This is a genomic window from Agromyces cerinus, assembly GCF_016907835.1.
In the GTDB taxonomy this organism is placed as follows: Bacteria; Actinomycetota; Actinomycetes; order Actinomycetales; family Microbacteriaceae; genus Agromyces; species Agromyces nitratus.
Genome location: NZ_JAFBCT010000001.1, coordinates 2,447,748 through 2,559,579, shown reverse-complemented (window position 1 = coordinate 2,559,579; position 111,832 = coordinate 2,447,748). Strand labels below are relative to the sequence as shown.

At 70.1% G+C, this 111,832-nt stretch carries 111 protein-coding genes (2 of these 111 only partly in view); 56 read left to right on the top strand and 55 right to left on the bottom strand.

What is annotated here, in order from left to right; translation table 11 throughout:
* Positions 1-575 carry the 3' portion of an SGNH/GDSL hydrolase family protein gene (locus JOE59_RS11930; RefSeq protein WP_204460738.1) on the top strand. Its footprint begins 244 nt before the window's first position, so the window shows 575 of its 819 coding nt (coding positions 245-819); the start codon falls outside the window, past its left edge; its stop codon occupies positions 573-575.
* Positions 576-596: 21 nt separating this feature from the next.
* Here JOE59_RS11930 and JOE59_RS11925 read toward each other — a convergent pair whose 3' ends face one another.
* The 3 genes from JOE59_RS11925 to JOE59_RS11915 all read right to left on the bottom strand — a co-directional run bounded on the left by JOE59_RS11925 (position 597) and on the right by JOE59_RS11915 (position 2,012).
* Positions 597-1,187 carry a hypothetical protein gene (locus tag JOE59_RS11925; RefSeq protein WP_204460736.1) on the bottom strand — a complete coding sequence of 197 codons (591 nt, stop codon included), beginning with the start codon at positions 1,185-1,187 and terminating at the stop codon, positions 597-599.
* 67 nt (positions 1,188-1,254) lie between these two features.
* Positions 1,255-1,440: a hypothetical protein gene (locus tag JOE59_RS11920; protein ID WP_204460735.1), complete on the bottom strand. Its 186-nt coding sequence runs from the start codon at positions 1,438-1,440 to the stop codon at positions 1,255-1,257.
* Positions 1,437-2,012, bottom strand: coding sequence for a helix-turn-helix domain-containing protein (locus JOE59_RS11915; protein ID WP_204460734.1), 576 nt, complete (start codon positions 2,010-2,012; stop codon positions 1,437-1,439). Before JOE59_RS11915 ends, JOE59_RS11920 begins: the two co-directional genes overlap by 4 nt.
* Positions 2,013-2,200: 188 nt before the next feature.
* Here JOE59_RS11915 and JOE59_RS11910 point away from each other — a divergent pair, with 188 nt between their 5' ends.
* The 3 genes from JOE59_RS11910 (at position 2,201) to JOE59_RS11900 (ending at position 4,847) form a co-directional block, all read left to right on the top strand.
* Positions 2,201-2,809, top strand: coding sequence for a carboxymuconolactone decarboxylase family protein (locus JOE59_RS11910; RefSeq protein WP_204460733.1), 609 nt, complete (start codon positions 2,201-2,203; stop codon positions 2,807-2,809).
* Complete coding sequence (locus tag JOE59_RS11905; RefSeq protein ID WP_204460732.1) at positions 2,806-3,681, top strand: RNA polymerase sigma-70 factor; 876 nt, start codon at positions 2,806-2,808, stop codon at positions 3,679-3,681. The genes JOE59_RS11910 and JOE59_RS11905 overlap by 4 nt, the downstream gene beginning before the upstream one ends.
* A gap of 143 nt (positions 3,682-3,824) precedes the next feature.
* Positions 3,825-4,847: a TolB family protein gene (locus JOE59_RS11900; RefSeq protein ID WP_204460730.1), complete on the top strand. Its 1,023-nt coding sequence runs from the start codon at positions 3,825-3,827 to the stop codon at positions 4,845-4,847.
* A gap of 64 nt (positions 4,848-4,911) precedes the next feature.
* Here JOE59_RS11900 and JOE59_RS11895 read toward each other — a convergent pair whose 3' ends face one another.
* The gene (locus JOE59_RS11895) at positions 4,912-5,835 is read right to left on the bottom strand and encodes an EamA family transporter (RefSeq protein ID WP_204460728.1); all 924 of its coding nucleotides are present in this window, start codon (positions 5,833-5,835) and stop codon (positions 4,912-4,914) included.
* Positions 5,836-5,907: 72 nt separating this feature from the next.
* On the opposite strand from JOE59_RS11895, the gene JOE59_RS11890 reads away from it, so the two are divergent.
* Both JOE59_RS11890 and JOE59_RS11885 read left to right on the top strand, forming a co-directional pair.
* The gene (locus tag JOE59_RS11890) at positions 5,908-6,846 is read left to right on the top strand and encodes a LysR family transcriptional regulator (RefSeq protein WP_204460726.1); all 939 of its coding nucleotides are present in this window, start codon (positions 5,908-5,910) and stop codon (positions 6,844-6,846) included.
* Positions 6,847-6,932: 86 nt separating this feature from the next.
* Positions 6,933-7,295 (top strand): hypothetical protein, encoded by a 363-nt coding sequence (locus JOE59_RS11885; protein ID WP_204460724.1) that lies wholly within the window; start codon positions 6,933-6,935, stop codon positions 7,293-7,295.
* A 103-nt stretch (positions 7,296-7,398) separates the two neighbouring features.
* Here the strand turns inward: JOE59_RS11885 and JOE59_RS11880 are convergent, their stop codons facing one another.
* Positions 7,399-7,791 carry a hypothetical protein gene (locus JOE59_RS11880; protein ID WP_204460723.1) on the bottom strand — a complete coding sequence of 131 codons (393 nt, stop codon included), beginning with the start codon at positions 7,789-7,791 and terminating at the stop codon, positions 7,399-7,401.
* A gap of 193 nt (positions 7,792-7,984) precedes the next feature.
* Between JOE59_RS11880 and JOE59_RS11875 the strand changes: the two genes are divergently transcribed.
* Positions 7,985-8,656, top strand: a complete 672-nt coding sequence (locus tag JOE59_RS11875) for a molybdopterin-dependent oxidoreductase (RefSeq protein WP_204460722.1) — start codon at positions 7,985-7,987, stop codon at positions 8,654-8,656.
* Positions 8,657-8,726: 70 nt separating this feature from the next.
* Positions 8,727-9,419 (top strand): SGNH/GDSL hydrolase family protein, encoded by a 693-nt coding sequence (locus tag JOE59_RS11870; RefSeq protein ID WP_204460721.1) that lies wholly within the window; start codon positions 8,727-8,729, stop codon positions 9,417-9,419.
* 304 nt (positions 9,420-9,723) lie between these two features.
* On the opposite strand, the gene JOE59_RS11865 is transcribed toward JOE59_RS11870, so the two are convergent.
* The 3 genes from JOE59_RS11865 to JOE59_RS11855 all read right to left on the bottom strand — a co-directional run bounded on the left by JOE59_RS11865 (position 9,724) and on the right by JOE59_RS11855 (position 13,617).
* Entirely contained in the window at positions 9,724-10,959 is a 1,236-nt protein-coding gene (locus JOE59_RS11865) for an SDR family oxidoreductase (protein ID WP_204460720.1), read from the bottom strand.
* 68 nt (positions 10,960-11,027) lie between these two features.
* On the bottom strand, positions 11,028-12,632 hold the full coding sequence (locus tag JOE59_RS11860) for an ATP-dependent nuclease (protein ID WP_204460719.1): 1,605 nt from the start codon (positions 12,630-12,632) through the stop codon (positions 11,028-11,030).
* A 262-nt stretch (positions 12,633-12,894) separates the two neighbouring features.
* On the bottom strand, positions 12,895-13,617 hold the full coding sequence (locus JOE59_RS11855) for a DUF3800 domain-containing protein (protein ID WP_204460717.1): 723 nt from the start codon (positions 13,615-13,617) through the stop codon (positions 12,895-12,897).
* A 159-nt stretch (positions 13,618-13,776) separates the two neighbouring features.
* On the opposite strand from JOE59_RS11855, the gene JOE59_RS11850 reads away from it, so the two are divergent.
* Positions 13,777-16,389 (top strand): ATP-dependent Clp protease ATP-binding subunit, encoded by a 2,613-nt coding sequence (locus tag JOE59_RS11850; protein WP_204460715.1) that lies wholly within the window; start codon positions 13,777-13,779, stop codon positions 16,387-16,389.
* A gap of 124 nt (positions 16,390-16,513) precedes the next feature.
* Here the strand turns inward: JOE59_RS11850 and JOE59_RS11845 are convergent, their stop codons facing one another.
* The 4 genes from JOE59_RS11845 to JOE59_RS11830 form a co-directional block, all read right to left on the bottom strand.
* Complete coding sequence (locus JOE59_RS11845) at positions 16,514-16,879, bottom strand: hypothetical protein (protein ID WP_179552311.1); 366 nt, start codon at positions 16,877-16,879, stop codon at positions 16,514-16,516.
* A gap of 86 nt (positions 16,880-16,965) precedes the next feature.
* Positions 16,966-17,568 (bottom strand): TetR/AcrR family transcriptional regulator, encoded by a 603-nt coding sequence (locus JOE59_RS11840; RefSeq protein ID WP_179552312.1) that lies wholly within the window; start codon positions 17,566-17,568, stop codon positions 16,966-16,968.
* 30 nt (positions 17,569-17,598) lie between these two features.
* Entirely contained in the window at positions 17,599-18,387 is a 789-nt protein-coding gene (locus JOE59_RS11835) for a strictosidine synthase (protein ID WP_179552313.1), read from the bottom strand.
* A 31-nt stretch (positions 18,388-18,418) separates the two neighbouring features.
* Positions 18,419-19,285: an alpha/beta fold hydrolase gene (locus JOE59_RS11830; RefSeq protein ID WP_179552314.1), complete on the bottom strand. Its 867-nt coding sequence runs from the start codon at positions 19,283-19,285 to the stop codon at positions 18,419-18,421.
* Positions 19,286-19,473: 188 nt separating this feature from the next.
* Here JOE59_RS11830 and JOE59_RS11825 point away from each other — a divergent pair, with 188 nt between their 5' ends.
* A complete protein-coding gene (locus JOE59_RS11825) occupies positions 19,474-23,994 on the top strand; it encodes a beta strand repeat-containing protein (protein ID WP_179552315.1) in 4,521 nt (1,506 codons plus the stop codon).
* Positions 23,995-24,107: 113 nt separating this feature from the next.
* Entirely contained in the window at positions 24,108-25,139 is a 1,032-nt protein-coding gene (locus tag JOE59_RS11820; RefSeq protein ID WP_179552316.1) for a hypothetical protein, read from the top strand.
* Between the two features lie 12 nt (positions 25,140-25,151).
* On the opposite strand, the gene JOE59_RS11815 is transcribed toward JOE59_RS11820, so the two are convergent.
* Positions 25,152-25,700, bottom strand: coding sequence for an immunity protein CdiI family protein (locus JOE59_RS11815; RefSeq protein WP_179552317.1), 549 nt, complete (start codon positions 25,698-25,700; stop codon positions 25,152-25,154).
* Between the two features lie 186 nt (positions 25,701-25,886).
* Positions 25,887-26,456 (bottom strand): hypothetical protein, encoded by a 570-nt coding sequence (locus JOE59_RS11810; protein WP_179552318.1) that lies wholly within the window; start codon positions 26,454-26,456, stop codon positions 25,887-25,889.
* Positions 26,457-26,623: 167 nt separating this feature from the next.
* Between JOE59_RS11810 and JOE59_RS11805 the strand changes: the two genes are divergently transcribed.
* Complete coding sequence (locus JOE59_RS11805; RefSeq protein WP_239560225.1) at positions 26,624-27,298, top strand: hypothetical protein; 675 nt, start codon at positions 26,624-26,626, stop codon at positions 27,296-27,298.
* A gap of 4 nt (positions 27,299-27,302) precedes the next feature.
* Here JOE59_RS11805 and JOE59_RS11800 read toward each other — a convergent pair whose 3' ends face one another.
* Entirely contained in the window at positions 27,303-27,698 is a 396-nt protein-coding gene (locus JOE59_RS11800) for a nuclear transport factor 2 family protein (protein ID WP_179552319.1), read from the bottom strand.
* A gap of 150 nt (positions 27,699-27,848) precedes the next feature.
* A complete protein-coding gene (locus tag JOE59_RS11795; RefSeq protein WP_179552320.1) occupies positions 27,849-28,376 on the bottom strand; it encodes a DUF4190 domain-containing protein in 528 nt (175 codons plus the stop codon).
* Between the two features lie 184 nt (positions 28,377-28,560).
* On the opposite strand from JOE59_RS11795, the gene JOE59_RS11790 reads away from it, so the two are divergent.
* The 3 genes from JOE59_RS11790 (at position 28,561) to JOE59_RS11780 (ending at position 31,319) form a co-directional block, all read left to right on the top strand.
* The gene (locus JOE59_RS11790; RefSeq protein ID WP_204460713.1) at positions 28,561-29,922 is read left to right on the top strand and encodes a serine hydrolase domain-containing protein; all 1,362 of its coding nucleotides are present in this window, start codon (positions 28,561-28,563) and stop codon (positions 29,920-29,922) included.
* 130 nt (positions 29,923-30,052) lie between these two features.
* Positions 30,053-30,685 (top strand): VOC family protein, encoded by a 633-nt coding sequence (locus JOE59_RS11785; protein ID WP_179552322.1) that lies wholly within the window; start codon positions 30,053-30,055, stop codon positions 30,683-30,685.
* A gap of 49 nt (positions 30,686-30,734) precedes the next feature.
* Positions 30,735-31,319, top strand: coding sequence for a zeta toxin family protein (locus tag JOE59_RS11780; RefSeq protein WP_204460711.1), 585 nt, complete (start codon positions 30,735-30,737; stop codon positions 31,317-31,319).
* 63 nt (positions 31,320-31,382) lie between these two features.
* Here the strand turns inward: JOE59_RS11780 and JOE59_RS11775 are convergent, their stop codons facing one another.
* The gene (locus JOE59_RS11775) at positions 31,383-32,009 is read right to left on the bottom strand and encodes a TetR/AcrR family transcriptional regulator (RefSeq protein ID WP_179552324.1); all 627 of its coding nucleotides are present in this window, start codon (positions 32,007-32,009) and stop codon (positions 31,383-31,385) included.
* Positions 32,010-32,062: 53 nt separating this feature from the next.
* On the opposite strand from JOE59_RS11775, the gene JOE59_RS11770 reads away from it, so the two are divergent.
* Positions 32,063-33,463, top strand: a complete 1,401-nt coding sequence (locus JOE59_RS11770) for an amidase (protein WP_204460709.1) — start codon at positions 32,063-32,065, stop codon at positions 33,461-33,463.
* 59 nt (positions 33,464-33,522) lie between these two features.
* On the opposite strand, the gene JOE59_RS11765 is transcribed toward JOE59_RS11770, so the two are convergent.
* Positions 33,523-34,851: a 6-phospho-beta-glucosidase gene (locus JOE59_RS11765; RefSeq protein ID WP_204460707.1), complete on the bottom strand. Its 1,329-nt coding sequence runs from the start codon at positions 34,849-34,851 to the stop codon at positions 33,523-33,525.
* Positions 34,848-35,597 (bottom strand): DeoR/GlpR family DNA-binding transcription regulator, encoded by a 750-nt coding sequence (locus tag JOE59_RS11760; RefSeq protein WP_074261783.1) that lies wholly within the window; start codon positions 35,595-35,597, stop codon positions 34,848-34,850. Before JOE59_RS11760 ends, JOE59_RS11765 begins: the two co-directional genes overlap by 4 nt.
* 117 nt (positions 35,598-35,714) lie before the next feature.
* Here JOE59_RS11760 and JOE59_RS11755 point away from each other — a divergent pair, with 117 nt between their 5' ends.
* The 8 genes from JOE59_RS11755 to JOE59_RS11720 all read left to right on the top strand — a co-directional run bounded on the left by JOE59_RS11755 (position 35,715) and on the right by JOE59_RS11720 (position 45,189).
* The gene (locus JOE59_RS11755) at positions 35,715-36,815 is read left to right on the top strand and encodes a carbohydrate kinase family protein (protein WP_307837041.1); all 1,101 of its coding nucleotides are present in this window, start codon (positions 35,715-35,717) and stop codon (positions 36,813-36,815) included.
* Entirely contained in the window at positions 36,812-38,167 is a 1,356-nt protein-coding gene (locus tag JOE59_RS11750; protein ID WP_204460705.1) for an ABC transporter substrate-binding protein, read from the top strand. Before JOE59_RS11755 ends, JOE59_RS11750 begins: the two co-directional genes overlap by 4 nt.
* Entirely contained in the window at positions 38,160-39,065 is a 906-nt protein-coding gene (locus JOE59_RS11745) for a carbohydrate ABC transporter permease (RefSeq protein WP_179552329.1), read from the top strand. Before JOE59_RS11750 ends, JOE59_RS11745 begins: the two co-directional genes overlap by 8 nt.
* Positions 39,062-39,880 (top strand): carbohydrate ABC transporter permease, encoded by an 819-nt coding sequence (locus JOE59_RS11740; protein ID WP_204460703.1) that lies wholly within the window; start codon positions 39,062-39,064, stop codon positions 39,878-39,880. The genes JOE59_RS11745 and JOE59_RS11740 overlap by 4 nt, the downstream gene beginning before the upstream one ends.
* Before the next feature lie 135 nt (positions 39,881-40,015).
* A complete protein-coding gene (locus JOE59_RS11735) occupies positions 40,016-43,090 on the top strand; it encodes an NEW3 domain-containing protein (protein WP_204460702.1) in 3,075 nt (1,024 codons plus the stop codon).
* Between the two features lie 108 nt (positions 43,091-43,198).
* A complete protein-coding gene (locus JOE59_RS11730) occupies positions 43,199-44,005 on the top strand; it encodes a CPBP family intramembrane glutamic endopeptidase (RefSeq protein WP_204460701.1) in 807 nt (268 codons plus the stop codon).
* Between the two features lie 82 nt (positions 44,006-44,087).
* A complete protein-coding gene (locus tag JOE59_RS11725) occupies positions 44,088-44,477 on the top strand; it encodes a DoxX family protein (protein WP_204460700.1) in 390 nt (129 codons plus the stop codon).
* A gap of 25 nt (positions 44,478-44,502) precedes the next feature.
* The gene (locus tag JOE59_RS11720; protein ID WP_204460699.1) at positions 44,503-45,189 is read left to right on the top strand and encodes an NUDIX hydrolase; all 687 of its coding nucleotides are present in this window, start codon (positions 44,503-44,505) and stop codon (positions 45,187-45,189) included.
* A gap of 22 nt (positions 45,190-45,211) precedes the next feature.
* Here JOE59_RS11720 and JOE59_RS11715 read toward each other — a convergent pair whose 3' ends face one another.
* A complete protein-coding gene (locus JOE59_RS11715) occupies positions 45,212-45,910 on the bottom strand; it encodes a helix-turn-helix transcriptional regulator (RefSeq protein ID WP_204460698.1) in 699 nt (232 codons plus the stop codon).
* Positions 45,911-45,983: 73 nt separating this feature from the next.
* Here JOE59_RS11715 and JOE59_RS11710 point away from each other — a divergent pair, with 73 nt between their 5' ends.
* Entirely contained in the window at positions 45,984-46,715 is a 732-nt protein-coding gene (locus tag JOE59_RS11710; RefSeq protein ID WP_204460696.1) for an alpha/beta fold hydrolase, read from the top strand.
* A gap of 111 nt (positions 46,716-46,826) precedes the next feature.
* Here JOE59_RS11710 and JOE59_RS11705 read toward each other — a convergent pair whose 3' ends face one another.
* A complete protein-coding gene (locus tag JOE59_RS11705; protein ID WP_204460694.1) occupies positions 46,827-47,117 on the bottom strand; it encodes a DUF4287 domain-containing protein in 291 nt (96 codons plus the stop codon).
* Between the two features lie 106 nt (positions 47,118-47,223).
* Positions 47,224-47,580, bottom strand: coding sequence for a hypothetical protein (locus JOE59_RS11700; RefSeq protein WP_204460692.1), 357 nt, complete (start codon positions 47,578-47,580; stop codon positions 47,224-47,226).
* A 66-nt stretch (positions 47,581-47,646) separates the two neighbouring features.
* On the opposite strand from JOE59_RS11700, the gene JOE59_RS11695 reads away from it, so the two are divergent.
* The gene (locus tag JOE59_RS11695; RefSeq protein ID WP_204460690.1) at positions 47,647-48,522 is read left to right on the top strand and encodes an LLM class flavin-dependent oxidoreductase; all 876 of its coding nucleotides are present in this window, start codon (positions 47,647-47,649) and stop codon (positions 48,520-48,522) included.
* Between the two features lie 84 nt (positions 48,523-48,606).
* On the opposite strand, the gene JOE59_RS11690 is transcribed toward JOE59_RS11695, so the two are convergent.
* The gene (locus JOE59_RS11690) at positions 48,607-50,514 is read right to left on the bottom strand and encodes a choice-of-anchor A family protein (RefSeq protein WP_204460689.1); all 1,908 of its coding nucleotides are present in this window, start codon (positions 50,512-50,514) and stop codon (positions 48,607-48,609) included.
* A 191-nt stretch (positions 50,515-50,705) separates the two neighbouring features.
* Between JOE59_RS11690 and JOE59_RS11685 the strand changes: the two genes are divergently transcribed.
* Entirely contained in the window at positions 50,706-51,083 is a 378-nt protein-coding gene (locus tag JOE59_RS11685; protein ID WP_204460688.1) for a PLDc N-terminal domain-containing protein, read from the top strand.
* Between the two features lie 75 nt (positions 51,084-51,158).
* A complete protein-coding gene (locus tag JOE59_RS11680) occupies positions 51,159-52,070 on the top strand; it encodes an alpha/beta fold hydrolase (RefSeq protein ID WP_204460687.1) in 912 nt (303 codons plus the stop codon).
* Between the two features lie 4 nt (positions 52,071-52,074).
* Here the strand turns inward: JOE59_RS11680 and JOE59_RS11675 are convergent, their stop codons facing one another.
* Positions 52,075-52,362 carry a DUF1905 domain-containing protein gene (locus JOE59_RS11675; RefSeq protein WP_204460686.1) on the bottom strand — a complete coding sequence of 96 codons (288 nt, stop codon included), beginning with the start codon at positions 52,360-52,362 and terminating at the stop codon, positions 52,075-52,077.
* Positions 52,363-52,554: 192 nt separating this feature from the next.
* Here JOE59_RS11675 and JOE59_RS11670 point away from each other — a divergent pair, with 192 nt between their 5' ends.
* Complete coding sequence (locus JOE59_RS11670; RefSeq protein ID WP_204460684.1) at positions 52,555-55,155, top strand: purple acid phosphatase family protein; 2,601 nt, start codon at positions 52,555-52,557, stop codon at positions 55,153-55,155.
* 57 nt (positions 55,156-55,212) lie between these two features.
* On the opposite strand, the gene abc-f is transcribed toward JOE59_RS11670, so the two are convergent.
* Together abc-f and JOE59_RS11660 are read right to left on the bottom strand one after the other, a co-directional pair.
* Positions 55,213-56,859: a ribosomal protection-like ABC-F family protein gene (gene abc-f, locus JOE59_RS11665; protein WP_204460682.1), complete on the bottom strand. Its 1,647-nt coding sequence runs from the start codon at positions 56,857-56,859 to the stop codon at positions 55,213-55,215.
* A 221-nt stretch (positions 56,860-57,080) separates the two neighbouring features.
* On the bottom strand, positions 57,081-57,881 hold the full coding sequence (locus tag JOE59_RS11660) for an alpha/beta fold hydrolase (protein ID WP_204460680.1): 801 nt from the start codon (positions 57,879-57,881) through the stop codon (positions 57,081-57,083).
* 111 nt (positions 57,882-57,992) lie between these two features.
* On the opposite strand from JOE59_RS11660, the gene JOE59_RS11655 reads away from it, so the two are divergent.
* Positions 57,993-58,631, top strand: a complete 639-nt coding sequence (locus JOE59_RS11655; protein ID WP_204460677.1) for a TetR/AcrR family transcriptional regulator — start codon at positions 57,993-57,995, stop codon at positions 58,629-58,631.
* A gap of 51 nt (positions 58,632-58,682) precedes the next feature.
* Complete coding sequence (locus JOE59_RS11650) at positions 58,683-60,206, top strand: ATP-dependent DNA ligase (RefSeq protein WP_204460675.1); 1,524 nt, start codon at positions 58,683-58,685, stop codon at positions 60,204-60,206.
* A gap of 15 nt (positions 60,207-60,221) precedes the next feature.
* Here the strand turns inward: JOE59_RS11650 and JOE59_RS11645 are convergent, their stop codons facing one another.
* From JOE59_RS11645 to JOE59_RS11635, 3 genes are all read right to left on the bottom strand, one after another.
* Positions 60,222-60,542: a hypothetical protein gene (locus JOE59_RS11645; RefSeq protein WP_204460674.1), complete on the bottom strand. Its 321-nt coding sequence runs from the start codon at positions 60,540-60,542 to the stop codon at positions 60,222-60,224.
* Complete coding sequence (locus JOE59_RS11640; protein WP_204460673.1) at positions 60,539-61,162, bottom strand: dihydrofolate reductase family protein; 624 nt, start codon at positions 61,160-61,162, stop codon at positions 60,539-60,541. The genes JOE59_RS11645 and JOE59_RS11640 overlap by 4 nt, the downstream gene beginning before the upstream one ends.
* A gap of 67 nt (positions 61,163-61,229) precedes the next feature.
* Entirely contained in the window at positions 61,230-62,180 is a 951-nt protein-coding gene (locus JOE59_RS11635) for an NAD(P)/FAD-dependent oxidoreductase (protein ID WP_204460672.1), read from the bottom strand.
* A gap of 65 nt (positions 62,181-62,245) precedes the next feature.
* Between JOE59_RS11635 and JOE59_RS11630 the strand changes: the two genes are divergently transcribed.
* Positions 62,246-62,821: a helix-turn-helix domain-containing protein gene (locus JOE59_RS11630; protein ID WP_204460671.1), complete on the top strand. Its 576-nt coding sequence runs from the start codon at positions 62,246-62,248 to the stop codon at positions 62,819-62,821.
* 92 nt (positions 62,822-62,913) lie between these two features.
* A complete protein-coding gene (locus JOE59_RS11625; protein WP_204460670.1) occupies positions 62,914-63,801 on the top strand; it encodes an intradiol ring-cleavage dioxygenase in 888 nt (295 codons plus the stop codon).
* Here the strand turns inward: JOE59_RS11625 and JOE59_RS11620 are convergent, their stop codons facing one another.
* The 4 genes from JOE59_RS11620 to JOE59_RS11610 all read right to left on the bottom strand — a co-directional run bounded on the left by JOE59_RS11620 (position 63,802) and on the right by JOE59_RS11610 (position 67,778).
* Positions 63,802-64,320 carry a gluconokinase gene (locus tag JOE59_RS11620; protein WP_239560221.1) on the bottom strand — a complete coding sequence of 173 codons (519 nt, stop codon included), beginning with the start codon at positions 64,318-64,320 and terminating at the stop codon, positions 63,802-63,804.
* Between the two features lie 55 nt (positions 64,321-64,375).
* A complete protein-coding gene (locus JOE59_RS11615) occupies positions 64,376-66,541 on the bottom strand; it encodes an ATP-binding protein (RefSeq protein WP_307837039.1) in 2,166 nt (721 codons plus the stop codon).
* Positions 66,542-66,606: 65 nt separating this feature from the next.
* Entirely contained in the window at positions 66,607-66,846 is a 240-nt protein-coding gene (locus tag JOE59_RS18775) for a hypothetical protein (protein WP_239560219.1), read from the bottom strand.
* A gap of 32 nt (positions 66,847-66,878) precedes the next feature.
* Positions 66,879-67,778, bottom strand: a complete 900-nt coding sequence (locus tag JOE59_RS11610; RefSeq protein ID WP_204460665.1) for a class I SAM-dependent methyltransferase — start codon at positions 67,776-67,778, stop codon at positions 66,879-66,881.
* Positions 67,779-67,958: 180 nt separating this feature from the next.
* Between JOE59_RS11610 and JOE59_RS11605 the strand changes: the two genes are divergently transcribed.
* Positions 67,959-68,750, top strand: a complete 792-nt coding sequence (locus JOE59_RS11605; RefSeq protein ID WP_239560217.1) for a siderophore-interacting protein — start codon at positions 67,959-67,961, stop codon at positions 68,748-68,750.
* 28 nt (positions 68,751-68,778) lie between these two features.
* Here JOE59_RS11605 and JOE59_RS11600 read toward each other — a convergent pair whose 3' ends face one another.
* Complete coding sequence (locus JOE59_RS11600; RefSeq protein WP_204460664.1) at positions 68,779-69,135, bottom strand: cupin domain-containing protein; 357 nt, start codon at positions 69,133-69,135, stop codon at positions 68,779-68,781.
* Between the two features lie 93 nt (positions 69,136-69,228).
* Between JOE59_RS11600 and JOE59_RS11595 the strand changes: the two genes are divergently transcribed.
* A complete protein-coding gene (locus JOE59_RS11595; RefSeq protein ID WP_204463366.1) occupies positions 69,229-70,209 on the top strand; it encodes an ArsR/SmtB family transcription factor in 981 nt (326 codons plus the stop codon).
* An 80-nt stretch (positions 70,210-70,289) separates the two neighbouring features.
* Here JOE59_RS11595 and JOE59_RS11590 read toward each other — a convergent pair whose 3' ends face one another.
* Complete coding sequence (locus JOE59_RS11590) at positions 70,290-72,425, bottom strand: galactose-binding domain-containing protein (RefSeq protein WP_204460663.1); 2,136 nt, start codon at positions 72,423-72,425, stop codon at positions 70,290-70,292.
* 206 nt (positions 72,426-72,631) lie between these two features.
* Between JOE59_RS11590 and JOE59_RS11585 the strand changes: the two genes are divergently transcribed.
* Entirely contained in the window at positions 72,632-73,825 is a 1,194-nt protein-coding gene (locus JOE59_RS11585) for a hypothetical protein (RefSeq protein WP_204460662.1), read from the top strand.
* 92 nt (positions 73,826-73,917) lie between these two features.
* Here JOE59_RS11585 and JOE59_RS11580 read toward each other — a convergent pair whose 3' ends face one another.
* Together JOE59_RS11580 and JOE59_RS11575 are read right to left on the bottom strand one after the other, a co-directional pair.
* Positions 73,918-77,166, bottom strand: a complete 3,249-nt coding sequence (locus tag JOE59_RS11580; RefSeq protein ID WP_204460661.1) for a glycosyl hydrolase family 95 catalytic domain-containing protein — start codon at positions 77,164-77,166, stop codon at positions 73,918-73,920.
* 119 nt (positions 77,167-77,285) lie between these two features.
* Positions 77,286-78,245 (bottom strand): helix-turn-helix transcriptional regulator, encoded by a 960-nt coding sequence (locus JOE59_RS11575; protein WP_204460659.1) that lies wholly within the window; start codon positions 78,243-78,245, stop codon positions 77,286-77,288.
* Positions 78,246-78,307: 62 nt separating this feature from the next.
* Between JOE59_RS11575 and JOE59_RS11570 the strand changes: the two genes are divergently transcribed.
* Positions 78,308-79,447, top strand: a complete 1,140-nt coding sequence (locus tag JOE59_RS11570) for an epoxide hydrolase family protein (protein WP_204460657.1) — start codon at positions 78,308-78,310, stop codon at positions 79,445-79,447.
* A gap of 174 nt (positions 79,448-79,621) precedes the next feature.
* Here the strand turns inward: JOE59_RS11570 and yiaA are convergent, their stop codons facing one another.
* Positions 79,622-80,101, bottom strand: coding sequence for an inner membrane protein YiaA (gene yiaA, locus JOE59_RS11565; protein ID WP_204460654.1), 480 nt, complete (start codon positions 80,099-80,101; stop codon positions 79,622-79,624).
* Positions 80,102-80,265: 164 nt separating this feature from the next.
* On the bottom strand, positions 80,266-81,036 hold the full coding sequence (locus JOE59_RS11560) for an EI24 domain-containing protein (RefSeq protein ID WP_204460652.1): 771 nt from the start codon (positions 81,034-81,036) through the stop codon (positions 80,266-80,268).
* A gap of 87 nt (positions 81,037-81,123) precedes the next feature.
* Between JOE59_RS11560 and JOE59_RS11555 the strand changes: the two genes are divergently transcribed.
* Together JOE59_RS11555 and JOE59_RS11550 are read left to right on the top strand one after the other, a co-directional pair.
* Positions 81,124-81,726 carry a class I SAM-dependent methyltransferase gene (locus JOE59_RS11555; RefSeq protein WP_204460650.1) on the top strand — a complete coding sequence of 201 codons (603 nt, stop codon included), beginning with the start codon at positions 81,124-81,126 and terminating at the stop codon, positions 81,724-81,726.
* 58 nt (positions 81,727-81,784) lie between these two features.
* Complete coding sequence (locus JOE59_RS11550; protein WP_074261752.1) at positions 81,785-81,988, top strand: hypothetical protein; 204 nt, start codon at positions 81,785-81,787, stop codon at positions 81,986-81,988.
* Positions 81,989-81,999: 11 nt separating this feature from the next.
* Here JOE59_RS11550 and JOE59_RS11545 read toward each other — a convergent pair whose 3' ends face one another.
* Complete coding sequence (locus JOE59_RS11545) at positions 82,000-82,830, bottom strand: alpha/beta hydrolase (RefSeq protein ID WP_204460648.1); 831 nt, start codon at positions 82,828-82,830, stop codon at positions 82,000-82,002.
* A 125-nt stretch (positions 82,831-82,955) separates the two neighbouring features.
* Here JOE59_RS11545 and JOE59_RS11540 point away from each other — a divergent pair, with 125 nt between their 5' ends.
* Positions 82,956-83,537 carry a TetR/AcrR family transcriptional regulator gene (locus JOE59_RS11540; RefSeq protein ID WP_204460647.1) on the top strand — a complete coding sequence of 194 codons (582 nt, stop codon included), beginning with the start codon at positions 82,956-82,958 and terminating at the stop codon, positions 83,535-83,537.
* A gap of 6 nt (positions 83,538-83,543) precedes the next feature.
* The gene (locus JOE59_RS11535; protein ID WP_204460646.1) at positions 83,544-84,377 is read left to right on the top strand and encodes an alpha/beta fold hydrolase; all 834 of its coding nucleotides are present in this window, start codon (positions 83,544-83,546) and stop codon (positions 84,375-84,377) included.
* A gap of 26 nt (positions 84,378-84,403) precedes the next feature.
* Here the strand turns inward: JOE59_RS11535 and JOE59_RS11530 are convergent, their stop codons facing one another.
* Together JOE59_RS11530 and JOE59_RS11525 are read right to left on the bottom strand one after the other, a co-directional pair.
* On the bottom strand, positions 84,404-85,306 hold the full coding sequence (locus tag JOE59_RS11530; RefSeq protein ID WP_204460645.1) for a transposase: 903 nt from the start codon (positions 85,304-85,306) through the stop codon (positions 84,404-84,406).
* 3 nt (positions 85,307-85,309) lie between these two features.
* Positions 85,310-85,807, bottom strand: coding sequence for an Lrp/AsnC family transcriptional regulator (locus JOE59_RS11525; protein ID WP_204460644.1), 498 nt, complete (start codon positions 85,805-85,807; stop codon positions 85,310-85,312).
* 334 nt (positions 85,808-86,141) lie between these two features.
* On the opposite strand from JOE59_RS11525, the gene JOE59_RS11520 reads away from it, so the two are divergent.
* On the top strand, positions 86,142-87,641 hold the full coding sequence (locus JOE59_RS11520) for a flavin monoamine oxidase family protein (RefSeq protein WP_204460643.1): 1,500 nt from the start codon (positions 86,142-86,144) through the stop codon (positions 87,639-87,641).
* Between the two features lie 12 nt (positions 87,642-87,653).
* Here JOE59_RS11520 and JOE59_RS11515 read toward each other — a convergent pair whose 3' ends face one another.
* Positions 87,654-88,124, bottom strand: a complete 471-nt coding sequence (locus JOE59_RS11515) for an NUDIX hydrolase (RefSeq protein WP_204460642.1) — start codon at positions 88,122-88,124, stop codon at positions 87,654-87,656.
* A 74-nt stretch (positions 88,125-88,198) separates the two neighbouring features.
* Here JOE59_RS11515 and JOE59_RS11510 point away from each other — a divergent pair, with 74 nt between their 5' ends.
* From JOE59_RS11510 to JOE59_RS11500, 3 genes are all read left to right on the top strand, one after another.
* Positions 88,199-88,837 (top strand): NAD(P)H-binding protein, encoded by a 639-nt coding sequence (locus JOE59_RS11510; protein ID WP_204460641.1) that lies wholly within the window; start codon positions 88,199-88,201, stop codon positions 88,835-88,837.
* A 328-nt stretch (positions 88,838-89,165) separates the two neighbouring features.
* Positions 89,166-89,366 carry a hypothetical protein gene (locus JOE59_RS11505; RefSeq protein ID WP_204460640.1) on the top strand — a complete coding sequence of 67 codons (201 nt, stop codon included), beginning with the start codon at positions 89,166-89,168 and terminating at the stop codon, positions 89,364-89,366.
* A gap of 71 nt (positions 89,367-89,437) precedes the next feature.
* Positions 89,438-89,905 carry a helix-turn-helix domain-containing protein gene (locus JOE59_RS11500; protein WP_204460639.1) on the top strand — a complete coding sequence of 156 codons (468 nt, stop codon included), beginning with the start codon at positions 89,438-89,440 and terminating at the stop codon, positions 89,903-89,905.
* Here the strand turns inward: JOE59_RS11500 and JOE59_RS11495 are convergent.
* Positions 89,887-90,510 (bottom strand): ClpP family protease, encoded by a 624-nt coding sequence (locus tag JOE59_RS11495; RefSeq protein ID WP_204460636.1) that lies wholly within the window; start codon positions 90,508-90,510, stop codon positions 89,887-89,889. The two genes, JOE59_RS11500 and JOE59_RS11495, sit on opposite strands and share 19 nt — an antisense overlap.
* Positions 90,507-91,148 (bottom strand): ClpP family protease, encoded by a 642-nt coding sequence (locus JOE59_RS11490; protein ID WP_204460634.1) that lies wholly within the window; start codon positions 91,146-91,148, stop codon positions 90,507-90,509. Before JOE59_RS11490 ends, JOE59_RS11495 begins: the two co-directional genes overlap by 4 nt.
* A 174-nt stretch (positions 91,149-91,322) precedes the next feature.
* Here JOE59_RS11490 and JOE59_RS11485 point away from each other — a divergent pair, with 174 nt between their 5' ends.
* Both JOE59_RS11485 and JOE59_RS11480 read left to right on the top strand, forming a co-directional pair.
* Positions 91,323-92,267 carry a cytochrome b/b6 domain-containing protein gene (locus tag JOE59_RS11485; protein WP_204460632.1) on the top strand — a complete coding sequence of 315 codons (945 nt, stop codon included), beginning with the start codon at positions 91,323-91,325 and terminating at the stop codon, positions 92,265-92,267.
* A 156-nt stretch (positions 92,268-92,423) separates the two neighbouring features.
* Entirely contained in the window at positions 92,424-92,729 is a 306-nt protein-coding gene (locus JOE59_RS11480; protein WP_179552378.1) for a DUF1540 domain-containing protein, read from the top strand.
* Positions 92,730-92,732: 3 nt separating this feature from the next.
* On the opposite strand, the gene JOE59_RS11475 is transcribed toward JOE59_RS11480, so the two are convergent.
* Both JOE59_RS11475 and JOE59_RS11470 read right to left on the bottom strand, forming a co-directional pair.
* Positions 92,733-93,470 (bottom strand): SDR family NAD(P)-dependent oxidoreductase, encoded by a 738-nt coding sequence (locus tag JOE59_RS11475; RefSeq protein WP_204460629.1) that lies wholly within the window; start codon positions 93,468-93,470, stop codon positions 92,733-92,735.
* 156 nt (positions 93,471-93,626) lie between these two features.
* On the bottom strand, positions 93,627-94,148 hold the full coding sequence (locus tag JOE59_RS11470) for a MarR family winged helix-turn-helix transcriptional regulator (RefSeq protein ID WP_204460627.1): 522 nt from the start codon (positions 94,146-94,148) through the stop codon (positions 93,627-93,629).
* Positions 94,149-94,249: 101 nt separating this feature from the next.
* Between JOE59_RS11470 and JOE59_RS11465 the strand changes: the two genes are divergently transcribed.
* Positions 94,250-94,822 carry an NADPH-dependent F420 reductase gene (locus tag JOE59_RS11465; protein WP_204460625.1) on the top strand — a complete coding sequence of 191 codons (573 nt, stop codon included), beginning with the start codon at positions 94,250-94,252 and terminating at the stop codon, positions 94,820-94,822.
* Positions 94,823-94,844: 22 nt separating this feature from the next.
* On the opposite strand, the gene JOE59_RS11460 is transcribed toward JOE59_RS11465, so the two are convergent.
* Positions 94,845-95,672, bottom strand: coding sequence for an MBL fold metallo-hydrolase (locus tag JOE59_RS11460; protein ID WP_204460623.1), 828 nt, complete (start codon positions 95,670-95,672; stop codon positions 94,845-94,847).
* Between the two features lie 56 nt (positions 95,673-95,728).
* Between JOE59_RS11460 and JOE59_RS11455 the strand changes: the two genes are divergently transcribed.
* From JOE59_RS11455 to JOE59_RS11445, 3 genes are all read left to right on the top strand, one after another.
* The gene (locus tag JOE59_RS11455; RefSeq protein ID WP_204460621.1) at positions 95,729-96,469 is read left to right on the top strand and encodes an NUDIX hydrolase; all 741 of its coding nucleotides are present in this window, start codon (positions 95,729-95,731) and stop codon (positions 96,467-96,469) included.
* A gap of 4 nt (positions 96,470-96,473) precedes the next feature.
* Entirely contained in the window at positions 96,474-97,910 is a 1,437-nt protein-coding gene (locus JOE59_RS11450; RefSeq protein ID WP_204460619.1) for a phytoene desaturase family protein, read from the top strand.
* 128 nt (positions 97,911-98,038) lie between these two features.
* The gene (locus tag JOE59_RS11445) at positions 98,039-99,484 is read left to right on the top strand and encodes a lipase maturation factor family protein (RefSeq protein ID WP_204460617.1); all 1,446 of its coding nucleotides are present in this window, start codon (positions 98,039-98,041) and stop codon (positions 99,482-99,484) included.
* A 19-nt stretch (positions 99,485-99,503) separates the two neighbouring features.
* Here the strand turns inward: JOE59_RS11445 and JOE59_RS11440 are convergent, their stop codons facing one another.
* Both JOE59_RS11440 and JOE59_RS11435 read right to left on the bottom strand, forming a co-directional pair.
* Positions 99,504-101,468: an ABC1 kinase family protein gene (locus JOE59_RS11440; protein ID WP_204460615.1), complete on the bottom strand. Its 1,965-nt coding sequence runs from the start codon at positions 101,466-101,468 to the stop codon at positions 99,504-99,506.
* A gap of 49 nt (positions 101,469-101,517) precedes the next feature.
* Positions 101,518-102,960: an MDR family MFS transporter gene (locus tag JOE59_RS11435; RefSeq protein ID WP_374191126.1), complete on the bottom strand. Its 1,443-nt coding sequence runs from the start codon at positions 102,958-102,960 to the stop codon at positions 101,518-101,520.
* A 147-nt stretch (positions 102,961-103,107) separates the two neighbouring features.
* Between JOE59_RS11435 and JOE59_RS11430 the strand changes: the two genes are divergently transcribed.
* The gene (locus tag JOE59_RS11430; protein ID WP_204460613.1) at positions 103,108-104,238 is read left to right on the top strand and encodes an AI-2E family transporter; all 1,131 of its coding nucleotides are present in this window, start codon (positions 103,108-103,110) and stop codon (positions 104,236-104,238) included.
* Positions 104,239-104,292: 54 nt separating this feature from the next.
* Positions 104,293-104,700, top strand: coding sequence for a RidA family protein (locus tag JOE59_RS11425; RefSeq protein ID WP_204460612.1), 408 nt, complete (start codon positions 104,293-104,295; stop codon positions 104,698-104,700).
* A gap of 13 nt (positions 104,701-104,713) precedes the next feature.
* Here JOE59_RS11425 and JOE59_RS11420 read toward each other — a convergent pair whose 3' ends face one another.
* Positions 104,714-106,045, bottom strand: a complete 1,332-nt coding sequence (locus JOE59_RS11420; protein ID WP_204460611.1) for a GNAT family N-acetyltransferase — start codon at positions 106,043-106,045, stop codon at positions 104,714-104,716.
* 61 nt (positions 106,046-106,106) lie between these two features.
* The gene (locus JOE59_RS11415; RefSeq protein ID WP_204460610.1) at positions 106,107-107,288 is read right to left on the bottom strand and encodes an FAD-dependent monooxygenase; all 1,182 of its coding nucleotides are present in this window, start codon (positions 107,286-107,288) and stop codon (positions 106,107-106,109) included.
* A 90-nt stretch (positions 107,289-107,378) separates the two neighbouring features.
* On the opposite strand from JOE59_RS11415, the gene JOE59_RS11410 reads away from it, so the two are divergent.
* From JOE59_RS11410 to JOE59_RS11400, 3 genes are all read left to right on the top strand, one after another.
* Positions 107,379-108,113 (top strand): TetR/AcrR family transcriptional regulator, encoded by a 735-nt coding sequence (locus JOE59_RS11410; protein WP_204460608.1) that lies wholly within the window; start codon positions 107,379-107,381, stop codon positions 108,111-108,113.
* Between the two features lie 64 nt (positions 108,114-108,177).
* A complete protein-coding gene (locus JOE59_RS11405) occupies positions 108,178-108,882 on the top strand; it encodes a ThuA domain-containing protein (protein ID WP_204460606.1) in 705 nt (234 codons plus the stop codon).
* A complete protein-coding gene (locus JOE59_RS11400) occupies positions 108,879-109,982 on the top strand; it encodes a glycerate kinase (protein ID WP_204460604.1) in 1,104 nt (367 codons plus the stop codon). Before JOE59_RS11405 ends, JOE59_RS11400 begins: the two co-directional genes overlap by 4 nt.
* A gap of 18 nt (positions 109,983-110,000) precedes the next feature.
* Here JOE59_RS11400 and JOE59_RS11395 read toward each other — a convergent pair whose 3' ends face one another.
* The 3 genes from JOE59_RS11395 to JOE59_RS11385 all read right to left on the bottom strand — a co-directional run.
* Positions 110,001-110,303, bottom strand: coding sequence for a hypothetical protein (locus JOE59_RS11395; RefSeq protein ID WP_204463494.1), 303 nt, complete (start codon positions 110,301-110,303; stop codon positions 110,001-110,003).
* Between the two features lie 111 nt (positions 110,304-110,414).
* Positions 110,415-110,705, bottom strand: a complete 291-nt coding sequence (locus tag JOE59_RS11390; RefSeq protein ID WP_204460602.1) for a WXG100 family type VII secretion target — start codon at positions 110,703-110,705, stop codon at positions 110,415-110,417.
* A gap of 162 nt (positions 110,706-110,867) precedes the next feature.
* Positions 110,868-111,832, bottom strand: partial view of a sensor histidine kinase gene (locus tag JOE59_RS11385; RefSeq protein WP_204460600.1) — the 3' portion only. 871 nt of this gene lie beyond the right edge of the window; the window shows 965 of its 1,836 coding nt (coding positions 872-1,836); its start codon lies beyond the right edge, outside the window — the gene reads right to left on this strand; it ends in the stop codon at positions 110,868-110,870.

Below are 111,832 nucleotides of genomic sequence, written 5' to 3'. Positions count from 1 at the left end.
AGCTGAACCTGTTGCGCAACGCGGCATGCACCGGGGCCACGATCACGGATGTCACGGCGAACCAGCTCTCACAGGTCAACCGCGGCACGACACTCGTGACCGTCACGGTGGGCGCGAACGGCGTTGACCTGCAAGGGCTCTACGCGGCGTGCGCGAGCGGCCAGACGCCCGTCGCCTGCGCTGAGGCAGTGAACGATGCGGCCAACTATCTCAACTCGGGCGAGGTGCCGGCGCAGCTCGGTGCCCTCATCGCCGGCATCGACGCGCGGTCACCGCGCGCGACGATCGTCGTCACCGGGTATCCGGTGCCGTTCGCACCGGGGCTCTCGCCGGTCGCCGACAACGTGAACCAGCTCGTCGAGCTGTTGAACACCCAACTGGCCCTGACCGCCCTCACCGCGGCACCCGCCGACGCAGAGGTCGTGTGGGCCCCGGTCGAGTTCGGAGCGCATCGCGTCGGCGGGGCGCCGCCGGCGTACCTCGGTGCCAACCCCGGCGACCCGGTCACGTTCCTCCACCCCACCCCGGATGGCTACGTCGTCTACCGTGACGCCGTGCTCGCGGCGATGGGGTGACCCGGGCAGCGTCGCACGCACTCAGGCTGGGTCGATCCGCAGCACGGGCGCCGATTCCCCGATGGTGAGATCGTCGACGACGCGAAGGCCGCGCGCGAGTTCGTCGACGGCTCCGATGACGGTGCCGAAGCGTTCGCGGTCGCTGCACACGGCCGTCACGCTCACGAAGTGCGTGCCGAGGTCCCACGTGTACGTGGCGAACGGCGGTCGGCCGCCCTCGGGCAGCGGCATCGCGAGCTTCTCGCCGAGGCCGAGGTAGTTGCCGCGGAACTCCTCGGTGTCGTCGTACTCGATCGGCATCGATGCCCGCGCCATCCGCAGCTGCGGTGTCGCTTCCTGCACCTGCGCCATCACGACGAGCAGTTCGGGCTCCGCCTTCCAGACCCATACGAGCACCCGGCCTGCAGCCTTGCGCATGAGGAACGGAACGGCCTGACTCATCGCCCAGGCGCTGAACCCGCCGCCCGCGCGGGTCGGCGCGGCGTCGGGTCCCTTGGCCTGCGAGAGCAGCATCCCGATCGCCGCCTTGCGGTGGCGGCGCCCGCGGAATCCGAGGGAGTCCGTGATGGGCACCCACTTGGAGAGGTCGGGCTCGGCATGAAGTCGGGGCACGCTCCCAGCCTACGAGTCGGCGCCGACCCGCAGGTGCTCCACGCATCGTCATTGTCGTCAGCGCGCGTCAGCCTTCGAAATCCGGTCGCGGCGGTGCCGTCGGAGCCTCGGGAAGGCCGACCTGCAGAATCCGCTCCACCATGCGCACTGCACGATCAGGCAGGAGATCGGTCGGGCTGTCGGACTCGTGGAGCTTTGCGACCAGTTGCCGAAGGCCGTCGATCAGACCGTCGCGGTCGAATCGGGTGGTCACACGCTCACCAGCGTGTCTGCATCGACGAGCACGCCGCGTCGCAGGAACTCCGGCGGAACCCGGTGCAGCTCGGGCGTGAGCGTGTACGGGCCTTCACCGACCGCCCAACGTCGGCCCAGCGAACGCGCCGGGCTGTTCGCCCAGTCGGGAACCGGAAGGCCCTCGGCAACCAGGTGGTGCGCCACGAGTGCGGCGATCGCGGCATCCCACTGCTTGCTTCCCGTGGATTCGGGCTCCGAGATCGTGAGCGCGAAACGCACAGCTCCGTGCTCCGCGAGCAGGTTGTCGCTGAGTTGGATGAATCGCCGGAGCGCGCGGTCTTCACGACCGTCGAGTACTGCGAATCGGATGTCGGCGGCAACGGCCGCGGCGTCGTCGCGAACGCTCGGCACGGCGATGAGGCGATGCCCGGTCGCGCGGAGCGCGCGCTCGACCGCGTCGTACGACGGGTTCTGGTGGCCTCGTTCGATCAGCGAGAGGTGCGATTGCGACAGCTCGGCACGGCGCCCGAGTGCGCCCTGCGTCAGACGACGGCTTTTGCGAGCCGTGCGGATCAAGCTACCTGCGCTCATCGGTTCACCTCCCAGTATTCGATCCATCTCATAATACGCCTGACTCTGTCGGAGCGTCCAGGGGTCAAGCTCTGCTCCGGAGAACTCCTTCGCACCCGGATGTCACAACCACGCGACATCCGGTGTCTTCATGTCGACGGATCATCCGGGAACCGAACCCCGGCCGTCGACGATCGCAGGAGGACATGATGACCACCACGCAGACCCGTATCCCGCCGACCGAGCTCACCGGCGTCTTCGGCACGGTCGTGAAGATCGCCGCCCGTCGCATGGTCGGCAGGGTGCCCGACTCGATGGGCGTGCTCGCGCACCACCCCGCTTTGATGCGGGCCTCGATGGGCATCGGTCGCAAGATCGAGGCGCTCGACGAGCTCGACGAGAACCTCGCGAGCTACGCCGTGATGGCGACGGCGGCCTACATCGGCTGCAGCTGGTGCCTCGACTTCAACTACTACAAGACGCACAACGAGGGCCTCGACGAGGAGAAGGCGCGGCAGGTGCCGAACTGGCGCGCGGCATCCGTGTTCACGCCCCTCGAGCGACAGGTCATGGAGTACGCGGAGGCCATGAGCCAGACCCCGCCCGCCGTCACCGACGAGCTGTCGGCCTCGCTGCTCGACGCACTCGGCCCGGCCGCGCTCATCGAGCTCACCGCCAAGGTCGCGTTCATGAACATGAGCTCGCGCATGAACGTGGCGCTCGGCATCCACTCCGAGGGCTATGCGGATGCGTGCGAGATGCCGCCGCTCGCCACCCGGGCCGGTGCTGCGGCCGACGTCGTAGGCTCGGCCTCATGACCGATGATCCGTTCGTGACGCACCGCGGCCTGCTCTTCACGGTCGCGTACGAGATGCTCGGCTCCGCGGCCGACGCGGAGGACGTGCTGCAGGAGTCCTGGCTGCGGTGGGATCAGGTCGACCGCAGTGAGGTGCGCGATGAGCGCGCGTACCTCGTGCGCATCGTGACCCGGCAGGCGCTCAATCACCTGCGCACGATGTCGCGGCGGCGCGAGTCGTATGTGGGGGAGTGGCTGCCCGAGCCGCTGCTCACGACTCCGGATGTCGCGGAGGACGTCGAGCTGGCCGAGAGCGTGTCGATCGCGATGCTGACGGTGCTCGAGACGCTCGGCCCGACCGAGCGCGCGGTGTTCGTGCTGCGCGAGGTGTTCGACGTGCCGTACGACGAGATCGCGGCGGCCGTCGACAAGTCGCCGGCTGCCGTGCGGCAGATCGCCCACCGGGCGAAGGATCACGTGGCCGCACGTCGCCCGCGGGTCACGGTCGAGCGTGCCGAGCAGGAGGCGGTCGTCGCGAGGTTTCTCGCGGCGGTCAACTCGGGCGACCTGCAAGGGCTGATGGACGTGCTCGCACCCGATGTGGTCTCCGTCGCCGACGGCGGCGGACTGGTGAAGGGTGCCGCGCGCCGGCCGATCCATGGCGCCGACAAGATCGCCCGCTACCTGCTCGGCGGTCTCGCGAAGCTCGCGGTGCCGTTCGAGGCGAGGCCGACGTGGGTGAACGGGCATCCCGCGATCCGCGGTGAGGTCGACGGCGAGCTCGCCGGCGCGATCTGCTTCGAGATCGAGGGCGACCGGATCACGCGGATCTTCTCGATCGCCAACCCGAACAAGCTCGGGCGGCTCGACGAGGCGTCGCAGTTGGTGCGGTGATTCGGCAACGTTTCGCCAATGACGAGGAATACTCGGAAAAGAGGTGACAGTGTCCGCCCAGCGATGAGACAATCGTCGGGTGCCAGCACCGAGTCATCAAGGCTCCGCTGGCCGCCCATGGTCTGGCTCGGGGGGAGCGAGATATGTCGCACGTCGAATCGACCAGGCGGAGCCTGATCGTCATGGTGGCCGTCTTGCTCGCGTCAGCAGGTTGTTCAGCAGGCGATGAAGCCCGGGCCGCCTCGTCATCGCCCGCGTCGGACCACGGATCTGGTCCGGCCGTAGACCATCGTCCGCTCGAGGGGCGGCTGTACTTCACGCGTACCACGTCGGGGGACATGCAGACGATGTTCGTGGCGATCGGCGCGAGCGAGCGGCAGCTCACCGAGCCGGGCGAAGTCTGCTGTATCTTGAGGGCGTCACCTGCGCACAACCGCATCCTGGTCATGCCGGGTGGAGACATCGAGCCGCCAATCACCGGTGGGACCGTCAACCTCAACGGCAACGATTTCGAGCGACTGCCGCTGACAGACCCGACCCTCAACCTCGTCCCGCAGGCGTGGTCGCCAGATGGGTCACGAATCGCCTTCGAGGGTTGGGACGACGCAGATCCTGCCCGGACGGGGATATACACCGCGCGGGCATCTGACGGTGGCGATCTCGTCCGGGTCACCAACCGCCCCGGAGCCCAGCATGATGTTCCGCTGGATTTCTCGCCGGACGGAACACAACTCGTGTACTACCAGTCCATGCACAGTGACCCCGACCCGCACACGGACGGATCGTTGTGGGTCGTGAATGTCGACGGTTCCGACGCGCACCCGATCACGACCGACGCGTCGCGGCCTGCGGATTGGGCCAGATGGTCTCCTGATGGCGAGCGCATACTGTTCGCGAGCGAACGACTCTCGGAGACCGGACCCATCTGGACGGTATCGCCAACGGGTACCGAACTGACCAAGTTGTTCGAGGATCCAGAGGGCGGCTTCGCGCTCGCACCGGACTGGTCTCCGAGCGGCGAAGAGATCGTCTTCGCGTTGGGTATGTCCAACGACGAATTCCTACATCTGCCCAACAGCATCTACGTGATGTCAGACACCGGCGCCGACGTTCGCCTCATCAACGACAGCCAGGACTTCAAGCGCCAACTGGATTGGGTGCGGTAGCAGGAGGCGCGCCGCTACGACGAGCCTTCGCAAACGAGCGGGCCCTGCATGGTCCACCCGAACGTCAGCCGGAGGGAGTCGAGACCGGTTCCGGCAGCGGTGCCGAGCGATCCGCGCGTCGCCGCCCCGGAGCATTGGCGATGAAGACGCCGCCCACGAGCACGAGTCCGCCGATCGTCTCCCAGAGGTTCGGGACCTGGCCGAGCAGCAGGACCGCCGATGCCATCGCCACGACGGGCGCGAGCAGCACCCACGGCACCACCGAGGCGGAGCGGTTGCGCGCGAGCAGCGCGTTGAAGATCGCGTAGCCGACGAGGGTGCAGAGGCCCGCGGTGTACAGCGTCGAGACGATCGGACGCCACCCGAACGCCGCGATGCCGGCGGCGATCGCATCCGGCCCCTCGATGAGCGCCGACAGGCCGAGCGCCGGCAGTGGCACGACGAGCGACGACCACACCGTCAGCGAGAGAGCCCCGAGTCGCTTCGCGGGCGCGACCACGCCCGCCTGGCGTGAGATGACGTTGCCGATCGACCACGAGAGGGCGGCGAGCAGGCACAGCACGACGGCGAGGGCCGGGGCGTCGCCGCCGCGGCCGAAGGCCACGACACCGAGCCCGATGGTGCCGACGAGCACGCCGATGGTCTGCAGGCGACTGGGGCGCTCGCGCAGGGCGAGGGCCGCGACCACGATCGTCAGCACGACCTGCGCCTGCAGCAGCAGGGCCGCGATGCCGGGCTGCAGCCCGAGCGCGATCGACGTGTACAACAGGCCGAACTGCCCGAGGCACATGAACAGCCCGACGCCGACGACGGTCTTCCAACTCGCGAGCGGGCGCGGCACGATGATCGCCGCGAGCGCGACGACCCCGAACCGCACGGCGACGAAGAACAGGGGCGGGATGCCCGCCATGCCCCAGTCGATCACGACGAAGTTGAAGCCCCACAGGGTTGCCACGACGGCGGCCAGCAGCATGTCGCGTCTCGTCATGGATCAACGATCGCCCGCGGCATCCGGAAACACCAGCGATCATTTCTCTGCCTGATTCGGTAGCATCGCTGCATGATCGATCTCGAAGCCGTGGTCGCGCTGCGGGCGGTGGCCACGAACGGAAGCGTCGCGGCGGCGGCCGATTCGCTCGGCTTCACGCCGTCGGCGGTGTCGCAGCAGATCAAGCGGCTCGAACGCGGCACCCGCATCGCGCTGCTCGAACGGGTGGGCCGCGGCGTCGTGCTGACGGATGCCGGGCGTCACCTCGTGACCTCGTCGGCGACCGTGCTCGCCGACCTGGAGCGCATCGAGGCAGACCTGCATCTCGCCGGCGGCGCGGCCGGACCCGACGCCGCCGCCGGTCGCCGGGTCACCGGGGAGGTGCGCATCGGCGCGTTCTCGACCGCGGTGCGCGGCATCCTCACCGACGTGCTCCCGCGCCTGCGCGACGAGCATCCCGAGCTGCGGGTGCCGCTCCGCGAGAGCGAGCCGTGGGAGACCATCGCGCTCGTCGCCTCGGGTCAGCGCGACCTCGGCATCGTGCACCGCTGGGGCGGGGTGGCCCTCGCCATGCCCGAGCCCCTCGTCGAGACGCCTCTGTTCACGGATGTCGCGGACGTGATCCTGCGGCGCGACCACGCGCTCGCCGACCGAACCGAACTGACCCCGACCGACCTGGCCGAGGAGGAGTGGATCGCGACCTTCGACTCGACGATCTGCCGGCAGTGGCTGCGGCGGTTGTTCGACGGCGTCTCGAACGCGCCGCGCATCGTGCACGAGTCGATGGAGTTCGAGAACCACCTCGAGCTCGTGCGTGCGGGCCTCGGGGTCGCGCTCGTGCCGCGCATGGGGCGGCCGCCGCTGCATCCCGATCTCGTCGCGATCCCGACCGTGCGCCCCGCGTCGACCCGTGGTGTCTCGGCGGTGCACCGCCGCAGCCAGGCGGACTCGCCCGCGCTGCAGACGGTGCTCGATGCGCTGCGCGAGGCCACGATGGGGCGCGCCGCCTGACGCTCGTCGGCAGTCCGTTCGAAGATCCACGGTCGATCGGGCGCCGTGCTCTGGACCCGACCGCCGACCGCCGTGACAATGGCCGTATGCACGAAGAGGTGCTCAAGAGGAAGATCGCCAACGCGCTGATCGAAGACGTGACGGTCAATGTGACGATGCCGTCGATTCCGATCCTCCGCGCGGCGCTGGGCGGATTGTGGGTGGGCGGCTGGGTCACCCTCACCACGAAGGCCGTGAGCTTCTCGCCGAACGGCGTGAACCGCTTCATGCAGTCGGGGGAGCTCGACGTCAGCATTCCTCTCGCGCAGATCACCGACGTGACGGTGCTCTGGGGTTTCTTCACGAAGATCGTGGCGGTCACGACGCCCGAGTCGGTGCTGAAGGTGCGCTGCTATGGCGCAGCGCGCTTCGCCCAAGAGATCCGGGCTGCTCGCGACCGCTTCGCGTGAGCGGGAGACTGAGCGTCGTCATGGAGGCAATGATGCGCCTGGGCGCGGTGCGCGGTCGAGTGCGGATTCCCCGACCCGAAGAGATCGAGGCGTGCCAGTCAGCTCAAGGAGACACGCGCGCGCTGACGACCCGCATCGACTCGCCCTGATCACGCACGACGCAGCGGAGAGCAATGTGGCGCACGCGGCCCGAGTCGTCTGAGGAGACGACGGAGCCCGACACCCGCTGCGCGCCGTCGGCCTCGGTGACCCGCAACGCGCGGCTCACATCGATGTCGGAATGTCCGCGCGATTCCAGCTTGGCCTCGATCGCCGACCGGCACGCGGACTCGACGGTCGCCGGTGGCTGCGCGCCGGCCGTCACGACGCCGGTGATCAGGGCGGCCATGCCCGCGAAGGCGAGGGCGGGCACCGCGATGCGCGCCCACAGCGGGGTTCGCGCACGACGACGCGATTGCAGTTCGGGCGCGCTGTCGGCGCCGGATTCAGAGGTCATGCCGACACGGTAGGTCAGGCTGTTCGACGCGGCATCCGTGTGCGGCACTGAATCTCGGTCGGTGCTGGCCCGGACTCCGCGGCGTTCGCGCAGGCCTGCGATTGCGGCATTGCGGCGAGCCCGGTCGCGTACGGCCATCTCGACGTCGAGGATCGTAGAGACGTCATCACCGTATGGACATGAGAGGCGATCCATGGACCTTCCACCCGGGCAGCGTGCCGTGCGCGGATTCCCCCGATTCGGCATCGACCGGGTGAGTCCGCCGCCGAGAGCGCCCGAGGGAATGAACATCGAAGTGAGCGGGCAGCTCGCTCGCCGTGTCTCCGTCGACTTGGACGAGCTGGCCCGTCTGCCTCATCGCGAGGTCGACGCCGACTTCCACTGCGTTGCGGGCTGGTCGGCGATCGGGCTGCGATGGGAGGGCGTGCTGTTCCGCGACTTCTACCAGCTGGTGATCGAGCCCGCGCTCGCCGAGGGCGCGAGGGTGGAATACCTCGTTTTCGTCGGGCTCGACGACTACCGTTCGATCGTGACGCTCGAGGACGCGCTCGAAGTCGACGTGCTGATCGCCGACCGGCTCGACGGCGAGCCCCTTCCTCCAGAGCACGGTGCGCCGGTGCGGCTCGTGAGCCCCCGTCAGTACGGCTACATCAGCACCAAGCACCTCTGTCGGATCGAGTTGTACCGATCGGAGCCCGTCGGTTACTACCACCCGTGGAAGCCCGTCCAACGCGCTTTGAGCGCCGTTCGACCCCACCGGCGGGCGAGGGTCGCGCACGAGGAGCGCCGACGGCACCTGCCGTCCTGGCTGACGCGACAGGTCTATCGGCTGGTCGTGAAGCTGCCGGCTCCGCCGCTGAAGTGAAGGGTCAGGGGCCGCGCGGATCCTTCCGCCCGAACCCGCCGGCTTCGGGCGGACTTCCTAGACTGGCCCCATGGTCGGGGCAGCGGCAGCGGCAGCGGCAGTCGGCGCGGCTGTGCGGTGGGTCGGCGCGGCCGTCGTCGTCTTCGCGTGCGCGAGCATGATCGTCGGATGCTCCGCGCCAGAGCCCGCTGAGGGCACCGGTTCGCCCGAGGCATCCGCTCTGGCCGCTCACGGCACGTTCGCCGCGGTCGGCGACTCGATCACCGACGCCGACAGCGCCGATTTCGCCGCGGGCGACCTCGGCGACGCGTCGTGGGCGAGGTACGTCGTGGACGACGGCTTCGCATTCGCCGGTGGCTGGGCGGAGTGGGCTGCGACGACGGCGATGATGGCCGACTCGGTCGGCCCGGTCGATGCGGACGTGCTCGTGGTGCTCGCCGGCACCAACGACGTCGCGTTCGGTATCCCGTTCGAAGACTCTGCGGCGAACCTCGACCGCATCGTCGAGGTCGTCGGCATCGAGGAGGTCGTCGTCGTATCGATCCCGCCGATGGACGCATTGCCCGCGGGAGCCGAGGCGTACAACGAGCGCCTCGACGGCCTGGCGACGGAACAGGGATGGCGGTTCGTCGACGCATCTGCTGGCCTGCGCACCGCCGACGGACGGTACGGCGAGGGGATGAGTCTCGACGGGCTGCACCCGTCGGCGGAGGGCGCGCGTGTGCTGGGAGAGGCGATCGCCACGGCATTGCGCGAGGGGTGAGCAGCCCGAGCACCCCCAACGGATCAGCCCCGCCCGCCGGCGTGCTGTCAACCCTCTGTAGGCGGCGCTGCTTCCGACTCACCGTCGCGGTCGTCGAGTCGCGTTTCGGTCACATTCCGGCATCTCCTCGATAACGTCTTGCGCGAGGCGGTGACCGGAGTATCGGACCCTGCCAGTATCCGATCATGGGTGTTCGAACAGCCCGATCCCGGGCGATCATGAGCGCGACTCTCGCGGTGTGCGCTGGTCTTTCCCTGACGGGGTGCATGCCGGGGCTGGTGCTCGACGCATGCCCGGCGATCGGCTATCTGTACAACGGTCCGGCCGTGGTCCAATTCGACCCCGCACCACCGGAGTCGGCACTGGTGACGGCATGCTTCGGTGCTGACTGCGAGCCCGCCGGAGTCGACCAGCTGGGCGGCGAGTGGACCGTGCCGCAGGAGGCGCCGTACCTTGGGCCGGGCGTCTTCGGCGACGGTTCCGTGCAGACGTTGCGACTCGTCGTGGTCGATGGCACTCGCGCCCTGGTCGACGACGAGTTCGAGATCCCCGTGGCCGTTGAACGCACCGGGATCTTCGGCCAGTGCACCGGGCCCTTCCAGTTCGAACCGGTACAGGTTTCGCTCGGAGACTGAGCCCGGAGTTCACCGGCTGACCCGCAGGTCCTTCCACCCAACCCGCCCGCCTCGGGCAAGCTCTCCCGAATCTGTTCCGCGGTGAACATGCGCCGGGGAAGCAGGTCGTCGGGCACGGATGCCGCGGGCGGCGCGGCATCCGTCACGCCCTCGGCGAGCATGCGCACTTGGGCCTTCGCGACGAGCGGCACCTTCATGGTCCACTCGGTCACCTGCGCGAGCGCGAACTGCGCCCACACCGGCCACGGCACCACGACCACGCGGCGTCCGAGAACGGATGCCACGCGCCGCACGGCCTTCGACAGCAGGAGAGGCTCGGCGCCGACGACGGCGACGGTCTCACGCGGCATCCGTCCGTCGATCGCGGCGACGAGGATGTCGGTGAGGTCGTCGATCGGGATGGGCCGGATGGGCTTCTCGCGGAAGCCGACGGTCGCGAACACCGGCAGGGTCTGCACGGTGTGGCTGAGGTGGTCGATGAGGTGGTCGCCGCGTCCGTAGATCATGCCGGCCTTGAGGATCGTGTAGTCGAGGCCCGAGTCGCGGATCAGCTCCTCGGCCGCCCATTTCGACTCGTGGTACGGCGACCCGCAGTCGGGCCGCGCCCGCAGGAAGCTCAGCATGATGACCTTGCGCACCCCGGCGCGCTTGGCCGCCTCGATCACGTTCGCGGTGCCCTCGATATGCACCCGCTGGTAGGTCTGGTCGCCGATCTCGCGATTGATGCCCGCGCAATGCGCGACGACGTCGCACCCCTCGAACGCCCGCGTCAGTGCGTCGACATCACTGGTGTCGACGCCGGTGCGACGAGAGATGACGACGGATGCCTCGGGCCCGAGCCGTTCGGCCAGGTGGCGTCCGACGAATCCGGTGCCGCCGGTGATCGCGGTGCGGGGGTGGGTCACGAGGTGAGTCTAGGACGCCGTCCCACTGTGGCCGGGGCTGAATCAGTTTCAGCGAGCGGCACAATCAATCACACAGCGCTGAGGATCGGTGTGACCAGGTCGTGAACCTGCGCTGACCCATGCGTATTCGCGGCCAATGCCGCGCTGACCCATGCCGGGCCATGAACTCCGAGCGTCTTGTTGAAGTCCTCCATCTCGCCCACTGGCACGATGTAGAGACCGACCTTTCCAAGTTCTCTGAGAAGCGATTCCGCCGCGGTATATGAGGACCCTGACGGGACACCCGCGAGGCCCACGTTCTTCAAGGCTGGCCAAAGACCACGTTCATTCGGCACCCTAACAAACGACGTGTATAGGGAATCAAGTGTCGGAGTCCACGTCGCTCCTAATGACTCGACGGTCTGACGCGTGTCTGCTTTGACCCGCAGAACGTCGAAATCCAGAATGGCTCGTGCCTCAACTCCAAGGCTCGTGAGCGCCGCCGCCATTCGAGGAACCCCGGATTTGCCGCCTGAAGGCACGAACAATACATCGTCAGCAATTGACCGCTGCCCTGAGGCAATCGCGAGTTCATCTAACGCTGCACCGTAGAAGCGACAGTCGCCATCCCCCTCGCACATCACTACTCGCTTGTGAAAGAGGCCCTGAACAACGTTTGAATAACGCAGCGCCGGCTGGTCCCACACCTTCTCGACGTCTGTTGGGGAAAGTTGAGTCATATGAGTCGTGTCTCCGTCTCGGTTGAGGCGGACAAAAGTCACGGACGAAGTGGAGGCACCTTCGATTAGGCCCAATACAACGTCTCGGTCGTGCGTAGCAACGATTATCTGGTGGTCGTGTGAGACGGCGCGTTTTGCAAGCCAGCGACCGAGTGCACGAGCTTGGCCCGGGTGAAGAAAGGCTTCCGGCTCATCGATGAGCAGAACGTTTGGGCGATCTGCCATGATCAAGAGCGCCAAGCCAACGAAGCTTCGGAATCCATCCCCTTGCGCATCCAGCGTCGGCAGCTTCGCTACAGCTTCTGCGTACGCTGCTGTGGGTCGATTAAGCGGTGGAACGGGCTCCGTCACCGTCCCGACTCGAAGTCTTATCTCTGGACTGATACGGTCCAGCAGAAGTCCATGACCAAACGTCTCTTCGACCAAGCGGGACAACTCGTCCTCAAGCTCACCGTCCCTCAGGAGGCGTGCGAGAGGGGAATTGATCTTCGCGTAGCCATTGGCTTCGACCGCGCCTGCTGCGTAGTCCGATAAGCCTCCAGCAGAGGTCTGCCGCACAAAAAAGTCTGGGATATTTCCGAGGTACGGATCATCTGGCCCGCCGTACTGATGGGGAAACCAGCCCATGATCTCGGCCACCGTATGCCCGGATTGGCCGGGCGAGGCTGCATAGCGTCCAACCCGTTCGAGGGATTGATTGGCACGGTAAGCGTGTCCTTCAAGCCAGCTCTCGACCTCAGTTGCGGTGCCGGATGGCCTTTCGGCGCTCATATCTGCCAATGTGACCACAGCGACGCCCGGTTGCCCGGTCTTGACTCTGGCCATAATGTCGCGGAGCATCTGCGACTTGCCAGCATTGTTTCCACCAACAATCGCGGTCACGCCGCGGGTTGGAAGCTGAACAATCTCGCCGCCACTCGATTCGACTGCGAGCACCCTGTACCGAATAGCCATGGGTCAAATATGCCCTAGTGCGACTGTTGCGTATTCGAATGCGGCTTGCGGCCAGACTCTCGTGAGAAATGCTGGCCTGCGATCCTGAAGAGATCTCGGAGCCGTTTCCGAGTAGCCCGACCTGTTCGACAAGCTCGATCGGCGTCTGAATCACAGCAGCCGCACGCGTAATCGACGAGGCGGACACGCACCTGTGGAGGTTCGTGACTAGGAACGCATCTCCACGCTCAGGCACCCGACAACTTGCGCGAGCGGCGGCCATTTAGCTCGGCCAAGGTGCCCGCCAGGTCGGCGTGTGTTCTGCGATGACTGTGGCCATCCGCGCAACAGCGGAGTCGGCATCTGGGTGTCCCTGGGTAGCCAGCGTCCGTCGGTGGAGGATAAATGCGACGACGTCAGCGAGCTGAACTCCTGGACTGTCTTTCGAGTCCACGAAGTGCATCGAGTCGATGATCGATACGAGCTGCCGGCCGGGGACTGCGCCTGCGGCCCACGTCTGCATCTCGCGCACCATCTTCACCGCCCGCAGTTGGTGCTCTTTAGCTTCGTCGGCGATTACGATCCGCAGCGCTTGCTGGGTACGCCACCGATCGAGCTTCTCGAGTAGAAATTGAAGAGCCAACAGGTAGGCGTTTTGGTCATAAGTGCCACCGTGTCGTGCGTGAAGCCGACTCTTATCGATGGTTGCGTGGATAACCGAGATGTCGAGCTCTTCGAGTGTGGAAATGACCGCCTCGAATGCCGCGAGCAGTTCGGGGGGCTGTTTGCCTGTCCAATGACCCTTCGCGCTCCACATCTCCCGCGCGTGGAACTCGAACCCAGCAGGTATCCATCCGAGGTGTTCCATCGCGAGCGCATGGAGTCGGTCCGCTAGTGGCTGAACGGCTGTTTCGTCGACAACCACAGCGACGAGAGTGAGTTCGGGTTGCCTACGCGCACCACGCCCCACAGACCCCGTTTCATCGAGGTATACGAGTTCAGCCACGAGAGAATGATGGCACGCCACGCTATCGATCCTGATCGTGTGCGGACCGACAAGGGTGTGCACGTCGGCGGCGCAGATCGTCAGCGCTGGGAAGCGGGAATACCCGCGCCCCCTCCGCGTTGAACTTGAGCGTACCCCGCTCAACTTCCAGGAGGATTGGTGCCCGAAGACTTCAACCCCGAAGCCGGCGCGAGCTCGTTCGACGAGTTTCTCGCCCGCTATCTCGCGGGTGAGCAGGCGCGTCAGGCTCGGTCGATCGACCTCAGCCGGTTCCTGACCGCCCGTACTCAAGGCATCCTGCGTCAAGCAGGACGCTTCGCGCTCGAGCGCGGCCAGACCGAGCTCGACGCCCTGCACATCCTGCGCGTGATCGTCGAAGACGAGAGCGTCAAGCAGGCGATCGCCCGCATCGGGGTCGCCCCCGAGCGGCTCATCACCGCGACCGAGGCGCGCCTGCCCGCTGCCGGCGACACCGCCGACATCAACGCGGCAACGATCACCCCGAGCGCCTCCCGCGCGCTGTTCCACAGTTACCAGGTGGCGCGCTCGGCCGGCTCGACCTACATCGACCCCGAGCACCTCTTCTTCGCGCTCGTGCTGGGGCAAGACGCTCCTGCCGGCCAGGTGCTCGCGCGCGCCGGCGTCACCGCCGAGGCCCTCACGCAGGGCATGCGCGAGACGATCGAAGCGGGCATGCCGGGTGCTGATGGCGACACGGATGCCTCGGGCATTCCGGGCACCGGGACATCCGACACCCCCATGCTCGACAAGTTCGGCACCGATCTCACCGAGCTGGCCGCGAACGGCGAGCTCGACCCCGTGATCGGCCGTGCCGACGAGATCGAGCAGACCATCGAGATCCTCAGCCGTCGCACCAAGAACAACCCGGTGCTGATCGGCGAGGCCGGCGTCGGCAAGACGGCGATCGTCGAGGGCCTCGCCCGCGCGATCGTCGAGGAGTCGGTGCCCGAGGCACTGCTCGACAAGCGCGTGATCTCGCTCGACCTGCCCGGCATGCTCGCCGGCACCCGCTACCGCGGCGACTTCGAGGAGCGCCTCACCAAGACCATGGAGGAGATCGCCGCGCACAAGGGCGAGCTCATCATCTTCATCGATGAGATCCACACCGTGGTCGGCGCGGGCGGCTCTGGCGACGGCGGCACCGACGCGGGCAACATCCTGAAGCCGCGCCTCGCGCGCGGTGAGCTGCACCTCGTGGGTGCGACCACGCTCAAGGAGTACCGCGCCATCGAGAAGGACCCTGCCCTCGAGCGCCGGTTCCAGCCGGTGCGCGTGGGGGAGCCCTCCATCGAAGACGCCGTGCTGATCCTGCACGGGCTGAAGCCCGCCTACGAGGAGCACCACGGCGTGCAGTACACGGATGCCGCGCTGCGCGCCTCCGTCGAGCTGAGCGCCCGCTACCTCACCGACCGGGTGCTGCCCGACAAGGCCATCGACCTCATCGACCAGGCAGGCGCACGTCTGCGCCTGAAGCTCGGCATGAAGACGGATGTCTCCGCGCTCATCGCGCGACTCGCCGACCTCGAGGCCGACAAGAACGCCGCCGTGAGCGCCGAGCACTACGAGGAGGCCTCGCGCATCCGCGACGAGATCTCGAAGGTGCAGGATCGGCTCGATGCGGCCACCGAGAAGGGGCGCGCTGGTTTCGACAAGCTCAACCAGCAGGGTGACGGGCTCAACCAGCAGAGCACCGTGATCGACGAGGCCGAGATCGCCGCGGTGATCTCGCGGGCCACCGGCATTCCGGTGAACCGCCTCACCGAGAGCGAGCGCGAGCGCCTCGGCGACCTCGAGGGCGAGCTGCACGCGCGCGTCATCGGTCAGGACGACGCGGTCACCGCGGTCGCCAAGGCCGTGCGCCGCAGCCGCACCGGCATGGGCGACGCAAAGCGCCCGGTCGGGTCGTTCCTGTTCCTCGGGCCGACGGGTGTCGGCAAGACCGAGCTGGCGCGTGCGCTGGCGTCGTCGCTCTTCGACGACGAGCAGGCGATCGTGCGCTTCGACATGAGCGAGTTCGGCGAGCGGCACACGGTGTCGCGCCTCGTCGGCGCCCCTCCCGGCTATGTCGGGTACGACGAGGCCGGGCAGCTCACCGAGCGTGTGCGGCGCAACCCGTACTCGATCGTGCTGTTCGACGAGATCGAGAAGGCGCACCCCGACGTGTTCAACCTGCTGCTGCAGGTGCTCGACGACGGACGCCTGACCGACGGCCAGGGTCGCACGGTCGACTTCCGCAACACGGTGATCGTGATGACCTCGAACCTCGGTTCGGAGTTCCTCGCGTCGCGTTCGGGTGCACTCGGCTTCGTCGCCTCGACGGATGGCTCGGGCTTCAGCTCCTCCGATGACGTGCGCAACCGCGTCATGGGCAAGGTGCGCGAGGCCATGCGCCCCGAGTTCCTGAACCGCATCGACGAGATCGTGCTGTTCCAGAAGCTCGACGAGCCGCAGCTCGCACAGATCGTGCGCCTCATGCTCGGCGCCACCGCGTCGCGGCTCGCCGCGCGCGAGGTCGCCTTCGAGGTGACGGATGCCGCGGTGTCGCTGCTGGCCGAACGCGGCTACGAGCCCGAGTACGGTGCCCGGCCCCTGCGCCGCGTGATCCAGCGCGAGATCGACGACCGCATCAGCGACCTCTTCGTGAGCGGTGCGCTCGGCGACGGCGAGGGCGTGCAGGTGGATGCCTCGGGCGGCGAGTTCGTCGTGACATCCGTGCCCCGCGCGACCGTGACGCTGCCGGTGGCGGCGTAACCGCCTCGCTGCGTCGCACGTAACCGTGTGAATCAGCGACCGTAACCGGCCGAAGACGAACGCCCGGCCCTCTCGGAGGGTCGGGCGTTCGTCGTGCAGGAACAGGCGGTGATATCGCCCGGAGTCATCCCCGCAGCGTCGACGCCATCGACACGAGGAACGTCAGGAGATCGACGAGAGCCATCGCCCCGAGTGCGACTCCCGCCCCGGCACGAGCGCGTCCGGTCGGACGGCGAAGTGCGATGATGCCGGCGACGATCGCCACGATGGCGAGCACCCCGGCGAGCGATCTCGACACGATCAGGGTCATTGCGGCCCATCCGAGCAGGCTCCAGGCGTCGACGGAGTCCTGTGGGATCAGCGCGACCACGATCCACGCCAGGTTGGCCGCAACCGCACTGATCCCGGCCGTGAATGAGACGGCCGCGCTGGTCGAACGGGAATCCGTCGGAGTTTCGTCGCGGGGCGGTGCCGTGTCGGGAGTGACCATGGAGACATCCTGTCGACCGCGCATCACGGCCCGGAAGGGTGCGGCTGCCCCCAACTCGGGGGGCCTGCGCGGGCGCGAGCGGGCGATCAGCTCGGGAGCAGCACGCCGACCTGGTCGCGAATGTCCTGCACGAGTTCGTCGACGGTGCGGGTGATGTTCGCCGTCGCCGCCATGGTGACGAACATGATCGCCGAGACGACGCGCGCGAGGGTGGCGGCGTCGCGCTCGCCGAGGCGGTCGTCGCGACGCAGCACGGCGGCGACGGCCTCTTCGGTCTGCGCGGTCAGCGTGAGCGCGTCGCGGTGGTGCGGCTCTTCGGGGTCGCCGAAGACCAGCTCGCGCAGGTAGGTGCGCCCGTTGTCGATCTGGATGCGGTTGCAGTGCACGACCGGGCGCACGATCGCCATCACCGCCTCGAGCGCATCGGGCAGGCTCTCGGCGGCCGCCCGTCCCTCTTCGAGGGCGTCGGCGTAGCCGGAATTCTGCACGAGCAGGAGCAGCTCGCCCTTGGTCTTGGCGTAGAGGAAGAGGGTGCCGGCGCCGATATCGGCCTTCTCGGCGATCTGCTGCGTGGTGACGTCGTCGACGCCGTGCTCGGCGAAGAGTTCTCGCGCGGCGGCCGTGATGCGTTCGAGCTTGACCTGCTTGTTCCGCTCGCGCCGCCCGACCGGTGCCGTGACCGAGGCCATTCCGTCCTCCAGGATTCGATCTGACTGTGCTCAGTTCTGAGCATAATGCGGGAGGACTCGGCCCTCTCTCACGTATGTCAACGCCTCGGAGACGTTGTAGGCGTGCGCCGCCGATGCGAACATCGACAGCTCGTCTGACATGGTCGAGATCGCGTCGCCCTCGAAGAATGCCGCGCGCGCGGAGGCATCGGCGAAGCCGAGCACCAAGGAGGCGTGGAACCGCTGGTCGGCGGGATTGTCGTGGGCGACGTCGGGGGTGTTCCAGAGCTTCTCGTTCCAGGGCATGAAGACCTGGGTGCGCAGCTCGGTCACGGGTGCGGCCTTCGTGAGCGCAGGCACGAGGCTGTCGGTGAGGTACCTCCGGAACGCTCGAGTGCCGACGCCCTCGCGTCGCCTGACGTAGACGAGGGCACGTGACCCCGTGTCGCCGTTTCGCTCGTACCAGCGGGTGGAGTTCGGCGGGCCGGCGTACATCAGGGTGCGCCGGAACACGTTCACCTCGTCTTGGAACGCGAGCTTGGTCTGCGCACGGCCCTGCACTGGCGCGAGCGCGGAGGCGAAGGTGACCTCGGCGACCCCGTCGATCTTGCGATCTGCGGGAATGGTCGTCTCGACGCCGTGCGTGGCGGGCCAGAGACCGGGAATGGTGGCGTCGAGGTGGAGCTGCCGGTACTCGTCGAGCCCCGGGCTTGCCGAGATGATCTTCGAGTGCGGGCCCTTCCAGTGCTCCATGCCCTGCTGGCGGGGCTGATCGGTGCGCATCCACAGCAGGATCGATGACGCGAGCGCCTTCTTCGTGAACGGAATCGTGTTCGTCATGGTGTGCCTTCCTGAGTGATTCGAATGCCGGTCAGCGCGCGAGGAACCGGGCGGCCACGGGCGCGAAGCGGTCGTGGAACTGGAAGATGCCGCCGTGGCCGGAGTCGGGGTAGATGATCAGCTCCGACCCCGCGATGCGGCGGTGCAGGTCGTCGGAAAGCACCGAGGGCACCATGCGGTCGTGGTCGCCATTGGCGATCAGGGTGGGCTGGGTGAGCTTCGAGAGGTCTGCGGGCGCCGAGCGACCCCACTTCTTGATCGCCTTCAGCTGCGTCTGGAACGCCTTCGTCGTGATCGGGGCGTCGCGGTCGACGGTGCGCTCCTGGAGTCGGCTGACGAACGCCTTCGCGGCGGGCTTGCCGGTGGCGTTGCGGTTGAAGAAGAGGAACTCCTTCGGGTCGGAGCGGGTCAGGGTCGCGCGCAGGATGTCGAAGTAGGTGACGCCGGCGACCTTGTCGATGCCGGCGCCGCCGGCGGGGCCGGTGCCGGTGAGCACGAGCTTGCGCACGAGCTCGGGGTGCTCGACGACGAGGGCTTGGGCGACCATGCCGCCGAGCGAGAACGAGAAGATGTCGATCTGGTCGAAGCCGAGCGCGCGGACGAAGGTGTAGGCGTCAGCGGCCATCGCCTCGACCGAGTCGGGCACCTCGCCGGTGGAAGCGCCGACCCCGCGGTTGTCGAACGCGATGACGTGGCGGCCCTCGGCGATGGGGTCGATGATGCGCGGGTCCCAGTTGTCGAGGGTCGCGGCGAGGTGCACGAAGAAGACGACGGGCACGCCACCCTTCGGGCCGAGCTCGCGGTAGGCGTAGGTGACGCCGCCGGCGGTGATCGTGCGGGTGGGGGCCTTCGCGTAGGACGTGACCGGCCCGCTCGCGGTATCGGGGGTGGTGCTCATGAGGATTCTCCTTTTTCGTGAGTTGACTCAATTATGAGTCGACTCAGTAAAGTTGTCAAGCGAAGCCGCGCGCCACCCCCGTTCTCGGGTCTGGTGGAACGTGCGCGACGGGTCGAGTGTTGGCACAGCTCCGCATCGAACCCGACGAACGCGGATCGACGGCTTGGTGCCGCCTCGAGGAGGCCCCCGTGTCCAACGCGCTTCGTCTGCAATCCGTCGCTGCCCTCGCCCCGGATTCGCGCCGGTCGACTCGGCTCGCACTCGTGCTGTTCACGGTGCTGGCGATGATCGTCGTGCTCGCGACCCCGTCGGTCGCGTTCGCGGCCGACACCGAGACGCAGCTGCGCTATGCGTGCGCGCAGAAGTCGAACGGGCTGATGCGGGCGGCTTCGAGCCCCGGCGACTGCCGTCCGAAGCAGGAGACGCCGGTCACGATCTGGCCGGGCCCGACCTCGCTCTGCATCCAGCCCGACGGCTCGGTGCGCCGCTTCGCGTCGGCGAAGTCGTGCACGGGCGCGAAGCCGGCCGGCACGGTGCTCGTCGTGCCGACCACGACGGGCGAGCCCGTGTACTTCTGCGCGCCCGCCTCTGGCGTGCTGCGCCGGGTGAGCGCCGCGACCGCGTGCCTCAGCACCGAGCAGCGCTACGTGATCGGCAACCACGCCCCGAGCGCCCTCACGCTCTCGAACGATTCGCTGCCCGAGAACGAACCCGCGGGCACGATCGTCGGCACCCTCGGCCTCGTCGACGACGACCCCGCCGCGACGCCGGCGTTCTCGCTCGTCAGCGGCGCCGGCAGCGGCGACAACGCGGCGTTCACGATCACCGGATCGACGCTCAAGACCGCGGCGAGCTTCGACTTCGAGACGAAGGCGAGCTACTCGATCCGCGTGCGCGGCACCGACGGGTACGGCGGCAGCCTCGAGCAGGTGTTCACGATCAGCGTGCTCGACGTCGTCGAAGACGTGCCGCCGACCGCGGTCGCCGACACGGCGACCGTCGAGGAGGACGCCGCGCCGACGACCGTCGACGTGCTCGTCAACGACGACGACATCGACGGCGGGCCGATCTCGATCAGCCAGGTCAGTCAGCCCGTGAACGGCACCGTCGTGATCGCCGGCGACGAGGCATCCGTCACCTACGAACCCGACCCCGGGTTCTGCAACGACCCGCCCGGCACGACCATCGACGAGTTCACCTACACCCTCGCACCCGGTGGCTCGACGACGACGGTCGGCGTGACGGTCACGTGTGTCGACGACCTGCCGGTCGCCGCCGACGACGAAGCCACGGTCGACGAGGATGCCGCCGCCACGGCGATCGACGTGCTCGCGAACGACACCGACAGCGATGGCGGCGCGCGCTCCATCACGAGCGTCGTGCAGCCCGAGCACGGCACGGTCGTCATCACGGGCGGCGGCACAGGGCTCACGTACCAACCCCATGCCGAGTACTGCAACGCGCCACCCGGTGACGCGAACGACGTGTTCAGCTACACGCTGACCCCCGGCGACGCGAACGCGCAGGTCTCGGTGAAGGTGATCTGCATCGCCGATGCGCCCGTCGCCGACGACGAGACGTTCGACGGTCCCGACGCGGCCGTCGGCAACACGTTCCTCGTCATCGACGACCCGACCGACGGCGCAATCGACCTCTCCCGCCCGCACCTCCTCGTCGCGGGCAACCTGCTCGAGGGCGACACCGACGCCGACCCGGGCACCGAGCTCGCGATCGAGTCCGGTGTCACCGTGACCGAGCAGGGCGGCTTCGTCTACCTCGAGGCCGACGGGGACTTCGCCTATCTGCCACCAGTCGGCTGCACCGCCGCCACCGACGGGTTCGACTACACGGTCACCGACCGGGGCGCCGTGCAGGCGCTGACCGACACCGGGCATGTGACCATCGCCATCAGCGACTGCGTCTGGTACGTCGACAACGCCGCCGACGGCAACGACGGCAACGGGAGCAAGCCGTTCGACACGATCGCGCAGGCCGCGGCGGCGAGCAGCGCGGGCGACGACATCTTCGTGTTCGACGGCGACGGCACCTCGACCGGGTATTCGACCGCGATCGTGCTCGACGACGACCAGCAGCTCATCGGCGAGGCATCCGACCTCGTCGTCGGCGGCCGCACCCTGCACGTGGGTGACCCGGCGAAGCGACCAGTGATCACGGCGACGAGCGGAGCGAATGTCGTCAGCCTCGGCGTCGGCAACCGTGTCGCCGGGCTCGAGGTGCACCCGGTCACCGCGGGCGGCGGCATCGGCGTCTCCGGCCCTGGCGGCGACGCGACCATCGACGACGTGCGCATCGTCGACACGGTCGCCGGCGGCATCGGGCTCGCGTTGCAGGACGCGACAGGTACGAACACGATCGGCGACCTCGAGGTCGACGTCATCGGCCTCGGCGTCGTCGTCAACGACAGCGCGAAGATCGTGTTCGATCCGGCGGCCACCGTGAGCATCCGCACCTCCGGAACCGGGTGGGCGTTCCTCGCGCAGCGCAGCAACCTCGAGGGAAGCCAGATCGACCGGATCGTCGTCGACGATTCGTTCGACGGCGGCGTCAGGCTGCAGCAGACGACCGGCGCCATCACCTTCGGCGACCTCGACATCCGCACGCTGAACTCGACCCAGGCGGCGTTCTCGCTCAGCCTGACCGGGCCGGTGACCGTGCCGGCGAGCGCGACCGCGAAGATCGTCGCGACCAACGGCCCGGCGGTCCACGTCGGCGCGTCGTCGGGCTCGTCGCTCTCGTTCGACGAGGTGACCTCGACGAAGAGCAGCGTGTACGGCATCAACATCGACGAGATCGGCGCGGGCACGTTCTCGGCGGCAGCCGGCGAGCTCTCCGCGGGGCCCTTCGGATCCACCCCCTTCAGGGTGCGCGGCGGCAGCGGCGACATCTCGTACGGCGGCTCGATCACCGACGGACCCGCAACCACGAGTGTCGACATCCAGAGCCGCACCGGCGGCACCGTCACGCTCTCGGGGTCGATCACCGACGGCAGCGACGCGGGCGGCGGCGTCGTCGTCGCGAACAACACCGGCGGCGCGACCGTGTTCTCGGGAGAGTCGAAGCACCTCGAGACGGGCGCGAATCCGGGCGTCTCGTTCGGGTCGTCCAACGGGCACACCCTCTCGATCACCGGTGGCGGCCTCGACGTCACGACGACGAGCGGGGTGCCGCTCGCCGCCTCCCTCTCGGGCACCATCGTCGTCACCGGCGAGGGAAACACGCTCTCGAGCACGACCGGCACCGGACTCTCGATCGTGCTGACCGGAATCGGGGCCGACGACGTCACGTTCCGGCGAATCTCCTCGAACGGGGCGCCCTCGGGCATCGTGCTGCTCGGCACGGGCACGGCGGGCGGCCTGCACGTCACGGGCGACGGCAGCACGGTTCAGGGCGGGGATGCCTCGGGCGGCACGATCGCCGCCACCACAGGTGACGGCATCTCGCTGCTGAGCACGGCGGATGTCTCGCTCCGCAACATGCGCGTCGAGAACAGCGCCGGCAACGGCATCGGGGGCGTCGGCGTCATCGGGTTCTCGTTCCTCAGCGGCACGGTCACGGGGGCGGGTGACGCCGACGGCGAAGACGGCATCGCCTTCGACGGGTCGAATGCCAACCTCTCGGGTGCGGTCGACATCTCGAACAGCGTGCTCACCTCGAACGAGGCATCCGGCATCTCGATCACGAATGCGGGCGGCACCATCTCGTCGGCGACAATCACCGGCAACCGCATCTCGGATGCCGGCGACCTGCTCACACCGGGGGCGGCGCTGCTGCTACAGGCCACCGGCACCACCGGCGGCGCCGCGACGATCACGAAGGCGACGATCTCGTCGAACGTGATCACCGATTTCCGCTCCGGGCACGGAATCAGGCTCATCAGCGGCAACCAGGCGGGAGCCGCGAAGTCGACGCTCGGGATTCCCGGCAACCTCACGAACGTCGTCGCGGTGACCGGCAACCGCATGGACGGCGGCAGCGGCGGCATCGAGCAGCAGCCCGAAGCGTTCGTCGACATGCAGGTGCTCGGCGCTGCCGACGCCAACGTCGACGTGTCGACGAACGGCACGGATGCCGAGCCGATCCGCCACCTCGACTGCCAGGCGATCTCGGTGCTCACGGGCGGCGCGGCGAACGTCACGGCCAAGTTCGATGCCAACGTCATCGCCGCGGGCAGCCGGCCGGGATGTGCCGGAATCAACGCGAACGCGATCTCGCTCAACACGGTCGGTGCGACCCTCGCGGCACGCGTGACGAACAACAAGGTCAGCGCGACCGGCGGCCCCGGCATCTTCGTCGGAGCGTCAGGCGCGGGCATGACCACGGCGAGGGTGACGGGCAACAACGTGCTCGCGCCTATCGGCGATGGGTATGCGGGGTACGCGGGCATCATCGTCGCAGCGGGCTCGATCGCCGGCCCGGATTCCCCCGTCTGCGTGTCGATCACGGGCAACACGACCGCCGGCGGCACCGGTGTGTTCCAGGCGACGGGCATCCAACTCTCGAAACTCTCGACCGACCCGACGATCAACGACTTCGGCATCGAGGGGCTCCCGCAGGGCCAGACGGCGTCGCCCGCCGTCGAGAACTACATCAACGGGCTCAACACGAGCGCGTCGGGCAGCGTCGGTGTCGGTGGCACCGTGCTCTCGACGGCGACGAGCGGGTTCAGCTCGTGCACGACCGGCCTGTGAGCATCGGGGTACGGAAGCACCGAGGTGCCGGCACCCGCCGATCGGAGACGTGACGCGGGCGACCACCCCAGTACGCTGAGCCGAGCCGAATCGCCCTGACTCAGAGGACCTTGGTGCGCCCGAACGATCACCCCGAGCATGACCGCGCCGCGTACGTGCCGCGATTCGTCGACGTGGGCGGTGGGAGATCGAGGGTTGCGAGAGCGGCGCTCGACGTGGTGCGCAAGCTCATGCTGTGGTCCGGCCTCGTCACTCTGGCGGGCGCCGGGCTGCTGGTCATGCTGCTCGTCACGGAGCCCGAGGCAGGCGCTGAGCCCGCACCGTGGATCGGCCTCGTCGTCTGCGCCGTCGTCGTGATCGCCTGGATCGGGCTGGCCCCCGTGCTCACCGCCGCAGCCGACCGGTGGGACGGGCGCACGTACCTGCTCACCGCCAACTGGGAGTCCCGTCACACCTTCGTCGAACAGGCCGAGGAGCGCCGCCGCGCGGCATCCGTCGACGATGCCGGCCCGGCGATCCTCGCTCCGCGTACCACCTGGTGGCTGACCTGGGCCACGGGCGCGACCGGTGCGGCCCTCGGCCTCGCGGTCGTCACGTGGTTCGTGTCGTTCGTGATGCGCAAGCCGTGCCGCAGGTGCGAGGAGCTCTCCTACGACGAGCCGGGTGAGCGATTCATCGACTGGCTCAGCGCCACCTCGGGTGTCGTCATGGCGGTGCTCGCAGCGCTGCTCATCGCTCACCTCGTCGTGCTGCGCGTGCGCGAGATCGCCGCCGCGCGCTGGATCGCCGACGGGCAGCCGCGTCGCACGCGCGCCGAGCGCATCGAGCGGTTCCTCATCGGCAGCCGCGCGGCCGTGCTGTTCGCGCAGGGCCTCGTCGCAGCCGTCGCCCCCGCCGCCCTCGTGGTGGCGTTCGCCGACATCTGGTTCGACGTGTACTGGGCGGATGCCGCGATCGCCCTGCCGCTCGCGGCGGCGGCGTTCATCGTCGCGATGATCATCGCCGTCTCCGACGCCGACGCCGCCGTGCGCGAGAGCAATGCGCTCAGGGCCGCCCTGTCGCCGGGGGACCTGACGCCCAAGACCGTCGCCGCACGAGTGGCGGCGCAGCGCGTCGCGCGCAAGACGTCGAAGGTCGCCGCTTAGCGACCACGCGCATCAGTCCTGTTCGGGCTGTTCGGGCTGTTCGGGTCGTTCGGGCGGTTCAGGCTGTTCGGGCGGCACGAACAGCTGCCCGGTTCCCGGCATCACTGCGAACCAGCCGACACCGCTCCCGCCGGATGCGTCTCGTTCGGCGGCGAGCTTCGCAAGCTCGGCCCGCTCGACTCTTGCGGCATCGGCCCGTGCCGTGAACGCCGCGGCCGCGACGGTGTTCGTCGGCGGCTCCGGCGAGCTGTACCTCGCGGGTGCCGGGCTGAACACGTCGTATTCGACCTCGAACGCCGAGCCGAGCTCGTCGCCGAGCCGATGCGCCAGCTCTCGGCCGACCTGACGGGCTCGAGCGGGCAGATCGGGCGACCGCCATTGCTGCTCGTGGTCGAGCCCCTCGTCGTGGAATCGCCTCCACGCCTGCAGATCTGCGATCAGGGCTGAGCTGAGGCCGCTCTGCTCGTATCGAATCGGGTCGGGAAACCAGACCACCGATGAGGCGTAGTCGTAGTACAGCCGCACGACCTCGGTGTCGTACCGGTACTCCTGCGCCGCCATGACCCGATCCTACGAGTCCCGAAGGCAGGGGGCGTCAGCGCCGGCGCGGCGGTGCCGAAGTGCCGAAGTGCCGAAGTGCCGAAGTGCCGAAGTGCCGAAGTGCCGAAGTGCCGAAGTGCCGAAGTGCCGAAGTGTGGGCAGAGGACGACACGACTGCGCACGGTCTCGATGCGGGCGTCGGCGCGCTTACTCGACCGGAGTCGCGGCGAGGTCTCGCGACCGTGCGTCGGCGTCGGCACCAGTCGGAGCGAGGGCGAGCGAGCGGATGCGCCATCCGTACCAGGCGACGGCGAGCGTCGTGATCGCGTAGATCGTGACAGCCTGCAACGCATAGGCCGGGTAGTCGATGAGCCAGCGCGACGCTGACGCGTCAGTGCCGAACGCCGGGTTGTCGCTCACCGACGGCACCGCGGCACCGACCCAGTACCCGACGACCTGTGCTGCCGCATAGATGAGCACCGCCACGCCGAGCGTCAGCCAGGCCTGACCGGTGCGTGAGCGCCACACGGCTCGTGTCTTCCGAACCGCTGACCGAGGCGTCCATCGTTCCGCGACGGGGGCGGCGATCGCGCTCATCACGGGGGCGGCGACGAACGCCGCCACGAGGAGGGCGAGCAGTGCGAACGTGCCGATCATGAGCAGTTGCTCACTGCCCGCCCGGCTGCGCATGAGCTCGGGAACGAGCAGCAACGCGAGGAGCGGAAGGCACGCGACGATGGAGACGAGCCAGGTTCGGAGGAAGACGGCGAGCGGCATGTCTCGAATCTAGGCAGCCCGGACGTCACGGGGAATCGGGAAAACCCCCGAACGCGTCGAGACAGAGCGGGATGCCCATGACCTGACCCGGCGGGTCGATGGCGCGGAGGTCGACGGCTGTGCCATGGTGAGCAGCAATCCGTGTCGGGTGGGGCGAAGGGGGCACCATGAGCGAGGCGTCGATCGAGCCGGCCCAGGCCCCGCCCCCGGCGTCGACGGAGCGCGCACCCGTCTCGCGGTGGCGCCATCGGCCGTTCATCGAGATCGTCGCCGTGGCGATGCTGTCGGTGACCGCCATCCTCACCGCCTGGTGCGGCTTCCAATCCGCCAAGTGGAGCGGCGAGCGGGCGATCGCGTTCGCCGAGGCATCCGCTGCCCGTGTGGAGGCGAGCGATGCCGACGGCCAGGCACGCGAGGCCCGGGTCGTCGACCTGATCATCTACGCGGAATGGGTGACCGCCAACGCGCAGGGCGACACGGCGCTCGCCGATCAGATCGAGGCGCGCTTCACGCCGCACTTCACGATCGCCTTCGACGCCTGGCAGGCGGGCGGCGAGGTCGAGCCAGGGCCGTTCGCGATGGCCGAGTACGTGCCGCCCGGCACCGAGGAGAGCGCGGAGCTCACGGCCGTCGCCGATGAACGATTCGCCCAAGCGCTCGAGGATACCGAGCGCGGCGACAACTACTCGCTGCTGACCGTGCTGTTCGCCCTCGTGCTCTTCCTGACGGCGATGGCGCAGCGCGACGTGCACCATGTGGCGGCGTGGATGATGCTGGGGCTGGCGGGGATCATCGCGGTGAGCGGGTTCGTCGTGCTGCTCACCTTCCCGATGCGCTTCTGAGCGGCTACCCGAGCTTGTCGGCGTGCCGGTGCACCACGCGCCATCCGCCCGGCTCGCGGCGGTAGACCTGGGTGGCGCGCAGGGTGAAGGTGCGCGGCTCGCCGTCGATCGAGGCAGAGGCGCGCTCGTACCCGACCGTGTACGCCGCTTCGCCGAGCACGTCGAAGGCGATCAGGTCGAACGCGTAGTCGGTGCAGTGCGAGAAGCTCGTCGACAGCTCCTCGAACGCCTCGACCAGCTCGGCGCGATTCGAGGCGTTGCGCCAGGCGCCGAGCACGCTGACCGGCTCATCCGCCGACCAGATCGCGCGGCGCGGACCGTCGTCGCCGTCGAACATGGCGCGTTCGGCCCGCACGAACTCGCTCTGGAGCCAGATCAGGAAATCCTCGCGATCGCTCATGATCTCAGGATCCTCCGGTCGGCCGCCGTGCACAATCATCGAGCTGCCTCGAGGTCGTGCACGAGAAGTTCGCACGGGCGAACCCGTGAGAACGACGAAGCGCCGCCGGGCTCGGCCCGGCGGCGCTTCATGCGGTGGTGCGGGTGGCGATCACTCGCAGGTGTAGGTGACCCCGTCGAGCTCCCAGACGCCCGGGCCGAGCTCGCTGCACATGTCGACGACGCCGCCGACGAGCGACGCGCTGACCGCGATGATGACGATCGTGGCGATGATGCCGAGCACGGTCAGGATCGCGCCGACGATGATGCCTGCCGTGGCGGGGGTGTTCTTCACGCCGGCCTTCTTCGACTGCGACTTCGCGATGATGCTCACGATGAGGCCGACGAGGGGCAGCACGATCGCCAGCACGAGGCCGGCGATGCCGAGGCCCTTGCCGGGAACCGGCGCGGCCGCGGGTGCGCCGTATGCGGCGGCCGGAGCCGGCGCGGCAGCAGGAGCCGGCGTGTAGGCCGGGGCGGCCGGGGCTGCCGGAGCGGCGGGCGCCTCGGCTGCAGCAGGCGCTGCGGGAGCAGCAGGAGCTTCGGGTGCCGCGGGCGCTGCGGGCGGCGCTGCGATGTGGTCGGGCGCTGCGGGCGGCGTCGGAACGGTGGGTTCCTGCGGCTGGTTCGGGTCGGTCATGATGCTCCTCTGTCGTGGTGCTACTCGGGTCGTGGTGCTGTGTGGTGCGCAATCGCTCCCGGACGATGATGCCAGTCGCAGCGTCATTATGGAGGAGACTCGCGTCGGAAGGGTGAATCGGCCGTTCAACTGTGGAAACCGAACAGGATTCGGCGGCGTACTTCGCGCTTGCTAGCATCCGCTCGTGCACATCCTTCGCCGGGTGATCGTCATCGTCGCCGTCACCGCCCTCGTTCTCATCGCCGCGTTCACCGGGGTCTACCTCTGGCAGCAGCCGATCCTCCTGACCGGCACCGGCTACGCCGCCCACAACGCGTGCGCCGGCGTCTTGGTCGCCGGCCGCGACGACCCCGCCACCGACCTGCCGCCGAACCCGCTCGTGCCCTACCTGCAGGTCGACTCCGACGCGGATGCCGGCACGGCAACGGCTTCGATCCTGGGCGCCATCGCGCACCAGAACGCCTGGTACGCCGAGGGCTTCGGCTGCACGCTGGCCGACCAGCGGCCCGAGCTCGGCGAGGCCACTGCGATCGACGCGCAGGGCAACCCGTTCACCGACGTCGCAGCGGCCACCGCACCGACGCCCGAGGCGGGTGCCGCGCTCGAGCAGGCGATGGGCCGTGCGTTCGGCGACGAGCTCGCGGCATCCGACACTGAGGCGCTCGGCACTCGCGCAGTCGTCGTCGTGAAAGACGGCGAACTCGTCGCCGAGCGCTACGCCGACGGCTTCGACGCCGAGACCCCGCAGCTCGGCTGGTCGATGTCGAAGAGCGTCACCGAGCTCATGACGGGAATGCTCGTCGAGCAGGGCGTCGTCTCGCTGGGCGACGACCACCTTCGGCCCGAGTGGACCGACGAACGCGCTGCCATCACCGTCGAAGACCTGCTGCGCATGCAGAGCGGCCTCGAGTGGGACGAGACCTACGACCTCGGCACGCCGATCACCCGCATGCTCTACCTCGAGCCCGACATGGGCGCCTACGTCGCGAGCCTGCCCCTCGAGCACGAGCCCGGCTCGGTGCAGGAGTACTCGAGCGGCAGCACGACCCTGCTGTGCTCGGTGCTGACCGAGCGCACCGGCCTCGGCGCCGACCTGCCGCGGCAGACGATCCTCGGTGCGCTCGGCCTGTCGACGGCGACCTTCGAACCGGATGCCGCGGGCACGCCCGTGTGCTCGTCGTACCTCTGGGCGGCACCTCGCGACTGGGCCGCACTCGGCCAGTTCGCCCTGCAGGAGGGCGAGTGGAACGGCGAGCAACTGCTGCCCGAAGGCTGGATGACGCAGACCCTCACGAACGTCGAGCACGACCAGACCGACGACGCCGGGTACGCGATGGGCTTCCGCACCAACATGCTGCCCGACGGCAGCCTGCGCTGGCCCGAGCTGCCCGCCGACACCTATTACATGAGCGGTCACGACGGGCAGAAGGTCGTCATGGTGCCGTCGGAGGAGCTCGTCGTGGTGCGCATGGGCTTCACCCCGGCCGCCGACGACGAGCCCTCGGAACGGCAGTTGGTCGCCGACGCGATCGCCGCGCTCGGCTGACGCGCGCTCCGCTGACGCGCGCTCGGCTGACGCGCGCTCGGCTGACGCGCGCTCGGCTGACGCGCGCTCGGACTCGAAGCGAGCAGTATCGAAGAAGTGCCCGGCGATCAGGGTGAATAGCGTCGCTGGTATGAACATCGACACCACCAAGCTCACCTCCATCGCCTCGATCACGCTCGACGTGGCAGACCCCGACGCGGCCGCGCGCTTCTACGCCGACGCCTTCGGGCTCGGGCCGCAGGTTCGCACCAGGGCGGCGGATGCCCCGTCGACCGGGTTCCGCGGATTCACCATGTCGGTCATCGTGTCGCAGCCGGCCGACGTCACCTCCCTCTTCGACTCGGCCGTCGCGGCCGGGGCCACGGTGCTGAAGCCCGCCGAGAAGTCGCTGTGGGGCTTCGGCGGCGTCGTGCAGGCGCCCGACGGCGCGATCTGGCAGGTCGCCACCGCGTCGAAGAAGGACACGGGGCCGGCGACCCGCACGATCGACAACCTCGTGCTGCTCATCGGCGCCGAAGACGTGGGCGCGAGCAAGCGCTTCTACCTCGACCGCGGACTCGCCGTCGCGAAGAGCTTCGGCAGCTACGTCGACTTCGCCACCCCGGGCAGCCCGATCGGACTCGGCCTCTACAAGCGCCGCGCGCTCGCCAAGACCGTGGGCGTCGCCGCCGACGGCTCGGGGTCGCACCGCCTCCGCGTCAACGGCGACGCCGGGGCGTTCGCCGACCCCGACGGCTTCGAGTGGGCGAGCGCCGGGGAGTAAGGCTGCTGAGGAGGGCGAGCCGCGGCATCCGTTCGATAGCCTGACCGACATGACTGCGCAGGCCGAACGAACCGACGATGCCCGGCCGACCGCGATCCTGATCGTCGGCGCCCCGGCGTCGGGAAAGTCGACCGTGGGTCGACTGCTCGCCGAACGACTCCGCCCCGGTGCGTTCATCGAGGGCGACGCGCTCTGGCTGATGGTCGTGGGAGGCCGCGAAGACATGAGCGATCCGCCCAGCGACGCCGCGCTCGCGCAGCTCGAACTGCGCTACCGGCACGGCGCGATGCTCAGCCGTTCGTTCGTCGATGCGGGCATCAGCGCCGTGCACGTCGACAACATCTTCGGCGACGGGGTCGGCGCGCAGCTCGACCGCATGGGCGGCGGTCGGCGGGCGCTCATCGTGCTGCGGCCGAGCGTCGAGGCGATCGTGCACCGCGACACCGAGCGGGGCAGCGGCGCCTACGACGGATGGATCGGCGACGGCACGGTCGCCGACGCCGTACGAACCTTCGACGGATGGGTCGGCGAGACGCCGCCCGTCGGCCTCTGGGTGGACTCCAGCGAGCAGAGCCCTGAGCAGACCGTGGACTGGATCATGGATCGGTGGGACGAGGCGCTCGTCGGCGAGTGACGGGTCGCGGGTCGGCCTCGGGCAGGCCCGGGGCTCCTCGACCGGTGAGATGTCCGCGGACGCCTATTCGCCCGGCGTGATGCCGCGCACGAGCGTCGCGTCGAGGCCGGCGAGCAGCGCGTCGAGGCCCTGGTCGAACATGCCGAGGTCGCGGAGGCCCGTGATGCCGTCGGTCACGGAGGACTGCTCGTCTGCGTCACTGCGAGCTCGGCTGCGCGCCCACACGACGAGGAACCCCGAGGCGTAGGCGTCGGCGATGCCGAGGATCTGCTGCGCCTGCTCGGTGGTGAGGCCGGCGGCCTCGAGACCCGCCACGAACCGGGCCAGGTGCGGTGCGACCGGCGAGGTGTCGTACGGCGCCAGCGCGAGCAGTTCGAACGAGTTCGGCAACTGCACGGCCAGGTCGCGGTAGGCCGAGAGGGTCTGGAACACGATCTGCTGCCAGCCCTCGCCGCGCGGCTCGCGCAGGTCGAGGCGTTCGATCAGCTCGTCGACGATCGCGTCGATCAGGTCGTCGCGATTGCGCACGTGCGTGTAGAGGCTCATCGGAGCGCAGTCGAGTTCGGCGGCGAGTCGCCGCATCGTCAACGCGCCGAGCCCGTCGCGTTCGATCAGCGTGATCGCGGCCGAGCTGAGGTCGCGTCGGGTCAGATTCTGTCGAATCTCCTCAACCTCTTGACGTGGAGCCATGCGTGCAACAGTATCGTCCGTACATTGTACGGACGCACGAAAGGCACCACTCCATGGATCTGTATCGGCTCACCGCCACCGAGGCATCCGAGCTGTTCCGAAAGCGGGAGCTCTCCCCGGTCGAGCTGCTCGAATCGGTGATCGCCCGCACCGAGGCGACCGAGCCCGCGATCAACGCCGTGACCGAGCAGTGGCTCGACGAGGCGCGGGCCGCCGCGCTCGTTTCCGAGGCGCGTTTCGCGGGCGGCGAGCAGGTGCGCGCACTCGAGGGCATCCCGCTGATGCTGAAAGACGAGCAGCCCGTCGCCGGGCGCCTCCTCGAAGACGGCTGCCTGCTCGAACAGGGCAACATCGCCGACGTCACGCACCCGATCGTGGATCGCATCCAAGACGCCGGCGCCGTCATCCACGGCCGCACGAAGACCCCCGAGTACTGCTGCTCGCCCGTGACCCACTCGAAGCTGTGGGGCATCACCCGCAACCCGTGGAACCCCGACTACACGCCTGGCGGTTCGTCGGGCGGCTCGGGCGCGGTGCTCGCCGCCGGCTCGACGATGCTCGCCACCGGCTCCGACATCGGCGGGTCCATCCGCATTCCCGCGTCGTTCTGCGGCGTCGTCGGATACAAGCCGCCGTTCGGCCGCGTGCCGGGCATGGCGCCGTTCAACTCCGACACGTACTGCGCCGACGGCCCGATGGGGCGCAGCGTCGCCGACGTCGCCATGCTGCAGAACGTGCTCTCGGGCCCGTGGGTCGGCGACGCGGCATCACTGCGCGAGGTGGCGGCGGTCTCGGGCGCGGTCGGCTCGCTCCGCGGCGTCCGCATCGCCCTGTGCATCAACCTCGGCGGCTACGAGGTCGACCCCGCGGTCGAGGCCAACACCCGCGCCGTCGCCGCGGCGCTGACCTTCGCCGGCGCCACCGTCGACGAGGTCGTGCTGCCGTGGACCCCCGAGCAGGTGCAGCAGACGGCGTGGCCGCACTTCGGCGCCGTCATGGGGCCGTTCATCGAGAGCATCGTCGAGGGCGACCCCGATCGCGCCGCGCAGCTCATGCCGTACACGCGCGCTTTCGCGGCGAAGGCCGCCGCGGGCGGCGACTACGTCGAGGGACTCGTCGCGGAGTCGGCCTTCTACCTGCCGTTCGCCGAGATCATGACCGAGTACGACGTGATGATCTGCCCGACGGTCGCGAGCACGGGCCTCGCCGCCGACGAGCCCGCGACCGACAGCGACACGGTCTTCTCGCAGCTCATGACCCTGCCGTTCAACGTCATCGGCCGGGTGCCGGTGCTCGCCGTGCCGTCGGGCATCGCCCCGAACGGCGTGCCGACGGGTGTGCAGATCGTCGGCCGAACGTACGACGACGCCAGCGTCTTCCGCGTGGGCGCCGCGCTCGAGCAGGAGCTCGCGCTCTGGACCGACCCGGCCTGGTGGCCGGCGCTGCAGGGCTAGGGGAGCCGGCGCATCCGCTCGCTGACGGTGTCGGCGTCGAATCCGACGCCGACACCGTCTCAGCGCAGCAGGGCGCCGATCTCGGGGAAGTTCTCGCGGTACCGGTCGAGCAGCGAGCGTGCGACGCCGACCGAGTCGACGAGCGGATGCGCCGCGAACGCGCGCCAGGCCTGCTCGCGGGACTCCTCGTGCACGGCGCTGATGATGAGCCGCTCGGCGGACTTCACCTGCGTGATCAGGCCGAGCATCTCGCCCGAGACGGGGGCGATGGGCCAGGGGTGCACGCCGTCGCCGTCGACGACGCAGCCCACCTCGACGACCGCGTCTTCGGGCAGTTGCGGCACGAGCGAGTTGTTGCGCACGTTCAGGATCATCGTCGACGACCGGCCGGTGGCGAGCGCGGCCATGAGGTCGAGTGCGACCTCGTGGTACCCGCCGCCGTCGACATCCGACTCGAGGCGCTCCTCGTCGTCGGGCCGGCTCTCGGCCATGTAGCTCGACTCGCGCTCGTGGCGGGCGCGCATCCACGTCGCGAGCGGGTCGTCGCCCGGGGCGGCGTAGAACGCCGACTGCTGGCGGTCGAGGAACTCGCCGCGCGTCGACGGCGCCGAGCGGATGCGTTCGGTCGCCTCGCGCGTGAAGTAGTAGTAGTAGAGGTACTCGTTCGGCAGGGCGCCGAGCGCCCGCACCCAGTCGAAGCCCATCAGGCGGGCCTCTTCGATGGCCTCGAGCGACTGATCGGACTCGAGCAGCTTCGGCAGCAGGTCTTCGCCGCCGAAGGTCATCGAGCGGAGCCACCCGAGGTGGTTCAGGCCCACGTAGTCGAAGTCGACGCGGTCGGCGGTGCCGCTCACGGCGGTGGCTGCGCGACGGATGAGCCCGATGGGGGTGTCGCAGATGCCGACCACGCGGTCGCCCAGCACGCGCTGCATCGCCTCGGTGACGATGCCGGCGGGGTTCGTGAAGTTGATCACCCAGGCGTCGGGCGCGACATCGCGGATCGTCTCGGCGAGCCGGGTCATGAACGGCACCGTGCGGAGCGCGTAGGCGAGGCCGCCGGGGCCGACCGTCTCCTGGCCGAGCACGCCGAGGTCGAGCGCCGTCTTCTCGTCGAGGATGCGGCCGCGCGTGCCGCCGATGCGCACTGCGCTGAAGACGAAGTCGGCGCCGCGGAGCGCCTCTTCGAGGTCGGTGGTCAGCGTGATGGTCGGCACGTGGCGCTTCTCGCGGGCGAGGCTCGTGAGGATCGCACCGATCGTCTGCAACCGTGACTCGGAGACGTCGTAGAGGCTCAGCTCGTCGATGCGCACGGGTGCGTGGTCGGCCGAGACGGCTTCGAAGACCTGCGGGACGCGGAAACCGCCGCCCCCGATGATGGCGAGCTTCACGCGACCATCACCTCGACACCGGCCTCGCGCAGCACCTCGAGCGTCGAGGCATCCGCGTCGTCATTCGTCACGATGGCCGAGATGTGCTCGGGACCGCAGACGCTGAGCACGCCGACGCCCGGGAACTTCGAGGCGTCGGCCAGCACGACGGTGCGCTGCGAGGACTCGATCATCGCGAGCTTGATCGGCACCTCCATGCCCGTCGTGTCGGAGATGGTGCCGTTCGCCCGGATGCCGCTCGTGCCGAGGAAGCACGTGGTCGCCCGGATCTGCGCGAGCGCCTGCTCGGTGAGGGTGCCGATCATCGAGTTGTAGTTCTTGCGCACGGCTCCGCCGAGCACGATGAGCTCGACCACGTCGTCGTCGCGCAACTCGTCGATGACCGCGAGGCTCGCGGTGATGACCGTGATGCGCCGGCCGCGCAACTGGCGGGCGAGCAGTGCGGTCGTCGTGCCGATGTCGATGATGACGACGTCGCCCTCGGCCACGAGCTCGGCGGCCTTCTCGGCGATGCGCGATTTCTCGGGATGGTGCTGTCGTTCGACATCGGTGAACGGGATCTGGTCGGGCTCGATGCTGCCGCCGCCGCGCACGCGTCGGAGCAGGCCCTCGGCACTGAGGGTGTTGAGATCACGGCGGATGGTCGAGAGCGAGACGCCGAACTGCTCGGCGAGCTCTTCGACGGTGACTTCGCCGTCAGTGCGCAGGGAGTTCAGGATGTGCGCCTGTCGCGTTGCTGTGAGCATGTGGAAGAGCGTAGCAGTCAACTTCGCGCACGAATTGACGCAAGAGCGTTCATTCGAGAGTATGTTCAGTCAAAGGTCATCGACGATCGTTCATGCGATCGCACCCGAGGAGGATCCGTGACGGAACGCGCTGCCGACGATGTCGTCGATGTGCTGCTGGCCGGGCCGGTCTTCTTCGATCTCATCTTCACCGAGCTGAACGCGGCACCGCGACCGGGCACGGAAGTGCATGCGGAGGCGCTTGCCAGCAGCCCCGGCGGAGTCGCCAACCTCGCCGTCGCCACCGCACGGCTCGGCCTCGGCACCGCGCTCGCCACGACGCTCGGCGACGACGTCTACGGGCGCTGGTGCTGGGAGTTCCTCGCCGACCACGAGGGCATCGACCTCGGCTCCTCGCGGCTGGTGCCGAACTGGCCGACGCCGGTCACCGTGTCGATCGCGTCGGGCGGCGACCGCAGCATGATCACGCGCGAGGAGGCGTCGCCCGTTCCCGCCGGCGCACTGGTCGGCGACCGGCTCGCGGCCCGCGCGACCTTCGCCGACCTGGGCGCGATGTCACGCGGTGCACGCGCCGATGACGCCTGGTGGCGGCCCGCGACGCGCGCGGGCACCAAGATCTTCGCCGACATCGGGTGGGACTCCTCCGAACGCTGGGACACCGCCGACCTGCAGCCCCTCGCAGACTGCTTCGCATTCACGCCGAACGAGTCGGAGGCCATGGCCTACACCCGCACCCAGTCGGCCGTCGCCGCCGCGCGCGCCCTCGCCGGCCGAGTGCCGCTCGTGGTCGTGACTCGCGGAGACGAGGGCGCCGTCGCGATCGACTCGGCGCGCGGCGAAGAGGTGATCGTGCCGGCCGTGCCCGCCAAGGGGCGCGATGCGACCGGGGCCGGCGACGTGTTCGGCGCATCGCTCGTGCTCGGCACGTTGCGCGAATGGCCGCTCGAGCAGAGCCTCTCGTTCGCCGCACTGTGCGCCGCCCTCGCCGTCGAGCACCCCGGCGGTGCGCTCGCGGCGCCCGGATGGGGCGACCTCGCCGACTGGTGGGACCGCACGCGCAGCGACGGCGATCGCGAGCTCGTCGCACGGTTCTCGTTCCTCGCCGAGGTGCTGCCCGAGACCCCCGGCCGCCGCCGGTCCGAATCCACGTTCCCCTTCGCCGACTACCGAGCCACAGCAGCCCGGCGATCGTTCCCCGACAAGAGAGGTACATCATGAAGCGAAACATCCGATTCAGCACTGTCGCCCTGGGAGGTGCCGCGCTCGTCTTCGCCCTCGCCGGCTGTGCCCCGGGAACCGGCAGCACGGGCGGCAACGAGACCACCGGTGAGATCAGCACCGACATCTCGGGTGTCGGCGACGTCACCCTCACGGTGTGGGACCAGGAGGTGCGCGGCGGGCAGAACGAGCAGATGGAGCAGCTCAACGCCGCGTTCATGGAGAAGTACCCGAACGTGACGATCGACCGCAACTCGCAGTCGTTCGACGACCTCGCGACGACGCTTCGCCTCGCGCTCACCGATGCCGACGCGCCCGACGTCGTGCAGGCCAACAACGGCCGCAACACGATGGGCCAGTTCGTCGCGGCCGAGCAGCTGCGGCCGCTCGACGACTACGCAGAGGCCTACGGCTGGGCCGATCGCTTCTCGCCGTCGGTGCTGCAGTACTCGACCTACAGCGACGACGCGAAGGTCTTCGGCGACGGCAGCCTCTACGGCCTCCCGCAGGTCGGCGAGGTCGTCGGCATCTTCTACTCCAAGAGCAAGCTCGAGAGCCTCGGCCTCGAGGTGCCCACCGACTGGACCGAGTTCGATGCCGCGCTGAAGGCGGCGAAGGCGGCAGGGGAGACCCCGATGCAGCTCGGCAACATCGAGAAGTGGCCGGCGCTGCACGTGTTCGGCCCGCTGCAGGGCGACCACGTCGACGCCGAGGTCATCACCGACCTCGGACTCGGCAACGCTGGCCAGAGCTGGACCACGCCCGAGAACGTCGAGGCCGCAGCGACGCTGCAGGGCTGGGTCGACGCCGGCTACTTCAACGACGGCGTGAACGGCACCGACTACGACGCCGCATGGCAGGCCCTCGCAGGCGGCGACGGCGTGTTCCTCATCGGCGGCTCCTGGCTCGCCGCCGACCTCGGCGACGCGATGGGCGACGACGTCGGCTTCTTCATCCCGAACACGGGCGACGGCACGCCGGCGACGACCGGCGGCACCGGCCTGCCCTTCACGATCACCTCGGCGGCCGACAACACCGACGTCGCCGCGGCCTACCTCGACTTCATCACGAGCGACGAGGCGATGGAGGTGCTCGCCGAGACGGGCAACCTGCCGGTGAACCGCACCGCGGAACTCGCCCCCGACTCGGGCGTGCAGGCCGACGTGTTCACGGTGTTCGGCGACGTCACGGGCGACGGCAGCCTGCTGCCGTACCTCGACTACGCGACGCCGACGTTCGGCGACACCATGGGTCAGGCGCTGCAGGACCTGCTGGCCGGCCAGGCGACTCCCGAGCAGTTCACGGAGACCCTGGAAGCCGACTACTCGGAGTTCGTCGCAAGCAATGAGTGACGGCACCACCACGGTCGGGCGGAGCGCCACTCGGCGCCCCGCCCGATCGGGCTGGGTCGCGTGGGCGTACCTCGCACCGGCCCTGCTCATCTACGGCGCATTCCTGCTCTTCCCGTTGGGCCGCGCGGCGCAGTACTCCCTCTTCGAGTGGGACGGACTGGGGGAGTCGACGTTCGTCGGCCTCGACAACTACGTCGAGATCCTCTACGACGAGCGCCTGCGCGAGGCGTTCTGGCACGCCCTCGTGCTCGTGTTCTTCTACGCGGTGCTGCCCCTCGCGATCGGCCTCGTGCTCGCCGCGCTGCTCACGCGCTCGCAGGTGCGGGGACTCGGCTTCTTCCGCAGCGTCATCTTCCTGCCCCAGGTGATCGCCATGGTCGTCGTCGCCGTGACCTGGCGGCAGATCTACGCTCCCGACGGCCCCCTCAACGGATTCCTCCGGCTCATCGGGCTCGATTCATTGACCCGGCCGTGGCTCGGCGACTACACCTTCACCCTGCCCGCCGTCGGGCTCATCGGCACCTGGGTGTGCACCGGCCTCGTCACCGTGCTGCTCATGGCCGGCATGAGCCGGGTGCCGCGCGAGCTGTACGAGGCGGCGCGGCTCGACGGGTCCGGTCCGGTGCGCGAGTTCTTCGCGATCACCCTGCCGACCGTTCGCGGCGAGATCACGGTCGCGCTCACTCTCACGATCGTGGCCGCGCTCAAGACGTTCGACCTCGTCTACGTCACGACGAGCGGCGGCCCCGGCACGTCGACCACCGTGCCGAGCTACGAGATCTACCGCCGCGCATTCCAACTCGGGGATGTCGGCGTCGCCACCGCCGTCGGCATCGTGCTGACCATCATCGTCTTCGCCATCAACGGCGTCGTCAACATGATCGGAGACAGGAAATGAAGGTCTCCCCGATCGAACGGGGCGCGAACTATCTCGTGCTCATCGGCTTCGCGCTCGTGGTGCTCGGCCCCATCGGCGTCATCGTCACCATGGCGTTCGGGCCGAAGGACGCCTCCGCCGCCCGCGAGGGCGGCGCGTTCCACCCCGAGAACTTCCCCGAGGCGTGGGAGATCGGCCGGTTCGGCCAGTACATGCTGACGTCGGTGGTCGTCGCGACGATCGTGGTCGTCGTGTCGGTGCTCGCCTCGATCCTCGCCGGGTACGCGCTCGGAACGATGCGATTCCGCGGGGCGACGCTCGTCTTCTACGTCTTCCTGCTCGGCATCATGGTGCCGACCGAGGCGTTCATCGTGCCGCTCTACTTCGACCTGCGGGTGCTCGGACTCACCAACACGGTCTGGGGGGTCGCGCTGCCGCAGATCGCGATGTCGATCGCCTTCGGCACGTACTGGATGCGCACGTACTTCCGCACCTCGAGCCTGGCGCTGATCGAAGCCGCCCGCCTCGACGGTGCCAGCTCCATGCGTATCCTCTGGCAGGTGCTGGTGCCCATCGGCCGGCCCGCGATCCTGACCCTCGTGCTGCTCGTCTTCATGTGGACCTGGAACGAGTTCCTCATCCCGCTCGTGATGTCGCCCAACGGCGCGGTACGCACCGCGCCACTCGGGCTCGCGTTCTTCCAGGGGCAGTACACGCAGGGCACTGCCCTGCTCGCGGCGGGCGCGGTCATGGTCGCCCTGCCGGTCGTGCTGCTCTACGTCTTCCTGCAGCGGCACTTCATCAAGGGCATGATCGAGGGCGCAGTGCGCGAGTGATCGGCGAGCGCGCAATTGCGCGCACGCGATTTGCGCGTATTTGAATGAAGATGCTTGCAACGTGACCGAACCTGCCCTAGCTTGAGGGGGATCGGGGCGGCAGTCCGTCGTCTCGAGCGTCCAACGGAGGACCGCATGAAACGTCATCACGCAATCCTGCTCACTTCGCTGATCGCCGTCGCCGCACTCATGGGCCAGGGCACAGCCGTCGCCGCGACGATGGGCAACGGCAGCTCGGGGCCACCGGATGCGGCCGTGAAGCTCGAGGCCGGAGACCCGGCGATCGCCACGGAGACCGACCGCGAGAAGATCGACATCATGGGCATCTGGGCCCACCCCGACGACGACGCCGGGTTCACCACGCCGTGCGGCGTCTGGAACGACCTCTACGGCGTGCGGTGCGGCATCATCATGGCCACCCGCGGCGAGGGCGGCTCGAACTCGGTCGGCCCCGAGGCCGGCCCCGACCTCGGCCTCCGCCGCGAGAACGAGGACCGCACCTCGCACATCCGTTCCGGCACCGTCGACATCTTCAACCTCGACCGCGTCGACTTCTTCTACAACACCTCGGCGCCGCTGACCGCGAAGGTCTGGGACGCCGAGGAGACGCTCAGCCGCACCGTGCGGATCATCCGCGAGACGCGGCCCGAGATCCTCGTCGGCAGCACGCCGTCGCTCGCGGCAGGCCACGGCAACCACCAGTACGCGCAGGGTCGCATGATCTGGGAGGCCGCGGCAGCCGCTGCCGACCCGGGCATGTTCCCCGAGCAGCTCACCGGGGTCGGCGCCGTGGAGCCGTGGCAGGTCAAGAAGATCCTCGCCGGCGGGCTCACCACGGGCACCGGCGGCACCGCCGCGCCCAACTGCAACGCGGGCTTCGTGCCCGCCGCGACGAACCCCTTCACGGTCGTCGGCACCTGGACCGGCTACGAGTCGCCCTACGTCTGGGCCGACGGCAACCTCGCCGGCCAGGCCGCCGGGTCTGCGAAGACCTGGGCGCAGGTCGGTCGCGAGGGCGGCCGGGCGCACCCCACCCAGGCGCGCACGATGCAGACCGCGCTCGTCGACCCGACCTGCCAGCGCTACGGCGTCTCGGAGTCGAGAGTGCCGATGCAGCCGAACACCTCGCCCGCCGCGGCGAACGACGACGCGGTGCTCTACGGCGCCGTCATCGCCGACCCGGGCGGCATGCCCCTCGGCTCGGAGTTCTCGCTCGCGGCCGAGGAGTACTACGAGGCCGCCGGTGAGCCGTTCACCACGACCGTCACGCTCCGTTCCGGTGAGGGCGAGCTGGGCGGCGGCACGGTGAGCCTCGTCGTGCCCGCCGGCTGGCAGGTCTCCGAACCGGTCGAGGTCGACGGCATCGGCGACGAGGATGCCACGCAGGCCACGTTCACCGTCACGCCCGCGAGCGACGCGGCACCCGCCGTCTACAAGCTCGCGGCGGAGTTCGCCGGCGACGGCGTCACCGCGTACAACGACACGCGGATCGAACTCGTCGCGCCGGTCGAGGGCCGCTTCGACCGCTGGGGCACCGCAGCCGAGTACGAGGAGTGGACCCAGGACAACGACGCCTACGTCGGGGGTCGCTCGCGAGCGGTCGCCAAGGTCGGCGCCGGCGAGACGGTGACCGTGCCGGTCGAGGTGACCAACCGCACCGCCGTGGTCGAGTCGGGCGCAGTCGAACTCGCAGTGCCGGCGGGCTTCGTCGTCGATGCCGCGAGCAAGCCCTTCGCCGATCTCGCCCCCGGTGACACGACGACGATCCCGTTCATCGTCACCCACACCGATCCGGCCGACCCCGGCAGCAGGACGGTCACGTTCACGGCGACGACGATGTCGGGTGCCGGCGTCGCGTCCGAGAGCGAGACCGTGTACCTCGTGCCGACCGTGGTGATCCCGCAGCTCGATGCCGCGCCGACGGTCGACGGAACGGCCGACGACCTCTACGTCGGTCAGCCGGTCGACGTGGGCACCCGGTGGGAGGGCGCCGAGTGCGCCGCCGACGGGGTGGACTGCGGTGACGGCAGCGTCGCCCGGCTCGGCTGGTACGACGACGCGCTGTACGCGCAGATCCGGGTGACCGACGACATGGCCAGCGCCGCGTCGACGCCCGACCGCTGCTTCGGCCACTGGCTGGTCGACTCGGTGGAGCTGCTGCTCGATCCGCGCGGCGATTCGATCGACACCTCGTCGACGTTCAAGCTCGGCATGTTCCCGTTCACCGATGACGCCGAAGGCGCCAACGGCAACGGGGCAGACGGGCCGTGCTGGTCGCGCGACGCCGACAACCACCAGGGCTTCTCGACCGGCCCGCTCGCCGAGACGGTCGAAGGCGGCCTGAACGCCGAGGGCGTCGAGGTGGCCGTCGAGGTCGCACGCCAGGCCGACGGCACGTTCGCCGGCGGGGGCTACGACATCGAGGTGAAGGTGCCGCTCTCGGCGCTTCCGGCAGCGGTCGGGCCGACGAGCGCGGTGCCCCAGGGCGATGCGGCGCTGAACGACGTCGACCCGCAGTACCTCGGGTTGAACGTCACGCCATACGACTCCGACACGCAGAACTTCATCGGGCAGACCCGCACCGCGTGGTCGGCGTTCGGCAGCCAGCAGTCGGAGCCGTACCGATGGGGTCACGCCTACCTCGACGGCTACGCGCCGCCGGCGGACCGGTCGACCGAGTCGGCCGATCCGATCATCCCCGACACCGCGTTGCAGGGTGTGCAGTCGCCGCAGACGGTCGCCCAGTCGGCCACGCGTGGCGGCACGATCTCGGGGGTGCAGCCGAGTGAAGCGATGACCGTCTCCGATGTGAAGATCCAGCAGAAGAAGGTCAGCCTTTCGTACCGCACGGAGGAGGCCGGAACGGTTCGCGTGTTCCTCTGGAAGGGCGACACGTCGTACATCCCGGTGTGGACCTCGAGCTGCGTCGGCGACGTCTTCGGCTTCGAGGCCTGCTCGCCGACGGATGGTGCGGCTCCGCCGTGGGCACCCGACATGAGCGGCCGCCTCCTGGCGTCGTTCGAGCAGGAGGTCGACGCCGGCAAGGGCACGCTGACGGTGCCGATCGATGCCGGCATCCGCTCGGCGCTCGCCGATGACGCGCAGATCCTCGTCTCGTATGCCGAGCAGCCCTCGGGCGATGCGGCGGCCGGTGACGGCGTGAACGCGTGGAGCTTCCCGATCGAGGCGACGCGCCCCGGCAAGGGCTGAGTTCCGGCTCGCGCCGCACCATGCGGTGAGCGCCCGACCCTCGTCGAGGGTCGGGCGTTCACCGTGCCGCGAGCAGCCCGCCCGCCCGTGCTCTGTCAGACTTGCCGCATGACGACCGCGAGCTTCACCTCCACTGGAACCCTGCGCCCCCTTGAGGAGAAGGACCGCTTCGGCCGCCTCATCGAGCGCCGCGACGGCGCCGACTTCCCGTACTACAACGGGGTGCCGGTCGAGCTCTCGGCGGTCAAGTGGATCATCGTGTGGCTCGCCGTGGCCGCCGGCTTCGCGGCGCTCATCTTCATTCCGTCGGCGAACAACCTCGGCGCGCTCCTGCCCCGGGCGCTCTTCGTCGCGATTCCCCTCGCCGTGCTCGCCCTCGTCGCCGGTCGCGCATGGACGGCGATCTTCCGCCGGGTGCGCCTCGTCGACGTCGGCAACATGTTCTTCTTCGCCGCGCTCAACATCGTGCTCACCTTCGTGATCGGCGGCATCGTCTCGCTGATGTTCCCGGTGGCGCCGAACGATGTCATCGCAGGAGCCGGTTCGGGCGGGGTCGTCGACACGATCGCGCTCTACGTGGGCAGCGGCATCCAGCTCATCGGTGAGGAGATCTTCGTCGTGCTGCCGTTCCTCGCCCTCATGTACTTCCTCTTCGCGAAGGCGGGCGTCTCGCGCAAGACCGCGATCATCCTCGCGTGGATCATCTCGGCCGTCTGGTTCGGTGCGGCGCACCTGCCGACCTACGACTGGAACTGGGTGCAGGCGATCGTCGTCATCGGCTCGGCGCGCATCGCGCTCACGCTCGCATTCATCCGCACGAAGAACCTCTGGGTCTCGGCGGGCGCGCACATCATCAACGACTGGGTGTTCATCACCGTGTCGGTGATCGGGGCCGCAGCCGTCGCGGGCAGCTGAGGCTCCCGCCACGAGCGGGCCGACGCCGTAGGGTGGGCGTACACATCGCACGGAGGTCGACATGGCACGCAGCGACGTTCCCATGAGCACCACACCCCGCACGATCGCGCGGATCGCGCTCGCCGCGGGCCTGGTCTTCGCCGGGGTGAGCCATCTCTTCTGGGCGCGCAAGGAGTTCCGCTCGCAAGTGCCGTCGTGGGTGCCGATGGATGCCGACGGCGTCGTCGTGGCATCGGGCGCGGTCGAGATCGGACTGGGCGGGGCGCTCGTCGCGCTGCCCCGCGAGCGCCGGCGCATCGGCTGGATCGTCGCGGCGTTCTTCGTCGCCGTGTTCCCGGGCAACATCGCGCAGTTCACCGAGAAGCGAGCCGCATTCGGCCTCGATTCCGATCGTGCACGGGGCATCCGCCTGCTCTTCCAGCCGTTGCTCGTTGCGATGGCGATCTGGTCGACCGCCGAGCCGCGGCGCTGACGTCGGTGGCCCATAGGGTGAGGCCATGCCCGTAGTCGCCGATGCACGTGCCGAACTCATCGCCCTGTGCGAGCGCGGCCTCGAGTGGCACCCCGAGCGGCCGAAGACCCGAGCGGATGTCTCGGGCCTTCGCCCGGCCGCGGTGCTCGTGCTCTTCGGGGTGCTCGACTCCGTGCCGAGCGACACCGGCGGAGCCGTGGCGCGCGACCTCGACGTGCTGCTGCTGCGCCGCGCGGCAACCCTCGGCAGCCACGCGGGGCAGATCGCCTTCCCAGGGGGCCGGCTCGAGGCATCCGATGCGGGGCCGGTCGCCGCTGCGGTGCGCGAGGCCCGTGAGGAGACCGACGTCGATGTCGACGGCATCGAGCCGCTCGGCACGCTGCCGCCCATGCCCGTGCCAGTGAGCAACCACCTCGTCACGCCGGTGCCGGCATGGTGGACCCGCCCGTCAGAGGTCGCCGCCGTCGATCATGACGAGTCGGTCGAGGTGTTCCGGGTGCCGGTCGGCGAGATGCTCGACCCCGCGAACCGTGCGAATACCGAGCACGTCTTCGGCGGGCAGGCGTATCGCTCGCCCGCATTCACGGTGGGGGGCCGCGTCGTGTGGGGAGTCACCGCCCTCGTGCTCTCGCGCATGTTCGACGAGCTCGGCTGGGCCGAACCGTGGAATCAGGATCGCATCGTCGAGCCCGACGACCTCTCGGTGCACTGACCGCAGAGGTTGATTGAGTGGCTCACTCGCCACGACCGTGTACCGGTCTGGCGTTCGCGGGGGGTTCTCCGACCTCGTGGATGGTATGGCCGCTGCAGGCCGCCTTCGTGACGGTGGCCTGCTCGATGCGCGACACGGCAAACCATCGCATTGCGTCGCGCATTCGGCACCATCCGATCAAGTACCACTGGCCGCTCGTGGAGGCGAACAGCACGGGCTCGACGTCACGGGTGGTCGTGGTCTCGTCTCCCGATGTGTAGCGAATACGGACTACTCGCTGCTCGGCCATCGCCTCCTCCAGTGCCGACTTGATCGCGCGCGAGGACGAGGGAAGCGCGTTGACCCACACACGGCGGGCCAGCTCGTCAGCTCTTGCTCGGGTTCTGGGATCGAGGACGTCCAGGATCTTCTGGATACCGGCTGCCGCCAGATCAGCGTAGGGGGCATCGGGCGCAGCGGACACAGCCGCCATGAGCGCCACAGCCTGCGCCGGAGACAGGCTGACGGGTGGCAGGGACGCGCCGACAGCCATTCCGTAGCCACCGCCCGGACCCGGGCGCGACCAGAGAGGCGCACCGCTGTTCTCCAGCGCATCGAGGTCTCTCTTGATCGTGCGCACGGACACCTCGAACTCTCTCGCCAACCGTTCGGCGGAGACCCCCCGCGCGCCGCTGCGGCGCAACATCTCTGAGAGAGCATGGAGCCGTTCTGCTCGCTTCACTGCTCAGCCCCAGGCAAATTCATGACATAAATAGTGACACACCGTTGTCCGCAGGGCCTGCGAGATTTGTGACATGCCAACCACTCTGAGCAGCCCGACCATCATTCTCATCGCCGGCCACTGGCTGGGCGCTTGGGCCTGGGATGACGTTCTCGAACACTTGAAAACCGACCACCCTCGTGCCATCGCGATGACACTGCCCGGTCTCGACGCGCACGATCCTGAGCGTGCGACGAAAACCCTCGACGCCCAGGCTGACGCAATCCTGGGCGTCATTGCTCAGCACGGCAATGAGCCAGCAATTCTCGTCGCCCACAGTGGGGCGAACGCTCCCGTCAGCCTCGTTATGGACCGATACCCTGAGCTCGTCCACCGGGTGGTGTGGGTCGACTCCGGCCCTGCAGTGACCGGAAGTGTCTTCGCCCCAGACCTCCCGGAGGAGTTGGAGGAGCTTCCGCTGCCGCCCTTCGACGTCCTTGCACAGCAGGCGAGCCTGGAAGGCCTGAGCGCAGAGGTCCTCGAGCAGTTTCGGGCCCGAGCCGTCCCCGAGCCCGGCCCCGTGCTTCGTCAGCCCATCGAGCTCACCAACGACGCCCGCCGCAAGATCCGGACGTCCTTGGTGTGTTGCTCGATCTCCAGTGCGCAGGTGCTCGAGCTGGCCCAAGCCGGTCATCCCATGTTCACCGAAGTCGCGAAGCTTGAACACCTCGACGTCGTTGACCTCCCGACGGGCCATTGGCCTATGTGGAGCATTCCCCGCGACCTCGCCAAGGCCATTCAGTCAGAGGCTTCTCGAAACAACTGAACTGCACGCACAACCTGAAGGGGCCAGCCGAATCCGGCTGGCCCCTTCCCGTCTCCGAGGGAACTCATGACCCACCTCACACCGCTCTTGCAACGCGCAACCGGCGAAAGGTCACCCGTTGGGGTTCGTCGCCGCGCCGTCGAGCCAGAGCGTGTCGGTGGCGTCGCTGTGCGCGCCGTCGGTGCCGACGTGCTTGGTGCTGATCTTCGGGCCCTTGGTGATGACGTGCACGAGGGCCATCGCGTGGCCCTGCCCGAGGCCGTAGTCCTCTTTCAGCCAGGCCACGATGGGCGCCGACTTCGTGCCCGCGCCGTAGCCCTTCTCGGTCGCGAGATCGACGAACTGCCGCGGCGTGAGCCCGGTCTTCTTCTCGATGTTGTCGAGGTAGGCCTGGAATGACATCTTCGGTCCCTTCGCGGATGCCACCGCGGCATCCCCCTCGAACAGACTCGGGTGCCGAGGCATCCGCTCGCCAGTGTTTCGACGTGGGTCGAAGGTCGGGGTCGGTTCAGTAGAACGAGTAGAACGCGGTCTGACCGAACCCGATGAGTGCGTTCAGGACCTCGGCGCCGCCGAGGGCGGCGCCCGCGGCCGCGAACCCTTTCGGAGTGCCGCGGCGCAGGAGCACGACCAGCCCGAGCGTGAGTGCCGCGATGCCGAGGATGAGTGAGAGCGCATTGGCGAAGATGCCCATGCCGGCGATGAGCGAGTACGACGGCATTCCGGCGCTGATCATCAACGGCGCGACCAGGCTGAGCAACCGCGTCATCAGCACGGCGGCGGCACCGATGATGAAGGCGATCAGCCCGAGGAGTCGGAAGTTGGTGGTCGAGGCCTGGCCGACGGCCGGTGCGGATTCGCTCATGCGACCCATCATGCCCGAACCTGGTTGCCCGGCCGCAAGGTCTGCAGGTGCTGTCAGAGTGGATGCATGCGACGCATCGGAGCGATCTTCCAACCCGCATTCCCACCCGAGCGGCTGCGCGCCGCCGTCGAGGCGGCCGACGCCGGGGGAGTGCCCGAGCTGTGGCTCTGGGAGGACTGCTTCCAGCAGTCGGCGTTCGCCACCGCGGCCGCCGCGCTCGCGTGGACCGAGCGGCTGCGGGTCGGCATCGGCGTCGCACCGATGCCGCTGCGCAACGTCGCCGTGACCGCCATGGAGATCGCGACCATCGAGCGCATGTTCCCGGGCCGGTTGCTGCCGGGGGTCGGGCACGGCGTGCAGCGCTGGATGGGGCAGACCGGCAGCCGGGTCGCGTCACCGCTCACGCTCATGCGCGAGTACGTGCCGGCGCTTCGGCGACTGCTCGCCGGCGACGAGGTCACGGTCGACGGCCGCTACGTGAAGCTCGACCGCGTGAAGCTCGACTGGCCGCCGGCAGCGGCGCCGCCCGTGTACGCCGCGGGCGAGGGCCCGAAGACCCTGCACCTGACCGGCGAGGTCGCCGACGGCACCGTGCTCACGGGCGGCACCACGGTCGAGCGGGCGGCCGAGGCGGTTGCCGCGATCGCCGCCGGGCGCACCGCCGCGGGCCGCGACGGGCGCAGCGAGGCGGTCGTCTACCTCATGGCGGCCTTCGGCGGCGATGCTGCCGAGGCACGCGTCGCGCACGAGCTCACGCAGTGGAACATGCCCGAAGACCAGCGTTCGGCGGCAGTCGGCGACGCCTCGGCCGTCGCCGAGGTCGCCGAGCGCTACTTCGCCGCCGGTGTCGACGCGGTCGTGCTGCAGCCGACCTCCGACGAGCCCGACCTCGAGGGGTTCATGCGCGGCGTCGGCGAGGTCGCGGGCATCGTCGCGCGCTGACGCCGTCCGCCCGGGTTCGACGACGGGGGCGGATGCCTCGGGGCAGGCGAGCCCCGAGGCATCCGCTCGGTGTCGGGCGCCGCGTCAGGCGGCGCGGCGGCGGCGCACGACCAGTGCCGTGATGCCCGCTGCGACGAGGAGCGCCGCGAGGAGCGCCGGCAGCACGGCCTGCACGCCGGTGCTCGCGAGACCCGACGTGTCGCCCGGAGTGCCGTCGTCGCCCGGAGTCTGGGGAGTCGGGTCGATCGGGGTCGGCACGACCGGGGCATCCGTCGCCGTGTTGGTGACCGTCACGAGGGTCGAGGCGCCGTCGGCGATCGTCACCGTCTCGGGGCTGAACACCGGTGCGCCCCACTCGACGCCGTCGATCTCGGGCAGGTCGATCTCGGTGAACTCGACGACCGTGCCGATGGGCAGGCCCTGCGGGCCGTCGACCACGACGCCGTCGGCGCGCACGGTCAGGGCGCCGGTGACGCTCTCCCCGTCGAGCAGGTACCGGTACTGCACGGTGTACTCGGTGTCGCCCGGAACGAGGGCGGATGCCTCACCGCCGAGCGCCTTCGCGACCGAGAAGCCGCCGACGGCGCTCGGTGCGTTCGTGTTCGCCGTGTTGGTGACCGTCACGTGCACGACCTTGCCCGAGGCGATGGTGACGACATCGGGGCTGATCGTCGGGGTGCCCCACTCCACGCCGGGGACGGCCTGCAGGTCGACCTCGCGGAGGTGCACCACGGTTCCGTCGGGCAGGCCCTGCGGACCGTTCGCGATGGTGCCGTCGGCGCGCAGCGACAGGGTGCCGGTGACCGCCTGCCCGTCGAGCTCGTAGTCGTAGGCGAGGGTGAAGACCGTCTCGCCCGGCACGAGGGAGGCGCCGCCGCCGGTCACGACCTTGGCTGCGCTGAAGCCGCCGCCGCAGCCGAGGGAGCCGCCGCCGGACCAGGGGTAGTTGTGGTGCTCGTTGCCGACGCCCGAATACGTCAGGTTCCCGCCGACGTGCATCCTGCCGTTGGTGCTCGCCGTGACCTCGGTCGTCGCAGTGGGAGCGAGCACCGAGCCCATGAACTGGCTCGAGCCGCCGAGGAGCAGCGACGTGGCATCGGTGACGTTCCAGAGGATGCGTGATACCGCGTTGCCGAAGTTCGGGCTCGAGAAGGCGTCGACGCGCTCGCCGTTCAGCGAGAAGTAATTCGGGGCGAACGACACGTCGCCGCCCGTCACGTTGATCAGGATCGGCACATCGGCGGGGATGGCCTCGAAGAACACCTCGAACGTCGAGGCGAGGTCGGCGCCGTCGACGTCGAACACCTGCATCGCGTCGCCGGGAGAGCCCGTGAAGGTCACGCGCCCGAAGGCGATCGACGTCGTGCCGGTCGCCGGGAGCGCGCCGAGGGTCGTCGAGGTGTCGTCGACGACCGACTGGAATTCCTCGTTCGGTGTCATCGCGGCGGCCCGGCCGAGGTCGACGGTGAGGGTGGCGCCGTACAGGTCGAAGGCGCCCGTGGCCGCTCCGCCCGCGGCGACCGCGCCGCCGCCGTCGACGTTCGCCCCGACGTGCACGCTCGTCGTGGGCGCCACGGTGAGGTCGCCGCCGACCGCGAGCATCGTCGAACCGCCCGGAGGCACGATGCCCGAACCGACGCCGACGCTGCCGACGTTGAACACGCCGCCGTTGGTCTTGTCGAACACGGCGTCGCCCTGCACGAGCAGCAGGCCCTCGGATTCGGCCGAGCTGCCGGTTGCGAGGTAATCGCCGCCGGCGAAGACGGCGACGTTCGAGTCGGTGTACGCGGGCACGTTGCCGATGCCCGGCATCTCGCCGGGCGGCGGGCAGAACGTCGCCGGGGCGACTGCGGCTGCGGCCGGGGCGGCCGTTGCGGCGCCGGCTCCCAGGGCGACCGCGCCGATCAGGGCCAGACCGGTCGCGGCGACCGCGGCGATGGCGGTGCGCAGTGGGGAGTGGGCGCGTTGGCGCGCAGAAGCTCGGGTGTTCACAGGTCTCCGGGGGGATCGAAGGTCGAGACGACGGGTACCGCCTCACTGGAGAGATGACGTCGCGATGCGATCATGACGCCGAAAGTGAGGACTCTTGGCGTTCTCTCAGATACGACGATACGCGGCGCAGGCGTCGTCGGTTCGGGCGCGGGCCTCGCGTTCGAGGCGGTACCGCCCCTAGGCTGTCGGCCATGCTCGCCGTCTTCCCCGTGATCATGGTCGCCGCCATGGTGATCGCGCTGATCGACATCATCATGCGCGACGACTGGCAGGTGCGGCATCTGCCGAAGTTCGGGTGGATCCTCCTCGTCATCCTGCTGCCGCTCATCGGCACCCTGCTGTGGTTCATGCTCGGCCGCGAATACGGCGGAACCTCAGCCACCGAGGGCATCGGCTCGCTCCTGGCGCAACGCGGCACGCAGGGGTTGCGCGCGCAGCTGCCGCAGACACCTCAGCCCAGCACGACCGAGCAGCAGCTCGCCGACCTCGATCGCGAGATCGAGTACTACCAGCGCCGTGCCGAGCTCGAACGGCTGAAGCGCGACGCCGACGGCGACCCCGCGCGGTAGGCGGCAGGCCGCCGTGCGCGGCCGGCTTGTGGAGAACTCCCACGGCTGTCGGCGGGAGCTGCGAGTATCAGTCGGATGCCCACCTTCGCAGCGTTCGACGGAACCGAACTCGCCTACCACGAGCACCCCGACGGGGCGGCAGCGCGGCCGCTCGTCTGCGTGCCCGGCGGCCCGATGCACGACTCCCGCTATCTGGGCGACCTCGGCGGCCTCTCCGCGCACCGCGGGCTGGTCATGTTCGATCCCCGAGGCACGGGAGCATCAGGCGTTCCATCCGACCTCTCGTCGTACCGATGCGACCGGCTCGTCGACGATCTCGAGGCGCTGCGCGAGCACCTCGACCTCGACCGGATCGACGTGCTCGCCCACTCGGCCGGCACGAACATCGCCGTCATGTACGCGGCCAGGTATCCGCAGCGCATCGACCGGCTCGTGCTCGTCACCCCGAGTGCTGCGGCGCTCGGCCTGACGGTGACGCCCGAGATGCGCCTGACGGTCGCGCGGCTCAGGTCGGGTGAGCCGTGGTTCGCTGCGGCGTACGCCGCGCTGCAGGACATCGTGGCGGGCGAGGGCGACGACTGGCAGGCGATCGACCCCTTCATCTACGGGCGGTGGGATGCCGCGGCTCAGGCGCATCGGGCCGACGACGAACGTCATCGCAACGACGATGCGGCGGCCGTCTTCGCCGCCGATGGTGCGTTCGATCCCGAGTCGACACGTGCGGCGCTCGCCGGACTCGCGGCTCCGGTGCTGCTCGTCGCAGGTGAGACCGACCTCAACTCCCCGCCCGCGATGGTCGCCGAGATGGTCGCGATGCTGCCCGGGGCCGAACTGACGGTGCAGGCCGGCGCGGCCCATTTCCCGTGGCTCGACGACGCGGCGGCCTTCACGGCGGCGGTCGACGGCTTCCTGCGCTCCGAAGGCTCCGCGGCATCCGCGGCATCCGAAGGCTCCGCGGCATCCGACCAGGTCGCGGCCGCCCGCTGAGACTTCAGGCGCCCAGCGTCAGCCGCACCTCGATCGCGTCGCCGACCTCGAGCTGCTCGGCCGAACGCACCCACGCCTTGATCGGCACGATGTACCCGCCGTCCTTCGGCCAGAGCGAGCTCTGCCACTCGCTGCCGCCGATGCGCACCGTGACCGGGACCATGCCCCAGCCGTAGGTGACGAGTGCCGCGACCGTCTCGATGGCGGCGCTCTCCTCATCGGGCACCGTGACGAAATGCCACGGCGCCGGACCCCGCCAGTACCAGATCTCGCCATCGAACGTGAGCTCCACCGGTTCAGAATACGGCCCGACACGCCCGGCAGCACTCGCAGGTTCACCTCGTGGTCGCCTCGGGGCCAGCTCTGCGACATCCGCGCCCGATTGCATGACGGAGGGATCCAACGCGCGACCCTCGACCGCCGGACCGGCGAGCGAGGGCCGCGCGCGAGCATGCCCGCCCCCACCCTGCAACGAAGGACTCACATGACCACGATGAAGAACGCGACGCGCTGGGGGAGGCGAGGTGCAGTGTCGGCCGCGCTGCTCGCCATGCTCGCCGGTGTGCTCGCAGCGCCCCTCCCGGCGCTCGCCGCCACCGAGGTGCCCACCGACCCGGTGATCTCGACCGGCACGACGACCTGGAAGTACCTCGACGACGGCAGCGACCCCGCACGCGGCGCAACGCCCCTTCGGGTCTGGACCACGACCGGGTTCGACGACAGCGCCTGGAAGTCCGCGAAGGGCAGCTTCGGCGCCAAGGGCGGCAAGCTCGCCCCCGTCGGCCCGCAGACGCCGAAGACGCTGCTGAACCAGTACGTCGACGGCACGGCCGCGCCGAACGTGCCCACCTTCTTCTTCCGCACGACCTTCGACCTCGCGGCCGGCGTCTCCGACGAGGTCGGATCGATCGTCGGCGACCTGCTCTACGACGATGGCGCCGTGGTCTGGATCAACGGCGAACGCGTCGCCGGGTTCGACGCCGACCGCGTGACCGAGACGACCAACGTCGAGTATGCGGGGTCCGGCTCCTCCGACCCCGCGCCCGGCCACTTCGCGGTCGACGGCGACGTGCTCGTCGACGGCACCAACACCGTCGCAATCGCGCTCTACCAGGACCGCGCGACGAGCTCCGACATCTACCTCGACGTGACCTCGCTCCGGCTGCTGCCGGCGGGCGACCCCGGTGCGCCGGTCGCGGTGCCGCCGACGCGCGTCATCATGACGCCGACCGAGACGCCCGAGACCTCGCAGTCGTTCTCGTGGCTCGCGGGCGACGTCTCGCACACGAGCGGCCAGGTGCAGATCCGGAAGGCGGCGGGCGGTGACGTCCGCACCGTCGACGCCTACGAGGCCGGCACGGTCAACGGCAACCCGAAGCAGCACTTCTCGGCGACCGTCGACGCGCTGGCCCCGGCGACCGCGTACACCTACCGAGTCGGCCTCGAGGGGGCATGGAGCGACTGGCACGAGTTCACGACCGCCGACCCGAACGACACCGACTTCCAGTTCGTCTACTACGGCGACGCCCAGATCGGCCTCGACACCACGTGGCCGTCGGTCGTACGTCAGGCCGAGGCCACCGCGCCCGACTCGATCGGCTCGGTGCACGCCGGCGACCTCATCAACACCGGCAGCAACGAGACCGAGTGGCTCAACTGGTTCAAGGGCATGGAGACCTCGGCGGCCACGACGAACGTCATGGCGGCTCCCGGCAACCACGAGTACTCGGGCGACAAGCTGCTGAAGTCGTGGAAGGCGAACTTCGAGTACCCGCACAACAACCCCACCACCGCGACCACGGGCGACCTCGCCGACCTCGCCGTCGGTGACACGGATGTCGCGAAGCAGTACGCCGCGTACTTCGCGCACTGGACGCAGTTCGCGGCCGAGACCGTGTACTTCACCGACTACGAGGACATGCGGTTCATCACGCTGAACGCGACCCGCGACACGACCTTCCTCACGCCCGACGCGCTGCCCGGCTGCGCCGGCGCCGAGTGCCCGTCGACGAAGGTCTCGCAGCTCTGGACCGAGTTCCAGGCGGCATGGCTCGACTACGTGCTCGAGTCGAGCCCGTCGAAGTGGAACGTCGTCACCTTCCACCAGCCCGTCTACTCGACCTCGGCCGGGCGCGATGAGCCCGTGCTGCGCGAGTACTGGGTGCCGATCTTCGAGAAGCACGACATCGACCTCGTCATGATGGGCCACGACCACACCTACGCGCGCGGCTACAACAACGACGACGTCACCGAGACGCCGGGCATCACCGACGGGCCGGTCTACATCGTCTCGAACTCGGGCGCCAAGCACTACGACCTCGAGTCCGACGAGAAGAACGTCTGGACCAACAACAACGCCACGCAGGTGCTGCGCGGTGCAGGCGTCACGACCTACCAGGTCATCGACGTCTCGGGCGACACCCTCGTCTACCGCTCGTACCTCGCCGAGAAGACCTCGGCGGCGACGACGGACCTGCCGGTCGGCGCCGTATACGACGAGTTCACGGTGACGAAGAAGGACGACGGCCGCAAGTGGGTCACCGAGGCGGGCGTCGAACCACCCGTCGACCCGGAGCCCGGCACCGCTCCGGAGCCGGTCGACCCGGCCGAGCTCACCGATGCCACCCGCGGCGACGTCACCGTTCCGGCGAACGTCACCGTCGGGGTTCCGTTCACCGTCGGCCTCGGCGAGGAGCAGTCGGGCACGAAGGTCTGGGCATGGCTGTACTCGGAGCCCACGCAGCTCGGCTCGGCCACGGCGGACGCGAGCGGCGAATTCACGACGGTCGTTCCGGCCGCAACGGCACCCGGCGAGCACCGGCTCGTCGTGCAGGCCGCCGACGGCACGCTCATCGGCTGGGCGCCGGTGCAGGTGAGCGCTGCCCCGACCGACGGCGGCAGCGGTGGCACGGGCGGCGAAGGCTCGGCAGGCTCGGGCAGCGCCGAGGGCGACCTCGCGAGCACGGGCGCCGAGGCATCCGCTGCACTGTGGGCGGCCGGTGTGCTGCTCGCGCTCGGCGCGATCGTCACGGTGGTCGGGCTGCGCCGTCGTCGGCAGGCGGCAGGCACGGCGCCGCAGGCATAGGCGCAGCGTGAACGCCCGGCCGGGCTTCCGGTCGGGCGTTCGCGCGTCGCGCCCACGTCAGGCGTCGACCGTGCCGTTGCGCACCCGCACCCGACGCCCGGTGAATCGCTCCCGCATGCGCCGGTCGTGCGTGACCAGCACGACCGTGCCCCGGAAGCCCTCGAGCGCGAGTTCGAGCTCGTCGACGAGCGCCGGTGCGAGGTGGTTCGTCGGCTCGTCGAGCAGCAGCACGTCGTGATGCGAGGCCACGAGCAGCGCGAGTTCGAGACGCCTGCGCTGCCCGTACGAGAGTGCCGACAGCGGGATCGCGAGGTCGTCGGGCCGGAAGAGCCCGAGGGCGCCCAGCGTCGCCTCTCCGGTCTCGAGGTCGACGCGCGCCCGCGCGGCGAACGCGGTCGCGAGCGTCTCGCCGGTCGGGGTGATCGTGCTCGCCTGCTGCAGGTGCCCGATGCGTCGAGGCGCCGACACGGTGCCGCCGTCAGGTCGCAACTCACCCGAGATGAGTCGCAGCAGGGTCGTCTTGCCCGCGCCGTTGGGTCCGGTGACGAGCAGTCGTTCGCCCGCGTCGATGCGCAGGTGGTCGACCGACAGCCGCTCGCCGACTCGCACGGCGGCGAGTTCGATGGCCGGTTCGCTGGTGTTCGAGGCATCCGCTTCACTCACGGTCGCGAGTCGCGGGGTGAACGCGAGTGGCTCCGGCGGTGCGTCGACCGGGTTCTCGGTGAGCCTGGCGACGCGCTCCTTGGCGTTGCGGATGCGGCTCATCGAACCGTGGTCGCGGCTGCGCATGCGGAACTGCCCGATGCCCATGCCCGCCTTCTCCATCTTGCGGGGGATCGCGTCCACCCGTGCGGCGTTCGCCGAGGCGAGCTGCCGCTGGCGGGCGAGCTCCTCCGTCCAGGAGGCGTGCGCCTCGATCGCCTGCCGGCGTTCGCGGGCCTTCGCCGCGAGGTAGCCCGCATAGCCGTCGCCGTGGCGGGCGACCGAGCGGGCGTCGACCTCCCACACGACCTCGGTCAGTGCTTCGAGGAACGCCCGGTCGTGCGTCACCGCCACGACCGTGCCGCGGTGGGTGCGGAGCCGCTGGAGCAGCCATTCCCAGGCGTCGTCGTCGAGGTCGTTCGTCGGTTCGTCGAGCAGCAGCAGCTCGGGGTCGGCGGCGAGGGTCGCCGCGAGTGCGACGCGGGAGCGCTCGCCGCCCGAGAGGCTCGCCCACCGGCGGGCGCGGTCGACGCGACCGACGCCCAGTGCGTCGAGTGCGACGCCCAGACGGCGGTTCGCCGCGTGCCCGTCGCGAGCGGCGAACTGCTCGACGAGCACGCCGTACTCCTCGAGCGCCTCGGCGAGCTCGGAGCCGTCGAGAGCGCTGAGTGCGCGCTCGGCATCGGCCACCCGCTGTTCGAGGTCGCGCAGCTCGGCCAGGGCGGCGTCGATCGCCGCCTGCACGGTGGCGGATGCCTCGAGCTCGAGCGTCTGCGCGAGATGGCCGACGCCACCGGCAGCCGACACGATCACCTCGCCCTCGTCGGGTTCGAGTGCTCCGCCGATGAGTCCGAGCAGCGTCGACTTGCCCGAGCCGTTGTCGCCGACGATGCCGACGCGCTCGCCCGGCCGCACAGAGAGGTCGACGCCGTCGAGCACGAGGCGGTCGGCGAACCGCTTCGTGACGGCGCGCAGGGTCAGTCGTGATGGGGATCGGTACATGTTGGTCCCTTCGGGGACCCGGGGTCGCTCGTGGCAGGGCCGGCGGAATCGAAGCCGGTGGCGGGCAGCACGGCGAAGCCGTCGAACGACGCCCGGGAGATGGTCGGTGAGGTGCGCGCAGACCGCGCTCGATGACCGCGGAGCAGAGCTCGACGCGATCGACCACCTAGGAGTGAATCAGAGTACCCATCGAAGAGACGACAACGCAGACGTGCCAGACGTTATTCCCGAGCGGCGGCCCGATCAGCGGCAGCGTGCACGAAGGCGGCGAGTTCGGCCGCCATCGACTCGGGCTCCCACCCGTGCTCGCTGCCCGGCATCGTCTTCCAGGTGGCGCCGGGGATCGCCGCGGCGATGGACTCGGCGGCGGGGGTCATGACGTCGTAGGTCTGCTCGCCGACCATCGCCAGCACCGGCACCCGGATGCCGCCGAAGAGCTCGGTGTGGGGCGCGGACTCGGCCCAGGCGAGGGACTCGCCGTCAGGTCGCAGGCTCGGCGCCTGATCGATCATGGCCGGGATGCTGCGGACGATCTCGAGGATCTCGGGCGGCATGTCGCGCATGTACGCGTCGAGTGCACCGCTGTTCTCGCCGGCGTCGAGCAGGCGGTTCACCTCGTTCGCCCATTCGCGCCCGCCGCTGTCGGGCGGCGCGAGCGGTGCCTCCCAGAGCGCGAGGCCGTCGACGGCGAGGCCGGCGACCGCGGCCCGCAGCGAGATGGAGCAGCCGGATGAATGGCCGCAGAGCACCGCGCTGCCGCCGGCGGCCTCGATCAGCGCCTCGATCGCGGCGAGCTCGCGGTCGAGGCTGATCACGCCGTCTGCGGCGCTCTCGCCCCGGCCGACGCGGTCGTACACGATCGCCGTGACGCCGAGGCCGGCGAGGAGCTCGGCCGTTCGGGTGGTCTCTGGGTCGATCCTCCGCCACGGGCCGGCGCCGGCGACGAAGACGAGTGCGGGCCCGGTGCCGTGGCGATCGTAGGTGATGCGATCTCCGGCAGCGGAGGTGACGAACTCGGACATGGTGGCTCCTTCTTCTGGAGAGCGTCTTGGAGAGAGGTGCTCGAACTGGACTGACCGGTGTGATTCAGTCAAACTAGACTGTCCAGTACTGCGCGTCAAGAGGAGAGAGCCATGGCCACCACGAATGAGCTGCCGCGTTCGGAGCGGAAGCGCCGCGCGATCCTCGCGGCCGCCGAAGACCTCTTCCTTCGGAATGGCTACCTCGGCACGAGCATGGACGAGCTCGCCGAGCTTTCGGAGGTCTCGAAGCAGACCGTGTACGCGCACTTCGGCAGCAAGGAGTCGCTGTTCGTGGAGCTCGTCTCGTCGATGACCGCCGGGGCGGGCGACGGCCTGCACGATCTCGACGAGCACCCGGCGCCCGACGGCGATGTCACCGGCTATCTCGAGCGCTATGCCGCCGATGAGCTCGCCGTCGTGATGACGCCGCGTCTGCTGAAGCTCCGCAGGCTCGTGATCGGCGAGGTCGAGCGATTCCCCGACCTCGCGCGGGCGCTCTACGAGAACGGACCGGCGCGCGCCATCCGCTCGCTCGCGATCACGATGTCCGCGCTGGCCGAGCGGGGCCTGCTCTCGGTCGACGAGCCGATCGAGGCGGCGACGACCTTCAACTGGCTCGTCATGGGCGCCCCCATGAACGAGGCGATGCTGCTCGGCGACGGGGCGATCCCCGATGCCGCGGCGCTGCGGCGCCACGCCGCGCACGCCGCACGCGTCTTCGTCGCGGCGTACGGAGCCGGCGCGCGCTGAGCGATCGTCGGCGACCGCCCGCGTGTCGGTCGCCGGTGGGAGACTGGCCCCGTGCTGCTCGACGAACTCGCGCTGACCGCCGACACCGTCGCCTCGACCCGCTCACGCCTCGCGAAGGTCGACGCGCTGGCCGAGCTGCTGCGCCGGCTCGAACCCGACGAGATCGCGCCGGCCGTCGGCTTCCTCGTGGGCAAGCCGCGGCAGGGCCGCGTGGGCGTCGGATGGCGCGGGGTCGCCGCCGCGACCGGGCAGCCGGCTGCCGCGCCGTCGCTCACCGTGGGTGAGCTCGACGCCGCGCTCGACCGGCTCGCCGCGACATCCGGGGCGGGGTCGTCAGGGGAGCGGGCGCGTGAGCTCGGCGAGCTCATCAGTCGCGCGACCGATCGCGAGCAGGCGTTCATCGGCGGCGTGCTGCTCGGCGAGGTGCGCACGGGCGCGCTCGAGGGCGTCGTCACCGAAGCGATCTCCCGGGCGGCCGATCGCCCTGTCGACGCGGTGCGCCGTGCCGCGATGCTGTCGGGCGACCTCGGCGAGACCGCGCGGCTCGCGCTCACGGGCACCGAAGCCGAGCTCGTGGCCATCGGCCTCGTCGTGGGCCGGCCCGTGCTGCCGATGCTCGCCGCCACCGCCTCGAGCGCTGCAGCAGCGCTCGAGACCACCGGTGAGGCATCCGTCGAGTACAAGCTCGACGGAGCCCGCATCCAGGTGCACCGCGCCGGCGACGAGGTGCGCGTCTTCACCCGCAACCTCGCCGACGTCACCCGGCGGCTGCCCGAGGTCGTCGACGTCGTGCGGCGGCTGCCGGTGCACGACGTCATCCTCGACGGGGAGACGCTCTCGCTCGACGAAGACGGCGCACCGCGGCCCTTCCAAGACACGATGTCGAGCTTCGGCGCCGAGGCGGCGAGCGAGACGGTGCTGCATCCGTGGTTCTTCGACGTGCTGCACGTCGACGGGCGCGACCTGCTCGACGAGCCGCTCTCGATCAGGCTCGCCGAGCTCGAGCGCATCGCGCCGGCGCACCGCATCCCTGGTGAGGTGACCGCCGACCCCGAGGTCGCCGAGCGGGTCTCGCGCGATGCCCTTGCGGCGGGGCAGGAGGGCGTGGTGGTCAAGGCGATCGGTTCGCCCTACGCGGCGGGCCGACGCGGCTCGAGCTGGATCAAGGTCAAGCCCGTGCTCACCTACGACCTCGTGGTGCTCGCGTGCGAGTGGGGGTCTGGCCGGCGCACGGGGTGGCTCTCGAACCTGCACCTCGGCGCCCTCGACCCGGTCGGCGAGTTCGGCGAGCCCGGCGGCTTCGTGATGGTCGGCAAGACCTTCAAGGGACTCACCGACGAGCTGCTGCGCTGGCAGACCGAGCGGTTCCCCCAGATCGAGACCCGGCGCACCGAGCACACGGTGTGGGTCGAGCCGAGCATCGTCGTCGAGATCGCGATCGACGGCGTGCAGCGGTCGAGTCGTTACCCCGGCGGCATCGCGCTGCGGTTCGCGCGGGTCAAGCGGTACCGCGACGACAAGACGGCGGCCGAGGCCGACACGATCCAGACACTGCGAGGGCTGCTTCGCGGCTGAGTGCGAAGCGGCGCATCACGGCGTGATCGAGTCGACGAAGTCATGCGCTTCGCCCGCGACCTCGCGCCAGCGGTCGACGCCGTCGTCGAACGGCACGACCGCCCATTCGCGCATCGGGCGGCCGCGCATGACCATGTTGTCGAGCTCGAGTTCGTCGATGCGCGCCTCGGGCAGCTTCACCACGAGGCTGCCGCTGTTCGCGACGAACGCGAAGAGCTTGCCGCGCACGGAGACGCCGTCGGAGCCGAACATCCGGCCGATCGCGACATCGGGGCGCGCCAGCAGCGCGGGCGCGATCTCGTCGAGCCGGGCACGTCCGGTCTCCCGCTCGCTCATGCCCCGGCCTCATCGATCGTGCTCATGTCGACGCCAGTGACCGGCTCGCCCGCCCGCTCGTAGACGAGCTGGATCGACCCCTTCGGGAAGGCGACCGGAGGCTCGACGAGCGAGAATGCGGCAGGAACCGTGCCGTCGGCGAAGAGCCGCTTGCCGGTGCCGAGCGCCAACGGGTAGAGCCAGAGGTTGATGCGGTCGACGAGGTCCTCCCGAAGCAGGGTGCGCACGAGGTCGCCGCTGCCGAAGACGTGCGTCTCGTCGAAGCGTTCGCGGATGCCGCGCACCTCGGTTGCGACATCCGTCACGACCGTCGTGCCGGCCCAGGACGGCTCGGTCAGCGAGTGCGAGGCGACGAACTTCGGCACGGCAGAGAACCTGGCACCGATGTCGTCCGATTGGAACGGCCAGTACGCGGCCCAGATGTCGTAGGTCTTGCGGCCGAGCAGCAGGGCGTCGACGCGCTCGATGTTGGCGCCGATCGCCGCACCCGACTCGGCATCGAAGTATGCGCCCTGCCAGCCGCCGAATGGGAACCCGCCCTCGGTGTCCTCATCGCGGCTGCCCGGCGACTGGTAGACCCCGTCGAGCGTGACGAACAGGTCGACGACGATGACTCCCATGGCGAGCTCCTTCCCCTCCGCTCCCCATTGTTCGCCGCAAGGCTCGTGAGGGGAACCCCCTTCGAGCTCAGCCGGCGAGGGACACTCGGATCTCCTCCTCGATGAGGTCGGCGTTGATCGCCGCGCCGGCGAAGTTGCCGGCCCCGGCGGCGATCGGCACGCTCGCGCCCGGGTTGACGACGTTGCCCGCAGCCCAGAGGCCGGGCACGCTCGTGCGGCCGGTCGGGTCGACGCCGACCCAGTCCCCGTCGCCGAACGCGGGGGCGGTCGTCGCGCCGAGGCCGGTCAGCAGGGCGTCGTTCGGAACGGGCCGGGGGCCGAGGAAGATCGCATCGAGGTCGGTGGTCGAGTCGTCGGCGAGACGGATGCCGCTGAGCCGACCGGCCTCGTCGGCGGTCACGCTCGCCCAGGCTCGCGGTTCGACCGAGATGCCGCGCGCGAGGAGGCCCGCCACATCGTCGTCGGCGAGCTCCGCTTCGTTCGTGAAGAACGTGACCGACGGCGACCACTGCCGGAGCAGCTGCACCTGGTGAAGGCTGCGCGGGCCGGTCGCGAGCACGCCGATGCGGAGGTCGCGCACCTCCCAGCCGTCGCAGTACGGGCAGACCACTGCGCCCGTGCCCCAGTGCTCCACCAGCCCGGGGAGGTCGGGCAGCTCATCGCGCAGGCCGGTCGCCACGAGCAGGCGGCGAGCGGTGAGCCGTTCACCGGATTCGAGGGTCACGGCGAAGCCGGGTGCGCCGTTCGCGTCGTCGGCGATCGCCTCGGCGCCGGCGACCTCCGCCGTGCGCACCACCCCTCCGTAGCGTGCGACCTCCTCGCGCCCGCGCTCGAGGAGCTCGAGCGGCGACCAGCCGTCGCGACCGAGCACGCCGTGCATGTGCGCGGCGACGCCGTTGCGGGGCGCGCCGCCGTCGAGCACGAGCACGCGCCGCCTGGCGCGCACGAGCATGAGCGCCGCGCTGAGTCCGGCGCTGCCGCCGCCGACGATGATGACATCCCATGGTTCCTGTTGCATGCCCCCAGCCTCGCGGTAACCTGGGCACGCGGCAACGATTGTTGCCGAAACGGCAAGGAGTGCGGATGGCCCACGACCTCGACACGATGCTGAGCGCCGTCGCGCCGAGGCTCCGCGAGCTGCGCCTTCGCCGCGGGTACACCCTCGCCGAACTCGCCGCCGAGACCGGCATCTCGACGAGCACGCTCTCGCGACTCGAATCCGGCCTGCGGCGGCCGACGCTCGAACTGCTCATCCGCATCGCGGCGGCCTACCGGGCGAACCTCGACGACCTGGTCGGAGCGCCGCAGATCGCCGACCCCCGCGTGCACCCGAAGCCGTTCTACCGGAACGGCAGGGCCATCATCCCGCTCACCCGGCAGAACCCCGACCTGCACGCCTTCAAGATGGTCCTGCCGGGGCATCCCCCCGATGAGCCCGTGGCCCAGCGGGCCCACGACGGATACGACTGGATCTACGTGCTCAGCGGCCGGGTGCGGCTCGCACTCGGTGACGAGGAGATCATCCTCGAGCCCGGCGAGGCCGCCGAGTTCGACACCCGCGTGCCGCACGGCCACGCGAGCGCGTCGACCGAACCCGCCGAGATCCTGAACCTCCTGAGCGTGCAGGGTGAGCGGGTGCATCTGCGCACCGGGGACTGAGCGCGACAACATAGGCGTCTCATCGGCGTCGCACAGCACGACCATTGCGCGGCTGCCCATGCTGGTGCTCTGATGAGACCCGAGGAGCAGCCATGACGAGCGACCCGCCCGCGACCGATCCACGCTGGCTCGACGAGCACGGCAACGAGATCGATGAAGACCACCGCGGTCTCGTCTACGACATCCGCACGCTCGTCGATCGGCGCCGCATGCTCGGCATCTTCGGTGGCATCGGGCTGACCACACTGCTCGCCGCCTGCGCCGGCAGCGACCCGGCACCGAGCGCGAGCGCCACCGCGACCGGCACGGCGACCGCGACGCCGAGCCCATCGGCGTCGGCCGCGGCATCCGGACCCCTCGACGAGGTGCCCGACGAGACCGGAGGGCCGTACCCCGGCGACGGCTCGAACGGCGTCAACGTGCTCGACGATTCGGGCATCGTACGCAGCGACATCCGCTCGTCGTTCGGTTCGTCGACGACGGTCGCGCAGGGCGTGCCGCTCACGATCGAGCTGACGGTGCGGGATGCCGCGACCGGCAGTGCGCTCGTGGGCGCCGGCGTCTACCTCTGGCACTGCGATCGTGACGGCGACTACTCGTTGTATTCGCCCGGCGTCGAGAACGAGAACTACCTGCGCGGCGTGCAGGAGACCGACGCGATGGGCACCGTGCGCTTCACCTCGATCTACCCCGCGTGCTACTCGGGCCGGTGGCCGCACATCCACTTCGAGGTGTACTCCGACGTGGCGAACGCCGTCGCGTCGGGCCCGATCGTGAAGACCTCGCAGATCGCACTGCCCGAAGAGGTCAACGACCTCGTCTACGCGACGAGCGGCTACGAGCAGAGCGTGCGGAACGTGTCGCAGGTGAGCCTCTCGAGCGACAACGTGTTCCGCGACGACGGCGGCATCCACCAGATCGCGAGCATGTCGGGTTCGGTCGCGGGCGGCTACACGGCGTCGCTCACGATCGGGGTGTGATCACCGGGGCGACCGGGGCGACCGGGCGAACCGGCGAAGGGCGGTGACGGTGCGGTCGACGATCGCGGCGAGATCACCGGCGACGTCGACCGTGACACCGGCCTCGTCGGGGGCGAGCGCCTCGAGCGCGGCGAGTTGCGAGTCGAGCAGGCTCGCCGGCATGAAGTGGTCGGTGCGCGCCGCCGCACGCGCGGCGAGCAGTTCGCGGGAACCGTGCAGGTGCACGAACACCGTGGACGGCGCGGCGTCGCGGAGCCGGTCGCGATACGTGCGCTTCAGCGCGGAGCACGCCACCACGACCCCCGTGGTCGAAGCCTCGAGTTCGGCGCCCACCAGGTCGAGCCATGGCCCGCGGTCGGTGTCGTCGAGCGCGACGCCCGATGCCATCTTCGCCACGTTCGCAACCGGGTGCAGGTCGTCGGCGTCGCGGAACGGCACGCCCAGCCGTTCGGCGAGCAGCCGGCCCACGGTCGACTTGCCGACCGCCGAGACGCCCATGACGACGATGCGAACACCCATGCCGCAGTTCTAGCAGGTGCGCACCCGTCGTCGCCGCGGATCGTGACCGGGCTCGTCACCGCGCGGCCGCACCGAGGCGCTCGCGGATCGCGGTCTGATTCGCGCGATCACCCGCGGAGTCGGCGAACCCGAGCGCCTGCTCGAGCAGGACGGCACGCCGCGACGGCTCGGCCCGGTCGGCCTGCAGGATCAGGCTGCGCGTCGTGCACCGCACATCTCCGAGGCGCCGGAAGACGTCGACGAGTTCGTCGATGCCGGTCGCCACGCCCGGAACCTCGAGCATCTGCTGCACGAGCTCGGCGTGCGCGAGTTCGTGGTCGTTGTGCGTCGCTCGCGCGTACTCGGCGCACTCCGCCGCCCACGCGACCGCCTGCTCGGGCTCGAGACCCGATTCCGCCGCCGTGAGGGCCATCATGTACCGTGCGTTGCTGACGTGGGTGGCGTCGCCCGCCCGGGCGTACGCGCGCATCGCGGCATCGAACTCGGCGATGGCCGCCGCCGCGTCGGCGAGCCCGGGGCCGCGCACGGCGATGCCCCGCATCTGGTGCACGGCGGCGAGCTCCCAGTCGTCGTGCAGGGCGAGTGCGAGGCGCTCCGCGATCGCGAGATGGCCGACCGCATCCTCGGTGCGACGCCGATACGCGGCGGCGAGACCTGCGAGATGGTGCGCCGCGAGCTGCGACCGGTCGTCGTCGGCGATCGCGAGGGCGCGCTCGGCGAGCTCGTCGACGAGTTGCACGTCGAAGTACGAGAGTGCGTTGCCGATCGCCAGCAGCTCGTCGGCCGAGGCCGACGACAGCAGGCGGTCGTCTCGTGCCGCCATGGCGAGCGTGCGCACGCTGTCGACATCCGATCCGTACTGCTCGATGCCGATCGCGAGGTCGGCGGCGAGCGGCAGGGCGCACGGATGCCCCGCTGCCAGTGCCCAGCGCAATGCCGCGTTCACCTCGGGGCACATGTGGGTCGACAGGCTCATCGCCTCGTGGCTGTCATCGGTGCGGGCGTGCACGACGAACCTCGATGCGAGGTCGGCGTGGTACTCGGCGTGCCGTGCGAGCACGTCGCGCACGTCGGTTGGGTCGCTGCGCGCCAGCACGTACTCGCGCAGCACCGCGAGCAGCCGGAACCGGCGCGGATGCCCGCCCGCGGGCACGAGCATCGAATGGTCGAGCAGGCGGAGCACGACGCCCTCGGCGCCGGGGTGCGTCACGGCGGCGGCCAGGTCGACGTCGAAGGTGCGGGGGAGCGCGCCGAGGCGGCAGAGCACCTGCTGCTCGTCGTCGGTGAGCAGGTCCCACGTCCAGTCGAACGCCGTGTCGAGGGTGCGGTGCCGGCCCACCGGCACGGCGCGGTCGAGGGTCGCGAAGTCCCGCTCGAGGCGGGAGGCGAGTTCGGCGAGGGAGAGGTGGCGTGCGCACGCCGCGGCGAGCTCGATCGCGAGCGGCAGCCCGTCGAGCCGCGCGGCGATCTCGCCGGCGAGATCGCGTTCGGCAGGGGTGGTGACGAGGCCCCGGGCGCCCAGGCGCTCGAGGAGCATCTCGGTCGCCGCGGCATCCGTGCTCGACGCGTCCAGCGGCGCGAGGGTGTGCACGCGCTCGCCGGCATCGCCGATCGGGGTGCGCGAGGTGGTCAGCACCCCGAGCCCCGGGGTGCTCGCCAGCAGGCGGCCGACGACCTCGCCGACCGTCGGCCCGACGCGGTCGACGTTGTCGAGCACGAGCAGGTAGGGGCGGGCGCCGAGCGCCACCGCGAGGGCGGCGGTGATGTCGGCGCCCTGACTCGACTCGAGGTCGAACCCGCGAGCGATGCGAGCGACCACGTCGCCCGATTCGGCGTGCTCGAGTTCGACGACGACCGGTGCCCGCTCGCCGTGCCGCCGGCTCGCGAACTCGAGTGCGAGACGCGTCTTGCCGACGCCGCCGGGCCCTGCGATCGTCGCCCATCCGCTCTCGTCGACGAGGGCGGCGACCGCGTCGAGATCGGCGACGCGGCCGACGAAGGCGTCGCGCGGCAGCCGAACGGATGCCTCGTGCCGCTCGCCCGCCGCCGCGACGAGCGCTGCCCTGCTGTCGGCGCCGAGCTTGCGCCGGAGGCTCGCGATGTGGCTCTCGACCGTGCGCACGGAGATGAACAACTCCGCTGCGATCTCGGGGTTGCTGAGGCGCCGCTCGATGGCGGCGAGCACCGCGCGTTCGCGGGGCGTGAGCGATTCGCCCGCCACGACGCCCAGTGTAGGCGCGAGGATCGCGCGCCGCACTGGGCGGGTGGTGTCGTCGGGGGCTCGGGTCACGACGCGACTGGGGCGGGCCCTCCGCCGTGGCCGGTTCCGAACATGGCGGTCGCCGACAGCGCGAGGCGTCGACGCCACCGCACGAGGAACGGCGGGCGCGAGATATCCGTCACGTGCGGCTCCGCGTTCTCGGCGGCGCGTTCGGCGATGAGCCGGCGTTGCTCGAGCTCGCGGTACAGGCGCTCCTCGCCGCGGTGGTGCAGTTCGAACACGAGGTAGTCCTCGCTGAGATACATGATCTTCCTTTCGGGGGAGATGCCGACCGTGGTCAGGCTCGGCGGGCGGTGACCAGCAGGTACTCCCACTGCAGGGCATCGCCGGTGGTGCGGAGACCGTGGGAACGGGCGAGCTCGACGAGCGCATCGTCGAGGGCGCGAACCTGGTCGGGGTCGTCGGCGATGCGGTGGTACACCGCGATCGTCGGTCCGTAGTTCCGCTTGAAGTAGTCGCGGAACTCCTCGGGTGAGTCGAAGTGATCGACGGTGACGGTCTGCCGTCGAGCTTCGACGTCGTCGACGCCGTCGCCGAGCAGTTCGCGGACGTGGGCCTCGTCGCCCCAGAGGGGCGCGGGCTCGGCGCCCTCGGGCAACGGTGCGGCGAACGGCTTCATGGTCTTGAACATCTGGCCGATGAAGCCCTCGGGCGTCCAGCTCAGCACGCCGATACGACCGCCGGGGCGGGTCACGCGGAGCAGCTCGCCGGCCGCGCGACGGTGGTGCGGCGCGAACATGACACCGACGCACGAGACGGTCGCATCGAAGACGGCGTCGTCGAACGGCAGCGCCTCGGCATCGGCCTCGCGCCACTCGAGCTCGGCTCCTGCCTCTTGCGCGCGGCGTCGGCCGGCGTCGAAGAGCTCAGGGGCGAGGTCGCTCGCGATGACGGCGCCGCCGCGGAGCGCGGCCGGGATCGCCGCGTTGCCGGAGCCCGCCGCGACGTCGAGCACACGATCGCCCGGGCGCACGCCGACCGCGTCGACGAGCACCGGGCCGAGGCTCCAGATGAGATCGGCGGCGAGCGTCGGGTAGTCGCCGGACGCCCACATCGCACGGTGCTTCGTCTTGAGCACACGGTCGGCCGTCGTCGGGTCGATCGTGCTCGAGCCGGACTCCGGCGGTGCGGTGGCGGTGGGGACGGATGCGGCCTGGGCGGCCGGTGATTCGGTCATGGTGGTCTCCTCGACGCACTCGTGGGTGGGGATGATCCGGCAATCGTGCGCGCTGATGGTCGCGGCCGCATCCGTGCTGCACACTGAGGTTTTCTCAGTGCTCACGCTGGGTGGATCTTGCGGTGGTGCGTGCTGGTCGTCGACAGATAAGGTAAGCATTACCTAACTAAGGAGGCTCCGTTGGCGATCAGCAATATCGAGATCACGCACGCGACGACCGGTGTCGTCGAAGTGGAGGTCGCCCGCGCGGCGCGCATCTCACCGCATTTCGTGCGGCTGACCGTCACGGGCGACGACCTCGTCGGGTGGCGCCATCTCGGCTTCGACCAGTGGTTCCGCCTCGCGGTGCCCGTCACCGACGGCGCGAGGTTCGACAACCTCTCGGGCACCTACGACATGGCCGGCTACCTGCGCTACCTCACGCTGCCGCGGGCCACCCGGCCGGTGATCCGCAACTACACGGTGCGCGAGTTCCGGCCCGACGAGCTCGAGCTCGACATCGACTTCGTGGTGCACGGCGATGGCGGCGTCGCCGGACCATGGGCGGGCAGCCTGCCCATCGGGGCATCCGTCGCCCTCATCGACCAGGGCTGCGGTTTCCGCCCGGTCGAGGCTGACCGAACGCTGTTCGTCGGTGACGAGAGCGCGCTGCCGGCTGTGCTCGGCATCCTGCGCGACCTGCCGCGCGATGCGCGCGGCGATGCCCTCATCGAGCTCGCCGACATCGACGACCGGCAGCATGTCGAGGCACCCGACGGTGTCGACGTGCACTGGATCGTGCGGCGGCCGGGCCAGGCGCCCGGGGCTGCCGTGCTCGATCACCTCCGGCAACTGCCGGAGTTCGAGGGCTCCGTGTACGCCTTCGCGGCGGGGGAGTCGAAGCTCGCGACGGGTGCGCGGCGGCACCTGGTCGGTGAACGCGGCGTGCCGAAGGGCAACGTCACCTTCTGCGGGTACTGGCGCGCGAACTGACGCTCGGCCGGGCGCGGGGCGCCGGGCGTTACTCGGCGAACTCCTGCACGATCACGTCGGATGCGTGGATGCACACCATGCGGAGGCGCGTCGTGCCCGCCGCGACGAACCGGTGCCACGTGTTCGCCGGCGCGGTCGCCGTGTCGCCGGCGGTCGCGTCGAACTCCTGCTCGCCGATCGTGATCCGCACCTCGCCCTCGAGCACGATCCACGTCTCGGGGTACGGGTGGCGATGGAGGTCGGGTCCCTGGCCGGGGTCGTTGTCGACGAGGAAGTACGAGACGGCGGCCCCGTGATCGCGCCCTTCGAAACGGAGCGTTCGGCCGGAGCCGAGTCGAATCGCGTCGGCGGGCACGATCGGCGGGATCGAGGTCGTGGAGGTCATGAGAAGTCCTCTCGTCGGATGCGTGCGATGGCTGCGATGGGAACAGGCTCCCGCCCGCGGTATCCGTCTCGATAGCATTTCGATGTGGATCGAATGTTCGCGGACTTCCAGCTGGCACCCGACGACATCTCGGCGATCCGGTTCGGCATCTCGCCGGGTCACGAGCTGAGCCATGCGATGCGGGTGCTGCAGCGCCCCGAGGAGCAGCCGCTGCAGTGGGGGTGGCTGCGGAGCGTGCGCGGCCGCGTGCCGCACGAGGCGTTCGAGCTCATGGCCGTGATCATCGGCGAGGCCGGGTACTTCCCCGACTTCCTCACCGCGACACCGACCTGGGACCTGACCCCGTCCGATGAGGCCGAACGGCTCGCAACGGTGCGCCCAGAACTGCTGCGCGCCGACCTCACGAAGATGCTCGCCCGATCGACCGGTGCGCGGCGCGACTCCATCGGCCGCATGATCGAGCAACCGCTGCAGGCGCGCGCCATGATCGCCGAGGCGTGGAGCGAGGTGTGGCAGGCGGTACTCGCACCCGTCTGGCCGCAGCTCGAGCGGCTGCTGCGTGCCGACATCGCCGTGCGGGCCCGGCGCATCACGACCGAGGGCATCGCCGCGATGGTCGCCGGCCTGCACGAGTCGGTCGACTGGCAGGGCGACGTCGTGCGGGTGCGCCTGCGCCGGCACCGCGAACTCGTCGACTGCCGGGGGAGCGGGCTCGTGCTCGTGCCGTCGGTCATGGGCGGTCTCGGGTGCGCGGTGCTCACCGAACCACCCGCCCAGCCCACGCTCTTCTACCCGGCGCAGGGGGTCACCGAGACGTGGGCGAAGGACCCGGCCGCCGCGTCGCGATCGCTCGGCGCGCTCATCAGCCCGGCCCGCGCCCAGATCCTCCTCGCCGCGCACGACCCGCGCACCACGACCCAGGTCGCTGCCGACAGCGGCCTCGCCCTCTCGACCGCCTCGCACCACCTCACCGTGCTCCGCGAGAGCGGGCTCATCGCGAGCGAGCGCCAGGGCGCGCGAGTGCTGCATGTGCGCACCCCGCTCGGCGAGGCGCTCGTCGGGGCCACGATCTGAGACGAGCGGAGCAGAGCAGAGCGGATGCCGCGGCTCGCGCCGCGGCATCCGCCCGTGTCGTCGGATCTCGGTTCAGGGCCTCAGTTCGAGAAGACCCCCAGCTCCTTGATCGAGTACCCGTACTCCGTCGTGCGCACCGTGCAGAGCACGCGCACGTAGCGGGCGCTCGTCGCAGCGAACGACGCGGTGTCGAGCCCGCCGTTGCCGTTCGAGACCGACGAGACGGTGCTCCAGGTCTGACCGTCCTGCGACACCTGCACCTCGTAGGCCTTCGCCGCGGCGGACTCCCACTCGACGACGACCCGGCTGACCGGCTCAGACGCGCCGAGGTCGACGCGCAGCCACTGCGGGTTCACGCCCCAGTTGCCGCTCGCCCAGCGCGTGTTGGCCTTGCCGTCGACGGCGCGCCCGGGGGCGTAGCTCGTGAACGGGTTCCATTCGCTCGAGCTCGCCGTTGCGGGCTTGCCCGTCGCGAGGTTCGCCGCGCTCGAGTAGCCGCTCGTCGCCTCCCACGTCTGCAGGTACGACTCCGCGCCGCGCATCAGGTCGGAGACGAGGGCGTCGCCGCCGCCCGACTGGCGCAGCAGCTCGACGTAGTCGGGCGCCAGGCCCGAGTGCACGAACCCGTCGACGTTGATGTCGAAGGTGCGCTGACCGCTGACCTGCCTGTCGATGGTCGTGCCGCCATCGGCGCTCGTGAACGGGTAGGAGATGTCGACCGGTGCGGTGTCGGCCGTCGGGTGGCTGCCGACGCCGTTGAAGTCGAGCCCGAACCCGTAGCCCTTGTCGTACTGGGCTCGGAGTGCGCTGCCTTCCTGCCATTCTCCGATGAAGCCTGCAGCGTCGTGCGGGTAGCCGGTCTTGAACCCGCCGAGGCGGTAGAGCCGCTCGGTCCAGCCGGAGTCCATCCAGCTGTGGCTCGAGAGCACGCCCGGGTAGCCCTGGGCCTCGAGCAGGTCGAGGGCGCGTTCGGCCGCCTTCACGCTCATGTGGTCGAGCTCGACCATCATGTTGCGGGCCATCATCGCCTTCAGTGCATAGGCGCCGAGGCTGGTGAGGCCGCGCGTGTTGCAGTTCTTGCCTGCCGAGTACTCGGGCACCTCGACGCCCGGGGGCAGCTGCTCCTCGAACTCGGGCACCGTGGCGTTGCCGATCGGGTTGTCGTGACGGGCGGTCGGGCAGGTCTCCGTCTGCCAGAAGGTGCCGGTGGAGTAGAACTGGCCCACGTTGATGATCGTGCCCTGCGTGCCGGAGTCGAAGCGCACCCCGCAGAGGGCGTTGTCGAACTTGTGGCAGAGGAACATGCTCGAGATGCCGAGTTGCTCGAACTCGTCGAGCCCGCGATCGATGTCGGCCGTCGAGCACTGCGCGACGTCGAGGATCATCTTGCAGCCGAACGGCTCGGACATCTCGACGCCGAGCACGACGGCGAGCTTGCCCTGCTCGATCACCGCTCTCGCGTCGGCCGGTGTCGTGACGATGCGGAAGAAGCCCTTGCCGGGGCCGCCGTAGATGTCATCGATGTACGCCTCCATCTCGCGCGCCTTCTGCGCCTCGAGACGGATCGCCGTCATCTCGTCGCACGACCGGTCCTTCGGCATGATCGGCAACGAGCAGATCACGCCGTTCGTGACCAGGTCGTTGACGAGGATGCGCTGGCCGCCGCGCCATGAGCGTTCGACCCAGGCGTAGTACGAGGCCTGGTGGCTCATCGAGGTGGTCTTCGGCCAGTCGGTGAAGGTCGGCCAGCCGACGGGGTCGTGCTTGCCGTCGGCGTCGCCGCTGACGAGGTTCTCGAAGAGTGCGGCACTGCCGTCGGGGTAGTGGTCGGGGCAGTCCTTCAGGGCGGCGGCGACCCCGTCGGGCGAGAACGGCGCGCCGCAGATCATGCGTCCGCCGAAGCCCTCGTTGGAGTTCAGGTGGGTGTGCGAGTCGATGAAGCCCCGCACCTCGCCGTTGGCGTCGGTGCCGGTGAACGGTTCACCCGTGACGTTCAGCTCGACGTCTTCGGCGGGGCGGTTCGGCGCCTCCCACCAGTCGGAGGGTGCGGCCTCGGCCGGTGCGGTGTTCAGTGCGGCGGGAAGTGCCGCGAGTGCGGATGCCGCGAGTGCGGCTGCCAGGGCGAGGCCGAGGGTTCGGCCTCGCCACCTGCGCTTTCCCTGCTCGGTGGTGCGTTCGGAACGGACACGGTCTGGGCGTGCATGATCGATCGCCATCTGAGCCTCCTTGCTCGGTTGGAGGCAGCGTATTGTGGGTCGTTCGTCCCAGTCAAGCGTCCAACTCAATGATCGCGGTTGCAGATCGTGGGGAGTGCGCCGGGAGCCACCCGAATGTCGCCCGTGAACGCGCTGAATGCCACCTCGACGTGCGCCCGGCGCCCGTTCGGATTGCCCGACCGCTCACGACCGGGGATACTTCACGAGTGACCCTCGAATCCGCCCCGAGCGCGACGCTCGATCCTCTCGGCCAGGTACCGGCCGCGATCGGTGCTCCCACCCCGCGTCGATCGCGCGCGGCCGTCGCGTGGACCGTGCTCGGCGTGGCGCTCTTCCTGCTCCTCTCCGCTGCCGTGCTCGCCGCGAGCGCGATCGCGAACCTCCGCTTCGACGCGGCGGTCGCGGCCCATCGCGACGCCGTCGCCGAGGCCGAGACGGTCGCCGCGTCGACCACGGCCGTCGAGGCGGAGGCCGCCGCGACCGCGGAGATCGCCGCGTCGGTGCTGGCCGCACCCGACCCGCTGGTCGATCCCGAGGCGAACGCCGCACTGACGACGGTCACGGCGGAGTTCGACACGCTGATGGCCTCGGCGCCCGAGACGGAGTTCGCCGAACCGAACCGGCCGCTGTCGCGCCCGATCTGGTTCGCCGATCTCGACCGCGCCTCCGAACTGCTGGACGCGGAGTCCGAGCGGCTCACCGCCCAGGCCGCCGAGGCCGACGCGTACGCCGCCGATCTCGCCGTGGCCGACAACGCCGTCACCGACTCGGGCATCGCGTACCTCGACGCGATCGCGCCGGTCGCCGCTGCGCTCGAGGCCGCCAACGGATCGGCGCGCAACGTCGAGCGCATCGAGTACCGCAACAGTGTCGAGCAGCTCGCCGGCAGCACGTGGGGATACGACGCCACGGCGCGCATCGACGCCTACGTCGCTGCGGCCGCCGCACTGCAGTCGACCCACGCGGCCGAAGAGGCCGAGAAGGCGGGCCCGCTCTACGACCGTCGCGTCGAGGTCGAGGCGTACGCCCGGTCGATCGCGGGCGGCGTGCTGCTCGAGTTCGACTGGGCGCCGATCGTGATCGGCTACGGCGAGAACGGCTCCGCGGGGGGCACCGCGACCTGGGACACCTGGGAGGGCGGACTCTCGACGATCACGCTCTCGAACAGCATCGCGGAGCAGTGGGGCGACCCGGTCATGGCCGCGCTCGTCACGCACGAGGTCGGCCACGCGATCACCTCGAAGTGCTACGACATCGTCGGCGAGTACGCGAACGACAACGAGCCATGGGCCGTCGCCTGGGCGATCGGCATGGGGCACACCGACGCGAACGGCAACGGCGAGTGGCTCTACGGCCGCCCCTCCGATGAACTCATCGAGCGCTCGAAGGGCTGCCGCTGAGCCGCTGCCGGTGCTGATCCGCCCACGGACGACGGCGCCCGCGCCGACCACGACGGTCGACGCGGGCGCTGTGCTCATCGCGAGTGCGCAGGTCAGCTGCGGATCGGCCCCTTGTCGCGCATCGGCTGCCCGCTCCTGGGGTCGGCCGGTTTCACCGTGTGGTCGACCCCGTCGACCCTCACGATGACGTTGCCCTGGTTGGAGGCGCGGTCGGCGACGACATCGAACGAGACGACCCGGCCGTCGCGCCATTCGCAGCTCACCTCGTAGCCGCCGCGAGCCCGCAGGCCCGAGAACTCGCCTTCGGCCTGCCACTCCTCGGGGAGCGCCGGCAGCAGGTGGATGACGTCCTGATGGCTCTGCAGCAGCATCTCGGCGACGGCGCCCGAGATGCCGAAGTTGCCGTCCATCTGGAAGGGCGGGTGGTCGCAGAACAGGTTCTGCAGGGTGTTGAACGAGAGCAGGCCGCGCAGCATGATGCGCGCACGCTCGGCGTCGCCGAGTCGGGCGAAGAGCGCGGTGCGCCACGGCCACGTCCACGAGCGACGGCTGTCGCCCGAGACGGTCGCCTCGGTGAACGGCACACCCTCCTTCTCGCCGCAGCGGGCCTTGAGGGAGACGAGCGCCGCGGCCGCGAGCTCGGGCGTCGCGTCGGTGATCTGGCGACCGGGGTAGACCGCGAAGAGGTGCGAGGTGTGGCGGTGGATGTCGCTCGGGTCGTCGAGATCGCGCTGCCACTCCTGCAGCTGGCCCCAACGGCCGATCTTGTTCGGCGCCAGGCGGGATTGCATGTCGGCCACCCGCTCGCGGTATTCCTCGTCGACATCGAGCGCCTCCGCGCAGTCGAGGTAGTTCTGGAAGAGGTCCCAGATGATCTGCTGGTCGTACATGACGCCGTCTTCACGAGGGCCGTGCTCGGGCGACCACCCGTCGGGCGCGACGAGCTGCCCGTCGGCGTTCTCCTCGAGGCGGTCCTCCCAGAACTCGCAGATCTCCTTGATCATCGGGTGGGCGGTCTCGCGCAGGTAGCGCTTGTCCTGCGTGAAAGCCCAGTGCTCGTAGATGTGCTGCGCGTACCAGGCGCTCGCGACGGTGTTCCACTCCCACGAGTTGCCGCCGAAGATCGACTGCGAGGTGCGGGCCGTCCACCCGCGGGTCTCCTGTCCGAATGCGTTGCGTGTCGCGACGCGGCTCGGCACCGCGACCTGCTCGACGAAGTCGATGAGGGCGGTGTGGCTCTCGGCCAGGTTCGTGCTCTCGGCGCCCCAGTAGTTCATCTGCACGTTGATGTTCGTGTGGTAATCGCTGGCCCACGCAGGCTGGTTGCTGTTGTTCCAGAGCCCCTGCAGGTTCGCCGGCAGTCCGCCGGGGCGCGAGGAGCTGAGCAGCAGGTACCGCCCGTAGTCGAACATCGCCTGCTCGAGCGTGGGGTCGGCCTTGCCCGTCTTGTAGCGGGCGAGGCGCTGGCTCGTCGAGAGCTCGAGCACCGCGGAATCCGTCTCACCCCACTTCACGGTCGCCCGCGACATGAGCTCGGAGACCTGAGACGTGTGCTCGTCGCGGAGTTCGGCGAACGAGCGTGCTGCGGCAGCCCCGAGTGCGGCGGCGATGCCCGCTTCGGGGGCGTCGCCGCGCCATCCGTCTGCTGCACTCATCTTGTAGTCGGTGCGGGCGTCGAGCACGAGGGTCAGCGTGTGGCAACCCGTGACGCGCAGGGTGCCGCCCTCGACCGTCACGACGCCATCGGCCTCGACGACGCGGATGGTGCAGGCGTGCTGTAGCGCGTTGGCCATGACCCCGCGGAACCTGAGCTCGGCGCCGACTCCGTTGCCCGCGGCGGTCGTCGGTGCCTGCTCCTGGGCCGAGGTGAGCGAGACGACGCCCGAGATCCCCGACTCCGCATCGGTCGTGTAGCGGAGGACCATGACGTCGGCCTCGCGGCTCGCGAACGCTTCACGGATCACCTGGCCCGCGATCGTGCCGAACTGCGTCACGTGCATGCCGTCGGAGGTGTCGAGGCCGCGTCGGTAGTCGGTGACGGCGCGGAGGGTGCGCGAGTCGAAGGAGGGCCCGACGAGGGCGACCTCGCCGATCGCGAACGGGTTCGTCGTCGATGTCGTGGCGAACGTGAACCGGTACGAGGTGTAGCCCGTCGTGTTCGCGAAGGTGTAGCTCTTCGCCTCGCCGCGGGCCGCGAATGGCGCCCCGGGCTCGCGCGAGTCGAGCGCGACCCAGTCGACACCGTTGACCGATGCCTCCAGCCGCCATCGCGCGGGGTCCTGCTCCGGGGCGTCGGATGCCGCGGTCAGCACGTACGACGTCGCGACCGCCTTGGCCGGCAGGTCGAGCTGCCAGTGCACCCCGTCGCCGGGTTCGGCGACGCGCCAGGCCGTCGCCGGGTCGCCGTCGACGCTGCGGGCGAGGTTGGTCGTGACATCCGTGCCGCCGGACGCGCCGCTCGGCGACGAGACGTACACGAGCGCCCCCGACGAGAGGCTGACCCCGCCGAGCGAGATCTCGGAGACCTGGAAGTGGCTGACGCCCGCCTTCGGCACGAAGGCGAAGCGGTAGTAGCGGTACGCGGTGGTGTTGTCGAAGGTGTACTGCTTCGCCTGGAAGCGGCTCTCGAACGGGGCGCCCGTGCGGGTGTCGAGCACGCTCCAGTCGACGCCGTTCTGCGAACCCGAGAGCGTCCACTCCTGCGGGTCGCGGGCCGGCACGTCGTTGGCGCTCGTGAAGCTGTAGTCCGTGACCGTGGCGGGGTCCGGCAGTTCGGCCTGCCACAGCACGGTGGCGGGCGGCCCGTCGATGCACCACTTGGTGCGCGAGTTGCCGTCGTAGGTGCGGTCGACGCCTTCGGAGCCCGAGACGCGGTACGGCCCGCCGGGCGCGGTGACCTTCGGGCCTGCGGCGAAGGTGAAACGCATCGTGCCGAAGTCGCGGTACGAGCCGAAGCCCGTCACGCTCGTGTCGTACGCGCCGTCGGGCTTGCCCATGAGTGCGTTGTCGTAGTCGTTGACGCCGCCCCAGAGGCTCTGCTCGTTGAACTGCACGACCTCTTCATCGGGGTTCGCGAAGATCATGCCGCCGAGTCGGCCGTTGCCGATGGGCAGCGCCTGCGACTGCCAATCGGTGGCCGGCGTGCCGTACCAGAGCGACTTCTGCGAGAGCGCTGGGGCGGTGAGCGCCGCGCGCCGGGCCGAGGTGGCCACGCCGGCAGCGGTGAACGGTGCTGCGGCAGCCGGCCGTGAGGTGAGCACGTCGCCGAGCAGCGGCGCCATCGCGACGACGCCGCCGATCTGGAGAACGCGGCGGCGGTGAGGGTCGAACCTGAAGTTCATCGAATATCTCCTGCGCATCATTGATCAGGTGTTTCACACGGAAATGCGGCAGGCATCGAACAGAAGCGGCCGCGAAACCCATACTGTCGAACCAAAGATCAGATGTATAGCCTTGACTTTCAGGCAGGTCGGCGAGCGGCTCGCGCGTAGCGCTCGCTGTAGGTCAGCAGCAGCGAGCGCAGCTCGTCAGGGGACTCGACCGTGAAATCCATGCCCAGCATGCCGATGTAGGCGGCGATGGTGTCGAGCGAGTCGGCACCGGTGACGAGCACCGACTCGGTCTCGGAGACGGCCTCGACGACGCCCACCGCGTGGTGGATGCGGGCGAGCACGGCATCGGCCGGCGCTGCGATGCGCAGACGCGCATGCACCTTCCAGCCGCTCTCGGCGATGGAGCGCATCGCGAAGGCCGTGTAGTCGCCGCCCGGCAGTGCCGTCGGGTCGAAGCGGCGCCGAGTCGGCATGCGCGGCTCGATCCAGTCGGCGCGGAAGGTGCCCCACTCGTCGGTCGACGGGTCGCGGCCCACGAGGTACCAGCGGCGTGCCCAGCTCAGCAGCCGGTACGGCTCGATGAGGCGCGCCGAGCCCTGGTAGTCGAACCGGATCCATTCGACCCCGCGGATGGCACTCGCCACCGCGGTGAGCACTGCGGCGTCGACCTCGGGGTCGGGGGCATCCGTGTCGTTGTTCTCGGGTGCATGCTCGATCACGGTCGCGAGCGCTTCGACCGTGGGCCTGAGCCGTGACGGCAGCACCTGCTCGAGTTTGGTGAGGGCGCGGGTGCTCGACTCCTCGACGCCCGCGATGCCGGTGGCGGCCCGCAGGCCGATGGCCACGGCGACCGCCTCCTCGTCGTCGAGCAGCAGCGGCGGCAGCTTCGCGCCCGCGCCGAGGCGATAGCCTCCTGCGGCGCCGCGGGTGGCGTCGACGGGGTAGTCGAGCTCGCGCAGGCGGTCGATGTCGTTGCGGATGGTGCGCGGCGTCACGCCGAGTCGAGCGCCGAGTTCGGTGCTCGTCCAGTCGGGGCGGGTCTGCAGCAGGGCGAGCAGCGCCAGCAGGCGTGCGGCGGTATCGGACATGGTGGAAACTCAATCGCTCATTAGGAAGTGAATGTTCCTATATGCACCGTACCGTCGAAGACATGACGAACACCACCTCTCACGCCGTTATCCGCCCGTTCACGATCGATGTCGCCCAGGCCGATGTCGACGACCTCATGGAGCGCCTCGCGCGCACCCGGCTGCCCCAGCCGGCACCCGCCGACGACTGGGACACGGGCACGCCGAACACCTACCTCCGTGAGGCCGTCGAAGCCTGGCGTGCGTTCGATTGGCGTGCCGCCGAGGCGCGCATCAACGCCGTGCCGCACTTCATGACCGAGGTCGACGGCCAGCCGATCCACTTCATCCACGTGCGTTCGGCGCATCCCGGCGCCACGCCGCTGCTCCTGGCGCACACCTACCCCGGGTCATCCGTCGACTACCTCGACCTCATCGACCTGCTCGTCGACCCGGTCGCGCACGGCGGCCGCGCCGAAGACGCGTTCGACGTCGTGATCCCGGATGCCCCGGGCTACGGTTTCTCGAACCCGGTCACCGAGCCCGGCTGGACCACGGCTCGCGTCGCTCGCGCCTACGACGAGCTCATGCACCGGCTCGGATATGCCGAGTACGGCATCCACGGCTCCGACAACGGCGCGCTCGTCGCCCGCGAGCTCGGACTCGCGGGCCCCGAGGGCTTCCTCGGCCTGCACGTGCTGCAGCTCTTCTCCTTCCCGAGCGGCGACCCGGCCGAGTTCGAGCACCTCGAACCGCAGGACTACGCGGGACTCGAGCACATGCAGTGGTTCCAGTCGGTCGGTGGCTACAACACCATGAACGCGAGCCGCCCGCAGACCGTGGCCGTCGGCCTCAGCGATTCGCCCATCGCGCTGCTCGCCTACAGCGAGCTCTTCAACTCCTTCGGCAACGGCACCTCGCTCGTCACCCTCGAGCAGATCATCACCGAGGTGAGCGTCACCTGGTTCGCGAATGCCGCAGCGGGCATGAGCCGCAGCTACCTCGACAACGCGCGCGCCGAGGCCGAGCCGCAGATCAACGCCGCGCCCACCGGAGTCGCCGTCTTCAAGGACGACTTCCAGACCATCAAGGTCTTCGCCGAGCGCGACAACTCGAACATCGTGCACTGGAGCCGTTTCGAGCAGGGCGGTCACTACGCGGCCCTCGAGGTGCCCGAGCTCGTGGCCGGCGACATCCGCGCGTTCTTCGCCGGGTTGCGCTGACGATGAAAGGCAGAGCGGATGCCGCGGGCTCGCGCCGCGGCATCCGCTCTGCTGTTCGGCGGTCGCCCACCGGAGGGCGCGAGAGATCCACCGGTTCGATGCGGACGAGAGCCGCCGAATCCTTCAGCGCGTGCGAGACGGGGTGTGCTGGCAGTGGCAGTCGTGCGGCAGCCCTCAGTCAAGCGCCCCGTCGTTGGACGGCGACGTGACGAGGAGATGAGGCTGACGAGCCGCCTGCACTTCGTCCGGATCCTCCGATGTCGCGAGGTCGCGGACGTTCTTCTGGATCGCGACCACGGCGTAGAGCGACATCGCGAAGGAGACGCCGTACACCAGCTTCTCGCTGATGGAGATGCTGCGGGCGTTGATGAGCCCGACGATGAGCAGCGTGAGTGCGGCGGCGAGCATCAGCCAGGCGATGCCGTAGTAGATGTTGGTGACAGGGATCGCCTCGGCGCGGTCGCGGACCGACTTCTGCACGGAGATCGCGGCGAACAGGCCCAAGAGGAGGAGCGAGAGGTAGTACCCCTTCTCGTTCAGCTCCATGTCGGCGTTCAACAGCGAGATGAGGAAGGTGCCCATTCCGATGGCGAGAGCCGCCCAGGACGCACCGATGAACGCAGGCGAGGGCTTGATGGTGCGGTTCTGAGACATGAGGACTGTTCCTTCTGGTCGGGTCGCGGAATGCCTGTTCTTCAGCGTTACCCTATCGGCGCGCTTCGCGATCGTTCTCGAAGACCGAGTGCTGATAGGCGTGGGCTTGAGGTCGGCCGCGCCATCCGTCGTTGCCGGGTGAGCCGGTGCCCGCGCCCTGATGCTCAGGCCGAAGGCGGCGTCGGGCCCGAACCTGCCTGAGGGTGCGAGGCATCGAGCGCCGCGCGCGCGAGCATCGTCGACCCGGCCACCGCAGCGGGCATCGCGATCACCGCGCCGAGCGGCACCATGAAGCAGAGCTGGGTCGCGACGCCGAACCCGAGCATCCGGGCCCGCTGTCCGCGAAGCACCGCCTTGCGGTCGGCCGACGTGATGCCGCGAGCCTCGAAGGCGCGCGCGGTGAGCTCGCGTGCGAGCAGCCATCCCGACAGCACGACGCCGAGCACCGGCGCGACGAACGCCCCGACGACCGGAACGAACCCGATCAGGCCGACGACGAGCGCCGCGACGACGCCGAGCGCGATGAGCGCGGCGGCATCGGCGGCCGCTCGCCAGAACCCGGCTCCGCGATCGGGTACGTCGCCGCCGAGCTCGATCTCGACGGCGCGCCAGATGCGCTCGTAGAACGGATCGCCGACGGCGAGCGTCACCGCGGTGAACGTGACCGCCGCGAGCAGCACGGCGCCGGCGAAGGTCACGGCGGCGATGGCGATGCGCAGCGACACCGTCCAGAACGCGTCCCACCGTTCGGCGAACGGTGTGGCCCACTCGACGATCGCGGGCAGCTGGATACCGAGTGCGACGAGTGCGGCGAGCACGATCGCGAAGACGATCGCCGCGGGGATCAGGCCGAGCAGCATGACGCCGGGCCGCCGCCCCCAGAACCCGAAGCCGCGCAGCAGCAGGGCGGCGCCGGAGAGGAATCGGCTGAGCATCGCACCAGCCTACGGCCGAGGCAGGGGGTGGGAGCAGGTGCGCCGCTCACGCTTGACGCGCGCCCGGCGACGTGCTCGCATGGCGGCATGGAGCAAGCGAAGGCCGCGACATCCGAGCTCATCGACGACGACCGCCTCGACGACCTCGAGCGGGAGTTCGTCGGCCGAGTGCGCGGGCGGGTGCTCGAGATCGGCGCCGGCGAGGGCGAGAACTTCGGCGCCCTGCATATCGACGTCGAGTGGATCGGCCTCGAGCCCGACGCCGAGCGCCGCGCGGAGCTCGCGAAGCGAGCGCGGGAGTGGGGGCACCGGGCCGAGCCGCTCGACGCCATGGCCGAGGCCATCCCGCTGCCCGATCGCTCGGTCGACGCGGTCGTCGCCACCTACGTGCTGTGCTCGGTGGCGGATCCGGCGATCGCACTGGCGGAGGTGCGTCGGGTGCTCGTGCCCGGAGGACGGGTCGTCTTCGTCGATCACGTCGCGGCGCCGCCGCGCACCGCGAAGCGCGTGGTGCAGCGCATCGCGACGCCGTTCACGGCGAGGTTCTGCCACGGATGCCACTGGGACCGCGACACCGCTCGAACACTCGCCGATGCGGGCTTCATCGGCGACGACGTGCGACCGTTCCGTGTGCGATCGATGCCGTTCGGCCCCGTGCCCACCCTGCTCTTCGACGGCCATGCGCCGTGAGCCGGGGCCGACCGGCGCCGGCCCGGGGCATCCGCGGCCCGTCGACTAGCCTCGGATCATGAGCCGCACCGTCTGGACCGTCATCGGCGTGATCGTCGCCGTCGTCATCGCGTGGTTCCTCGTCGACGTGCTGTTCAGCCTGCTCTGGTTCATCGGCAAGCTCGTGATCGTCGCCGTGGTCGCGGTCGTCGTGTACTTCGTGTTGCGCAACGTCTTCGGCGGCCGTTCGGATGACGGCCGCCGAGACTCGATCGAGCGCTGAGGGGTCGACCCTCAGGCCGCGTGCGCGGCCGCCTCGGCGTGCTCGGTCGCCCAGGTGAGCGCGTATTCGGCGACCTCTTCCCAGCCGTCCTGGCTGACGATGCGGTGGGTGCGACCGGCGAACTCGCGGTACTCGACCACGGCGGGGCTGCCCGTCGAGTGGTACTTCTTCACGATGGCCTTGCCGATGGCCGGCGGCACGACGTGGTCGATCTCGCCGGTGATGACGAGCAGCGGCGCACGGTCGGTGCGGCCGAAGTCGACGTGGCTGACGCCGCCCTTCTCGTTGAACGCGCCCGCGACGCCCTCGAAGAACACGCGGTTGTACGAGTTCACCGCGAACTCCTCCCAGAGGCGGTCGGATGCCGCGCGGTCGAGGTCGTTGCCGAAGGTGAAGTGGAAGTGGCCCTTCGAGAGCGGCTTCGCGCCGTTCTTGGCGAAGGGGTTCGAGAGGATCGGCGTGCCGGTCCAGAGGGTCGATGCCGGCAGGGTCGTGATGCCGGCGGGCTGGCCGGGGGTGACGCCGACGTAGGCGGCGCCGAGGCCGCGGTCGGCGAGCATCTGGGTGAGGAGGCCGCCGAAGGAGTGGCCCATGATGATCGGCTTCTGGGGGAGCGCCCGGATGATGCGCTCGTAGTGGTCGGCGATCTGCTTCAGGCCGATGCCCTGCAGTGCCTCGGGGTTCGAGCGGATGTCGGCGACCTCCCGGTCGTCGATGCCGGGCCAGCCCGGGACGATGACCTCGTGGCCGCGGGCCCGGAAGTACTCGGCCCAGGTGTTCCAGCTCTTCGGGGTCATCCAGAGTCCGTGGATGAGGACGATGGGGGTCTTGGTGGCGGTCATTGTTCTCTCCTTCTCATGGCGTCCCACCCGTTGGTAGAACGATCGTTCTGTCTATGTCTGTGAAGTTACTCCGAGTCGATCCCCATGTCAAGCAAAAAGAGAAAGATCGTTCTATCATTTTCGGTATGGCACCTCGAAGCACCTCCACCGGCACCTCCGAAGCGCGCGAACGCCTGCTGCGCACGGCCTCCGAGCTCTTCTACCGCGAGGGCATCCACTCGGTCGGCGTCGACCGCATCATCGGCGAGGCCGGTGTCACCCGGGCGACGTTCTACCGGCACTTCCCGGGCAAGGAGGACCTCGTCGAGGCCTACCTCGGTGTCGAGGACGCGAACATCCGCGGCGCGTTCGTGGCCGCCGAGGCATCCGGCGCCGAGCCGAAGCAGCTCGTGGGGCTCGTGATCGAGGGGCTCGCCGACGACGTCGCCCGCCACCACACACGGGGCTGCCCGTTCATCAACGCCGCCGCCGAGTATCCCGACGCCGACAGCGGCGTGCGCCGGGCCGTCGCCGAGCACCGCGAGTGGTTCCGCTCCGAGCTCGAGTCGGTGCTGACGGCGGCCGAGGTGGATGACCCGATAGGCGCCGCGGCCCAGCTCGTGCTGCTGCGCGATGCCGCGATGGTCGGCGGCTACCTCGACGGGTGGGAACGGGTGCGCCCCGCGTTCACCGCGGCGGCCGTTCGCGCCGCCGGCGTGCAGGGCTGAGCCGTCATGGCGGTCAGCGAACTCGACGTGCCGCTCCGCGACGGCGGCAGCCTGCGCGCCTACGACACCGGGGCGGATGCCGCGTCGGCCCTCACGGTCGTCTGGCATCACGGCTCCCCGCAGACGGGCGCCCCGCTCGAACCGCTGCTCGAAGCGGCGTCGGCCCGTGGCATCCGGCTCGTCTCCTATGGGCGCCCGAGCTACGGCGGCTCGACGCCGCGGCCCGGCCGCGACGTCGCCTCGGCGGCAGCGGATGTCGCGGCGGTCGCCGACGCGCTCGGCGTCGAACGATTCGCGGTGATGGGGGCGTCGGGCGGCGGCCCGCACGCGCTCGCCTGCGCGGCGCTGCTGCCGGAGCGTGTGACCGGTGCGGTCACGCTCGCGGGCATCGCCCCGCGCACCACCGCCTACGACTGGTTCGCCGGCATGGCCTCGCCGGGCGGCCTGCATGCCGCCGTCGAGGGGCGCGCAGCGCGAGCGGCGTTCGCCGAGACCGCGGCATTCGACCCGTCGCAGTTCCTCCCCGTCGACTGGGCGGCGCTCGACGAGCGATGGGCGTCGCTCGGTGCCGACTCCGTGCGTGCCGGGGAAGCCGGGCCCGACGGCCTCATCGACGACGACGTCGCGTTCGCCGCCCCGTGGGGCTTCGACCTCGGCGGCATCGACGTGCCGGTGCTCCTCGTGCAGGGCGAGGGCGATCGGGTGGTGCCCGCGAAACATGCCTCATGGCTCGTCGCGCACATCCCGCGGGCCTCGCTCTGGATGCGCCTCGACGACGGGCACGTCTCGGTGCTCGATGTCGCGCCCGACGCCATGGACTGGCTGCTCGAGCGCAGCTGAGCGGCGCGTCGGGCGCTGGGCGCCGGCTATTCGAGGGTCTCGAGCGCCTCGCGCGCCTCGTCGGCGTCGACCTCCGCGGCCTCGGCGTCGCGGGCCGCGCGATCACGCTCGCGGGTGAGCGTGCGCGTCGCGCGATCGGACTCGGCGATCTCCGTTTCGACCCGGCGCAGTTCTGCGTCGAGTTCGTCGCGGCGAGACGTGAGATCCCGACGCTCGCGGTCGGCATCGGCGAGCCGGGCATCGAGCGCCTCGAGCGCAGCGGATGCTTCGGCCGCCCGTTCCTCGGCCGTTGCGACCGTGCGCTCGGCGTGCTTCCGCGCGGCCTCCGCCTGCTTCGACTCCGCAGCGCTCGGCCGGTGCGGAGCTTCGCTCGCTCGCGCGTGCAGCTCGGGTGCGGTGCTGGGCACCGGCCCGCCGGCGACGGCGTCGCTCAGGTCGACCTCGACGCCGACGGCCTCGAGCGCGCGCACGAGGCGCCCCGTGCGCACGGCGTCGGCGGCGGCGGCATCCGACATCGCGGCCTGCAGCGTCTGGGCGACCTCGTCGAGCACCGGCGTGCGCACGGGGGAGCCGAGCTCCTCGGCGAGTGCGCCGGCCTCGTGCGCGAGCGCCGAGACGAGACGCCGTCGCTGCCGACCGAGCTCGGCGAGTTCGGTGGCGTCGAACCGACCCTGCGTCTCACGGGCCTCGGCGCCGAGGTCGAGGACCGCCTCGACCTCGACGGGTCGGTGCCGCACGAGTTGGTTCACGAGCCAGGCGGCAGGGGAGGGTCGTCGGAGCTCGCGGATGCGGGCCGCGAGCTCGCGATCGTCGGCGGCGACGGTCTGCGCCCGTGCGTTGCGCGCCGCGGTGAACTCGTCGGGGCGCAGCGCGTACAGCGCCGTCGCGGCCTCGTCGAGCGCCTGATCGAGCGGGTCAGCCGGCGGCATGCGTCACACCCCGCCCGGCTCCTCGATCGCGGGACGAACGCTGCCGACACCCCACCCGTACGAGAGCTTGTGCGCCTCGAGCACGAAGAACGACTCCGTCGAGACGACGCCCGAGATCGCCGCGATGCGTCCGTTCAGCATGTCGATGAAGTGCGGCACGTCCTCGCAGATCACCTCGGCCATGACGTCGAAGCGGCCGGTGGTGTGGATGACGTAGCTCGTCTCGGGGAGCTCGGCGAGGGCGGCGCAGACCGCACGCGCCGTGCCGGGTGTCACGCGGATACCGATCATCGCGAGCCGGTCGAAGCCGATCGCGAGGGGGTTGGCGATGCCGACGATCTGCAGGATCCCGGCGTCCTCGAGCCGCTTGGTGCGGTAGCGCACTGACGAAGCCGGCACTCCGAGATCGTCGGCGAGACGCTGGAACGACCGGCGCCCGTCGACCTGGAGGGCGGCGATGATGCGACGGTCGATGTCGTCCATCTCGAATGGTGCGGCCATGCAACGAACCTAGCGCCAGCACGGCGTCGGGTGGCGGGCACGCCCACCGGGCAGCGCGCCTCGTGCGGCGATGATTCGATCTGCTGAGCGTGGCGATCCGTGAAGAGCAATGACATCGCACTGTTGATTCGACAAAAATCCCATCAACTGTTGTGTATTCAGCAGATTCCGGTGAGGATGACTCTCAGATCGACATGAGCAGCCGTCGTCGTGCACTCAACGGAGAGTGGGACACCCGGCATGGTCACCGAGTCTCCGGCCATGCAGACGCGCGGCCATCGCCGCGATCGCGGCCGTTGCGGTTCCACTGATTCGACTACGAAGGAGTAGCACCATGGAGAACATCAGCCGTCGCGGACTCTTGATGGGCGGGCTCGCCGCCGCCGCAGGTCTCGCCGATGTCGCCGCCGGCGGCCAGCCGATCGGCCCTGGGAACGGCCACGGCAACGGAACGCCCTCGCTGAAGCACGCGAAGGGCGACAAGACTGCCTGGGACGTGATCGTGGTGGGGGCCGGTGCGGCGGGCATCGGTGCGGCGCGCCGCCTCACAGACCAGAATCCCGATCTGCGTGTCGTGATCGTCGAGGCCCGCGACAGGATCGGCGGCCGCATGTACACCGACCGGACGTCGATGGGCATCCCGGTCGAGCGCGGTTGCGAACTCGTCCATGGCGGCCCGTATGCGTCGACCTACCCGTGGATCGAGCAGGCCGGGTTCGACATGCGGATGTTCCAGAACAACTACATCCGCCAGGCCGATGCGCCGAGGTCCTCGCCGTCCTCCCAATGGCATCAATGGGACTCTCCGACCTCCTGGCTGTTCCCGCTGGGCCTGCCGGAGGCGCTGATCCCGTACGACCCGACGGGGCAGAACCTCCCGCTGCCGGCCGCACTTCCCGGCGAGATGGCCGACGCGTACCTCCTGCGCCTCGGGGTGACCGCCGCGAACACGCCGACGGGCCTCAACTACGAGTTGACCGACGACAGCGAACCGCTGTACGACACGGCCGCCTCTCGCGTCGCCGCACCGCTCCGGGACTGCATCCGGTACACGCTGCATCCCGAGCAGGCGCCGGAGCCGGAGATCCTGGATCCGAACGACTCGCGGTACGACGACGGAGACTACAAGATCATCGGCGGCTACGACCAGCTGCTCCACTTCATCGCGGGCGACGTCCCGGTCATGTTGCGGACCGTGGTCGAAGAGGTCAGCTACACCGCGAACGGCGTCGAGCTGCTCACGTCCAAGGGCGCGATGTTCGGACGCCGAGTCGTCTTCGCCGTCCCCGCGGGGGTCATGCAACGTCGCGACATCGCATTCACCCCCGGCCTGCCCGCCGCCAAGTGGGCCGCCTTCGACGCGTTCGAGTACCACGACATCTTCAAGTGCGTGCTCGAGTTCAAGGAGAAGGTGTTCACACCCAACGGCACCGACAACTGGGGCTACGCCGAGTCGATGGATCACTTCCCGACCACTCTTTGGAACGCCTCGATCGCCTCCCCCGGCTACAAGGGGCAGGCCATCGTGGGATGGGAGACCGGCGCAGCGGCACGAGAACTCCACGCGCTTCCGCTCGAGCAGAAGTACCAAGCAGTGCTCGAGGTCGTGCGGAAGTCCGCGGGAGACCCCGGCCTTCGGTACCACAAGGCCGTGATGACCGACTGGGCCAACGAGCCCTACTCGTGGGGCCCATACGGCAGCGGAGGCAACTCGAGGGACATGGCCGCAACCGTCGGCGGCGTCCTGTACTGGGCCGGCATGCGCACCAGCACCGTGTCGGCGTCGTACTCGTCGGGCGTCGCGCAGGCGGATCAACTCCTCCTGGCGCTCTAGGGCGGGTCGAATTCAGCCGGGCGACCCGTCGAGCGCGGCCAGCAGCGCGTCGAGCGCCGGGCGCTGGCCCGCCGTGAGCAGCTCCCGGGCCTCGAACACGGGCGTCCATCGAGCCTCGTCGACCTCGGGGAACTCCTGGCGCCGGCCCGACCGCGGCGGCCACTCGATCTCGAAGGTGTTCGAACGCACCTCGTCGACCTCGAACTCGGGGGCCGGCGCCGCGAACACTCGCACCGTCTTGCCCGACGAGTACCGGAACGCACCGAGATCGATCACGTCCGCATCGGGCGCCGGCACGCCGATCTCCTCGGCGAACTCGCGGCGGGCCGCGGCGAGTGGCTCCTCGTCGGTGAACTCGCCCTTCGGGATCGACCATGCGCCCGCCTGCTTTCGCGCCCAGAACGGCCCGCCCATGTGCGCGATGAAGACCTCGAGCCCGCGCAGTTCGCGGTAGAGCAGCAGGCCCGCGCTCGTCACCGGCACGGCGCACCGCCCTGCCCGAGCGCGCGCCCCGCACGCGGGAGTAGCGTGGGGCGAGTCGGTCGGAGGAGGAGCACATGGCACGCATCGTGATCATCGGGGGCCACGGGAAGATCGCCCTCAAGCTCGAACGGCTGCTCGCCGATCGCGGCGACGAGGTCGACGCGATCATCCGCAACCCCGACCACGCAGCCGACGTGGCTGCGGCGGGCGCACGCCCCGTCGTCGCCGACATCGAGCGGCTCGACGTCGACGATCTCGCCGAGATCGTGCACGGCCACGACGTCGTGGTCTGGACGGCGGGAGCCGGCGGCGGCGACCCCGCGCGCACCTACGCCGTCGACCGTGACGCGGCGATCCGGTCGATGGTGGCCGCCGAGAGCTCGGGCGTCACCCGGTACGTGATGGTGTCGTATTTCGGCTCGCCCGACCACAGCGTGCCCGAGGGCAACAGCTTCCGCGCCTACGCGGAGGCGAAGGCGGCCGCCGACGAGCACCTCGCGGGCACGACGCTCGACTGGACCATCCTCGGCCCGAGCACGCTCACCGACGGCGAGGGCACCGGACACATCGACGTCGGGGTACCCAGCAGCGGCACGGTCGATCGAGCGGATGTCGCGGCCGTCGCCGCCGAAGCGGTGCACCGTGACTCGACGGTGCGTCGAACCATCCGTTTCAACGCCGGCAGCACGCCGATCGCCGAAGCGCTCGGCTGACCGGAGCGGCCCAGTCGACGCGCGCAGCTCGGCTGAGCGGAGCAGCTCGAACGGGAGCACGAATGCCCGAGCGGTCAGTGCTCGCGCGGTCGTCGAACGAGGGACCAGAGCGCTGCGAGACCCAGCAGGCCTCCGACCGCAATGAACGTTCCGAGAATCGACCAGATCACCGTTTCCGTCGACATCGCCCACCTCCGTGTCAGTGGCTTCATTCTGCACGCGGGTGCCTCCGACCGCCAGCGATCGGCGCGGAATGCGGTCGAGTCAAGCCGTTGACGGATCCCGCGTCCGACGCGCACGCTGGAGCCGATCGAACCTCGGAGGAATGATGACCGACGCACGAGACCCAGCCGAAGCCGGTGCCGACCGGCGCGACCGGCGCGACCGGCGCGACGACGAGCCGACGACCGAAGACGATCGCGAGCGGGATGCGGCGACGAGCGGCGACGACCCGAACGACCTCGACGCCGACAACGCGGTCGAGGCCGACTCGATCGAGACCCTCGACCCCGAGAATCCTCCGGCGTAGTCGAGGGCGCCCAGTTCTGCTCTGAGCGGATCGAGCTGCCGGCGAGCGGATGCCGCGGCTAGCCTCTCGGCATGGGCAAGGTCGTCGAGTTCACACGGGTCACGGGTTCGCAGGCGTCGCAGCCGAGCGCCCCCGGTCGAGGTGCCGCGAAGCCGCTCTGGCGGCACGCACTCGGCGAGGTGCTGCGGGGTGAACGGCTCGAGCAGGAGCGGATCCTGACCGAGGTCGCCGCCGCGGCGGGCGTCTCGCCGCAGTACCTCTCCGAGATCGAACGCGGTCGCAAGGAGCCCTCCTCGGAGGTGCTCGGCTCGGTCGCCGAGGCGCTCGGGCTCGACCTCGTCGATGTCGTCGAGCGCGTCGGCTCCCTGCTCGGAGAACGCCGGGAGACCGATCGGCGGGAGGCGGAGCGTCGCGAGCTGCTGCGCATCGAGACGTCGTTCGCGTTCCGCGCCGACGCGGGCGCGCTCGTCGACCTCGGCCCGGAGCATCCACTCGCGGTCGCGCCCGCCGCACCGTCGGCCTACCTGCTGGCGGCGTAGGCGCCGGCCGCCACCTCGACCTGCGCCGTCAGCACGTGATCGGCGAGGCCGTACTCCACGGCGGCCGCAGCGGGCAGGATGAGGTCGCGATCGGTGTCGTGCCGCAGGGTCATCGCGTCGCGTCCGGTGTCGGCGGCGAGGGCGGCCTCGAGTTCGGCGCGAACCCGGACGACCTCGTCGGCGTGCAGGATCAGGTCGGGGATCGTGCCGCGCCCCTGCGTCGACGGCTGGTGCAGCACGACGCGGCCGTGCGGCAGGATCGCCCGCATGCCCTTCGCGCCGCCGGCCAGGAGCACCGCGGCCGGCCCGCCCGCCTGGCCGACGCACGTCGTCGCGACATCCGGCCTGATGTGCTGCATGGTGTCGTAGACCGCGAGCGCCGCGCCGGGCGAACCGCCGGGGGAGTTCAGGTAGAGGCTGATCGGCGTCTCGCTCGACTCGGAGGCGAGGTGCAGGAACTGCGCGATGAGCACGTTGGCGACGCCGTCGTCGATCTCGGTGCCGAGGTAGACGATGCGCTCCGAGAGCAGCCGGCTGTAGACGTCGAGCGAGCGCTCGCTGTTGCCGCGCTTCTCGACGACGTAGGGGATCGTGTAGCTCGTCATGACGTGGCTCCTGTTCCGGTGCGGGCCTGCAGTCCCACCTGGGGCCGGTCGCCCCCGGGGAACATCTCGCCGAAGCCGTCGGCGATGCGGTCGATGAAGCCGTAGTCCACGGCCTCGGTCGCGGAGTACCAGCGGTCGCGCAGCGAGTCCTCGGCGATGCGCTCGATGGGCTGGCCGGTGTTCTCGGCGGTGATGCCGAGCACCGTGTCGCGGGTGTAACGCAGGTCGTCGGCCTGCAGCTCGATGTCGACCGCGGTGCCGCCGATGCCGGCCGAGCCCTGGTGCATGAGGATGCGCGAGTGCGGCAGCGCGAACCGCTTGCCCCTCGAGCCCGCCGAGAGCAGGAACTGGCCCGCACTCGCCGCGATGCCGACGGCGATCGTCGACACGTCGTTCGGGATCGAGCGCATGACGTCGGCGATCGCGAGCATCGCCGACACCGAGCCGCCGGGTGAGTTGATCCAGAAGCGGATGTCGCGGCGCGGGTCGTCGGCCGCGAGGGTGACGAGCTGCGCGCAGAGCCGGTTGCCGCCCTGCTGGTCGAGTTCGTCGCCGAGCACGATGATGCGCTCGTGGAAGAGTCGCCTCGTGAGCTCGGCGTCGATCGGGTGGATCGGTGGGGAGTCGTGTTCGCTCATGACCCCAGCGTGCGTGCTGGCGCTGCGGCGTGGGGCGGATGCCGCTGAGAGCAGTGCTGCCGTGAGCAGCTCTGCCGTGAGCGGATCGCCGCGGGCAACGGGCGCCGCGGCATCCGTGACCTTTCGGGTCGTCGCCCCCGGCGGGCGCTCGGACGGTCATGCCAAAATATTCCGGTGACCCGCCTCACCGACCCGACCGCGCATCACGCGACTCGTCGACGCATCAGGTGGCTGCCGGTCGCGCTGGCCGTGGTCGCCGGGGTCGTGCTCCTCGCCGGGGTCGTGCTCGCCGCGATCTGGTTGCGCGCCCAGCCCGCGGTGCAGGACTTCATCGCCAGGTATCCCGGTACGACGCCGTTGCCCGAGGGGGCACCGGTCGGCATTCCCGCCTGGCTCGGCTGGCAGCACTTCCTGAACGCCTTCTTCCTCGTGCTTCTCGTGCGCTCGGGGCTGCTGCTGCGCAAGGGCGGACGCCCGCCGGCCCGCTGGGTGCGGAACAACGAGGGGCTCATCCGCACCAGGAACCCGCCGTGGAAGGTCAGCATCCACCTCTGGCTCCACTACACCGTCGACGCGCTCTGGGTCGCGAACGGCATCGTGTTCATCGTGCTGCTCTTCGTCACCGGGCAGTGGATGCGCATCGTGCCGACGAGCGCCGACATCTGGCCGAACGCCGTTTCTGCGGCGCTGCAGTACGCCTCGCTCGACTGGCCGGTCGAGCACGCCTGGGTGAACTACAACAGCCTGCAGGTGCTCAGCTACTTCGCGATCGTGTTCGTGGTGGCTCCGCTCGCGGTGCTCACGGGCCTCCGGCTCTCGTCGGTCTGGCCGCAGCGGGCCGAGCGGCTGAACCGCGCCTACCCGGCGAAGCTCGCGAAGGCCGTGCACTACCCGGTGATGCTCGTGTTCGTGGCGTTCGTGATCGTGCACGTCACCCTCGTGTTCGCGACGGGTGCGCTGCGCAACCTCGACGCGATGTTCGCAAGCCGCGACGGTGCGTCGTGGCTCGGCTTCGCGATCTTCGCGGTGTCGCTCGCGGTCATGATCGGCGCCTGGTTCGCCGTGCGGCCGGCCGTGCTGAAGCCCCTCGCGAGCCGCATGGGCACCGTCACGCGCTGAGCCGTTCATGCGCCGTCGTGACCGATGAGGTAAGGCTCACCTCAGAAGAAAACGGCGTTGATCTGCGGAAAATCGTCCATTCGCTGCTGCGTCTTCGACCCTCCCGGGCGTACCATCGCCGTATCGAACGGTCGTACACCGCACTGGGAGGTCACCATGAGCATGACGCTCGACGAACTGCCCGCCGTCGCCGAATGCTCGGTGGCCGGATGCTCCTACAACGATCATTCGCATTGCCATGCCGCCGCCGTGACGATCGGCGGGTCGGTCGGGGATGCGGAGTGCGCGACCTTCATCCCGCTCGGCAAGAAGGGCGGCCTCGACAAGGTGATCACGCACGTCGGGGCGTGTCAGCGGGCGGAGTGCGTGCACAACGAGTCGCTCGAGTGCACGGCCGCCTCGGTGCGCATCGGCGCGGGGTCGACCGACGACGCCGACTGCCTCACCTACGACCCGCGCTGACCCTCACCACGCGACCGGCCCTGCGCTGTCGATGAACGTGCCCGATGCGGCATGCTCCGGCAGCGTCGCCGCCGTGACGACGACGCGCGCCGCCTCGTCGGCGGTCGTCGGCGCGTGCTCGCGGTTTCCGGGCGCGAGATCGGTCTGCACCCATCCCGGGCACACCGAAGTCACCTTGAGCGGCGTGCCGGCGAACTTCTTGCTCAGTCCGATCGTCATGCTGTTCACCGCAGCCTTCGACGCCTGATAGGCGGGCACGACGCTCGAATAGAACGGCGAGCTCTCGTCGGCCTGATCGCTCAGCGACCCCATGGTCGATGAGACGTTGACGATGCGACCGGCGCGGCTGCGGCGAAGCAGGGGCAGGAACTTCTCGGTCACCGTCGCCACGCCGAGCACGTTCGTCTCGAAGGTGCGTGCGAATGCCCCGAGGTCGACGAATTCGTGCTCGGTCTGGACGCTGGCCTCCGGCAGGATGCCGGCGTTGTTCACCAGGATGTCGAGACGCCCGTGCCGGGCACCGATCTGCTCGGCGGCCGCGGTCGCGCTCGCGGATGAGGAGACGTCGAGCTCCAGCGGCTCCGCGCTGAGGCCCTGTGCGATCAGGTCATCGGCTGCCGCGCTGACCGCCTCGAGGTCGCGACCGGCGATGATGACGGTGGCGCCGGTGCGTGCGAGGGCGGTCGCGGTCGCGAAACCGAGTCCGCGATTCGCGCCGGTGACCAATGCGATGGTGCTCATGGATGGGCACGTCCTTCCTGGCCGGCTGAGGTGCCGGGTCGAGTCGTGCTTCCGATCCTGCTCGCATCGACGACGGCGTTCTGGCGTGAATCGGACCTCGCGCGACGAGGTCCGATTCCCGCTGGATGGCCCCTACCGGGTCGACGCCTGAAGGCGTCAGGCCACGACGTGGTCGACGGGGCCCTCGCTGAACTGGCACGACGTGGCTGAGAGGCGTGCCTCGGGGTCGAGCCGCGCGAGCACCGCGCCCGCGATCACGTAGAGCTGTTCGAGTTGCTCCGGCGCGAGGGCGTCGAGCACGTTCGCGCGCACCGTCTCGACGTGGCCGGGGGCTGCTTCGGAGATGAGGGCGAGGCCTGCGTCGGTGATGGTCGCGTTCGTGGCGCGGCGGTCTTCAGGGCAGGGGAGCCGTTCGATGAGCCCGCGCTCCTCGAGGCGCTTCGCGACATGCGAGAGCCGGGGGAGCGTCGCGTTCGTGCGCGACGCCAGCTCGGTCATGCGCATGGTGCGCGAGGGTGCAGCGCCGAGCGCCATGAGCGCGCCGTACTCGAAGTGCGTGAGTCCGGCGTCGCGCAGCAACTGCGCGTCGAGGGCGCCGGGCAGCAGCTCGGCGAGGGCCACGAGGCGCACCCAGGCGGCTGATTCCTCGGGCGCCAGCCACCGCGTGTCATCCGTCATGCCTGAGAGTCTACCGCATTGGTTGACGCGACAACTGAATGCGCGTACAGTGTTGGTTGTCGATACAAGTAATCGCGTCGAACGGCGCGGGGAGGAAAGACATGACGACCGTCAGCATCATCGGAAACGGCAACATGGGCACCGCGATCGGCGGCATCGTGGCCGCAGGCGGCAACACCGTCGAGTTCATCGGGCGTGACACCGCCCAGCAGATCACGGGCGACATCGTCGTGCTCGCCGTGCCGCACTTCGCGATCGACGAGATCGTCGCCGCGCGCGGCGGCGAGCTCGCCGGCAAGGTCGTCGTCGACATCACGAACCCGCTCGACTTCTCGACCTTCGACTCCCTCGTCGTGCCGGCCGACGGCTCGCGTGCGAGCGAGCTCGCCGCTGCCCTGCCCGACGCGAAGGTCCTGAAGGCCTTCAACACGAACTTCGCCGCCACGCTCGCCGCGAAGACGGTCGGTGCGAACCCCACCACCGTGCTCATCGCCGGTGACGACGACGACGCGAAGCTCGCCCTCGCCGAGGTCGTGCGTGCGGGCGGCGTGAACGCCGTCGACGCCGGCCGACTCTCGCGTGCCCGCGAGCTCGAGGCCGTCGGCTTCCTGCAGCTCACCCTCGCCGTGCAGGAGAAGGTCGGCTGGGACGCCGGCATCGCGCTCGTCGCGTAACCCCGCCTGACGGTCTCCTGCGTCAGCCGACGCTGCGCAGGTAGGCCAGCTGTGCTCGAACGGATGCCTCGGCTGCACTGCGCACCGAGGCATCCGTGTCGGCGTAGACCAGGTCGGTGACCGCACCGGTCCCGGCGTCCGCGCCGAGCTCATGCAACGCCGCCCGCACCTGGTCGAGGCGCTCGGCGCGATGTGCGAGGTACGCGCGGCAGATCGCCGCGAGGTCAGGCAGCACCGGGCCGTGGCCGGGCAGCACACCGACCGGCCCGGGCGTGCCGAGGGCGCGCAGTGATTCGAGCGAGTCGAGGTACGGGCCGAGGGCGCCGTCGGGGTCGGCGATGATCGTCGTGCCGCGCCCGAGGATCGTGTCGCCCGTGAGCACGCTGCCGTGGGCGCCGTCGCCGTCGCCGTCGTGGGCGCCGACGAGCCGGTCGCCGGGCAGCGAGAAGCACACCGAGTCCGCCGTGTGCCCGGGGGTCGCGATCACGTCGATCTCGAGGCCCGCCGCACGGATCCGCGCGCCGTCGACCAGCGGCGCCCCGGCCACGCAGAACGCGGCGTCGATCGCACGCACCGGGGCATCCGTCATCGCGTGGAACGCGCCGAGCGCCTCGGTGTGATCGGGATGGTGGTGCGTGACGAGCACGAGTTCGACCCGGCCCGCTGCGGCAAGGGTCGCGAGGTGCCCCGGTGCGGACGGCCCGGGGTCGACGACCACGACGCCATCGGAACCCGGTGCCCGCAGCACGTACGAATTCGTGCCGTCGAGGGTCATCGGCCCGGCGTTCGGTGCCAGCACGAGACGGGCGAACGTCGACACGCGATCGCCGACGGCGGGAGCCTGATCCATGCCGGAAGTGTATCCGCGCCGATGCGCGCCGGCGTGCCGGGTCATAGTCTGAGGTGATGAGCAGCGAGCTGGAATCACTGACGAACCCGGCTGCGACCGGTGCGGCAGCGACCGTCGTGCTGTTGCGCGACGGCGAACGCGGTCTCGAGGTGCTCCTCGCCGAGCGCCCCCGCGATCGCGGGTCCTTCCCCGGCGCCTGGGTCTTCCCGGGCGGCGCGGTCGACGAAGCGGATGCCGCGGGCGACCCCGTCGACGGCATCGACGCCGCCCGACGCGCCGCCGTGCGCGAGACCTTCGAAGAGGTCGGGCTCGTGCTCGACGGCGACGAGCTCGTGCCCTTCTCGCACTGGACGCCGCCCGAGAACGCTCCGAAGCGGCTCACCACGACGTTCTTCGCCGTGCGCGTGCCCGATGGCGAGTTGCGGCTCGCGCCCGACGAGGTCGCCGAGGCAGCGTGGCTGCGCCCCGCGGACGCGCTCGACCGGCACACCGCCGGCAGCATGACGCTCTGGCCACCGACGTGGGTGACCTTGCACGGACTGTCGCATGCGGCATCCGTGGACGAGGCGCTCGCCGACCTCCGCAGCGGCGAGGTGAAGCCGTTCGTCGGGAAGGTCGTCGACGAGGACCACATGATCCTCTGGCAGGAGGACGACGAGTACGTCGCCGAGCACAAGCGCGAGGCGCGCGACCCCTCGGTGCCCGACGACGGGCCCGATGCCGACGGCAATCGCCACCGCCTCATGATGGACCGGTTGCCGTGGATCTACGTCAACACCCTCGGCGCCGGATTCTGAGCTCGTGACCGACGTCACGATCGTGGGCAGCGGACCCAACGGGCTCGTCGCGGCGGTGGTCGCGGCCCGCGCCGGGCTCTCGGTGCGGGTGCTCGAGGCGGCGCCGACGATCGGCGGGGGCCTGCGCACCGCCGAGCTCACCCTGCCCGGATTCCGGCACGACGTGTGCTCGACGGTGCATCCGGCCGGCCTCGCCTCCCCGGTGTTCCGAAAGCTCGGCCTCCTCGACCGCGTCGACTGGGTGGTGCCCGAGGTCTCGTACGCGCACCCGCTCGGTGGCGGTCGCGCCGGAATCGCCTGGCGCGACCTCGAGCGCACAGCCGACGGCCTCGAGGCCGACGGCGCGGCCTGGCGGAGCCTCCTCGCGCCGCTCGTCGCCCGCAGCCGCGGGGTCGTCGACTTCACGGGCTCGCAGCTGCTGCGCGTGCCGCACGACCCCGTCGCGGCGCTGAAGTTCGGCCTGCGGGCGCTCGAACAGGGCACCGCGGCGTGGACCACCCGATTCGTCGGGGACGTCGCGCCGGCCCTCTTCAGCGGCGTCGTCGCGCATGCGGCGGGTGGCATGCCCTCGCTCGCCTCAGCGGGAGCCGGCCTCCTGATCGCCATGCACGGGCACGGTGTCGGGTGGGGCCTGCCGATCGGCGGCTCGCAGGCGATCGCGGATGCGCTCGCCGACGAGCTCCGGGCGCGCGGCGGCGAGATCGTGACGGATGCCCCGGTGGCCTCGCTCGCCGAGGTCACGGGGTCGCGGGCGGTGCTGCTCGACACCTCGCCCGAGCTGCTCTTCAGCGCCCCGCTGCCGGGCGGCTACGCCCGCGCGCTGCGGCGCTACCGCTACGGCTCGGGGGTGGCCAAGGTCGACTTCGCGCTGAGCGGCCCGGTGCCGTGGCGCAATGCCGAGGTGCGGCTCGCGCCCACCGTGCACCTCGGCGGCAGCCGCGCCGAGATCGCGGCGGCCGAGAACGCCGTGGTCCGCGGCTACCAGCCCGGTGTCGCGGGTGGCGGAGGAGCGGAGCATCCGTACGTGCTCGTGACGCAGCCGACGGTCGCCGACCCGAGCCGGGCGCCTGCGGGAAAGCACGTGCTGTGGGCGTACACGCACGTGCCCGCCGGCTCGACGCTCGACGCGACCGAGCTCGTCACCGCCGAGGTCGAGCGCTTCGCGCCGGGGTTCCGCGACGTCGTGCTCGCCTCCGCCGCGAGCTCGGCGGCCGAACTCGGCCGGTACAACGCGAACTACGTCGGCGGCGACATCTACTCGGGTGCCCTCACGATGGCGCAGCTGCTGAAGCGGCCGGTCGTCTCGCCGAAGCCGTGGCGCACCCCGGTCGAGGGCGTCTACCTCTGCTCGAGCGCGACGCCCCCGGGCCCCGCCGTGCACGGCATGAACGGATGGTTCGCGGCCAAGCTCGCCCTGCGGGAGCGCTTCGGCCTGCACTGACGCCGTCTTCGCCGGTCGAGTAGCGAGCGAAGCGAGCGTATCGAGGCCTCCGTGCGGGGTCTCGATACGGCTGCTCCTTCGTCGCGGCCTACTCGACCGGCGAAGATGTGGCGGCGTAGCGTGGGCACGTGGAGTGGACCGCGTGGTTCGACGCGCACGACTACGAGATCGCCCGGCAGATCCTGCAGCGGGGCGTCGGCGCGCTCGCCTTCGTCGCCTTCCTCTCGACGTTGAACCAGTTCCGGCCGCTCCTCGGCGAGCACGGCCTGCTGCCGGTGCCCGAGCTGCTGCGTCGCGCGTCGCGCCTGCGCGGCCCGAGCGTCTTCCGCTGGGGGTACACCGATCGGCGACTCGTCGCCGTTGCCGTCGTCGGGCTCGTGCTCGCGGCATCCGTCGTGGCAGGCCTGCCGCAGCTCGGTCCGCCGTGGCTGCCGCTTCTCGTCTTCCTCGCGCTCTGGATCCTGTACCTCTCGATCGTGAACGTCGGCCAGACCTTCTACGGCTTCGGCTGGGAGATGCTGCTCTGCGAGGCGCTCTTCACGGTCGCGTTCCTCGGCTCGAACGACCAGCCGCCGCCGATCACGATCATCGTCGCCGTGTGGTGGCTCGTGTTCCGGCTCGAATTCGGGGCTGGCATGATCAAGATCCGCGGCGGGCGCGAGTGGCGCGACCTCACCGCCCTCATGTACCACCACGAGACGCAGCCGATGCCGAACCCCTTCAGCCGTCAGGCGCACCTGCTGCCCGCGTGGTTCCACCGCGGCGAGGTGCTCGGCAACCACTTCGCCCAGCTCGTCGTGCCGTTCCTGCTCTTCGTGCCGGGGCCGGTCGGGTCGGCGGCCGCGGCGATCGTGATCCTCACCCAGCTCTGGCTCATCGTCACCGGCAACTTCGCGTGGCTCAACTGGATCACCGTCGTGCTCGCGGCATCCGCCGTCACCGACACCGCCTGGCACTGGCTGATCCCCGCGATCCAGAGCGATCCGGGCACGGATGCCGCGGCGACGCCGATCTGGTGGGCGGCCGTGGTGCTCGCGGCATCCGCTCTGCTCGTCGTGCTGAGCTTCTGGCCGATCAGGAACCTGCTCTCTCGGCGCCAGCTCATGAACGCGTCGTTCAACCGCTGGATGCTCGTGAACGCTTACGGCGCCTTCGGCACGGTCACGAAGCGGCGCATCGAGATCGTCGTCGAGGGGACGCTCGCCGAGCGGCCCGACGGCTCGCCCGACGTCGAGTGGCGCGAGTACGCGTTCAAGGGCAAGCCCGGGGCACTCCGCCGCATCCCGCGGCAGTGGGCGCCGTACCACCTGCGCCTCGACTGGCTCATGTGGTTCCTGCCGCTCGGGCGCATGTGGGAGCCGTGGTTCGAGGTGTTCCTGCTGCGACTGCTCGAAGCGGATGCCCCGACGCTCGCGCTGCTCGACACCGACCCGTTCGACGGCGCCGCCCCACGCTGGATCCGCGCCCGGGCGTACCACTACCGGTTCACGACACGGGCCGAATTCCGTCGGACCGGCGACCGCTGGGTGCGGACGCTCGAGGGCGAGGTCGTGCCGCCGTCTGGGCTCGGGTGAGGGTCCGCCTCGGTCCCGTCTACTCGTTCCGTCGACGGAACACGTCGAACAGCACCCGCAGCACGAACAGCGCCGACACCACCACGAGCAGGTAGCCGAAGATCTGGAACAGGCTGAGCGTCTCGGTGACCTGCGGGCCCGCATCGCTGATCAACAGCATCGCGGCCATCACGCCGAGGACCCCGGCGAGGAACGCGAGCACGACCTGGTTGACGAGGGAGCGCAGCAGCGAGCGGTCGCGGTGATCGGCGAAGAGCCGCACGTTGACACTGAGGCGGCCGTTCGCGAGTGAACCCGAGATCTGGTCGAAGCGGTGGGGCATGCGGCGCAGGATCGGCAGCATCGTGCTCACCTCGTCGACCACCGCGTCCTTCAGCGAGCTCGGATTGAACGCGTCGGCGATGCGCCCCTTCGCGAGCGCGTTCGCCGCCGTCAGCAGGTCGAACCCGGGGTCGAGCACCCGCAGCGTGCCCTCGGCGACGGCGACCGCGCGGAACGCGGAGGCGAGCTCGGGCGGGATCGCGAGCCGGTTCTCGGAGAGCAACCGCGTCATGTCGGCCACGATCGTCGAGTCGAGCGCCGAGCCCGGCCCGAGTCGGGCTGCCATGAACGAGCCGATCTCGCGTCGCAGCACGAACTCGTCGACGTCGTCGGGCAGCTCGACCATGCCGAGCAGTGCATCGCTCATCGCGCGGGCGTCGCCGCGGTAGAACGCCATCAGGATCTCGCTGATGCGTTCGCGCATCTCGGAGTCGAGGCGCCCGACCGAGCCGAAGTCGACGAGGCCGAGGCCGCCGTTCGCGAGCAGCATCACGTTGCCCGGGTGCAGGTCGGCGTGGAAGACGCCGTCGTCGATCACCTGGGTGATGAGGGAGTGGAAGAGCAGTGACGCCTGCGCCTTCCGCACCCCGTCGGGGCGCGTGCCGTCGTCGTCGCTGAGCGCCCGGCCCGGGATGAACTCCATGACCAGCACGCGTGACGTCGACAGGTCCCGGAAGCAGTGCGGGATCGTGAGCCGTTCGCTCGCGGGGTGCCGTGCCTGGGTCGCCTCGATCGCAGCGAGGTTCGCCGCCTCCGAGCGGTAGTCGAGCTCGGCGCGGAGCGACTCGGCGAACGCCGTCGCCACCGAGCGGAGTCCGAGCGACCGGCCCCATTCGGTCTCGTTCTCGAGCTTGCGGGCGAGTCGCTGCACGATGTCGAGATCGCGCTCGACGCCCGGAATGATGCCCGGGCGCTGCACCTTGACCGCGACGAGCTGCCCGGACGCGAGCCGCGCCCGGTGCACCTGGCCGATCGATGCCGCGGCGAACAGCTCGGGATCGAACTCGGCGAAGGCCTCGTCGGCTCGCGCGCCGAGTTCGTCGTGCATCAGCTCGTCGATCTCGTTCCACGCGGCGGGCGGTACGGCCTGCTGCAGACGCTCGAGCTCGGTGATGTACTCCTGCGGCAGCAGCTCGGTGCGGGTGGAGAGCATCTGCCCGAGCTTGACGAACACCGGGCCCGCCTCTTCGAGGGAGATCCGGAGGGCCTTCGCGTGGGCGCGACGGGCCTGCTCCGCCGCCGGAGTGTGCGACCGGTCGGGCTTGAACGGCACGAGGCCGTTTCGCACGGCGATGCGGGTCACCTCGGAGTAGCGACGACCGCGGTCGATGGTGCGCTTGATGTCGGGGATCCAGCGATCGGGTCGCGGCATCGTGCCGCTCGGCACGATGAGTTCGGCGATGACGAGGAACCCGATGGCCACGAGCACGATGATGCCGAGCTGGATCGGAACCAGGGCGAGGGTCGCCCCGCCTTCCGTCCAGACGAAGCGAGACTCGAACCCGAGTTCCGCGCCGAGCGCGACGATGCCCGCGACGATGATGCGCCCGGTGCCGACCTGCACACCGAGGAACCGCCGGGAGATCCCCGCCAGCAGCATCATGAACAGGATCGTCACGATCGCGACGCCGATCACGCCCAGGATGATGGAACCGGTCGACATGTGAGCCCCCTTCGGGCGCGTCGCCCGCGGCCCACCCCAAGCGTATTGCTCAGGCGCTCGCCGGCTCCTCCACCGGTCGGTGCTCGACGTCGTCGACATGGGCGCTCGGCATCGCGATGCCGCCCGCGATCGTGACGACCGCCGCGACGAGCACCGCCACGAACACGGCGGTCGAGGCCCCGTGGATCGCGACGGGGGAGTGCTCGCCGAGCCCCGACCGTGCGATGACGCCGTTCGCCACCGCCCCGAAGATCGCGACGCCGACCGCGCTGCCCATCGAGCGCAGGAACATGTTGGCGCCGGTGACGACGCCGCGCTCGGACCAGGGCACCGACGACTGCGCGGCGATGAGCGTCGGCGAGGCCACGAGGCCGAGGCCGAGACCCACGATGAAGCACGCGATCGCGGTGGTCCAGACGTTCGGCGTGATCGAGGCCGCCACGAGTGCCGCAGAGCCGAGCACGGTGATCGTCAGGCCGATGAGGGCGGTGCTGCGGAAGCCGATGCGGAGGAAGAGCCGCCCGGCCTGGCTCGCCGCGATCGGCCAGCCGAGCGTCAGGGCGGCGACCGCGAGTCCCGACACGAGCGGTGAGGCGCCGGCCGTCGCCTCGAGGAAGGTCGGCACGTACGAGGTCAGCCCGATGAGCACCGCGCCGACCCCGAGCGAGATCAGCGAGGTCGTCAGGATGAGCCGCCGGGAGAAGACCCAGAGCGGCAGCACCGGTTCGGCTGCACGCCGTTCGATGAATACGAACGCGACGAGCAGCAGGGCGCCGATCGAGAACGCGCCGATCGACTGCCACGACAGCCACTCCCATGCCTGTCCGCCCTCGAGCACCGCGAGGATCAGCAGGGTCGACGCGATCGTGAGCATGGTGGCGCCGGCGAAGTCGATGCGGTGCTTCTCGCGGGTGACGGACTCGTGGTACGAGCGAACGAGCATCCATCCGGCGATGAGGCAGAGCGGGATGTTCACGAAGAAGATCCAGCGCCACGACGCGAACTCGGCGAACAGTCCGCCGAGCGTGGGTCCGACGACCGAGGAGATCGCCCAGACGCTCGCGATGTAGCCCTGTACCCGGGCGCGCTCGCGCACCGTGTAGATGTCGCCGGTGATCGTGATGGAGACCGGCAGCACGGCGCCGGCGCCGAGACCCTGGATCGCGCGGAAGACGATGAGCGAGGTCATGTCCCACGCGAAGCCGCAGAGCACCGAACCGACGAGGAAGATGCCGATGCCGATGAGCATGATGGGCTTCCGCCCGACGGTGTCGGCGAGTTTCGAGTAGATCGGCACCGAGACCGCTTGGGCGAGCAGGTAGATCGAGAACAGCCATGGGAACTGGGTGAATCCGCCGAGGTCGGCGACGATCGACGGCACCGCGGTCGCGAGGATCGTGGAGTCGATCGCGATGAGGCCCGTGGCCAGCATCACGGAGATGAGCACCGGCCCCCTGGCCGAGCGGAATCCCACGGCAGTCGTCTCGGTCACGTTCCCCCTCGTCTGCGGGCGCGCTGGAACCGGCCCATGTACCACCAACGCCGTCGCGCCGGATTCATTCCGCATCGCTCCGATGGGATCGAACTCGCCGGGCGGGCCGTGCGACCGGCGGGATCGCCGCGCGCTACCTTCGGACTCATGAGGATCCGTACGAAGCGCCCGGTGCCCGCGACGCCTCCTGCCGCGGCGGAGATCACGAGCGACGGCGACTCCCGCGCGCCCGAGGTGCGGATCAACGCGTTCCGAATCGGCTTCGTCGGCGCGCTCGGCGTGCTGCTCGCGGTGCTCCTCGGCGGCATCGTCGGCGAACTCGGCACCGTGATCCTCTACGTCGCGCTCGCCCTGTTCCTCGCGCTCGGCCTCGACCCCATCGTGAGCTGGCTCCAGCGCCGCGGCATGGCGCGCTGGGTCGCGATCCTCATCGTCTTCGCGGGGGTGATCGGCATCTTCGTCGGCCTCATCGCCACGATCGTGCCGATCGTCATCGAGCAGACGACGAACATCGTCGAGAACTGGGACGACATCGTCGCGAATCTGCAGCACAGTCCGTTCGTGACCTGGCTCAACGGCATCACGGGCAGTGGCAACGCGATCAAGGACGCGATCGAATCCGCGGGCGATTGGCTCGCCGATCCCGCGAACCTCGGCTCGCTCGGCGGCGGCCTCCTCGCGGTGGGCGCTGGCATCGCGGGCGGCTTCACCGGCGCGACGATCGTGCTCATCCTGACCCTCTACTTCCTCGCCTCGCTCGACTCGATGAAGCGCTACGCGGCCCGTTTCGTGCCGGCGAGCTCCCGCCCCGGCTACCGAGACGTGTCGGAGGAGATCACGGGATCCGTCGGCCGCTACGTCATGGGCCAGGTCGGCCTCGCCACCATCAACGGCGTGCTGAGCCTCATCTACCTGTCGATCATCGGGGCTCCGGTGCCCATCCTCCTGGCGTTCATCGCCTTCCTCTTCTCGCTCGTGCCGCTCGTCGGAACGCTCACGGGCGCGATCATCATCACGCTCGTGTCGTTCGCGGCATCGCCGGAGACGGCGCTCGCCGCCGCCATCTACTACCTGATCTACATGCAGGTCGAGGCCTACGTGCTGAGCCCGCGCATCATGAGTCGCGCGGTGGCGGTGCCCGGAGCGCTCGTCGTGATCGCAGCCGTGGCAGGCGGCACCCTCGGCGGGGTGCTCGGCGCGCTCGTCGCCATCCCCGTCGCGGCGTCGCTCATCATCATCGTGGAGAAGGTCATCTTCCCCCGGCAGGACACCATCTAGGTCGTCCTGGAGCCCGCGGCGCAGACGGCCCCGGCGTTCTGGCATGCTGATCGGATGCCCAGCGCCGTCCAGTTGATCCGTGCCTCGACCCTCTCCGACGTCGCCGAATACGCCTACGCCGCGACCGCCCCGAAGGAGGCGCGACTCGTCTTCCTCGCGGGCGCGTGCCCGCTCGACGACGACGGGTCGACCATCGCGGTCGGCGACTACGTCGGTCAGGCGGCGGCGTGCATCGAGACGATGACGCGCGCGCTCGCCGCGGCCGGCGCCACGATCGACGACGTCATCAGCACGCGAGTGCTCGTCGCCTCATCGCAGCGCGACGACCTCGGAGCCGTGTGGCAGGTCGTGCGCGACGCGTTCGGAACCCATGACGTTCCGAGCACGCTGCTCGGCGTGACCGTGCTCGGCTGGGAACACCAGCTCGTCGAGATCGAGGCGATCGCGGCCATCGTCGACTGACGGCGCGTCGGTCTCAGAACCAGATGCTGAGGTGCGGCGCGCGCTGTGCCGCGAACATGGCGTCGGCGGCCGCGATCGAGCCGGGCGAGAGTTCGGTGATGCGTCCGGCGCGTGCGAGCACCGACGGATGCACCCCGCCGAGGTAGATCGCGCCGAGCTCGCGCACCCCGAGCCGGATGCTGCGAGTGCCCTTCACGGATGCCGCGGCATCCGTCTGCGCGACGGCGGTCGCCTCCGCACGACCGGCCTCGTCGACGACGAGCTCGAAGCGCCCGCCCGCGATGCCGATCGGGTCGTCGACCTCGATCGCGAGTCGGCCCGGCGCGCTGTAGCGCCGTGCCGCGAGCGCGGTGACCGGGTCGATCACGCGCAGCCACAGGTGGTCGACGACCTCGGAGTAGGAGACGGCCCGGGGGTCTTCGAGGAGCCAGGGGAGCGGCTCGTCGACCGAGCGCAGCAGTCCCCGCGTGCCCGACACGAAGTCCTGCTCGACGAGGAATCGCCAGAGCGCCCTTTCGGCGTCGTCGGTCGCGGCGGCGAGGAAGTCGAACTCGGCGACGCCCGGTTCGTTGGGCTCACGGCTCACGTGGAACACGGCGAAGCCCTGCGCCTGACCGCGCTCGTCGTCGTAGCGCACGACCCGTCGTGCCCGGGAACGACTGCTGTCGGGGTCGTGCAGGCCGAGCACACGATCGAGCAGGCCGGGCCAGCGATCGATCTCGCCGGGCGTGCGTGCCACGGCGCGACGCGCGAGTGCAGGGGCCACCTCGCGGATGGACGCGGCGTCGACGAACTGCACGCGGCCCGGGGCATCCGGTCCGATCCAGTGCACCCGCCGCCGATCGACCGACACCGTCGCCGAGCGCGCCGCCGGAGCGTACCCGTAGCGGCCGTAGATCGTCGCCTCGGTGGCGGTCAGCATCGCGAGCGCGGCGCCCGCGGCACGCGCGTTCTGCAGCTCGGCGAGCATGAGCGCCCTCGCGATGCCGCGCCGCCGGTGCGTCGGCGCGACCGTGACGGAGCTCACGGCCCAGGCGTCGACACTGCGCCCACCGGGCACGCTGAGCCCCGTCGGCCAGCTCGAGACGGTGGCGACGGGAACGGTCGGGTCGGCGATCGTGGAGTCGTAGACGCCGTGCACCCGCCGATCGGCGATCACGCCGCGTTCGAAATCGAGTTCGCCCTGTTTCGGACGGGCGTGATGGAACCCCCGCAAGTCGGCCTCGACCCATGCTGCCGCCGCTGCGGGGTCGCGCGTGTCGATGAGGCGATAGTCGAGCCCTCTCGCGGCGAGCGAGGCGAGCGCCGCGGAATCGGCGGGGAATCCCTGCAGGTCGAACGACATCAATCCATCGTAGTGGTGACGCCCTTCGGTGGGTCGCGGGCCGCCGCCGGCCCGTCCCATGTCAGCGCATCCGATAGTCGGGGAGGCTGTCGTCGGTCGCGAAGGTGTCGGTCATCCACATCATCGTGCGGTACATCAGGGGGTTCGCGAAGGTCCAGTCCCGCATCCGGATGCGCCCGGTCGACGGCGGAGCGAGGAAGGGGCCGGCGTTGCCGGAGCGGGCGATCCTCGTCGGCTTGCGCATGCGGCGGTCGTAGGCCCTGAACGCCGCCTCGTGGTCGCCGCCCGCGGCGATCAGTTCGCCGGCGAGGATGTAGGCGCCGATGAGCGCGAGCCCGGTTCCGAAGCCGCCGAGCGTGTTCGCGTAGCCCGCATCGCCGACGAGTGCCGCGCGACCCCGCGTGAATGAGGTCATCCGGGTGCGCGCGAGGGCGTCGAGAAAGAAGTCGGATGCCCCGCGGCTGGCCTCGAGCGCAGCGGGAACTCGCCATCCGGCGCCCGCGAACGCCGATTCGAGGAAGGTGCGCTGCGACGCGATGTCGCGCCGGTCGTAGTCGGGCCGCTCCGCGCGGAAGACGAACAGGTTCGGCGCCTTCTGACCGCCGAGGAGAGCCAGGCGACCGGGTTCGTTGTACCCGTAGGCGATGCCGCGCCCATCGGGGAGCCGGGTCTCGAGATCGCCGAGTGGTGCGTGCCCGCTCGCGACCGCGTAGTAGAACCCGCGCGTCTCGACGAACCGGTCCTCCGGACCGAATGCGAGACGTCGCACCGCGGAGTGCACGCCATCCGCCCCGATCAGGAGGTCGAAGCGCTCGTCGGGTCGACGGGCGAAGACGACGTCGACCCCGGCATCCGACTCGGAGATCGAGGTGATCTCGTCGTCGTACACGTAGTCGGCATCTGCGGCGGAGTGTGCGAGGAGGATGCCGGCGAGATCGCCGCGCAGGATCTCGACGTCGCCACCGATGAACTCGCCGGGCACGACGGCGTTCACATGGTCGTTCGCGTCGACCATGCGCCAGTCCGTCTTCTCGGTCTGGTGTGCCCGCACCTCGTCGAGGATTCCCATGCGGGTCAGCAGGGCGTGGTGCGTCCGTCCCTTGAAGTCGACGGCCTGACCGCCCGGACGGGCGGTCGGCGCCTTCTCGACGACCGTCACGTCGAAGCCGTTGCGGCCCAGCCAGCGCGCCAGCGCGGGGCCGGCGATGCTCGCACCGGAGATCAGGACTTTCGTGGTTGCCATGTGCGCGTTCCTTCGGGGGGAGTTAATTGCGTCCAATGGACACAATAACATGATCGCGTACACTGGACGCAATCAGCTCGGAGGGGAATCGTGACCAGAGGCGAAGCGAACACGGCGTCGGTCGCGGCGGCGGCCTTCCTCTGGGCGCAGCCGGTGGGGCGGAAACCCGGGCCCAAACCGAAGTACACGCTCGACGGCATCGCCGAGGCAGCGATCGCCGTCGCCGACGAGTCCGGGCTCGACGAGGTCTCGATGCAGCGTGTCGCCGAACGACTCGGCACGACGAAGATGGCCCTCTATCGCTACGTTCCCGGACGCGCCGAGCTCGACGCGGTCATGCTCGACACCGCACTCGGCGCACCCGTCGTGGCAGAGGCGGCGCAGTGGCGCACGGCACTGACGGCGTGGGCCGGCGGAGTCCACGATCGCGCTCTGGCGCACCCGTGGATCGTCGAACTCGTGCAGCGGCCGCACACGCCCGGCCCCGGCGAGCTCGCGTGGTTCGAGGTCGGTCTCGGCGCGATGGCGGAACTTCCCCTTCGCGGCGGCGAGAAGCTCGACCTGCTGACCCTCCTCGTCGGCCACGTGATGTCGCTCGTGCGCCAACGTGCTTCCGCAGGCGCGCCCGAACAGCAGCTCGCGATCGGGCTCGCGTCCATCCTGGCCGAGCGCGCCGAGCTCTACCCGCGGACTGCGAGTGCGTTCGCCGAAGCCGACGACGACGGAGCCCGCGACGACGCGCTGCGATTCGGCGTCGATCGCGTGCTCGCCGGTGTCGCCGCGCTCGTCGCCGAGCGTGCGGAATCCCCGTCGTCTCGTTCCTGATCGCGGCGCGGCACCCGGCGGGCTCGGCGCGAGCGATACGATGACGGGGATGCGAGGAGGCGCCATGCGTGCCGTGATGCTGAACGGTTCCGGTCGGTACGCCGACGCGTGGCACCGCTACTCCGAGACGACCGCGGCGCTCGCCGAACTCGTCGCAGAGGCCGGGTTCACGGTGGAGGTCGCCGACGACGTCGATGGAGCGCTCGCGTCCCTGACCGACGATGTCGCGCTCATCGTCGTGAACGCCGGCGACCCGCACGCGTCGACCCCCGAGGGCGAGACCGCCGCCGTGGCCGAGGCATCCGTGCTCGAAGCGGCGAACGCCGCCCTCGAATGGGCGATCGATCGGGGCATCGGCCTCCTCGCCGTGCACACGGCGGCGGCGAGCCTGCACGACTATCCCGCGTACGAGCGGGCGCTCGGCGCGCGCTGGGTGCGCGACAGCTCGTGGCATCCGCCCATCGGCGAGGCCGCGGTGCACATCGTGGGCAATCACGCGATCGCCGACGGACTCGAGGACTTCACCGTGTTCGACGAGCGCTACACCGACTTCCGGCTCGACGACGTGATCGAGCCGATCGCCGAGCACGAGCACGAGGGCATTCGCCACCCGCTCGTGTGGGCGCGGGAGTTCGGCCACTCACGTCTCGTCTACGACGCCCTGGGCCACGACGTCCGCTCCTACGAGTCGGCCGGCCATCGTGCACTGCTCGCGGCCTCCCTCGCCTGGCTCGCGCGCGTGCCGGCGCCGACGGCGAACGCTCGGTGAGCCGGGTCGTCATCGCGCCCGATTCGTTCAAGGGCACGGCGAACGCAGCGGATGCCGCGGCCGCGATCGCGCGCGGATGGCGCTCGGTGCGCGCCGATGACGAGGTGCTCACCAGGCCCATGGCCGACGGCGGCGAGGGCACGCTCGACGCTTTCGAGGCCGCCGTGCCGGGCGCGCGGCGGATGCCGGTCAGGGTGCGGGGCCCCGTCTCCGCGCCGGTGGCGACGTACTGGCTGCTGCTGCCCGACGGCACGGGCGTCGTCGAGCTCGCGGCGACGTCGGGAATCACCCTGCTCGACCCGCTCGCACCCCTCGACGCGCATACGGCGGGCTTCGGAGAGGCCATCGCCGCCGCGCTCGATGCCGGGGTCGCGCGACTCCTGCTCGCGCTCGGCGGCAGCGCGTCGACCGACGGCGGCGCGGGTGCCCTCACCGCACTGGGCGCACGGTTCCTCGATGGGGATCAGAGCCGGGTGCCCCTCGGCAACCGCGGGCTCGGCGACCTCGCCGTGGTCGACCTCGCGGGCCTGCGCCCCCTGCCTCCCGGCGGCGTGCTGATCCTCGGCGACGTCACGAACCCGTTGCTCGGCGAACGCGGCGCTGCAGCGGTCTTCGGCCCGCAGAAGGGCGCGGATGCCGCGACCGTCGTCGTGCTCGAGACGAACCTCACCCGGCTCGCACGCCTCGTTCCCGACATCTCACCGGAGACCCACGGAGCCGGGGCTGCCGGCGGCACCGGGTTCGGCCTGCTCGCCTGGGGCGCTGCCATGGGCGGAGGAGCCGCACTTGTCGCCGACGCGCTCGGGCTGGACGACGACCTCGACGGCGCCGACCTCGTGATCACCGGCGAGGGGCGATACGACGGGCAGTCCGAGGCGGGCAAGGCGCCGAGCGAGGTCGCCCGACTGGCCGCGGCGCGCGACGTGCCGGTGGCACTCGTCGCCGGGGCGATCACGGCGGAACCGCGTGGGTTCGCGGCATCCGTCGCGCTGACCGGGCTCGCCGGCGGTACGGAACCCGCGATGGCGGATCCGCTGCGCTGGCTCGAGGCCGCGGGAGCTCAGCTCGCCGGCGGGATCGGGGTCGTCGCGAAGAGCTGAACGGCTCGCGTGCGCTGGTCAGATGTGGTGCAGACCGGGGTGCGGCTTCGGCGGTTCGGCACCGACGAACTTGCCGTGGCGCTCCTCGGGCGCGTGCCCGTCGGGGTGCTCGTCGGTGGACGTGTAGTCGCCGACCGACGATTCGTCGTCATCGGCGCCTTCGGTGCGGACGTACGCACCGGAGACCGTGCGCTCGTGGGGCCCCTCGCCGTCGACCTCGGTGTAGCTGCCCTCGAGGTCATCGGTGGCGTCGACCGTGCCGGCGGGTGTGTTCGGCTCTTCGGAGGACTGCGGCTCAGCGGGTCGGTTCGATTCGGACATCATCGCTCCCTCATCGTCGATCGGGGCGCCGTCATGGGGCGACGTCTCGCCCCCATGTTATGTCTCCACGCCGTGAAGGGAAGGGGCGCCGCGGCAGCTCACGGTGAAACGTCAGCGCAGGAACAGCCGCGCATTCGCCTGTTCGGCGTCGGAATACTGCACCGCTGCGACGCCGAGCGCACGGTTCAGGCCGGCGAGGCTCTCTTCGACCTGCAGTTGGGTGGCCCTCCAGTCGGCGACGGCACCCTGGAAGGCGGTCGAGGCCTGACCCGACCACGACGACTGCAGGCCCGAGAGCTGGCCGAGGAGCGACGCCACCTCGGACTGGATGCGCCCGATCGTGCCCTGCACGGTCTGGGTGGCTGCGGACACCTGTTCGGCGTCGACTTGGTAGACGGCCATCTCGGCCCCTTTCGTTCGGTGTGCGCGCCACGCTACGGCGCGGCCGGTGAACGGATCGCGGTCGAGGGCGAGGGGTGTGCGACATCCGCTGCCCGTCGCCTGTTGAGGCGGAGTGCCGGGCGGCAGGCGGCGGAGCACGCCGAGCGGTCGCGGAACCGACCGTCAGTCGGCGGTGACCGACTGCGGCGCAGCGGCCGAACCGGCGAGGGGCAGCGATACGCGGAAGGTGGCGCCGCCGCCGGGCGTCTCGACGACGTCGACCGTGCCGTTGTGCGCAGCCACGATCGACGACACGATCGCGAGGCCGAGGCCCGACCCGCCGGTCTCGCGGGTGCGCGACGTGTCGGCGCGCCAGAACCGCTGGAAGATCTTCTCGCGGATCTGCGGGGGGATGCCCTCGCCGTGGTCGATGACCTCGATCATCGCCCGCTCGGTCGCGTCGTCGACCGAGATGCGGATCTCGATGGGGCTCTCGGGGGCGGTGAAGCGGATCGCGTTGCCCATGAGGTTCGTGATGACCTGACGGATCTTGTTCTCTTCGGCGAGCACCACGGTGCGGCGGACCGGCATCTGAGGGCCGGGAGCACCCGCGCCGCGCGCCGTCGACGGAGCGGCGATCGCGTCGGAGGCCGCGGCCGCAGCTGCGGAGGCCGCCGCCGATGCGCGTGCGGCGCGCTTCGACGCCGCCGACGAGCCGCCCGCCTTCGCGGCCCGGCGGCTGCCGGTGGTGGTCGCGGCCTCGCTCTTCGGGCGACGACCCCGGAGACGAGCGAGCGTCGCCCCGGCGAATGAGATCGGCCCGGTCGGCGGCGCGGCGCGGTCGCCCGCGACGTCGAGCTCGACCTCGAGTTCGGGAGCGGGCTCGCCCGAGGCATCCGCCGTGCTGAGGTCTTCGGGCGCGATGACCGTGATCGTGCGCGCCGGGTGCGCGGCCATCGTGTCGAGAGCGGAGTCGCGCGCGAGCGGCACGAGGTCGACCTCGGCGAGCTCGAGCGGCTTCGCCTCGTCGAGTCGAGCGAGCGCGAGCAGGTCTTCGACGAGGAGGCCCATTCGGATGGCCTCCTTCTCGATGCGCTCCATGGCCTGGCCGACCTCGTCGGGCGACTGCAGCGCGCCCATGCGGTAGA

Coding starts and splice junctions, on each gene's coding strand:
- yiaA (WP_204460654.1), bottom strand. CDS start 80,101: ATGTCTCAGAACCGCACCATCAAGCCCTCGCCTGCGTTCATCGGTGCG.
- JOE59_RS11720 (WP_204460699.1), top strand. CDS start 44,503: ATGCCCGTAGTCGCCGATGCACGTGCCGAACTCATCGCCCTGTGCGAG.
- JOE59_RS11910 (WP_204460733.1), top strand. CDS start 2,201: ATGACCACCACGCAGACCCGTATCCCGCCGACCGAGCTCACCGGCGTC.
- JOE59_RS11620 (WP_239560221.1), bottom strand. CDS start 64,320: ATGGGTGTTCGCATCGTCGTCATGGGCGTCTCGGCGGTCGGCAAGTCG.
- JOE59_RS11545 (WP_204460648.1), bottom strand. CDS start 82,830: ATGACCGCCACCAAGACCCCCATCGTCCTCATCCACGGACTCTGGATG.
- JOE59_RS11550 (WP_074261752.1), top strand. CDS start 81,785: ATGAGCCGCACCGTCTGGACCGTCATCGGCGTGATCGTCGCCGTCGTC.
- JOE59_RS11530 (WP_204460645.1), bottom strand. CDS start 85,306: ATGCCGCCGGCTGACCCGCTCGATCAGGCGCTCGACGAGGCCGCGACG.
- JOE59_RS11500 (WP_204460639.1), top strand. CDS start 89,438: ATGGGCAAGGTCGTCGAGTTCACACGGGTCACGGGTTCGCAGGCGTCG.
- JOE59_RS11525 (WP_204460644.1), bottom strand. CDS start 85,807: ATGGCCGCACCATTCGAGATGGACGACATCGACCGTCGCATCATCGCC.
- JOE59_RS11390 (WP_204460602.1), bottom strand. CDS start 110,705: ATGGCCGTCTACCAAGTCGACGCCGAACAGGTGTCCGCAGCCACCCAG.
- JOE59_RS11700 (WP_204460692.1), bottom strand. CDS start 47,580: ATGAGCGAATCCGCACCGGCCGTCGGCCAGGCCTCGACCACCAACTTC.
- JOE59_RS11845 (WP_179552311.1), bottom strand. CDS start 16,879: ATGGTCACTCCCGACACGGCACCGCCCCGCGACGAAACTCCGACGGAT.
- JOE59_RS11600 (WP_204460664.1), bottom strand. CDS start 69,135: ATGACCTCCACGACCTCGATCCCGCCGATCGTGCCCGCCGACGCGATT.
- JOE59_RS11520 (WP_204460643.1), top strand. CDS start 86,142: ATGGAGAACATCAGCCGTCGCGGACTCTTGATGGGCGGGCTCGCCGCC.
- JOE59_RS11710 (WP_204460696.1), top strand. CDS start 45,984: ATGCCAACCACTCTGAGCAGCCCGACCATCATTCTCATCGCCGGCCAC.
- JOE59_RS11760 (WP_074261783.1), bottom strand. CDS start 35,597: ATGCTCACAGCAACGCGACAGGCGCACATCCTGAACTCCCTGCGCACT.
- JOE59_RS11555 (WP_204460650.1), top strand. CDS start 81,124: ATGGAGCAAGCGAAGGCCGCGACATCCGAGCTCATCGACGACGACCGC.
- JOE59_RS11735 (WP_204460702.1), top strand. CDS start 40,016: ATGAAACGTCATCACGCAATCCTGCTCACTTCGCTGATCGCCGTCGCC.
- JOE59_RS11725 (WP_204460700.1), top strand. CDS start 44,088: ATGAGCACCACACCCCGCACGATCGCGCGGATCGCGCTCGCCGCGGGC.
- JOE59_RS11425 (WP_204460612.1), top strand. CDS start 104,293: ATGCCCAGCGCCGTCCAGTTGATCCGTGCCTCGACCCTCTCCGACGTC.
- JOE59_RS11475 (WP_204460629.1), bottom strand. CDS start 93,470: ATGAGCACCATCGCATTGGTCACCGGCGCGAATCGCGGACTCGGTTTC.
- JOE59_RS11495 (WP_204460636.1), bottom strand. CDS start 90,510: ATGACGAGCTACACGATCCCCTACGTCGTCGAGAAGCGCGGCAACAGC.
- JOE59_RS11505 (WP_204460640.1), top strand. CDS start 89,166: ATGACCGACGCACGAGACCCAGCCGAAGCCGGTGCCGACCGGCGCGAC.
- JOE59_RS11395 (WP_204463494.1), bottom strand. CDS start 110,303: ATGTCCGAATCGAACCGACCCGCTGAGCCGCAGTCCTCCGAAGAGCCG.
- JOE59_RS11610 (WP_204460665.1), bottom strand. CDS start 67,778: ATGACCGAATCACCGGCCGCCCAGGCCGCATCCGTCCCCACCGCCACC.
- JOE59_RS11705 (WP_204460694.1), bottom strand. CDS start 47,117: ATGTCATTCCAGGCCTACCTCGACAACATCGAGAAGAAGACCGGGCTC.
- JOE59_RS11465 (WP_204460625.1), top strand. CDS start 94,250: ATGACGACCGTCAGCATCATCGGAAACGGCAACATGGGCACCGCGATC.
- JOE59_RS11830 (WP_179552314.1), bottom strand. CDS start 19,285: ATGAGCACCACCCCCGATACCGCGAGCGGGCCGGTCACGTCCTACGCG.
- JOE59_RS11640 (WP_204460673.1), bottom strand. CDS start 61,162: ATGGGAGTCATCGTCGTCGACCTGTTCGTCACGCTCGACGGGGTCTAC.
- JOE59_RS18775 (WP_239560219.1), bottom strand. CDS start 66,846: ATGTATCTCAGCGAGGACTACCTCGTGTTCGAACTGCACCACCGCGGC.
- JOE59_RS11405 (WP_204460606.1), top strand. CDS start 108,178: ATGCGTGCCGTGATGCTGAACGGTTCCGGTCGGTACGCCGACGCGTGG.
- JOE59_RS11580 (WP_204460661.1), bottom strand. CDS start 77,166: ATGAACTTCAGGTTCGACCCTCACCGCCGCCGCGTTCTCCAGATCGGC.
- JOE59_RS11890 (WP_204460726.1), top strand. CDS start 5,908: ATGATCGATCTCGAAGCCGTGGTCGCGCTGCGGGCGGTGGCCACGAAC.
- JOE59_RS11895 (WP_204460728.1), bottom strand. CDS start 5,835: ATGACGAGACGCGACATGCTGCTGGCCGCCGTCGTGGCAACCCTGTGG.
- JOE59_RS11655 (WP_204460677.1), top strand. CDS start 57,993: ATGGCCACCACGAATGAGCTGCCGCGTTCGGAGCGGAAGCGCCGCGCG.
- JOE59_RS11775 (WP_179552324.1), bottom strand. CDS start 32,009: ATGGCTCCACGTCAAGAGGTTGAGGAGATTCGACAGAATCTGACCCGA.
- JOE59_RS11470 (WP_204460627.1), bottom strand. CDS start 94,148: ATGACGGATGACACGCGGTGGCTGGCGCCCGAGGAATCAGCCGCCTGG.
- JOE59_RS11440 (WP_204460615.1), bottom strand. CDS start 101,468: ATGTCGACCGGTTCCATCATCCTGGGCGTGATCGGCGTCGCGATCGTG.
- JOE59_RS11795 (WP_179552320.1), bottom strand. CDS start 28,376: ATGACCGACCCGAACCAGCCGCAGGAACCCACCGTTCCGACGCCGCCC.
- JOE59_RS11915 (WP_204460734.1), bottom strand. CDS start 2,012: ATGAGCGCAGGTAGCTTGATCCGCACGGCTCGCAAAAGCCGTCGTCTG.
- JOE59_RS11575 (WP_204460659.1), bottom strand. CDS start 78,245: ATGTCCGATACCGCCGCACGCCTGCTGGCGCTGCTCGCCCTGCTGCAG.
- JOE59_RS11420 (WP_204460611.1), bottom strand. CDS start 106,045: ATGTCGTTCGACCTGCAGGGATTCCCCGCCGATTCCGCGGCGCTCGCC.
- JOE59_RS11570 (WP_204460657.1), top strand. CDS start 78,308: ATGACGAACACCACCTCTCACGCCGTTATCCGCCCGTTCACGATCGAT.
- JOE59_RS11880 (WP_204460723.1), bottom strand. CDS start 7,791: ATGACCTCTGAATCCGGCGCCGACAGCGCGCCCGAACTGCAATCGCGT.
- JOE59_RS11560 (WP_204460652.1), bottom strand. CDS start 81,036: ATGCTCAGCCGATTCCTCTCCGGCGCCGCCCTGCTGCTGCGCGGCTTC.
- JOE59_RS11480 (WP_179552378.1), top strand. CDS start 92,424: ATGAGCATGACGCTCGACGAACTGCCCGCCGTCGCCGAATGCTCGGTG.
- JOE59_RS11670 (WP_204460684.1), top strand. CDS start 52,555: ATGACCACGATGAAGAACGCGACGCGCTGGGGGAGGCGAGGTGCAGTG.
- JOE59_RS11460 (WP_204460623.1), bottom strand. CDS start 95,672: ATGGATCAGGCTCCCGCCGTCGGCGATCGCGTGTCGACGTTCGCCCGT.
- JOE59_RS11685 (WP_204460688.1), top strand. CDS start 50,706: ATGCTCGCCGTCTTCCCCGTGATCATGGTCGCCGCCATGGTGATCGCG.
- JOE59_RS11800 (WP_179552319.1), bottom strand. CDS start 27,698: ATGAGCGATCGCGAGGATTTCCTGATCTGGCTCCAGAGCGAGTTCGTG.
- JOE59_RS11680 (WP_204460687.1), top strand. CDS start 51,159: ATGCCCACCTTCGCAGCGTTCGACGGAACCGAACTCGCCTACCACGAG.
- JOE59_RS11870 (WP_204460721.1), top strand. CDS start 8,727: ATGGTCGGGGCAGCGGCAGCGGCAGCGGCAGTCGGCGCGGCTGTGCGG.
- JOE59_RS11590 (WP_204460663.1), bottom strand. CDS start 72,425: ATGGCGATCGATCATGCACGCCCAGACCGTGTCCGTTCCGAACGCACC.
- JOE59_RS11860 (WP_204460719.1), bottom strand. CDS start 12,632: ATGGCTATTCGGTACAGGGTGCTCGCAGTCGAATCGAGTGGCGGCGAG.
- JOE59_RS11510 (WP_204460641.1), top strand. CDS start 88,199: ATGGCACGCATCGTGATCATCGGGGGCCACGGGAAGATCGCCCTCAAG.
- JOE59_RS11430 (WP_204460613.1), top strand. CDS start 103,108: ATGAGGATCCGTACGAAGCGCCCGGTGCCCGCGACGCCTCCTGCCGCG.
- JOE59_RS11540 (WP_204460647.1), top strand. CDS start 82,956: ATGGCACCTCGAAGCACCTCCACCGGCACCTCCGAAGCGCGCGAACGC.
- abc-f (WP_204460682.1), bottom strand. CDS start 56,859: ATGTACCGATCCCCATCACGACTGACCCTGCGCGCCGTCACGAAGCGG.
- JOE59_RS11840 (WP_179552312.1), bottom strand. CDS start 17,568: ATGGCCTCGGTCACGGCACCGGTCGGGCGGCGCGAGCGGAACAAGCAG.
- JOE59_RS11835 (WP_179552313.1), bottom strand. CDS start 18,387: ATGACGAACACGATTCCGTTCACGAAGAAGGCGCTCGCGTCATCGATC.
- JOE59_RS11900 (WP_204460730.1), top strand. CDS start 3,825: ATGTCGCACGTCGAATCGACCAGGCGGAGCCTGATCGTCATGGTGGCC.
- JOE59_RS11625 (WP_204460670.1), top strand. CDS start 62,914: ATGACGAGCGACCCGCCCGCGACCGATCCACGCTGGCTCGACGAGCAC.
- JOE59_RS11810 (WP_179552318.1), bottom strand. CDS start 26,456: ATGCCGCTCGCCGTCTTCCTCCGAACCTGGCTCGTCTCCATCGTCGCG.
- JOE59_RS11750 (WP_204460705.1), top strand. CDS start 36,812: ATGAAGCGAAACATCCGATTCAGCACTGTCGCCCTGGGAGGTGCCGCG.
- JOE59_RS11455 (WP_204460621.1), top strand. CDS start 95,729: ATGAGCAGCGAGCTGGAATCACTGACGAACCCGGCTGCGACCGGTGCG.
- JOE59_RS11875 (WP_204460722.1), top strand. CDS start 7,985: ATGGACCTTCCACCCGGGCAGCGTGCCGTGCGCGGATTCCCCCGATTC.
- JOE59_RS11630 (WP_204460671.1), top strand. CDS start 62,246: ATGGCCCACGACCTCGACACGATGCTGAGCGCCGTCGCGCCGAGGCTC.
- JOE59_RS11595 (WP_204463366.1), top strand. CDS start 69,229: ATGTTCGCGGACTTCCAGCTGGCACCCGACGACATCTCGGCGATCCGG.
- JOE59_RS11785 (WP_179552322.1), top strand. CDS start 30,053: ATGAACATCGACACCACCAAGCTCACCTCCATCGCCTCGATCACGCTC.
- JOE59_RS11415 (WP_204460610.1), bottom strand. CDS start 107,288: ATGGCAACCACGAAAGTCCTGATCTCCGGTGCGAGCATCGCCGGCCCC.
- JOE59_RS11815 (WP_179552317.1), bottom strand. CDS start 25,700: ATGGCGGCGCAGGAGTACCGGTACGACACCGAGGTCGTGCGGCTGTAC.
- JOE59_RS11635 (WP_204460672.1), bottom strand. CDS start 62,180: ATGCAACAGGAACCATGGGATGTCATCATCGTCGGCGGCGGCAGCGCC.
- JOE59_RS11740 (WP_204460703.1), top strand. CDS start 39,062: ATGAAGGTCTCCCCGATCGAACGGGGCGCGAACTATCTCGTGCTCATC.
- JOE59_RS11905 (WP_204460732.1), top strand. CDS start 2,806: ATGACCGATGATCCGTTCGTGACGCACCGCGGCCTGCTCTTCACGGTC.
- JOE59_RS11645 (WP_204460674.1), bottom strand. CDS start 60,542: ATGAGCGAGCGGGAGACCGGACGTGCCCGGCTCGACGAGATCGCGCCC.
- JOE59_RS11885 (WP_204460724.1), top strand. CDS start 6,933: ATGCACGAAGAGGTGCTCAAGAGGAAGATCGCCAACGCGCTGATCGAA.
- JOE59_RS11805 (WP_239560225.1), top strand. CDS start 26,624: ATGAGCGAGGCGTCGATCGAGCCGGCCCAGGCCCCGCCCCCGGCGTCG.
- JOE59_RS11695 (WP_204460690.1), top strand. CDS start 47,647: ATGCGACGCATCGGAGCGATCTTCCAACCCGCATTCCCACCCGAGCGG.
- JOE59_RS11745 (WP_179552329.1), top strand. CDS start 38,160: ATGAGTGACGGCACCACCACGGTCGGGCGGAGCGCCACTCGGCGCCCC.
- JOE59_RS11770 (WP_204460709.1), top strand. CDS start 32,063: ATGGATCTGTATCGGCTCACCGCCACCGAGGCATCCGAGCTGTTCCGA.
- JOE59_RS11660 (WP_204460680.1), bottom strand. CDS start 57,881: ATGTCCGAGTTCGTCACCTCCGCTGCCGGAGATCGCATCACCTACGAT.
- JOE59_RS11490 (WP_204460634.1), bottom strand. CDS start 91,148: ATGAGCGAACACGACTCCCCACCGATCCACCCGATCGACGCCGAGCTC.
- JOE59_RS11730 (WP_204460701.1), top strand. CDS start 43,199: ATGACGACCGCGAGCTTCACCTCCACTGGAACCCTGCGCCCCCTTGAG.
- JOE59_RS11780 (WP_204460711.1), top strand. CDS start 30,735: ATGACTGCGCAGGCCGAACGAACCGACGATGCCCGGCCGACCGCGATC.
- JOE59_RS11535 (WP_204460646.1), top strand. CDS start 83,544: ATGGCGGTCAGCGAACTCGACGTGCCGCTCCGCGACGGCGGCAGCCTG.